This is a genomic window from Desulfocucumis palustris (genome assembly GCF_002933875.1).
GTDB classification, from domain to species: Bacteria; Bacillota; Desulfotomaculia; order Desulfotomaculales; family Desulfocucumaceae; genus Desulfocucumis; species Desulfocucumis palustris.
Genome location: NZ_BFAV01000071.1, coordinates 1 through 115343 on the forward strand (window position 1 = coordinate 1; position 115343 = coordinate 115343).

Annotated in this window: 110 protein-coding genes and 1 riboswitch (1 of these 111 running past the window's edge); of the genes, 59 read left to right on the top strand and 51 right to left on the bottom strand. The window is 50.1% G+C overall.

Annotated features, from left to right (window positions below; genetic code table 11):
- Nucleotides 1–298 precede the first annotated feature (298 nt).
- Nucleotides 299–1426 (top strand): glutamate 5-kinase, encoded by a 1128-nt coding sequence (gene proB, locus DCCM_RS05075; RefSeq protein WP_104371458.1) that lies wholly within the window; start codon nt 299–301, stop codon nt 1424–1426.
- A gap of 6 nt (nt 1427–1432) precedes the next feature.
- Here proB and DCCM_RS05080 read toward each other — a convergent pair whose 3' ends face one another.
- The 3 genes from DCCM_RS05080 to DCCM_RS05090 form a co-directional block, all read right to left on the bottom strand.
- Nucleotides 1433–2152: an ABC transporter ATP-binding protein gene (locus DCCM_RS05080; RefSeq protein ID WP_104371365.1), complete on the bottom strand. Its 720-nt coding sequence runs from the start codon at nt 2150–2152 to the stop codon at nt 1433–1435.
- Nucleotides 2153–2477: 325 nt separating this feature from the next.
- Nucleotides 2478–3134: a ferredoxin-like domain-containing protein gene (locus tag DCCM_RS05085; protein ID WP_104371366.1), complete on the bottom strand. Its 657-nt coding sequence runs from the start codon at nt 3132–3134 to the stop codon at nt 2478–2480.
- Nucleotides 3135–3336: 202 nt separating this feature from the next.
- Nucleotides 3337–4173, bottom strand: coding sequence for a nitrilase family protein (locus tag DCCM_RS05090; protein WP_104371459.1), 837 nt, complete (start codon nt 4171–4173; stop codon nt 3337–3339).
- Between the two features lie 198 nt (nt 4174–4371).
- Here DCCM_RS05090 and DCCM_RS05095 point away from each other — a divergent pair, with 198 nt between their 5' ends.
- Complete coding sequence (locus tag DCCM_RS05095; RefSeq protein WP_104371367.1) at nt 4372–5406, top strand: GNAT family N-acetyltransferase; 1035 nt, start codon at nt 4372–4374, stop codon at nt 5404–5406.
- A 6-nt stretch (nt 5407–5412) separates the two neighbouring features.
- On the opposite strand, the gene DCCM_RS05100 is transcribed toward DCCM_RS05095, so the two are convergent.
- From DCCM_RS05100 to DCCM_RS05115, 4 genes are all read right to left on the bottom strand, one after another.
- Nucleotides 5413–6063: a potassium channel family protein gene (locus tag DCCM_RS05100; RefSeq protein ID WP_104371368.1), complete on the bottom strand. Its 651-nt coding sequence runs from the start codon at nt 6061–6063 to the stop codon at nt 5413–5415.
- A 106-nt stretch (nt 6064–6169) separates the two neighbouring features.
- Entirely contained in the window at nt 6170–7366 is a 1197-nt protein-coding gene (locus DCCM_RS05105; protein ID WP_104371369.1) for a RelA/SpoT-related domain-containing protein, read from the bottom strand.
- A 96-nt stretch (nt 7367–7462) separates the two neighbouring features.
- On the bottom strand, nt 7463–9361 hold the full coding sequence (locus tag DCCM_RS05110) for an ABC-F family ATP-binding cassette domain-containing protein (RefSeq protein WP_104371370.1): 1899 nt from the start codon (nt 9359–9361) through the stop codon (nt 7463–7465).
- Between the two features lie 387 nt (nt 9362–9748).
- Nucleotides 9749–10189, bottom strand: a complete 441-nt coding sequence (locus tag DCCM_RS05115) for a hypothetical protein (protein ID WP_104371371.1) — start codon at nt 10187–10189, stop codon at nt 9749–9751.
- 551 nt (nt 10190–10740) lie between these two features.
- Between DCCM_RS05115 and DCCM_RS05120 the strand changes: the two genes are divergently transcribed.
- Complete coding sequence (locus DCCM_RS05120; RefSeq protein WP_104371372.1) at nt 10741–11469, top strand: geranylgeranylglyceryl/heptaprenylglyceryl phosphate synthase; 729 nt, start codon at nt 10741–10743, stop codon at nt 11467–11469.
- A 5-nt stretch (nt 11470–11474) separates the two neighbouring features.
- Here the strand turns inward: DCCM_RS05120 and DCCM_RS05125 are convergent, their stop codons facing one another.
- The 7 genes from DCCM_RS05125 to DCCM_RS05155 form a co-directional block, all read right to left on the bottom strand.
- A complete protein-coding gene (locus DCCM_RS05125) occupies nt 11475–11765 on the bottom strand; it encodes a late competence development ComFB family protein (RefSeq protein ID WP_231702666.1) in 291 nt (96 codons plus the stop codon).
- 106 nt (nt 11766–11871) lie between these two features.
- Nucleotides 11872–12294, bottom strand: coding sequence for a MarR family winged helix-turn-helix transcriptional regulator (locus tag DCCM_RS05130; RefSeq protein ID WP_104371374.1), 423 nt, complete (start codon nt 12292–12294; stop codon nt 11872–11874).
- A gap of 90 nt (nt 12295–12384) precedes the next feature.
- Nucleotides 12385–13935: a DHA2 family efflux MFS transporter permease subunit gene (locus DCCM_RS05135; protein ID WP_104371375.1), complete on the bottom strand. Its 1551-nt coding sequence runs from the start codon at nt 13933–13935 to the stop codon at nt 12385–12387.
- A gap of 137 nt (nt 13936–14072) precedes the next feature.
- The gene (locus DCCM_RS05140; RefSeq protein ID WP_373855398.1) at nt 14073–15329 is read right to left on the bottom strand and encodes an L-lactate MFS transporter; all 1257 of its coding nucleotides are present in this window, start codon (nt 15327–15329) and stop codon (nt 14073–14075) included.
- A gap of 189 nt (nt 15330–15518) precedes the next feature.
- On the bottom strand, nt 15519–17495 hold the full coding sequence (gene acs, locus DCCM_RS05145) for an acetate--CoA ligase (RefSeq protein WP_104371377.1): 1977 nt from the start codon (nt 17493–17495) through the stop codon (nt 15519–15521).
- Nucleotides 17496–17915: 420 nt separating this feature from the next.
- Nucleotides 17916–19616, bottom strand: a complete 1701-nt coding sequence (acsA, locus tag DCCM_RS05150) for an acetate--CoA ligase (protein ID WP_104371460.1) — start codon at nt 19614–19616, stop codon at nt 17916–17918.
- Nucleotides 19617–19663: 47 nt separating this feature from the next.
- A complete protein-coding gene (locus tag DCCM_RS05155) occupies nt 19664–20461 on the bottom strand; it encodes an IclR family transcriptional regulator (RefSeq protein ID WP_104371378.1) in 798 nt (265 codons plus the stop codon).
- Between the two features lie 265 nt (nt 20462–20726).
- Between DCCM_RS05155 and DCCM_RS05160 the strand changes: the two genes are divergently transcribed.
- From DCCM_RS05160 to DCCM_RS05180, 5 genes are all read left to right on the top strand, one after another.
- The gene (locus tag DCCM_RS05160) at nt 20727–21059 is read left to right on the top strand and encodes a hypothetical protein (protein WP_104371379.1); all 333 of its coding nucleotides are present in this window, start codon (nt 20727–20729) and stop codon (nt 21057–21059) included.
- A gap of 358 nt (nt 21060–21417) precedes the next feature.
- The gene (locus tag DCCM_RS05165) at nt 21418–22827 is read left to right on the top strand and encodes a Wadjet anti-phage system protein JetA family protein (RefSeq protein ID WP_104371380.1); all 1410 of its coding nucleotides are present in this window, start codon (nt 21418–21420) and stop codon (nt 22825–22827) included.
- A complete protein-coding gene (locus DCCM_RS05170) occupies nt 22827–23504 on the top strand; it encodes a DUF4194 domain-containing protein (protein WP_104371381.1) in 678 nt (225 codons plus the stop codon). The genes DCCM_RS05165 and DCCM_RS05170 overlap by 1 nt, the downstream gene beginning before the upstream one ends.
- Nucleotides 23473–26820 (top strand): ATP-binding protein, encoded by a 3348-nt coding sequence (locus DCCM_RS05175; protein WP_165792022.1) that lies wholly within the window; start codon nt 23473–23475, stop codon nt 26818–26820. Before DCCM_RS05170 ends, DCCM_RS05175 begins: the two co-directional genes overlap by 32 nt.
- Nucleotides 26821–27109: 289 nt before the next feature.
- Complete coding sequence (locus DCCM_RS05180) at nt 27110–28783, top strand: Na/Pi cotransporter family protein (RefSeq protein WP_104371383.1); 1674 nt, start codon at nt 27110–27112, stop codon at nt 28781–28783.
- A 121-nt stretch (nt 28784–28904) separates the two neighbouring features.
- Here the strand turns inward: DCCM_RS05180 and DCCM_RS05185 are convergent, their stop codons facing one another.
- Complete coding sequence (locus DCCM_RS05185) at nt 28905–30473, bottom strand: adenylate/guanylate cyclase domain-containing protein (RefSeq protein WP_104371384.1); 1569 nt, start codon at nt 30471–30473, stop codon at nt 28905–28907.
- Nucleotides 30474–30902: 429 nt separating this feature from the next.
- On the opposite strand from DCCM_RS05185, the gene DCCM_RS05195 reads away from it, so the two are divergent.
- The 7 genes from DCCM_RS05195 (at nt 30903) to DCCM_RS19150 (ending at nt 37103) form a co-directional block, all read left to right on the top strand.
- Nucleotides 30903–32045, top strand: a complete 1143-nt coding sequence (locus DCCM_RS05195) for a trypsin-like peptidase domain-containing protein (RefSeq protein WP_104371386.1) — start codon at nt 30903–30905, stop codon at nt 32043–32045.
- A 72-nt stretch (nt 32046–32117) separates the two neighbouring features.
- Nucleotides 32118–32783 (top strand): response regulator transcription factor, encoded by a 666-nt coding sequence (locus DCCM_RS05200; protein WP_104371387.1) that lies wholly within the window; start codon nt 32118–32120, stop codon nt 32781–32783.
- Between the two features lie 61 nt (nt 32784–32844).
- Nucleotides 32845–34266: a sensor histidine kinase gene (locus tag DCCM_RS05205; RefSeq protein ID WP_104371388.1), complete on the top strand. Its 1422-nt coding sequence runs from the start codon at nt 32845–32847 to the stop codon at nt 34264–34266.
- Between the two features lie 117 nt (nt 34267–34383).
- Complete coding sequence (locus DCCM_RS05210) at nt 34384–34812, top strand: Fur family transcriptional regulator (RefSeq protein WP_104371389.1); 429 nt, start codon at nt 34384–34386, stop codon at nt 34810–34812.
- Between the two features lie 51 nt (nt 34813–34863).
- Nucleotides 34864–35016, top strand: coding sequence for a rubredoxin (locus DCCM_RS05215; protein ID WP_104371390.1), 153 nt, complete (start codon nt 34864–34866; stop codon nt 35014–35016).
- Between the two features lie 87 nt (nt 35017–35103).
- Complete coding sequence (locus DCCM_RS05220; RefSeq protein ID WP_104371391.1) at nt 35104–35697, top strand: superoxide dismutase; 594 nt, start codon at nt 35104–35106, stop codon at nt 35695–35697.
- A 56-nt stretch (nt 35698–35753) separates the two neighbouring features.
- Nucleotides 35754–37103: a DUF7130 family rubredoxin-like protein gene (locus tag DCCM_RS19150; protein WP_231702667.1), complete on the top strand. Its 1350-nt coding sequence runs from the start codon at nt 35754–35756 to the stop codon at nt 37101–37103.
- A 107-nt stretch (nt 37104–37210) separates the two neighbouring features.
- Here the strand turns inward: DCCM_RS19150 and DCCM_RS18440 are convergent, their stop codons facing one another.
- From DCCM_RS18440 to DCCM_RS05250, 5 genes are all read right to left on the bottom strand, one after another.
- Nucleotides 37211–37351, bottom strand: a complete 141-nt coding sequence (locus DCCM_RS18440; protein WP_165792023.1) for a hypothetical protein — start codon at nt 37349–37351, stop codon at nt 37211–37213.
- Between the two features lie 302 nt (nt 37352–37653).
- On the bottom strand, nt 37654–39021 hold the full coding sequence (locus DCCM_RS05235) for an acetyl-CoA hydrolase/transferase family protein (RefSeq protein ID WP_373855399.1): 1368 nt from the start codon (nt 39019–39021) through the stop codon (nt 37654–37656).
- Between the two features lie 277 nt (nt 39022–39298).
- Entirely contained in the window at nt 39299–40663 is a 1365-nt protein-coding gene (locus DCCM_RS05240; protein WP_104371393.1) for a sigma-54 interaction domain-containing protein, read from the bottom strand.
- A gap of 29 nt (nt 40664–40692) precedes the next feature.
- The gene (locus DCCM_RS05245) at nt 40693–41034 is read right to left on the bottom strand and encodes a phage holin family protein (protein ID WP_104371394.1); all 342 of its coding nucleotides are present in this window, start codon (nt 41032–41034) and stop codon (nt 40693–40695) included.
- A gap of 184 nt (nt 41035–41218) precedes the next feature.
- The gene (locus tag DCCM_RS05250; protein ID WP_104371395.1) at nt 41219–41890 is read right to left on the bottom strand and encodes a TerC family protein; all 672 of its coding nucleotides are present in this window, start codon (nt 41888–41890) and stop codon (nt 41219–41221) included.
- A 249-nt stretch (nt 41891–42139) separates the two neighbouring features.
- Here DCCM_RS05250 and DCCM_RS05255 point away from each other — a divergent pair, with 249 nt between their 5' ends.
- Together DCCM_RS05255 and DCCM_RS05260 are read left to right on the top strand one after the other, a co-directional pair.
- Nucleotides 42140–42901 (top strand): tRNA lysidine(34) synthetase, encoded by a 762-nt coding sequence (locus DCCM_RS05255; protein WP_307718799.1) that lies wholly within the window; start codon nt 42140–42142, stop codon nt 42899–42901.
- A 43-nt stretch (nt 42902–42944) separates the two neighbouring features.
- Nucleotides 42945–43376: a threonyl-tRNA synthetase editing domain-containing protein gene (locus DCCM_RS05260; RefSeq protein ID WP_104371396.1), complete on the top strand. Its 432-nt coding sequence runs from the start codon at nt 42945–42947 to the stop codon at nt 43374–43376.
- Here the strand turns inward: DCCM_RS05260 and DCCM_RS05265 are convergent.
- Entirely contained in the window at nt 43357–43608 is a 252-nt protein-coding gene (locus DCCM_RS05265; protein ID WP_104371397.1) for a hypothetical protein, read from the bottom strand. The genes DCCM_RS05260 and DCCM_RS05265 overlap by 20 nt on opposite strands.
- 456 nt (nt 43609–44064) lie before the next feature.
- Between DCCM_RS05265 and acs (DCCM_RS05270) the strand changes: the two genes are divergently transcribed.
- Nucleotides 44065–46173 carry an acetate--CoA ligase alpha subunit gene (gene acs, locus DCCM_RS05270; RefSeq protein ID WP_104371398.1) on the top strand — a complete coding sequence of 703 codons (2109 nt, stop codon included), beginning with the start codon at nt 44065–44067 and terminating at the stop codon, nt 46171–46173.
- Between the two features lie 11 nt (nt 46174–46184).
- A complete protein-coding gene (locus DCCM_RS05275; protein WP_104371399.1) occupies nt 46185–47237 on the top strand; it encodes a phosphotransacetylase family protein in 1053 nt (350 codons plus the stop codon).
- 136 nt (nt 47238–47373) lie between these two features.
- Here DCCM_RS05275 and DCCM_RS05280 read toward each other — a convergent pair whose 3' ends face one another.
- Nucleotides 47374–48054 (bottom strand): TerC family protein, encoded by a 681-nt coding sequence (locus DCCM_RS05280; protein ID WP_104371400.1) that lies wholly within the window; start codon nt 48052–48054, stop codon nt 47374–47376.
- Between the two features lie 645 nt (nt 48055–48699).
- On the opposite strand from DCCM_RS05280, the gene DCCM_RS05285 reads away from it, so the two are divergent.
- Nucleotides 48700–49434 carry a GreA/GreB family elongation factor gene (locus DCCM_RS05285; protein ID WP_104371401.1) on the top strand — a complete coding sequence of 245 codons (735 nt, stop codon included), beginning with the start codon at nt 48700–48702 and terminating at the stop codon, nt 49432–49434.
- Here DCCM_RS05285 and DCCM_RS05290 read toward each other — a convergent pair.
- The 3 genes from DCCM_RS05290 to DCCM_RS05300 all read right to left on the bottom strand — a co-directional run bounded on the left by DCCM_RS05290 (nt 49423) and on the right by DCCM_RS05300 (nt 52372).
- Complete coding sequence (locus DCCM_RS05290) at nt 49423–50241, bottom strand: DUF3786 domain-containing protein (protein WP_104371402.1); 819 nt, start codon at nt 50239–50241, stop codon at nt 49423–49425. The genes DCCM_RS05285 and DCCM_RS05290 overlap by 12 nt on opposite strands.
- Nucleotides 50242–50676: 435 nt before the next feature.
- Nucleotides 50677–51150: a MarR family winged helix-turn-helix transcriptional regulator gene (locus DCCM_RS05295; protein WP_231702668.1), complete on the bottom strand. Its 474-nt coding sequence runs from the start codon at nt 51148–51150 to the stop codon at nt 50677–50679.
- A 157-nt stretch (nt 51151–51307) separates the two neighbouring features.
- Nucleotides 51308–52372, bottom strand: coding sequence for a branched-chain amino acid aminotransferase (locus DCCM_RS05300; RefSeq protein WP_174705136.1), 1065 nt, complete (start codon nt 52370–52372; stop codon nt 51308–51310).
- A 215-nt stretch (nt 52373–52587) separates the two neighbouring features.
- Between DCCM_RS05300 and DCCM_RS05305 the strand changes: the two genes are divergently transcribed.
- Nucleotides 52588–52971 (top strand): ATP-binding protein, encoded by a 384-nt coding sequence (locus tag DCCM_RS05305; protein WP_307718800.1) that lies wholly within the window; start codon nt 52588–52590, stop codon nt 52969–52971.
- Between the two features lie 46 nt (nt 52972–53017).
- Here the strand turns inward: DCCM_RS05305 and DCCM_RS05310 are convergent, their stop codons facing one another.
- Entirely contained in the window at nt 53018–53209 is a 192-nt protein-coding gene (locus DCCM_RS05310) for a hypothetical protein (RefSeq protein WP_104371403.1), read from the bottom strand.
- A gap of 138 nt (nt 53210–53347) precedes the next feature.
- On the opposite strand from DCCM_RS05310, the gene DCCM_RS05315 reads away from it, so the two are divergent.
- Nucleotides 53348–54070, top strand: coding sequence for a metallophosphoesterase (locus DCCM_RS05315; protein ID WP_104371404.1), 723 nt, complete (start codon nt 53348–53350; stop codon nt 54068–54070).
- Here the strand turns inward: DCCM_RS05315 and DCCM_RS05320 are convergent.
- A complete protein-coding gene (locus DCCM_RS05320; protein ID WP_174705137.1) occupies nt 54053–54907 on the bottom strand; it encodes a hypothetical protein in 855 nt (284 codons plus the stop codon). The genes DCCM_RS05315 and DCCM_RS05320 overlap by 18 nt on opposite strands.
- A 273-nt stretch (nt 54908–55180) precedes the next feature.
- Here DCCM_RS05320 and DCCM_RS05325 point away from each other — a divergent pair, with 273 nt between their 5' ends.
- Nucleotides 55181–55501 (top strand): SCP2 sterol-binding domain-containing protein, encoded by a 321-nt coding sequence (locus tag DCCM_RS05325; protein WP_104371405.1) that lies wholly within the window; start codon nt 55181–55183, stop codon nt 55499–55501.
- A 314-nt stretch (nt 55502–55815) separates the two neighbouring features.
- Nucleotides 55816–56139: a hypothetical protein gene (locus tag DCCM_RS05330; RefSeq protein ID WP_104371406.1), complete on the top strand. Its 324-nt coding sequence runs from the start codon at nt 55816–55818 to the stop codon at nt 56137–56139.
- Between the two features lie 60 nt (nt 56140–56199).
- Here the strand turns inward: DCCM_RS05330 and DCCM_RS05335 are convergent, their stop codons facing one another.
- The 9 genes from DCCM_RS05335 to DCCM_RS05375 form a co-directional block, all read right to left on the bottom strand.
- On the bottom strand, nt 56200–57393 hold the full coding sequence (locus DCCM_RS05335; protein ID WP_104371407.1) for a pyridoxal phosphate-dependent aminotransferase: 1194 nt from the start codon (nt 57391–57393) through the stop codon (nt 56200–56202).
- Nucleotides 57394–57511: 118 nt separating this feature from the next.
- Nucleotides 57512–57778, bottom strand: a complete 267-nt coding sequence (locus DCCM_RS05340; protein WP_231702669.1) for a hypothetical protein — start codon at nt 57776–57778, stop codon at nt 57512–57514.
- Between the two features lie 52 nt (nt 57779–57830).
- On the bottom strand, nt 57831–58733 hold the full coding sequence (locus DCCM_RS05345; RefSeq protein ID WP_104371408.1) for a radical SAM protein: 903 nt from the start codon (nt 58731–58733) through the stop codon (nt 57831–57833).
- A gap of 10 nt (nt 58734–58743) precedes the next feature.
- On the bottom strand, nt 58744–60018 hold the full coding sequence (locus DCCM_RS05350) for a coproporphyrinogen-III oxidase family protein (RefSeq protein ID WP_104371409.1): 1275 nt from the start codon (nt 60016–60018) through the stop codon (nt 58744–58746).
- Nucleotides 60019–60065: 47 nt separating this feature from the next.
- Complete coding sequence (locus DCCM_RS05355) at nt 60066–60542, bottom strand: helix-turn-helix transcriptional regulator (protein WP_104371410.1); 477 nt, start codon at nt 60540–60542, stop codon at nt 60066–60068.
- A gap of 164 nt (nt 60543–60706) precedes the next feature.
- A complete protein-coding gene (locus DCCM_RS05360) occupies nt 60707–61153 on the bottom strand; it encodes a DUF3795 domain-containing protein (RefSeq protein WP_104371411.1) in 447 nt (148 codons plus the stop codon).
- A 45-nt stretch (nt 61154–61198) separates the two neighbouring features.
- A complete protein-coding gene (locus tag DCCM_RS05365; RefSeq protein WP_104371412.1) occupies nt 61199–61654 on the bottom strand; it encodes a CGGC domain-containing protein in 456 nt (151 codons plus the stop codon).
- 2 nt (nt 61655–61656) lie between these two features.
- Complete coding sequence (locus DCCM_RS05370) at nt 61657–61890, bottom strand: anti-sigma factor family protein (protein ID WP_104371413.1); 234 nt, start codon at nt 61888–61890, stop codon at nt 61657–61659.
- A complete protein-coding gene (locus DCCM_RS05375) occupies nt 61887–62498 on the bottom strand; it encodes an RNA polymerase sigma factor (RefSeq protein ID WP_104371414.1) in 612 nt (203 codons plus the stop codon). Before DCCM_RS05375 ends, DCCM_RS05370 begins: the two co-directional genes overlap by 4 nt.
- Nucleotides 62499–62757: 259 nt before the next feature.
- On the opposite strand from DCCM_RS05375, the gene adhE reads away from it, so the two are divergent.
- The 6 genes from adhE to DCCM_RS05405 all read left to right on the top strand — a co-directional run bounded on the left by adhE (nt 62758) and on the right by DCCM_RS05405 (nt 72440).
- A complete protein-coding gene (gene adhE / locus DCCM_RS05380; RefSeq protein ID WP_104371415.1) occupies nt 62758–65538 on the top strand; it encodes a bifunctional acetaldehyde-CoA/alcohol dehydrogenase in 2781 nt (926 codons plus the stop codon).
- A gap of 72 nt (nt 65539–65610) precedes the next feature.
- Nucleotides 65611–66804 (top strand): Coenzyme F420 hydrogenase/dehydrogenase, beta subunit C-terminal domain, encoded by a 1194-nt coding sequence (locus tag DCCM_RS05385; protein WP_104371416.1) that lies wholly within the window; start codon nt 65611–65613, stop codon nt 66802–66804.
- Nucleotides 66801–68720, top strand: a complete 1920-nt coding sequence (locus DCCM_RS05390; protein ID WP_104371417.1) for a thiamine pyrophosphate-dependent enzyme — start codon at nt 66801–66803, stop codon at nt 68718–68720. The genes DCCM_RS05385 and DCCM_RS05390 overlap by 4 nt, the downstream gene beginning before the upstream one ends.
- Complete coding sequence (locus tag DCCM_RS05395) at nt 68720–69322, top strand: indolepyruvate oxidoreductase subunit beta (RefSeq protein ID WP_104371418.1); 603 nt, start codon at nt 68720–68722, stop codon at nt 69320–69322. The genes DCCM_RS05390 and DCCM_RS05395 overlap by 1 nt, the downstream gene beginning before the upstream one ends.
- Before the next feature lie 145 nt (nt 69323–69467).
- Nucleotides 69468–69662: a hypothetical protein gene (locus DCCM_RS05400; protein WP_104371419.1), complete on the top strand. Its 195-nt coding sequence runs from the start codon at nt 69468–69470 to the stop codon at nt 69660–69662.
- Nucleotides 69663–70025: 363 nt separating this feature from the next.
- On the top strand, nt 70026–72440 hold the full coding sequence (locus tag DCCM_RS05405) for a DUF4855 domain-containing protein (RefSeq protein WP_104371420.1): 2415 nt from the start codon (nt 70026–70028) through the stop codon (nt 72438–72440).
- 212 nt (nt 72441–72652) lie between these two features.
- Here DCCM_RS05405 and DCCM_RS05410 read toward each other — a convergent pair whose 3' ends face one another.
- The 4 genes from DCCM_RS05410 to DCCM_RS05425 all read right to left on the bottom strand — a co-directional run bounded on the left by DCCM_RS05410 (nt 72653) and on the right by DCCM_RS05425 (nt 74519).
- The gene (locus DCCM_RS05410) at nt 72653–73042 is read right to left on the bottom strand and encodes a hypothetical protein (RefSeq protein ID WP_104371421.1); all 390 of its coding nucleotides are present in this window, start codon (nt 73040–73042) and stop codon (nt 72653–72655) included.
- A gap of 197 nt (nt 73043–73239) precedes the next feature.
- The gene (locus DCCM_RS05415; RefSeq protein WP_104371422.1) at nt 73240–73500 is read right to left on the bottom strand and encodes a hypothetical protein; all 261 of its coding nucleotides are present in this window, start codon (nt 73498–73500) and stop codon (nt 73240–73242) included.
- Nucleotides 73501–73604: 104 nt separating this feature from the next.
- Nucleotides 73605–74126 (bottom strand): signal peptidase I, encoded by a 522-nt coding sequence (gene lepB, locus DCCM_RS05420; protein ID WP_104371423.1) that lies wholly within the window; start codon nt 74124–74126, stop codon nt 73605–73607.
- A 15-nt stretch (nt 74127–74141) separates the two neighbouring features.
- Nucleotides 74142–74519, bottom strand: a complete 378-nt coding sequence (locus DCCM_RS05425) for a hypothetical protein (RefSeq protein WP_104371424.1) — start codon at nt 74517–74519, stop codon at nt 74142–74144.
- A gap of 440 nt (nt 74520–74959) precedes the next feature.
- Here DCCM_RS05425 and glgP point away from each other — a divergent pair, with 440 nt between their 5' ends.
- Nucleotides 74960–77497, top strand: a complete 2538-nt coding sequence (glgP, locus tag DCCM_RS05430) for an alpha-glucan family phosphorylase (protein WP_104371425.1) — start codon at nt 74960–74962, stop codon at nt 77495–77497.
- On the opposite strand, the gene DCCM_RS05435 is transcribed toward glgP, so the two are convergent.
- The 3 genes from DCCM_RS05435 to DCCM_RS05445 all read right to left on the bottom strand — a co-directional run bounded on the left by DCCM_RS05435 (nt 77494) and on the right by DCCM_RS05445 (nt 79191).
- A complete protein-coding gene (locus DCCM_RS05435; RefSeq protein ID WP_104371426.1) occupies nt 77494–77793 on the bottom strand; it encodes a hypothetical protein in 300 nt (99 codons plus the stop codon). The two genes, glgP and DCCM_RS05435, sit on opposite strands and share 4 nt — an antisense overlap.
- Before the next feature lie 134 nt (nt 77794–77927).
- Nucleotides 77928–78275 carry an AMP-binding enzyme gene (locus DCCM_RS05440; protein ID WP_104371427.1) on the bottom strand — a complete coding sequence of 116 codons (348 nt, stop codon included), beginning with the start codon at nt 78273–78275 and terminating at the stop codon, nt 77928–77930.
- A gap of 64 nt (nt 78276–78339) precedes the next feature.
- Nucleotides 78340–79191, bottom strand: a complete 852-nt coding sequence (locus DCCM_RS05445) for a 3-hydroxybutyryl-CoA dehydrogenase (RefSeq protein WP_174705138.1) — start codon at nt 79189–79191, stop codon at nt 78340–78342.
- Nucleotides 79192–79600: 409 nt separating this feature from the next.
- Here DCCM_RS05445 and lspA point away from each other — a divergent pair, with 409 nt between their 5' ends.
- Both lspA and DCCM_RS05455 read left to right on the top strand, forming a co-directional pair.
- Entirely contained in the window at nt 79601–80074 is a 474-nt protein-coding gene (gene lspA, locus DCCM_RS05450; RefSeq protein WP_104371468.1) for a signal peptidase II, read from the top strand.
- Nucleotides 80061–81002, top strand: coding sequence for an RluA family pseudouridine synthase (locus DCCM_RS05455; RefSeq protein WP_104371428.1), 942 nt, complete (start codon nt 80061–80063; stop codon nt 81000–81002). The genes lspA and DCCM_RS05455 overlap by 14 nt, the downstream gene beginning before the upstream one ends.
- Here DCCM_RS05455 and DCCM_RS05460 read toward each other — a convergent pair.
- The 4 genes from DCCM_RS05460 to DCCM_RS05470 all read right to left on the bottom strand — a co-directional run bounded on the left by DCCM_RS05460 (nt 80996) and on the right by DCCM_RS05470 (nt 84901).
- Nucleotides 80996–81457, bottom strand: coding sequence for a DUF441 domain-containing protein (locus tag DCCM_RS05460; protein ID WP_231702670.1), 462 nt, complete (start codon nt 81455–81457; stop codon nt 80996–80998). The two genes, DCCM_RS05455 and DCCM_RS05460, sit on opposite strands and share 7 nt — an antisense overlap.
- 151 nt (nt 81458–81608) lie before the next feature.
- Entirely contained in the window at nt 81609–82418 is an 810-nt protein-coding gene (gene comA, locus DCCM_RS05465; RefSeq protein WP_104371429.1) for a phosphosulfolactate synthase, read from the bottom strand.
- Nucleotides 82419–82851: 433 nt separating this feature from the next.
- Nucleotides 82852–83208, bottom strand: coding sequence for a response regulator (locus tag DCCM_RS18230; RefSeq protein WP_165792024.1), 357 nt, complete (start codon nt 83206–83208; stop codon nt 82852–82854).
- Between the two features lie 51 nt (nt 83209–83259).
- A riboswitch (cyclic di-GMP riboswitch) is annotated at nt 83260–83345 on the bottom strand.
- A gap of 224 nt (nt 83346–83569) precedes the next feature.
- Nucleotides 83570–84901, bottom strand: coding sequence for an MFS transporter (locus tag DCCM_RS05470; RefSeq protein WP_104371430.1), 1332 nt, complete (start codon nt 84899–84901; stop codon nt 83570–83572).
- A 200-nt stretch (nt 84902–85101) separates the two neighbouring features.
- Here DCCM_RS05470 and DCCM_RS05475 point away from each other — a divergent pair, with 200 nt between their 5' ends.
- From DCCM_RS05475 to carB, 6 genes are all read left to right on the top strand, one after another.
- On the top strand, nt 85102–85377 hold the full coding sequence (locus DCCM_RS05475; RefSeq protein WP_104371431.1) for a YqhV family protein: 276 nt from the start codon (nt 85102–85104) through the stop codon (nt 85375–85377).
- A gap of 196 nt (nt 85378–85573) precedes the next feature.
- Entirely contained in the window at nt 85574–86128 is a 555-nt protein-coding gene (gene pyrR / locus DCCM_RS05480; protein WP_104371432.1) for a bifunctional pyr operon transcriptional regulator/uracil phosphoribosyltransferase PyrR, read from the top strand.
- Between the two features lie 151 nt (nt 86129–86279).
- Nucleotides 86280–87206, top strand: coding sequence for an aspartate carbamoyltransferase catalytic subunit (locus tag DCCM_RS05485; RefSeq protein ID WP_104371470.1), 927 nt, complete (start codon nt 86280–86282; stop codon nt 87204–87206).
- On the top strand, nt 87203–88495 hold the full coding sequence (locus tag DCCM_RS05490; protein ID WP_104371433.1) for a dihydroorotase: 1293 nt from the start codon (nt 87203–87205) through the stop codon (nt 88493–88495). Before DCCM_RS05485 ends, DCCM_RS05490 begins: the two co-directional genes overlap by 4 nt.
- Nucleotides 88496–88530: 35 nt before the next feature.
- Nucleotides 88531–89610 (top strand): glutamine-hydrolyzing carbamoyl-phosphate synthase small subunit, encoded by a 1080-nt coding sequence (carA, locus tag DCCM_RS05495; protein ID WP_104371434.1) that lies wholly within the window; start codon nt 88531–88533, stop codon nt 89608–89610.
- A 2-nt stretch (nt 89611–89612) separates the two neighbouring features.
- Nucleotides 89613–92837 (top strand): carbamoyl-phosphate synthase large subunit, encoded by a 3225-nt coding sequence (gene carB / locus DCCM_RS05500; RefSeq protein WP_104371435.1) that lies wholly within the window; start codon nt 89613–89615, stop codon nt 92835–92837.
- 79 nt (nt 92838–92916) lie between these two features.
- On the opposite strand, the gene DCCM_RS05505 is transcribed toward carB, so the two are convergent.
- Nucleotides 92917–93246, bottom strand: a complete 330-nt coding sequence (locus tag DCCM_RS05505) for a LapA family protein (RefSeq protein WP_104371436.1) — start codon at nt 93244–93246, stop codon at nt 92917–92919.
- A gap of 56 nt (nt 93247–93302) precedes the next feature.
- Between DCCM_RS05505 and DCCM_RS05510 the strand changes: the two genes are divergently transcribed.
- From DCCM_RS05510 to pyrF, 3 genes are all read left to right on the top strand, one after another.
- Nucleotides 93303–94115, top strand: a complete 813-nt coding sequence (locus DCCM_RS05510) for a dihydroorotate dehydrogenase electron transfer subunit (RefSeq protein WP_165792025.1) — start codon at nt 93303–93305, stop codon at nt 94113–94115.
- Nucleotides 94105–95016, top strand: coding sequence for a dihydroorotate dehydrogenase (locus DCCM_RS05515; RefSeq protein WP_104371438.1), 912 nt, complete (start codon nt 94105–94107; stop codon nt 95014–95016). The genes DCCM_RS05510 and DCCM_RS05515 overlap by 11 nt, the downstream gene beginning before the upstream one ends.
- 85 nt (nt 95017–95101) lie before the next feature.
- On the top strand, nt 95102–95845 hold the full coding sequence (gene pyrF / locus DCCM_RS05520) for an orotidine-5'-phosphate decarboxylase (RefSeq protein ID WP_165792026.1): 744 nt from the start codon (nt 95102–95104) through the stop codon (nt 95843–95845).
- Nucleotides 95846–95864: 19 nt separating this feature from the next.
- On the opposite strand, the gene DCCM_RS05525 is transcribed toward pyrF, so the two are convergent.
- A complete protein-coding gene (locus DCCM_RS05525; RefSeq protein WP_104371440.1) occupies nt 95865–96041 on the bottom strand; it encodes a small, acid-soluble spore protein, alpha/beta type in 177 nt (58 codons plus the stop codon).
- Nucleotides 96042–96378: 337 nt separating this feature from the next.
- Between DCCM_RS05525 and pyrE the strand changes: the two genes are divergently transcribed.
- Nucleotides 96379–96948, top strand: a complete 570-nt coding sequence (pyrE, locus tag DCCM_RS05530; protein WP_104371441.1) for an orotate phosphoribosyltransferase — start codon at nt 96379–96381, stop codon at nt 96946–96948.
- A gap of 88 nt (nt 96949–97036) precedes the next feature.
- Nucleotides 97037–98515: an alkaline phosphatase family protein gene (locus DCCM_RS05535; protein WP_128739096.1), complete on the top strand. Its 1479-nt coding sequence runs from the start codon at nt 97037–97039 to the stop codon at nt 98513–98515.
- Nucleotides 98516–98533: 18 nt separating this feature from the next.
- Here DCCM_RS05535 and DCCM_RS05540 read toward each other — a convergent pair whose 3' ends face one another.
- Together DCCM_RS05540 and DCCM_RS05545 are read right to left on the bottom strand one after the other, a co-directional pair.
- Nucleotides 98534–100321 carry an Rqc2 family fibronectin-binding protein gene (locus DCCM_RS05540; protein ID WP_104371443.1) on the bottom strand — a complete coding sequence of 596 codons (1788 nt, stop codon included), beginning with the start codon at nt 100319–100321 and terminating at the stop codon, nt 98534–98536.
- A gap of 284 nt (nt 100322–100605) precedes the next feature.
- Complete coding sequence (locus DCCM_RS05545; RefSeq protein ID WP_104371444.1) at nt 100606–100761, bottom strand: DUF1540 domain-containing protein; 156 nt, start codon at nt 100759–100761, stop codon at nt 100606–100608.
- A 150-nt stretch (nt 100762–100911) separates the two neighbouring features.
- On the opposite strand from DCCM_RS05545, the gene DCCM_RS05550 reads away from it, so the two are divergent.
- The 15 genes from DCCM_RS05550 to DCCM_RS18895 form a co-directional block, all read left to right on the top strand.
- Nucleotides 100912–101445: a hypothetical protein gene (locus tag DCCM_RS05550; protein WP_104371445.1), complete on the top strand. Its 534-nt coding sequence runs from the start codon at nt 100912–100914 to the stop codon at nt 101443–101445.
- A gap of 108 nt (nt 101446–101553) precedes the next feature.
- Nucleotides 101554–101943 (top strand): GntR family transcriptional regulator, encoded by a 390-nt coding sequence (locus tag DCCM_RS05555; protein ID WP_104371446.1) that lies wholly within the window; start codon nt 101554–101556, stop codon nt 101941–101943.
- On the top strand, nt 101940–102827 hold the full coding sequence (locus DCCM_RS05560) for an ABC transporter ATP-binding protein (protein WP_104371447.1): 888 nt from the start codon (nt 101940–101942) through the stop codon (nt 102825–102827). The genes DCCM_RS05555 and DCCM_RS05560 overlap by 4 nt, the downstream gene beginning before the upstream one ends.
- A 3-nt stretch (nt 102828–102830) precedes the next feature.
- Complete coding sequence (locus DCCM_RS05565) at nt 102831–103490, top strand: ABC-2 transporter permease (protein WP_104371448.1); 660 nt, start codon at nt 102831–102833, stop codon at nt 103488–103490.
- A gap of 122 nt (nt 103491–103612) precedes the next feature.
- Complete coding sequence (locus DCCM_RS05570; protein ID WP_165792027.1) at nt 103613–104350, top strand: Yip1 family protein; 738 nt, start codon at nt 103613–103615, stop codon at nt 104348–104350.
- Nucleotides 104351–104571: 221 nt separating this feature from the next.
- Nucleotides 104572–105867: an efflux RND transporter periplasmic adaptor subunit gene (locus DCCM_RS05575; protein ID WP_104371450.1), complete on the top strand. Its 1296-nt coding sequence runs from the start codon at nt 104572–104574 to the stop codon at nt 105865–105867.
- A complete protein-coding gene (locus tag DCCM_RS05580) occupies nt 105867–106700 on the top strand; it encodes an ABC transporter ATP-binding protein (RefSeq protein WP_174705139.1) in 834 nt (277 codons plus the stop codon). Before DCCM_RS05575 ends, DCCM_RS05580 begins: the two co-directional genes overlap by 1 nt.
- The gene (locus DCCM_RS05585) at nt 106697–107875 is read left to right on the top strand and encodes an ABC transporter permease (protein ID WP_104371452.1); all 1179 of its coding nucleotides are present in this window, start codon (nt 106697–106699) and stop codon (nt 107873–107875) included. The genes DCCM_RS05580 and DCCM_RS05585 overlap by 4 nt, the downstream gene beginning before the upstream one ends.
- A 954-nt stretch (nt 107876–108829) precedes the next feature.
- Nucleotides 108830–109786 carry an acyltransferase domain-containing protein gene (locus DCCM_RS05590; protein ID WP_104371471.1) on the top strand — a complete coding sequence of 319 codons (957 nt, stop codon included), beginning with the start codon at nt 108830–108832 and terminating at the stop codon, nt 109784–109786.
- Between the two features lie 30 nt (nt 109787–109816).
- Nucleotides 109817–110722: an ACP S-malonyltransferase gene (gene fabD / locus DCCM_RS05595; protein WP_104371453.1), complete on the top strand. Its 906-nt coding sequence runs from the start codon at nt 109817–109819 to the stop codon at nt 110720–110722.
- Between the two features lie 131 nt (nt 110723–110853).
- Nucleotides 110854–112140 (top strand): PfaD family polyunsaturated fatty acid/polyketide biosynthesis protein, encoded by a 1287-nt coding sequence (locus DCCM_RS05600; RefSeq protein ID WP_231702672.1) that lies wholly within the window; start codon nt 110854–110856, stop codon nt 112138–112140.
- 88 nt (nt 112141–112228) lie between these two features.
- Entirely contained in the window at nt 112229–112789 is a 561-nt protein-coding gene (gene loaP, locus DCCM_RS05605) for an antiterminator LoaP (protein ID WP_104371455.1), read from the top strand.
- Nucleotides 112790–112863: 74 nt separating this feature from the next.
- Complete coding sequence (locus DCCM_RS05610) at nt 112864–113673, top strand: alpha/beta hydrolase (protein WP_104371456.1); 810 nt, start codon at nt 112864–112866, stop codon at nt 113671–113673.
- 41 nt (nt 113674–113714) lie between these two features.
- Entirely contained in the window at nt 113715–114536 is an 822-nt protein-coding gene (locus DCCM_RS05615) for a class I SAM-dependent methyltransferase (protein ID WP_104371457.1), read from the top strand.
- Between the two features lie 16 nt (nt 114537–114552).
- Nucleotides 114553–115343 carry the 5' end (the start) of an SDR family NAD(P)-dependent oxidoreductase gene (locus tag DCCM_RS18895; RefSeq protein ID WP_112787734.1) on the top strand. It continues 19606 nt past the right edge of the window, so the window shows 791 of its 20397 coding nt (coding positions 1–791); the start codon lies at nt 114553–114555; its stop codon lies off the right edge, out of view.

Here is a 115343-nt window from a genome sequence, read left to right on the forward strand (position 1 = left end):
GCCTTGCCGCGCCTTGCATCTGGAGCTTTTTGAACGGCCTCGGGCGGTAGTTTAGCAACATGTTTATTGTTTTTTCAATGTGTTTTTCAACACTCTTCTAGTGTTCACCTTTGCGACATGTTTGTTTTTGCTCGGCTCCAGGGATAACCTTGGAGCCGTTTAATAAATTAGACCCCAAAAATCTCCGGTCCGCGGAGATTTAAATTTGTATACCGTTGGGATTTTGTGGATTAATATAAAAACATTATGTTATAATGTTATTTGTTTCTATAATAATCATTATTTACAGGTGAAAGATATGCAAAAACCCGCCAGGGATTTCAGTGAAGTTAAACGGATTGTGGTGAAGGTCGGCTCCAGTTCGCTAATATACGACACCGGCAAACCCAACCTGGCCCGCATGGAGATGCTGGTACGCCAACTGGCGGATCTGCATAACCGGGGGCTGGATATTCTGCTGGTAACCTCCGGGGCCATAGGGGTGGGGTTTAACAGGCTGGGGTATAGCCAGAAGCCAAAAAGCATACCGGAAAAACAGGCCGCCGCCGCCGTGGGGCAGGGTATCCTGATGCACATGTATGAAAAATTTTTTGCCGAATATGGTGTAATGGTGGGCCAAATACTCCTGACCAGGGAGGATTTTTCGGACCGCCGGAGGTTTTTAAACGCCCGCAACACCATGTATGCGCTGCTGGGGTTAAGGGTGATTCCGGTAATTAATGAAAACGATACCGTGACAGTGGAAGAAATCAAGCTGGGCGACAACGACACCCTGGCCGCCCAGGTGGCCGGGCTGGTCGACGCGGACCTGTTGCTGCTTCTTTCAGATATAGACGGCCTGTATACCTCCAATCCCAAAACCGATCCCGGGGCAATCATAATTCCCATGGTTACGGAGATAAACAGGGAAATTGAAGCCATGGCCGGCGGGGCCGGCAGTTCCGTGGGCACCGGCGGCATGTCCACCAAGCTGCACGCCGCGCGCATGGCCATGCATTCCGGTTTGCCCACTGTGCTGGCCGGGGCGGGCTCGGAGGATATAATTCGCCGGGTGGTTGCCGGTGAGCAGGTGGGAACAGTATTTTGGCCCTCGGTCAGACTGGATAATAAAAAGCGTTGGATTGCTTACTGCGCCGCCGTTCAGGGTAAATTGCACGTTGACGAGGGGGCTGTCCAGGCCCTGCTCCACAGGGGCAAGAGCCTGCTGCCGTCGGGTATCACCAGGGTGGAGGGTGTTTTTGATATGGGCAACACGGTTAGTGTCATAGCCCCTGACGGAAGGGAAATTGCCCGGGGTATCGTCAATTATTCCGCTGGTGAGGTCAACCTTATAAAGGGGCTTAAAACCCGGGACATCCAGGGGGTGCTTGGGCACAAGGATTATGACGAGGTGGTGCACCGCAATAATCTGGTGCTTGATATATGATGGGGATTAACCGCTAAAAAATATATTGTTTTCGGTGACTGCCAGGTCGGATTTTAATTTATCCCAGGCCCCCCTGTGTTGGACGCAACCCTGTTTAATCAGGGCCGCCTGGCCGGTAAGGTAATCAACCTCGGAAAAGTCATGGGTGACAAAAACCGTGGTTATTCCCGAATCATTCAGCAGCTTGCCGATTCCGCGCAAAAGGGCCGTGCGGGTTGGAGAGTCCAGGGCGGAAAAGGGTTCATCCAGGAATAGAACTTCAGGTTCCAATACCAGCGCCCTGGCCAGGCTGACCCTCTGGGCCTCTCCCCCGGAAAGGAAACGGGGCATGCGCCGGGACAGGTGGGCTACTCCAAGCTTTTCCAGCCAGTGGTTGACCCTTTCCGGAATTTCACTCCGGGGAACATTTCTTAACTGCAGGCCCTGGGCAACATTGTTAAATACCGTGGTGTTCAGCAGCAGGGCCTCCTGGAACACCACCGCCATCCGCCTCCTGAAAGCCAGGGCGTTTCCGCGGTGCACAATTTCTCCCCGGAAGCGTACGTCGCCGGTGGTGGGCTCCTGTAGCAGCGACAGTATTTGTAAAAGGCTGCTTTTACCAGCCCCGTTGGGACCAATCAGGGCCAATATTTCACCTTCCCGGAGAATAAATGAAGGAATATCCAGTATTTTTCGCTTATTTTTAACCAGTGTCAGCTTCTCAGCACTCAAAACGTTTTCCGGCAATTTTCAACCTCCAGGTCAGCAACTCGGCACGTTAAAAATGTAAAGTTAATTCATTGCTCGAAAAGTAATTTAGCATTAAAAACCGGGCGACCAGCAAAAAGGTGCGCCCGGTTTTTTTCCGGTATGCCCTCCTTTTGGCATAGGGAGGCGTCCGGGTTTCTCGCCTTTGTACCCTGCGGGGCCGGTTGCCCCGCCTTAAAAGTTTTAAGGCAGTGGGGGCAGGAGGGTCGCACGATAAAGTATTATACCATAAAGCGGCTGCCGGCAAAACTTCGCCCGATTTCCAGGAGACTGGAAGTGAGGGTTTTGACCGGCCTCCGGGCAGTTATTCCAGAACGATCTTTTTAAACTCCTCAACTCCTATGCGGTCTATAAAGCGGGCTGTTCTTTCCTTGGTCTTGGCGTTGGCGCCGTAATAATCAAAACATTTTTTAGCCAGTTCAACCACCTGTTCGTCCGTTAACCCTTCGGCCAGCACGTTGCCTATTCTGGGGCGGCCCCCGGAATTGCCGCCGAACATCACGGTCCAGCCGCTTTTTTTGCCGTAAACTCCGAAGTCCCTTACGAAACCCTCGCCGCAATTGTTGGGACAGCCTGAAATGCCTATTTTGGCCTTGGCGGGCAAATCCAGTCCCACAAACATTTTTTCCAACTTAGCTGCCAGCCCCAGGGAGTCCTGCATACCGAACCTGCACACGGCGGTGCCGGGACAGGATTGCACATAATGAACACAAAGTTCCACCGCCGGGCCTATGTTCATTCCCAGATCATTCCATACCTCGTCCACTATTTCAGGCTTCATGCCCACCAGGGCGAAGCGCTGGCCGGAGGTTATTTTTATTATGGGGATTTCATGTTTTTTGGCAACCCGGGCGATGTTCTCCAGTATTTCCGGGGTTACCAGTCCCATGGGGGAGCGGGGCACTATGGCGTAGGTCACTTTATCCCGCTGGATAAAAGCTCCTTTCGGCGTGTCAGACATGATATAACCTCCTTTTAATGTCAGGGGACACACCTTCTCCGAAGGAATGTCCCCAATTTATACCCGATCCTTTCGCCGCTTTTATATAAAAATCCTTTAAAAAATCAAAGTGATGGGGCTTTTGCAAAAAGGTGAATGCGTTCCAGTAGGAAATTGAAGACCCCTTTACGGAATGATCCGGAAGGGGTTTTAATTTTAATAGTTAATCTTTATTTATTAATAAATCCCCGTACAGCTCCGGCCTGCGGCCTTCAAGATAGAAGCTGTGCCGCATGGAACCTGACTCCCGGCGCCTTATTTTGTTCAGCAGGGCGGAGTCCAGGTCGGCAATGAGCATGCTCTCCCCGCCGTTGAAATCCTCAGCCAGCACGTTCCCCTTGGGATCGATTACCATCGTCCCCCCGCAGAAAGACTGTCCGGTTCCATCCCCGCCCACCAGATTGCAGGCGGCCAGGAAAACCGTATTGTCATAGGCCCGGGCGGACAGGTATTTAAGCCAGATGTCCCTGCGGTCGCCCACGATGGTGGGAGAGGCGTGGGGAGCGAATATTATTTCCGCGCCTTTTAAGGACAATATGGCGGATACCTCCGGAAAGTGCAGATCCCAGCAAATCTGCACCCCAAGCCTTGCCTTTTCCCAGCTGAATACCGGCAGAACCTCTCCCCGGGAAAAATAGGGCATCTCGCTCCTTCCCAGGTGCGTTTTGCGGTAAATCTCCACCCGGCCGTCGGGAAAGGCCAGCAATTGCGTTATATATGGCTTGTTCAGAGGGGATTTTTCCGCAATTCCGGCCAGTATAATCACTCCCTCTTCCCGGGACAGGCGGCTGATGGCCAGGGAGCTTTTCCCGGGAACGGGTTCCGCCAGGGGAGGTGTCTGCTCACGGTGATACCCCTGCACGCAGAGTTCCGGAAAGCATATTATGTCCACTTTCTGCCTTGCGGCGCTGCTGGTGAAATTACGAATTTTATTAATGTTGCTTTCTATCTTTCCTGTTTCTGCTTGCATTTGCACCAGGGCGATGCGGGTAGTTTCCATATTATAAAACTCCTTGCAGGCATTAATGTGATTTTCCGGCTTTAATATTATAACCCGATAATGTTGCCCGGTATTGTTTCCACCCGGCCGCCGCAAAAGAAATGGCCCGGGGGGGAAGGTTATTTAACCTGTGATGACGAATTTTTTAAATATTAAGTGACCTTTTTAGAGAAAGGTTTATTATAAGGGGGCCCTGGCGTGGATAAAAATTTAGAAACATTTGATTCCAAACTGGGTGATATGTTTCCAGGGTGCAAGGATATTATAGCAGAGATAAAGGATTTTGAAGTAATAAAAAGCTTTCTTTATAAATTAATTGACGGGGACACCGGGCTGAACCTAACCTTTTCCACCGGTGAGATAAGCAGAAAGCCTCATCAGCTGTTGCAGGACAACGGCCACCTGATGGTTTTGGACAGGGAGGCGAAGGTTGTGCATCGTTTCAGGCCGCCTTTAAAAATGCTTGTAACCCGTTTTCCGGAACATCCCAGGCACTCCTTTGTCAGAATCGGCTATACCGGGGCGGAACCCTGCGACGCCAGGAAGGTTAAGCTCCCGGCAGGCGGCCAGGGCGGCGAATTAATCATCAGCGTTAAAAATAAGACAGCTGACGGCGGCTTCGTGCTGTATCCCCTGGGTTCTCTTTTATATGATCCAAGGATACAGAAACAGGTCTGGGACCTGGCCGGCAGCGGCCGGGAATCTCAGCTTTTTGCCGAGATCGTGGTGGTGGAGGATGAGGGCTCCGACAACTCCAAGAAAGGTGTCAAACTGGTTCCCTACACCTCGGAGGACGCCTCCCTGTGGGAAAAATGGCAGAAAAACATTGACACTTCCATATTTGAGACCACCATCGGGCCCAGAAATTTTACCGCGGGGAAAAGGCAGGGAGAGGAATATCACCTTTATATGATAGAATACGCCGGCAAAAAGGTGGGCGCGGCGTGGGTGGAGCAGATACTGCCCAGGATCAGCTCGGCGGAGCTTGGAATATTAATAGGGGAACCCCAGTTCTGGGGACTGGGAATAGGCACCCAGGCCATGCAGGCCATGATGGAAATAGCTAAAAGCAAACTGGGGTTGAAATTTTTGTGGATTTCGGTGCGCGAGGCCAACACCAGGGCCTTGACCTGCTATAAAAAATGCGGCTTTGTAATTAAGAAAAAAATGCCGGTAATAAATAAATCGGACGGCTCATACCAGATTTGGGTCACCATGGAAAGGATGCTATAAGCGGTTTTAGCCCTCGGTTTCGAATAGTTTTAGTTTTTCATTGCTGCCCAGGACAATAAGCACGTCACCCTCTTCAATTATTTGCCTGGCTTCGGGGGAAATTATAAATTCCTTGCCACGGCGGATGGCCAGCACAGTAATGCCGTATTTTTTTCTCAACCCTGAATCCTGAAGGCTCGTTCCGTGAAACTCGGCGGGAGCTGCCAGCTCCACCAGGCTGTAATCCGGTGAGAGGTTGATTACATCAATAATGTTTCTGGATACAAGCCAGCGGGCCACCCGTTCCCCCATATCCCTTTCCGGGAATACCACAATATCCGCTCCTATTTTTTGCAGCACTTTGCCCTGGAGTTCAGTGGAGGCCTTGGCCACCACTTTTTTTACGCCCATCTCCTTTAACATCAGGGTCACAAGAATGTTGGACTGGATATCCTGGCCTATGGCCACCACCACCACATCGAAATTTCTTACTCCCAGGGACTTAAGTACCGTTTCCTCCAGGGCGCTGGCGGTAACGGCATGGGTTACCACGTCCGCCAGTTCTTCCACTTTGTTTTCATCCGAGTCAATGGCCAGCACGTCGTAACCCATCTGGGTCAATGTTCTGGCAACGCTGGAGCCGAAACGCCCCAGGCCGATTACCGCAAACTGCTTCATAGTCCGATACCCCTTTTATTTAAGAAATAAGGTCGGGGGGCATACCTACCAGGCCGGCTGAATTCCCTGTTTAAACAGGCTTGGGAAGGTATGTCCCCAACTCGCGTCAATTTATCTTGAAAGGCAGCTTGGAAAAACAACTTTTGCAGAATTTGCCTGGCACCAGCACCGACCCACAGGCCTGGCAGTAGTTGAGTTTTTTCTCAGCGCACTCCCGGCAGTAGAATTTTCCCCTCATCTCAACCTTGGCCGCAAAGAAATCCGCATCGTTATAGTCTACCCATTTGCCGCACTCCGTACAGCAGGCCTCTTCCATGTCCGAAAGCAAATAATCCACCGCCACGTAGGGTTCATTGGAGGAAATGCCCATTTTTAAAATAATTTTATCGCTTAAGGTCATGTTTTTTTTCAGATAGTTGTATAACCTGTCATGCATTTCGTCAGGGGTGTAATTTTCCAGTATCAGGTCCACCTGCTCATCCTTGACCCTGAAGGCTCCGGCGAATAAATGCTCAAAATCCTCAACGGTCATTGTGTCGAAGGGTAAATCCCAGCATTCGTAAAGGTATCCCGATACGCTTTCGGCGTCGCGTATTTTTATGCCGTCAAAATAGCCTTCCAGGGCTTCATACATTTTTTCCTTCAAATCCAGCAGGTCGTTCTTCATTCTTTCTCTTCGCAGAATGCTGAGCACGTCGTCCGCCTGCAGAAGAAGGTTGAAGGAGTGTTCTTTAAGGCGTTTTAATATTCTGTCATTCCTGCTTTTTGCTTTGTTTTTGTAAAAGGACATGTGCTCTATGTTGGACCAGAGGTTTTCCACCTCGCTGCGCAGCTGAATTTCAAAATTATAGTTTGCCGTGGCAGCCCCGGCTTTAAGAGAATACACCCCATCGTAATGGTGGGAGAGATTCCCGTTTTCGTGTTTGGTGGGACTGTGCTCCAGGGAGGATATGTGGGAGGTTTGGAGCAATTTGTCGTGCTTTTTATCCAATAGTCTAACAATTTTTTCCAAATCCTCCGCCAGTTCCACAATGATAAATACTCCTATGGTGTCGGGCAGGTCGTTTAATGATTTGGCGTTCCTGTACTGTTCTTTTCTTTGTATTTTATCCGCAATGCTTTCCCAGCTTTTTACCCTGGCCTCAAAGCGGTAAAGGGGATATTGTTTAACCTGCAGTCTGTAGGCCCGCTGATATCTTTCGAGGAAAGCCTTTAAATCCTCCACAATAGAATCAGCGGCGGTGCCGTAATCTTCGTAATTATCATAGTATTCCTTTTTTAACTGCTCCAGGTTCGCGCTCAAAGTATGTGCCTCCCAGCTCTAAAAAGGGGTTATATAAAATTTTTCCCGGCTGGTGAAATATCCTTCTTTTTTTTGCGACATTGGTCCCTAAGATCATCAGACATTATTTTCATTAAGTTCCATCCACTCATTATAATATTTTTCCAGGGAGCTTTTAAGTTCCTCCAGCCGGCTGTTTTTGTTCATCAGAAGTTCAACATCCTGGTAAACCTCGGGTTGCTGCATTTCTTTTTCCAGTGTTTCCGCCTGTTTTTCCGCTTCTGCGATATCCGCCTCAATTTTTTCTATTCTGCGCTGTATTTTCTCCTGCCTTCTTTTTTCCTCTTTTTGTAATTCATAATTGTTCCTGTTTTCTCCGGCCTGTCTGCCTGGTTTATTGTCATTCCCGCTCCCGGCGTCCAATTCCTGTTCCATTTGCTGTTTCTTTTCCAGGTAATACTGGTAACTGCCGGGGAAATCCAGTAATCCGCCGGTATTTAACTCCAGTATTCTGCCGGCGGTTTTATTTAAAAAATAACGGTCATGGGATACCAGTAAAATTGTTCCCGGAAAATCCACCAGGGTTTCTTCCAGCACCTCTTTGCTGTATATATCAAGGTGGTTGGTGGGCTCATCCAGCAGCAACAAATTAGGCTTTTGCAACATCAGCCTGGCCAGGGATACCCTGGCCCTTTCCCCGCCGCTCAGTTCGTCCATGGTTTTATAAACCGCGTCACCGCGTATAAGGAAGCTCCCCAGAACCGAGCGCACATCCTTTTCGTCCATTTCCGGAAAACAATCCCATATTTCGTAAAGAGCCTGTTTGGTGCTCCATGCGGCTGCCTGCTCCTGTCGGTAATAGCCTATGCTGACATTGGTTCCCAGCAGAAAGTGCCCTGCCAGGGGGGCTATTATTCCTGCGATTGTTTTTAACAGGGTGGTTTTTCCAATGCCGTTGGGTCCCACCAGGGCGACTGTTTCTCCCCGGGATATGCTGAAAGTTAGTTTTTGGGCCAGGGCCGCTCCCGGGTAACCGATGCTCAGGTCTTTTGCCTTTAATACCTCCGTGCCGCTTTGCCGTTCGATGCCGAAGGAAAAGGACGCGGTCTTGCCAATGGCCGGTTTTTCCAGGGGAATTATCTTTTCCAGCGCCTTTAGCCTGCTTCTGGCCCGGGAAGCGGTGGTGGCCCTGGCTATATTTCTTCTTACAAATTCCTCCTGGCGGGCAATTTCCTCCCGCTGCCTTTTGTAAGCCCTTTCCATTTGGTGAATGTTTTCACTTTTCAAGTCCATGAACCTGGAATAATTTCCTGGATAGCGGGTTACCCGGCCATTCTCCAATTCGTAAATAATCCCCGCAACCTGGTCCAGGAAGTAACGGTCGTGGGATACCACCAGCACTGAGCCGGGGTAGGATTTGAGATATTGTTCCAGCCAGAAGAGAGTTTCCAGATCCAGGTAGTTGGTGGGCTCGTCCAATATTAGCAGGCCCGGTTTTAAAAGTAAAAGCCTGGCCAGGGCCAGCCTGGTTTTCTGTCCGCCGCTGAGCGTATTTATTGGAAGATCAAATTGACCATCCTGAAAATTTAAACCCTTGAGCACCCGGGCCGTATCGGCCCTGTAACTGTACCCGCCCTGCCGCCGGAATTCCTCGGACAGCAAATCATAGCGGGACATTGCCTCCGGTGTGCTCAGGTTATGTTCCAGCTGGCGGAGTTCTTTTGCCATGTCCAGTATGGGGCGGAACGCTTCAATCATTTCCTCCCATACGGTCCTGTCCGAATCCAGCCCGCTGTCCTGGGCCAGATAGCCAAGGGTAAAGCCGGAGGGCTTGATAATTTCACCGGCATCCGGGGAGGTCAGCCCGGCCAGTATCTTTAAAAGGGTCGATTTGCCGGCCCCGTTGGTTCCCACCAACCCTACCCGCTCTTTTTCACGGACGGCCATGGTTATGTCCGCCAGCACCACATTGTCTCCAAAGGACTTTTGCACATGGCTGGCCTGTAGAACAATCATGCTTTAAACCACCTCGCTACGGTAAAAGTTTAACTTATACCGGCGTATCGTACAAGTGGAAAAAGCTCTGGGCAGATACTTATCCGGGGCCGCTCAAAAACGGTATTGGCGCGGAGCGTGCTGGCGGCACTCCTTTAAGGGTCGAGGGAGCCTCTTTAACGGTCAGGGGACACACCTCTAGTGGTCAGGGGACACACCTCTTTCAGAGGAATGTCCCCAACGTATAATGTCCCCAACGCATAATGTCCACAACCAATACCGCGAAGCTGGCAAGACCGGGCGAAAGTTAGAGGAACGGCCTCCCGGTAAAGCGGGAAAAATATTAAGCACGGGTATAAGTCCCGTGCTTAAAGTATATTAAAATTTAATTTATATTATAAATTGCTATCAGGCGTACCTGTAAACAGGTGAGAAGTGCCATAGGTACATCGGTCCGGATAATTCCCAGCACCAGTCAGGCGGGGCGGTATCCGCCTGGACTGCTGATATTGACAGGGTTTTTGTGCTGACTATGATTGATCCGCAAAACTCCGGTCTGAAAACCTCGCCGGGCTTCACGATTCTGTACTGACCCTGGTAGCCTTGCTGCTCGAATACATATACGTAGCAGTCACCGGCCTTCAACATGGTCACATTCTTAATGTTCTGAAAACTTCTGATGGAAGTGTCCGGAACCAGATCATAGCAGAACTCACCGTGATAAATGCTGGTACTCCGGGTTATTTCCCTGGTTATAAAGAAACCACGCAGGTATTTTACCGCGGCTGAAAAAACATTGTTTAACGCAATACCCCCGCTGTCTGTTCCGGCATGTGAGATAGCCGACATTGTTATCCCTCCCAATCTCCTACAGTACCGTCATCGGCTGATTAAATTATAGAACCCCTTGTGGAACGAAACCATAGAACCGCTTGCAGTGGTATATTTTTTATCCCGAACCGGCATAGGAAAAAGTCTAAAGTTTCACTATGTGTACACTACATGATTGCCGTGGTCGCTTGAAGTTAAAGGGGTTTTGGCTTGTGCTTGTCAGAATTAGCACAAGCGTTATATTGAAGTGTGTAAAATTGTGAATTGATGGACTAATGAAAATTATTTACGTCTTTATGATACACGATAGGCGGATGATTGTCACTACACTTTGCAAAAAATTATAAAGTGAAATATGTAACATGTAGGCATTTGATTTTTGTTGCTTGTGATATTTTAATCAATCCATTTGTCACCATTAAAATAAAAATACCGCAAGTAGCCCCGGCGGTCATTTTTTTTCGTTAAATTGTTTCAATCTAAAGCCGGTGGCCTGTATTATATATAGTATCAATAATTGTAATTCTAATTTTTTTAATTATCCAACTCATAATAGTGGAGGAAATGGCATGTGGCCCGATGAAAATTGGCGGAACTGGCGGCTGGTGGCCAAACTGGACCCGGATAAACCGGTAACCGGGGAGATACTTACAGTAATAAAACATCCCGGTTTTAATGCGGTGGTTGTGGGAGGCACCCAGGGGATAACCTTTGACAACAGTTTCCGCCTGGTTGAAGCTATAAAGTCCTCGGGTTACACAGGCCCGCTGGTCCAGGAGATTTCAAGCGCCTCTGCCGTGGTTGCCGGAGTTGACGCTCATTTTATACCCTTTGTAATAAATGCCGGTGATAAGAAATGGTTTTCAGATTATTACCTGGAGGCAATTAAAGTATTCGGGAGGTTAATTGATTGGGGGAGGGTGCTTACCGAGGGCTATATAATTTGCAACCGCAATTCTGCCGCGGGCAGGCTGACGGGGGTGGGGGAGGTGGGATTGGATGACGCCCTGGCCTATGCGGCCATGGCGGAGGGGATTTACAATTTTCCGTTGTTGTATATAGAATATAGCGGCAGATTCGGCGATCCGGACCTGGTTAAAGCTGTTGCCGGCAGCCGCGACAAAATTCACCTGGTTTACGGCGGGGGAATATCGGACGTTGCAAAGGCCCAAGCCATGGCCGGTTTTGTAGATACACTGATAATAGGGAACGTGCTCTATGATGACTGGCGGAGCGCCCTGGAAATAGCCGGTTTTGTTCATGACAGAGGCCCGGGGAAAAAACAGGGCACAGGGTAAGTAAATTATTCTATATGGTGCCTGGGGTTTTCGTAGACAACTTTGATGGCCTGGCAAATACGGGCGAAAACTTCGGTTCTCCCACCCAGCCGCTGGTAATCAACACTTGTGATAATCGAACCCCTTTCAGAGCCCACGTAGTGGGGGGGCAGATAGTTAAGGGCCAGGGCCACTATGTCGTCCAGACAGCGCTGACAGGTGCAGATGTTATTTACTCTTTGCTGATAAGATTTCAGAGCTTCGGGGAAGAGTTCCCTAACGGCAATTTCCGTGCAGTTGACCACCATTGGATTCATTCCTCCCGGATTATTTTTATTATTTTACCATTTCGTAATTAATATAAAATATAATACTGTCTAAATGGTTAAAATCCTTCTTGACAACCGGATGGGGCGGTCTGAATCAATCAATCGACTCCGACAATTTGTTAAGCAGTTTTTTCAGGGTGTTTATTTCCTCCGGGGTTAATTTTTTTCCCGCGATACCGGTAAAATACTTTTCAAAGTCCGGCAGGCTCTTGTTTGTGGCTATTCCTTTATCAGTTAAAAAAATTCTGATCACCCTCCGGTCCGAAGCCTTTCTCTCCCGCTTGACGTAACCGTCCCTTTCCAAACGGTCCACCAGTGTGGTCATGGAACTGTTCTTGGTAAACAGCTTCTCACTCAGCTGGGAGATGGTAAGCCCGTCATGGTTGTACAGTGTTTTTAGCGCCGACCACTGACAAGTGGCTATTTTATGCTCCTGGGCCAGGATATAAAAGGATTTTTGCATTTTTTTAAATGCTATGTTGAGAGCGGACGAAAGCTTGTCCTGTGTCAGGCACATAAGGATACCCCCATTAACATTAATACTACTTATGCAAGGATATCAGGGCCATTGGCTGAATCCGCCCGGCACTATATAGGCCTGCCGGGGTTATTTAGCTTTATTAACGGCGTCTGCCGGGACATAGGGCTTTTTTCTGACTCTTCCCAGGAAGAGCGCAGTGGGTATGGCAATGGCACAAATGGCGGCGGCAACAATAAAAGTATCGTCGATAGCCAGGATTGCCGCTTCCTTGGCGGCAAGGGAAGAGGCCAGGGCGAGACCGGTTCCCTGTCCGGTGTATGCCGGTCCCGGCAAAGCATCCAGCTGTTTGATAATATTAGGCGCCACCGGCGAGGTGATGGAAATGGATTCGGCCAGGTGGGCGTAATGAAAAGCCTGCCTGTCCTGCATAATCGTGGTCAGTCCGGCCACTCCGAAAGACGCGGCCACCTGCCGGCAAACATTGTTCAGGGCCGATGCCCTTCCCACCTCCTGCACGGGTACGGTGTTCATTCCCGCGGTGGTCATGGGCATCATGGACAAACCCATTCCCAGGGAGCGAAGGGAGGCGATGAGCATAACATACGTGGTGGTGGAATTAATACTTAAATTTTTAAATTCAAAGGTTCCCAGCGCCAGTATCGTCAATCCCACAAGTGTAACCGTCCTGGCGCCCATACGATCAAACAGCGCGCCGCTTACGGGCATCATAACAGCAGTCACCAGGGCGGCCGGCATAAGCATAATACCCGTATCCATGGCTGATTTGCCCATTAAATTTTGAGTAAAAAGCGGAATTAGCAATACTCCTCCGAAAAGACCTATGTATACCACGCAGCCCCCAATTACACTAATGGAGAAAATTTTATTCTTAAATAATCTGAGGTCAAGCATGGGCTGGGGGGTGGTTAGTTCAATAATAACAAACATAAGCAGTAAATAAAATGCCAGTATGAAAAGGGAAACAATATAATATGAGTGCCAGCCTTCCTTCTGGCCCTGGCTTAAGGCCAGCAAAAGGGCGAAACAGCCGGTGGATGAAGTTAGAAATCCCCAGAAATCCAGCTTTAATCCTTTTTTTATGGGGCTTTCCGGAAGAAGCATGCCGCCCAGGGCAATGCCCAGAAGTCCCACGGGAACATTCATCAGGAACAGGAATCGCCAGTTGAGGTGTTCCACTATATATCCTCCCAGGGTGGGGCCGATGGCGGGTCCGGTTACCGCCGCCATGCCCCATACTCCCAGCGCCATGCCTATTTTTTCTCTGGGCACAATTCTGTATATTATTGCCATACTGATGGGCATTATTGCTCCTCCACCTATGCCCTGGATCACCCTGGCGGCTATCATGGAATTATTGTTCCAGGAAAGACCGCATAAAACCGAGCCGGCGGTAAACACCATTAAACAGTACAGGTAAATCCTTTTGGCGCCGTAAGCGTCCCCAAGATAGCCCATGATGGGGATTACCACACCGGATGTAAGCATATAGGCTGTAAGCACCCACTGTATATCCCCTGCGGATACGCCGAAAATGGCCATCATTTTGGGTATGGCCACGTTTACCGAGCTGTTGTTCAAAATTGCGGCAAAGGCGCCCAGCACTACCACAAACAGGGGTAACCAATAGCCGGCTCGCTGTTTTTGATTATCCTCCATATGATCATCCCAGTCTTTTTTAGTATACCAATATTACACATACTAAATAATAACTGATTATTAAGTTCGTGTCCAAGGTTATCGCAAATAAAAGAGCCGGGGGAGTTTTCCCCCGGCCGGGTTTTTGAAAGCAAGCTCTATTGGTTGATTCCCGTAGGCGATATTGCCACACCGGGCTTGGCGATGGGCGGTTTGGTCACGAAGGTCAGCGCGGCCGCAACCAGGAGCAGAACTCCTGAAATCATGTAACCGGCGCCGTAGCCCCCGGTGAGGTCCATGGCGCGGCCGGCGATAATGGGACCTATTGTCGCCGCGATGCCCCAGGCGGAGAATACCATGCTGTAGTTGAATCCGCCGTTTTTAATCCCGTAATAGTCGAAAATGGCCGACGGGAATAGTGACAGCAGCGAACCGTAGGCTGCCCCGGTAAGGATCGATCCGATAAGCAGGGTAACGGTACTGGTGTAGTTGACGAACAGGAACATATTAGCCGCCTGAATGATGAAGACCAGTAGCATGGTGTTGGTTCGCCCGATTTTGTCGGACAGCCACCCGAAGAAAATCCGCCCGCCGGCGTTGGCCACTGCCAGCACCGCCACCAGGATATAACCCCAGGCGATACCGCCCTGTACCTTGGAAATGGTGGCCAGGTGGCCTATAATCATCAGGCCGGCCGAGGCGCCAAACAGGAACATCAGCCACAGCAGGTAGAACTGGGGGGTTCTAAGCATTTCACCAGGGGTGAAATCCAGCTTCGAAGAGGAGGCCGTGGCCGCTTTGGTTTGCGGCGCCGGTCCGCCGTAAGGGACATAGCCTGCGGGAGGTAATGAAAGGTACTGGGCCAGAATAATCATAACTCCAAAAAAGATGGCTCCCAGAATGTAGAAGGTGCCTTGCACACCGTAGGTGCTCATCAGGTAGTTGGTCAGAGGCGCGGTGTAGATGGAGGCGCCGCCGAAACCGCCGACCACCAGACCGACTATTAAGCCTTTTTTGTGGGGCTGGAACCATTTGACCGAAGCCGGGGTGGGGGCGGCATAACCAAAGCCCAGGGCCACACCGACCAGGAGGCCGAAACCAATGATAATGCCCGTTAAAGTCGTTGTCGCGCCGCTGAGGAGCATGCCGGCGCCTACAAAAACAGCCGCTGCGGTGACCACCCAGCGAGGGCCGATCCTGTCGACCATACGGCCGCCGGGTATCATGCAGGCCGCGAATATCAAGCATGCCACCGTGTAGGGGTACTGGCTCTGGGTAGCGGACCAGCCTAGCTGAGCTTTCAAGGCAGCCGCAAAAACACTCCAGGTATATAGAACCCCCAGGCACAGGTTGACGCCGGTGCCGGCGAAAACCTTCAACCAGGCAGTGGTTATACTGGGTTGATTGGTGGACAAATTAATGCACCTCCATTTTTTATGGATAACCCATTAAGAGAAAAATAATGGCAAGATTTGATTTTTTCTTCTTTATACCTGACTGCCGCACGGAATTGGTTATGTCATCCGTGCAGGCTTGGGGAATCAAGCCTGCACTATGGCATACAGTTGTTAATCCACTTGTTTTTGCCGGCTTTATAAAGCCGCTTACTGTCTTCCGGAAACCAGTGAGTCTACCACCGAGGGATCCGCCAGGGTGGTGGTGTCTCCCAGTTGATCCACATCGCCGGCGGCGATTTTTCTCAGAATCCTTCTCATTATCTTACCGCTTCTGGTCTTGGGCAGGGCGTTGGAGAAGTGGATTTTATCCGGCGAGGCGATGGGGCCTATCTCCTTGCGCACGTGGGCCACCAGCTCTTTCTTCAATTCATCCGAGAAATCGATGCCCTCTTTCAGGGTTACATAGGCATATATGCCTTCTCCCTTGATATCGTGCGGGAAGCCCACAACCGCCGCCTCGGCCACCTTGGCGTGAGCCACCAGGGCGCTTTCCACCTCGGCGGTTCCCAGCCTGTGACCGGAAACGTTAAGCACGTCATCCACCCGGCCCATCAGCCAGAAATAGCCGTCCTCGTCCTTGCGGGCGCCGTCCCCGGTGAAGTAATATCCCGGGTATTGCACAAAATAGGTGGTTTTGAACCTTTCCGGGTCGCCGTAAACGCCCCGCATTAGTCCGGGCCAGGGCTTTTCGATTACCAGGTAGCCGCCCTCGTTTACCCCGGCCTCACTTCCGTCCTGGCGGATTACCTTCGGTTTCAGGCCGAAGAAGGGAACCGTTGCGGAACCGGGTTTGGTGGGGATGCATCCGGGCAGCGGGGTAATCAGTATTCCACCGGTTTCGGTTTGCCACCAGGTGTCCACGATGGGGCACTTTTCCTTGCCTATGTTTATGTGGTACCACATCCACGCCTCGGGGTTTATGGGCTCACCCACCGTTCCCAGGAGTCTCAGGCTGCTTAGATCCCTGCCCAGAGGCCATTTTTCGCCGTCCCTCATCATGGCCCTAATGCCGGTGGGGGCTGTATATAAAATATTTACCCGGTATTTTTCTACAATTTCCCAGAACCTGTCCGGTTGAGGGTAGTTCGGCACCCCTTCAAACATCAGGGAGGTAGCCCCTGCGGAGAGAGGGCCGTAAACAACGTAACTATGCCCCGTTACCCAGCCGATGTCCGCAGTGCACCAGAATATATCCTCGTCACGGTAATCGAAAATGTATTTAAAAGAACTGGTGGTGTATACCATGTAGCCGCCGGTGGTGTGCATGACCCCTTTGGGTTTCCCTGTGCTGCCGCTGGTGTAAAGGATGAACAGCGGATCTTCGGCATCCATTTGCTCCGGTTCGCAGTCAAGGGGGGCTTTTGCCATGGCCTCGTGCCACCAGTGGTCCCGGCCTTCCACCATGTTGCAGTCCTTATCCAACCTTTTCACCACTACGCAATTTTTGACGGCGGGGCACTCAGCCAGCGCGTTGTCTGCAATTTCCTTGCTGTTGAGAATTTTGCCCGCCCGCAGGCCATAGTTGGTGGTGATCAGAGTTTCAGCATTGGAGTCCAGTATCCTATCCCGCAGGGATTCGGCGCTGAAGCCCCCGAATACCACGCTGTGAATGGCGCCTATCCTGGCGCAGGCCAGTATTGTGATAGCCAGCTCAGGAATCATGGGCAGATAGACCGTTACCCGGTCGCCTTTCTTAACGCCTATGTTTTTCAGAACGTTGGCGAATTTACTGACTTCCCTGTGCAACTGGAGATAGGTATAAGTCCTGCTGTCTTCGTATGGCTCTCCCTGCCAGATTAGTGCGGCCTTGTTTCTGCGCCAGGTTTTCAAATGGCGGTCAAGGCAGTTGTAGGAGGCGTTGAGTTTGGCTCCCCGGTAGTAATTTATGAAAATATTGTCTGTAAAGTCGTATTCCTCAACGGCTTCCCACTTTTTAAACCAGTCGATGTTCTGCTCGGCCATATCCGCCCAGAACTCCTCGGGCTGTTCCACAGATTTGCGGTACAATTCATCCCTCTGCTGGCGGGAACTGACCTTGGCCTTATCCGTAAACTCCTGGGAGGGGTAAAAGACCCTGTTTTCAGTCATTAGATTCTGTACGCTGCCGCTTTTTTCTTCTGCCATTTGTTAACCTCCTCTTTAATAGTCAATTAAAAATAATAATATTAGACCGTAATGCCAGTGGTATTGGGTCATAGTAAAAGCAACCATCAGCACGTTTTAGACATTTTTTATCATTTGCCGGTTCTTTTTCCTGTTACCACCCCCAGATGCAGGCTTGCCCCGAATCAGCTGTTTATGTTAATCGGATTGTGTTGACTGTAAATTTTAAATATTTAGAAAATTTAGTTTGTTTCACCTGCATAAACGCTGTTTCATTTATTTATTTATAACCCAATACAGTCAGAAAGTTAAGAAAATTCAGACCAAAGGTTGTATTTGGTGGCTATCTGATTCTATGGGGGGGTGATTGGTTAGTTTGTAAAATGACAATTCCTGCCTTTCCGTTAGGGTCTGTATAACGGCATTTGGACTCTTGAAGGATTATTCAGTGGTGACAAAATCATGCGGCGGCAGGCCAACTTCCCATGATTTAAGCACCCTTCTCATCAGTTTGCCGCTTCTGGTCCTGGGCAGGCCGGGGCAAACCTCTATTTCGCAGGGCACCAGCCGGTCGGCCAGCTTTGTTCTGACGGAGTCGCATATTTCCCTGCACAATCTGTCAGACCAGGTGTAATTAGAATTCAGCACTATAAAAGCCTTTATTATTTCACCGTGCATGGGGTGGGGCTTGCCGATGACGCCGGCTTCGTCCACCGCCGGGTGTTCCACCAGTTTGCTTTCTATTTCGAAAGGTCCGACTCTTTCGCTGTTTATTTTAATTACATCATCAATTCTTCCCTGGAACCAGAAATAGCCCTGCCGGTCCCTGTAGGCCAGGTCGCCGGTAAGGTACCAGGGAGTGATCCTGAAGTATTCCCGGTATTTTGACTCCACTTTCCAGATGCCGCTCATCATGGCGGGCCAGCCGGACCTTATGGCCAGTTGCCCCATTTCGTAAGGAGGCAATTCCGCTCCATCCTCATTGATTATCGCCGCGTATACTCCCGGCACAGGCTTGCCCATGGAACCGGGCTTTACCGGAAAACAGGAGCAATTGGCGATGATCATGGCCCCGGTTTCAGTCATCCACCAGCTGTCGTGGACCACCAGGTTAAAGGTTTTCAGGCTCCAGCGGTTTACTATGGGGTTAAGGGGCTCTCCCACGCTCAATATTTTTCTTAAGGACTTCAGCCTGTATTTCTTCAGGATGTTGCAGTCATTGTTCATCAGGAATCTTAAAAGGCTGGGGGTGGTATACCATACCGTTACAGCGTTCTTGGCCAAAACCTTATAGCAGTCCTGGGGGCCGGATATTTCCTTGCAGACCACGTTGGTGGCCCCGTTTAAAAAGGGCGCCCAGACACCGTAGGATATTCCCGTGATCCATCCCGGGTCGGCGGTGCACCAGTACACGTCCCCTTCTTTAATGTCCAATACCCAGCGGCCGGTCTGGTAGTACTGGGGAGTTCCGGCGTGGGTATGAACCACACCCTTGGGGCTGCCCGTGGAGCCGGAGGTGTAAAGCAGCAGCATCGGCTCCCGCCGGTCCATCCATTCCGTGACCGGCTTCTCCTCTGCGGAACTTACCAGATGACGCCAGTCGGAATCAGCATCCCGGGATTCAGTGGTGATAACTTTCCTTAGGGAAGGTATTTTCCCGGTTTCGATGCGGGCACGCAGAGCGCCGGTGGTAACCGCCAGGGAGGGTTCGCTGTCGGTGAGGAAGCCTGTGACGGCGTCTTTCATGTATTTGCTGTGCACAGGGACGGCAATTGCCCCTGCTTTTACAGTTCCCAGCAGGCTTATATAAAACTCCGGGCAGGGAGGCATGAAGAGCGCGATTCTTTCTCCCTTTTGTATGCCGCAGTCTTTAAGCACATTGGCAAACCTGTTGGTGGCGTTTTCCATATCCCTGTAGGTATAAAATTCCCTTCTGTCTCCGCTGTCATATATCAGGGCTATTTTATTGCCCCGGCCGTTTTTTACGTGACGATCAATGCAGGAGTAGGCGATATTAACCCTCTCCCCGGGCTTCCAGCCTATTTCCTCTTCCGCGTCTTCCCACCTGAAAGTGGTGTAGGCATGATCGTAATCATCCAGATTAAATTTGTCCATAAGCCGCAAACCCTGCGGGAAATCCATTTTCACCGCTTTTCCTCCTTCATGGATTGAAACTTGAAAGAAAGGGCCTATTTATTCAGTATTTTGCCTGATATATCGCCGGGATACCCCAATTGCGCGGATATGGATGCGCAAGCTTCTTTAAGAACATTTACCATTCTGTAAATCCTTTCCAGGGTAAGCCTGGTGCTGGGACCGGTAATGCTTAAGGAGGCAATGATGTTTCCACTGTGGTTGTATACCGGTGAGGCAATGGACAGCACACCCTCCACCATTTCTTCCGCGCTGACGGCAAAACCCTGGGAGCGAACCTTTTCCAATTGGGTAAGCATCTGGTCCGGGTCGGTTATGGTCTTTGCCGTATACCGTTGCATTCCCTGGCTTTTGAGCAGGGTCATGACCTCATCCTGGGGCAGGCTGGACAGCAGTACCTTTCCTTCGGCGGTGCAGTGAATTCCTCCCCGGAGGCCTAGGTTAACCGTGACGGCTTCCGGGGAGTGGTCCCTTTCCACGAAAAGAACCTCCCCCCGGTCAAGAACCGCCAATTGTACGGTTTCCCTGGATATTTCCACCAACTCCTGCATGTAGGGTATGGCTACCTTGCGGAAATCCAGGTTTTTCAAGGTTTTTAGCCCCAGATATATCAATTGGGCGCCGGGCTTGTAGCGTTCGGTTTGCGGGTCCTTTTCAGCGAAACCATATGCCTGCAAGGTTGACACAATTCTGTACACGGTGCTTTTGTGCAGCCGCAGCATCTGTCCCAGTTCGGTGCAACCGTAGCCCTGGGGATGGCCTGCCAGGGCTTCTAATATTATTAATGCCCGCTCCACCGAATGAACCGGATTTTCTGAAATATTATCAGCCATCTGCGAGCCCCCTTTACGGACGGTTGAAAAGTGGGAATATTAAAAAAATTTTACCTTAACTATACCCAAAACCTTCAGGCAATGGCAAAGAATACACCCTGAACAGCAACTTTTGCAGTGTGAGTTGCAGCTTTCCGGTAAGAGGACTGTTTTATGGAGCCGAACCGGCCGGTTTGCTGCCGGTGCCCCGGGTGATTTCCGTTAAGGCCGTTTTTTTGTTTGCTAGGCCGGATATTGTGTTCCGTGGTGTCCGGGGTGAGTAATATTGAATAAAAAAGGGGTGTCACTGGTGTTTCATGATTATATAACCCTTACCGGCCCCGATGAATTTCTGGGCCTGGTGGAGCGGGAAGTCATGGGGCGGGACGGCAGGGTGGCGGGTATAAAATGTGATTATACCGGCCGGGGACCAGTTTTTCGCCTGGAGATAATACTAAAGCCCCAGGGCGAAAAAGAAGCCCGCCTCCCGGTAACTCTTTCCTTCAAACAGTTTGCGGAAGGGGATATAAAATCAGCGGCTTCCAGAATATTATGGGCGGTGGAACACGGCGCCAGGGTGGAGTATCCCGGGGAAAAGACCTTTAAAATAACCTCTTAGTAATCCAGGTAAGCCACGGGGGTAAGCCATGGGGACGTTTCCCCTGCCATGGCAGGGGAAAACATGAGCCATGGGGACATTTCCCGTGGCTCATCGGAGAAATAAACAATTTTACGCTGTGATAGTGTTGGGAGGCTGGCAGGCGGCTGTTTTATAGCGGCCTTCTATATAGTATGTGCCGGGGAAAAGTTTCCCGGCCATTTTTATGTTCCACCGGCAGGATGTCCAAGTATAATAGTTTTATGCCGCCGGTGGAAAAAACAGCGGGAGGTTGAAAATGATCCCTTTTGCTGGCTAAACACGGTTTACTTATATATAATTATATAACAATCAAAGAAACGGGGAAAGAGAGTATAAAATGCACTTGTTTGACCTGGTGCCGGAAAGATTTTTTTCTGTGCTGACTTCAAAAAACAAATATATTTACCTGGAAGCCCTAATGGTAATCCATAAATATTACCGCCAGGAACTGCTGATGCGCAAGGCCGACCTGATATCCATGTTTGTTCATCACCTGGAGGACCGGATGATGAATCTCACCGAGGATGAGGGGGACGAGCCCATAGGGGATAAAAACCTCTCCGGCCGGGCGCATTTTTTATTGCGCAAATTTATTGCCACGGGCTGGCTGGAGAAGGAATATTACATAAATTCCTTTGAGGAGTATCTGGTGGTGCCGGATTATGCCGCTGATTTATTGGGCCTTCTGGATAGCGCCACCGACGAAAGCCCCTGTGAATACAACTCCCTGGTATATTCCACCTATTCGTGTCTGAATACCGCCGACGCCGAGCGGGATGATTTCATGCTGGAGGCGCTGCTGCAGTCCCATGGGGCTACTGAAAAGCTCAAGGAGAGCCTTAAACGGCTGTACAACAACATGCGCCGTTACTACCAGAGGCTGCAGGATAAAGAGGAAATAAGAGAAATTATGAAGGAGCATTTTGATAATTACCAGGTGCTCATTCTGGACAGGGTTTATCATCCTTTAAAAACCTTTGACAGCATCCCCCGCTATAAAACCAGGATATTACGCATTTTGCGCAGCTGGCTGACTGATTTGCGGGTTATTGAGCAACTGGCCGGACTCATGTTCAGGAAGGGCTACCGTGTAAGGCTGGATGACGCCAGGACCGATGTGATCAGGATGCTGGGAGAGATTATTGATACCTACGAAAACATGGAAACACTGCTCAGGGAGATTGACAAGAAAAATGCCAGCTACACCAGGGCTTCGGTGGAAAGGACACGCTATTTGCTGAACGCGGACCGGGGTGCCCGGGGAAAACTGGTGGAGGTGCTGAAAAGGCTTCCCGGTCTGTCCGGGAGGCTGCCCGGGGAGACCATGGAATTTTTGCAAAATGGTATTAACCTGTACAGGCAAAGCTTTCTGGACGGCTATTCTCTTTTCCGGGAGAGGCAGAAAAAAAGCGCCGGGGAGGGCCAGCCGCTGTCCGCTACCCCTTCTGCCCAGAGGCAGCAGATGGAAAGAGAATTTTTTAGTTTTGAACAGCGGCTGCGGGGCAGCCTGACCCACCAGAGGATCATTGATTTTATCGGTGACTATCTGCGGGAGCGGCAGACTGTGGGCAGCCGGGAGTTTAAACTGGAGGAAACCGGTGATTTCGTCAAGCTGATCCTGGCGGTATTGAAGAACAGCGAGGAGGACGTGCCGTACAGGGTGGAGTTCCTGGATGGTTACGTTTATGTCAACGGGTACCGCATCCCGGACATGATTTTCACAACGGTCAAAGGGGAGGTTTCCTGATGTGGCATAAGGAATGGGCTCTGTTGTCCTCCGATGACAGGGAGCAGTTTTCCAGGCTGGTAAATTTGATGCTGGCCAAAACCTTCATTCTCAGGGACCGGATTGATCCAAAGGATAAGTCCCTGGCCACGGACAGGGATTTCCGCTTTATTGAAAGGCACTACCCCCTGTTTACGGATTATCTGTCCGTGGCGGGCTGGGAACTGGTGCTGGAGCCGGACTACGGGGTTGCCTTTGTAACCAACCGCTACGGTTATAACCGCCGTCATCTGGATAAGGCAACCACTTATTTTCTGTACGCCCTGCGCCTGATTTACGAAGAGGAAAGGGAAAAGCTGGCCATCCGGCGGGAAGTAATCACCACGGTGCTGGATGTGGTGCAGAAGCTCGGCTACTTTGGGCTGGTGGACCGGAGGATCACGGACGCCCTGTTGCTGGAAAGCCTGGGCATATTAAAGGATTTCAATATAATTGACAAACTGGACGGCAGCTGGACCGACCCGGAGGCCAGGATATTGATTTATCCGGCGATTATTTTCGTTATCAGCAATGAGAAAATTAATTTCCTGTATCAAAACATTTGCGGGGACGGCTGCCCGGGCAAACTTTTAGACTCCGCCCGGCAACCGGAGGAGGGTGAGGAGTTTGAAGCTTCTAAAAAAATTATTATTGATTAACTGGCATTATTTCAGGTACCAGTTGGTGGAACTGGATAAAATAAATTTTCTTACCGGGGTAAACGCCTCGGGAAAATCAACCCTTATCGACGCCCTGCAACTGCTTTTGCTGGGAGACACCGCCGGCAGTTTTTTTAACAAGGCGGCCAATGAGAAGTCCCGGCGCAGTCTGAGAGGCTATTTGCGCGGAGAAGTGGCGGAAAACGACGAAGAAGGGCCGGTATACCTCCGTACCGGTAATTTTACCAGCTATATAGCGGCAGAATTCGAGGATACCTCAAAGTCCAGACTGTTTTGCCTGGGGGTGGTTTTTGACTGTCACGCCTCCGGAGATTATAATCACCGTTTTTTCGCCCTGGACCACGGCCTTCCTGAAAACCACTTTATTCAGCGCAGGATTCCCCTGTCCTTCGATAAGCTGAAAGATTTGCTGTATGAGAAATACGGCAGGCAGAATGTGGAGTTTTTTGATTCCAATCTGAGGTACCGGGAAGTGCTGCGGGGACGCATGGGAAATATCAGCGAGAAATTTTTTCGGCTGTTCCGCAAGGCTGTTCCCTTTTCCCCGATAATGGATATCAAGGGCTTTATCAGCGAGTTTGTGTGCGATATCGGCGGCAGGCTGGATGTAGAGGATATGATGGAAAATATTCGCTACTACAAGCAGCTGGAGAGTGAAATGGAGACGGTCAAAAAAAGAATAAACGCCTTGGGTGCTGTCTCCGGGTGCTACCGGGTTTACCAGGAGGAAAGGCAAAAACTGGAGACCCAGAGGTATATTATTCACAGGGGCCAAATGGAGCAGGATTTGGCCGAGATAAGAGCCTGCAGGAAAGAATCAGCCAGGTTGGAAGCTAAAATATGTAAATTCAATGATGAGCAATTGAAAGCGGAACAGTCCATTAAAGAACTGGAAGAAATAAAGGAAGCTTTGCTGGGGGAGAAGAACTCCTCGGACGCAGCCGGCCTGGAGCGTCAGCTAAAGGGTGAAAAGGACAGGCTGCAAGTGCAGGTGGAAATTCGCAAAAAAAACCGGGACCGGATTAAAAAAACACTTTTCAATACCTGGGCCGTATGGGACAGCCTGGTCAGGGAACTGGGAGAGGCGGGGGTTGACCGCCCCGATGTTTCACCCCTTTTGCCGGGCCTAAAGCTTGTGAAGGAAGTGGCCGGCGGAACCGCCGGGCTGCCGGGCAGGGAAGACCTTGAAGCAATATGCAAAAGCATGGATTTTTTTCGGGGCGAGCTGTCCGATGCCTATTCAGCCCTTAAAGAAGAGGTTGCCAGGATATCCCACAGGGCGGCACAGCTGGAGGCGGAGATAAATGAACTGGAAAAAGGCGCGAAGCCTTATTCCAGGCAACTGGGCGGCCTTATTGAAGCCATTGCCGGTGAAATAAAAAAAAGCGCCGGATTGAATGCTCCTCCCCGGGTGTTTGCGGATCTTATGGAAATAAAAGATGAAAAATGGCGCAACGCCATTGAGGGATACCTGCACACACAGAAATTCCATCTCCTGGTAGACCCTGAATTTTTTGATTGTGCCCTGGGGGTTTACGACCGCCTTAAATTCCAGCGGGAATTCTATGATCTGGGTATAGTGGACGTGGCCAGGATTATGTCCAGAAAACCGGCGGTCCTCCCGGGAAGCCTGGCGGAAGAAATTGCCGCCACGGACAGCTTTGCCAGGGCATATGCGGATTTGCTTTTGGGCCGGGTGATAAAATGTGAAAACGCCGGTGAACTGCGCCGTTTTGAAACCGCCGTCACCCCTTCCGGGATGCTTTACCAAAGGTTTGTGGCCCGTCAGATCAATCCCGCCCGCTATCGCCAGCCGTATATTGGAAGGGAGGCGCTGGCGGAGCAGGCGAGATTGAAAAGGGAGGAATGGACCGCCCTTAAAAAAAGGCTCTCCCAGCTTCAACCCCGCCTCCATCTGTTCGGGCGGCTGAGGGAATTGCAGGGTTTGAGCGCCAACGACATCAACAACCTGCTGGAGTGGTGGGGAACCCTGGCGGATCTTCCGCAACTGGAGAGAAAGCTTCAACAGTGCATTGACAGATACGGCAGCCTGGATTTGGAAGACCCTGGCAGGGTAGACGGAAAGATTGAGGAAACGGCAGCCCGGATAAGGGAAACCAACAAGTTGAGGGATGGCTTGATAAGAGAAAGGGGCAGGGCTGAAAGCAGGCTGGAGAATATCAACGGTGAGGCAATTCCCCGCCTGGAAGAGCTGTGCCGCCAAAAGCAAATGGAGATTGACAGGTTTTACTCCAGGCAGTGGCAGGAGGAAGAAGGAGAAGGCCTGTTCCTACGGGAAACAGGCGGCAAACCCAAGTTAAATGAAATAATTGAGCGTTATTCAGCCCTGGCGGAGGAAACGGCCGGGCTGGAGGGGCTGCGCAGGGACGAACTTTTGCGCCTGAGGGGGGATTACAACCGGGATTATAAATCTTCCCTGGACATTAGCCAGGAGCATAACAGGGACTGGGAAAACGAGGCGGTGCGGCTGGAGGAGACCAGGCTTACCGCCTATGAAGCCAAAATAAAGAAAGCCAGGGAAAAGGCCCAGTTACAGTTCCAGGAGGACTTTGTCAGCAAGCTCAGGGAGAATATTGAAACCGTGGAAAGACAGCTTTTCGAACTGAACCTGGCCTTGAAGGGCGTTCCCTTCGGCCGTGACCGGTACCGGTTTAGCGTGACTCCCAACAGGCATTACCGGCGGTATTACGATATGATCATGAGCGACCTCCTGATCCAGGGCCATAATGTTTTTTCAGAGGAATTCCAGTCCCTGTACAGGGATGTGGTGGAAGAACTTTTCAGCCAGATTGTAGATACCGGAAAAGGTGAGCTGACTCCGGAAAAGCGTGTGGAAATGGAGCGGAACCTGGAGCACTTTACGGATTTTCGCGCCTATCTGGACTTCGATCTGATCGTCAGCGACGATCAGGGCAACGAGTCCCGGCTTTCCAGGATAATCAGCAAGAAGTCCGGGGGCGAAACCCAGACGCCGTTTTATATATCCGTACTGGCTTCATTTATTCAGATATACAGGATAAAGCAGCAGGGCTTCAACAACACCTTGAGGCTGATAGTTTTTGACGAGGCCTACAGCAAAATGGACCACCAGAGGATCAGGGAAAGCATAAGGTTAATCAGGGATCTTGAACTGCAGGTGATAATATCCGCGCCGACGGAAAAAATTGCCGATATAGCCCCGCTGGTGGATCGCAACCTGTGCATCACCAGGGTGGGCAAAGAGTCCTTCGTAAGGGCCTTTGATCCCAGAAAGGCCGATGAGGAAGGGGCCTGACGGTTTGGATTTCAGGGGTCTTTCCTTATTATTGCCGGTTGGCCCAGGGCCAGGATCTAATTTACATTTCTTCCGCTGTTTTTCTGCATTTACAATAAATTAACCCCTTTAAGGGGTTCTTTTCCTGTTCCCCGGAAGCCCAAAAAGCCATAGAATATTTGTTAAGAATTTGTTAAGTCATTTATATGAAAATCCTTTTCAAATCGACACAATGTTTGTACAATAGGTTATAAATTGAGAAAAAGTTAACTATCTGGTTGCTATAAGACAACAGGAAGAAGTGGTGGTTATGTGGCATGTGATATTGTTGGGTCTTGTGGGCGGCATGGGGCTGCTTCTTTACGGCATGACCATTATGAGCGAGGGCCTGCAGAAAATAGCGGGCTCAAAGCTGCGCCAGGTATTGAGCTCTTTGACCCACAACAGGTTTAGCGGCCTTCTGGTGGGATCGCTGGTGACGATTCTCTTCCAGAGCAGCACCGCCACCACGGTTATACTGGTGGGTCTTACCAGCGCCGCGGTTATTTCCCTGCGGCAGACCCTGGCTGTGATACTGGGGTCGGATATAGGAACCACCGTAACCGCCCAGCTCATTGCCCTGAAGGTTACGGAAATTGCCCTGCCAATTGTTGGTATAGGGGCGACCATAATATTTTTCAGCAAAAGGGATAAATACCGCAGATACGGCCAGGTGCTGATGGGCTTCGGGCTGATGTTCCTGGGACTGAAAATTATGTCCGAGGTTATGATGCCCCTGAGGGATAATCCATTTTTCCCGCAAATGATGGCCAATATGAGCAAATTCCCGTTGCTGGCCATGTTTGTGGCGGCCATTTTCACTTTTCTGATCCACAGCAGCGCTGCCGCGGTGGGTATCATCATGCTCATGGGCATGCAGCACCTGATTGACCTGCATGCAGCCATATACCTGCTGTTCGGGGCCAATATAGGGACCTCCTTTACCGCCATTCTTTCCAGCCTGGGCTCCACCCGGGAAGCCCAGCGGGTGGCCGTCGCCCACCTGGTGTTCAAACTGTCCGGGGTGCTGTTGATGCTGCCTTTTGTGGGGCCCTTTGAAAAACTGATTGAAAAACTTTCCACTTCCCCCGCTTACCAGGTGGCCAATGTTCATACCATATTTAATATAGCCATAGCCGTTGTTTTCCTGCCCTTTATCCCCCAGTTCGCCAGGCTGCTGGAGAGAATAGTGCCGGAAAAACAGGGTGAAAAGAAATTCAAACCGCGCTATCTTGACCAGTCTCTCATTAAAACACCGTCAATAGCCCTGGGACTGGCAACCAAGGAAATAATAGTGCTGTGGGATTATGTTATGGATATGACAAAAAGCATTGCCGCGATATTTGAGAAAAACGACCTGTCCCTGCTGCAGCAGGTTAACAAAACCGAGGACAAGGTGGATATTCTATACAGGGAGACCAGCGAGTATTTAACCAGCCTGCTCAGGCAGCCGCTGTCCAGGCCCGAATTTTTGAAATGCATGGGTTTAATCAATATTGTTAACGACCTTGAGCATATAGGGGATATTATCGAAAAAAACGTTACCTATCTGGCCCAGTGCAAAATTGACGGGCAGTGCAATTTTTCGGAAGAGGGCTGGGATGAGATATCCATAATGCACAAAAGGGTTTGCGATCTTATGCAGATGGCCAATACATCCCTGGTGACCAGCAATCGTGAAATGGCCGCGAAGGTAATCAAATTGCAGGTGGAAATAGAAAAAATGGAGCGGCACTTAAGGGTGCTGCATATCCACCGGCTGCGTATAGGCACCCAGGAGTCGGAAACCTCCAGTTCCACCCACCTGGACCTGATCAACGCCCTGCTGCAGATAAGCGTTCACACAAGGAATATTGCCATGGAGATCGCCAACGAAAATCTTGAGATGAGCGCCAGCGGGGAGAGGCTGGATATGACGGCAATCGCTTCGGGGTCAGGCTATTAACTTATTAACTTAATCGTCCGTCGCTTGGAAATGTTGTGTGGGAGCAGGCTTTAAAGAGCTTAAAATCAAAAAGGAAAAAGGAGTGTAGAAGGTTGCACTCCTTTTTCCTTTAAAAAGCTCTTTATATTTCGTCGATGTGGTTACCGAACAGGGCTTTCCATTTGGTCATGGCGATATTTTTTTGACCCGCGTTGTGATGGGCAATGCCCTGCCTGGCCAGGTCATAGGAATTGGTCAGGGCGCGGCCGAATATGTTGAACAGCGACGAGTTGGCATAAAGATATTCGTCTATATGGCTTTTGGGCTGAGTTGGGTCCTTGATAAAGGGTTTGTCGTTCTGACTGAAGTAAGTGTAGGCATACCTGAACCAGCGGTGTACCGACTCAAAGGAAAGATCAAAGCTGGCCTGCCCAAAAATCAGGTTGGTAAACATCTCCAGGTGGAGGGAGTTTACAATATTAGCGTGTGTCCTCTGCCATACCTTGATAATCCGCAGGAAAGGCAAAAATTCCGGGCCGTTTCTTTCCACCGCCTGTTCCATCCACTTTTCCGGCGCGGCGGGGTTGCGGCTTATCCAAAGGTTGCCGATAGGTACCAGCAGATGCCCCCTGTTACCGTCAAGTACGGCCAGAACCGGCATTATGGAAAACCTAACTCCCTGCAGGGCTACAATAACCCTATTCCTGACAATTTCAATTTTGGAACCCGGGTTCCACTGGGCAAGGAAGCGTTCCATTTGTTGCAGTATATCGCCAATGGCGGGGAGGGGACTTGCGGCCACGGCTTTCACCGCGATAACGTCAATCTCTTTGAAGGGTTTTATCATTGTGCCCCTGGCCATGGAACCGCTGATGGAAATCTGGCGTATGTTTAAATCATGGGCATTTTCGAAAATATGGTGAAGATTTTGAAAAGCCACTGCGATTGAATTAATGTCCGCCTCCACCAGGGTGCAGTTTCCCAGCATTCCGGCCAGTGCCTCATCCTTTACCAGGTGCCGGTAAGGTAAGGGTAGGGCAAGGGGGGGAAGATTTATTTTTTCCACGGGCTGTATTTCCAATTTTTGTTTGGCCTGAACGGGATCTGAGGAGTCCAGGTGAATTTCGGACACGGTTTCAACATCTTCCGCAAAGCCAATATTAATCAAAGCCAGTTCATAAATGGGCACGTTTCCTATACCCTTGAGGTTGCGCACCCCCAGAAAACGGAAAATGATTTCCTTAAAGTCACCCAGAAAGGGTTTGAGCATATCCAGGGTGGTTTCATCGGTAAGCACCTGGTTGGGCCGGGCCTGGCTGTTCAGCCTGGCGGTCCTGTCCACGGCCTGCCCATAATAATCAACACCGTTATTTTCGAACCTGGTGGCCATGCCGTGGTTAAATCCCACTTTAGTACGGAAAGCAAGTTCCTGGTCTTGAATGGTTTTTATAAATTCCAGCGATGCCAGCATAGCTTCCAGAGGCGTGTGGAATACAGCCATTACCGCATCTCCAATATATTTGACGATCCTGCCTTTATACCTTTCACAAATGTCCCCTGCCAGTTTATTATGGTTGACGGCAATGGTTATTCCTTCGGATTGCCCCAACTGCCTTTTCAGGGCGGTGGAGTCCACCAGATCAAAAAAAGCGATGCAGACGGCTTCCAAATCCCCCATTTTTTTATATTGTGAATAAATATTTGAGCTCAAGGGTTTTCCCTCCGGGTTCGTGTATGATTAAATATATATAATAAATGTTGCATCGAGGCCGGTAAAAAAATCATTACTCCTGTGGATAAAAATATTATACGATAAAAATTATGTCTATTACTACAGGAATTGGGGATATTCCTCCCCGAATATGCAAAATGGAAGGAATAAATCATATAAGAGGGAGTATTTAAGATGGAATTGGGAAAAACATAGAAAATCAGCCTTTTTGTGGGGGGATAAAAATTACTTTTGTTTTGAAGACTGCGGCAATATTTTATTGTATATTTACTCCGTTTTAATTTTATTTTCAGCTTGGGATGTAAAATTTATTTTAGAGTGAGTGTTCGAAAAAGGCGCCATGGGAATTGGAGTTTCGAGACGGCGAATGCTCATATTTCTTTAAAAGAAGCAGGGAGGTATTGCATCATGTCCGATTCAAAAAACAGGAGATCGTATTCAGTTATTGTCCTGGCGGCTTTTGTGCTGGGCATCGTTCTGGCGGGGACGGCCTGTTACCTTGCCCCCATACAGCCATCACAGGCTGTGGATGAGGGAGGAAACCAGGCTGTTTCCCCGGTGGGCTCGAATATTATAGCCGGTATTGTCGACAAGACAAGCCCGGCGGTGGTTAAGATAGAAACCACGGCGCAGAGAGCCAGGTCGTACGATCCCTATTTTAACGATCCATTCTTTAAAAACTTTTTCGGGGGGCAGTTTCCCCAGGGCCAAGCCGAAATAACCCAGGGCATGGGCTCCGGATTTATAATCAGCAAGGACGGTTATATACTTACCAACGAGCACGTTGTGTCCGGGGCAACTAAAATTGAAGTGGTTCTTACCCAGGGCAACAAGCGGGTGCCTGCAAAGTTGATGGGTTCCGACACGGAGCTGGACCTGGCGGTTTTGAAGATCGATGCCGGCAGCAATCTGCCCTTCCTGGAAATGGGGGATTCCGACAAGGTTAAGGTGGGCGACTGGGTAATCGCCATCGGCAACCCTTACGGCCTGGACCACACTGTAACCGTGGGTGTTATCAGCGCCAAGGGCCGCCCGGTAACCATTCAGAACAGGGATTATAAAAACTTGCTGCAGACCGACGCCTCCATCAACCCCGGAAACAGCGGCGGCCCCCTGTTGAACATGAAAGGCCAGGTTGTGGGTATCAATACCGCGGTTAACGCCTCCGCCCAGGGTATAGGATTTGCCATACCCACCAGCACGGTTAATCCGGTTTTAAATATTTTAAAAACCCAGGGTAAAGTATCGCATCCCTGGATAGGGGTGTATATTCAGCCTGTGACCAATGAGATAGCTCAATACCTGAATATGGGCAATGCCGAGGGAATACTGGTGAGCGACGTGGTTCAGGGGGGACCGGCGGACAAGGCCGGGCTGACCAGGGGTGACGTAATCCTGGAAATGGATAAACAAAAAATAAATACCACCAAGGATCTCACCGACAAAATAGATAATGCCAAGGTTGGTCAGAAACTGCAGCTTATGATATTTAGAAACGGTGAGACCAGAATTGTTCCGGTGACTGTTGGAGAAAAGGGAGAAGTTGATTAGGTTATAATACCCGCCGGTGGCCGGATTATTGCTTCGGCTTGCCGGGGGGTTTTTAATAAGGGGCAATAATGTATGATAATAGTGGTAATTGATGACGATCCAAAGATAACGGCGCTTCTGAAAAGGGCGCTTTCCCTGGAGGGCTACACGGTTGAAACAGCCAACAGCGGTACCGACGGGCTGGCCCTGGTGGGGGAATTGCAGCCCCAGTTGGTGGTACTGGACGTAATGATGCCGGTTACAGACGGCTGGGAGGTTTGCCGCCGGATCAGGGCCACGGCCGACGTGCCTGTGCTTATGCTGACAGCCAGGGATGAGGTGTCCGACAGGGTAAAGGGGTTGGATTTAGGTGCCGATGATTATCTGGTAAAGCCCTTTGCCCTGGAGGAACTTTTGGCCAGGGTAAGGGCCCTGTTAAGGCGCAAGACTCCGGAGAAAACGGACAAAATTTTAAGCTTTAAAAACCTTATTCTGGACACCGGCGCCAGGGAAGCCAGGCGGGCGGACAGAGCCATTGTGCTTACGGCCAAGGAATACGATCTATTGAGATTGTTCATGGAAAATCCCAGGCGGGTTTTGACCAGGGATCTGCTTATGGAAAGAGTGTGGGGCTTTGATTTCAGCGGTGAGTCCAATGTTTTGGAGGTATACATAGGCATGCTGCGCCAGAAGCTTGAAGAAAGCGGTGAAGACAGGCTCATCCAGACCGTACGGGGAGTGGGCTATGTTTTGAGGTGAAACCCGTTACGCGTGCTTAATTAAAGATAGCTTAACAACAGCTTTTATATTGGAGGAATTTATGTCTGTCCGCCTGAAACTGACGTTTTTGTATACCGGTGTATTGGCCCTTACACTGACCATATTTGCCGGCCTGGTTTATGTCAATATGTCCAGGACCCTGCACAATGAAATAGACCAGAGTATATACACCAAGGCGCTGTCGGTGGTAAAGTCGATACAAATACCCTATCCACTGAGGGAAATACTACTCCTTCCCGATGTGGATGTTTTTTCATCTCCGGACACCTATTTGCAGGTAGTGGACGAACAGGGCAGGCTTGCCGCCCACTCCCGGAATCTGGGCGCCCGGCTGCTGCCCCTCAGTGAAAGCACTTTAAAAAAGGCGCTGACGGGAAAGGGCTTTTATGAAACTGTCCGTTCCGACAACCTGACCCTGCGCATTTACAACCTTCCTCTGATAGTTAATGGTAAAATGGCCGGGATACTCCAGGTGGGACGGACCCTGTATCAGACGGACGAGGTCCTGAAACGTCTGAAATTGTTCATGTTCACCATGGGACTGAGCACGGTGGTTATAGCCGGCCTCCTGGGGCTGAGCCTGGCCAGGGTGGCTTTCCGGCCGGTGGAGAAGATTAGTGAGACGGCTTCCTCCATTCAAAAGGGCAGCGACCTGGAAAGGCGCATTGATTACAGCGGTCCCCGGGACGAACTGGGGATGCTGGTTTTCACCATTAACGGAATGCTGGAACGCCTGGAAACAGCTTACCGCCGGCTGGAACGCTCCAATGAGGTGCAGCGGCGCTTTGTTGCCGACGCCTCCCACGAATTGAGGACCCCACTGACCACCATTCGGGGTAATGCCGAGTTCCTTATTAAAATGAGGGAAAAGGGACAGCCGGAGGAAATGGATGCCCTGAGGGATATTGTTTCCGAGGCCGAGCGGCTGACCAGGATGGTTGCCGGCCTGCTGACTCTGGCCCGGGCCGACGCGGGCCGGGAATTAGAGACTGTGGGCACGGACCTGGGCGGCCTGCTGGATGAAGTAGCCCGGGGCGGCCGCCTTCTGGGAGACCATGTCCATTTTGAATACAAGGGTTTTCAGATACCCGGGGAACTGACGGCAAAGGTCAATGCCGATTTAATTAAACAGGTGCTTTTTATTATGCTGGACAACGCCTTTAAATACACTCCCCCGGGAGGAACGGTAACCCTCCGGGCGGAGCGCCGTAAAGGCAAGCCCGGGGAAAAGGATTTAGCTGCCGTCACGGTAAGCGACACAGGCCCGGGAATTCCGGAGGAGGAAAAAGAGAAAATATTCCAGCGCTTTTATCGTGGGGATTGTATAAGATGCTCCAGCGGTTCCGGCCTGGGGCTGTCCATTGCCCGCAGAATCGTGGAACTGCATCAGGGCGGCATTGAGTTGCGCACCGGGGTGGGGGAGGGCTCCCACTTTACCGTGCTGCTGCCCCTGGATAATTAATTCTGAATGCATTTTTATTCCATTGCTGGTAAGAATATTTTTTTAAAAAGGAGTTGACAGCTAATATAAGGAAAATTATAATGATTATAAAATAACAGGAGTTATAAATTTAGAGCTATGATTAATAAATTAAAAAAAATGGGGTTGAAAATTACCCCGCAAAGACTGGCAATTTTAAAAATTCTGGATGGAAACACCTCCCATCCCTCGGCGGAGGATATCTACAAGGAATTAAAGCCCCAGTTTCCTTCGCTGTCCCTGGCCACCGTGTATAACACCCTGGAAGTGCTGGCCGGGGGAGGTGAGGTTCAGGAGGTAAGGATCAAAAGCGACAAAAAGCATTTTGATCCCAATCCGGCTCCCCACTGCCATTTCCTCTGCCGCGTTTGCGACAACATTTATGATTTGGACATGTGGCCCGAGGATTTGCAATTGCCCTGTGATATAAAGGGTAATTTAATACAGGGCTGCAACCTGTACCTTTACGGTATATGTTTCAGGTGCAGGGATAAGTATAAAAATGGAAATAATAACAATAATAATTAAGTGGTTTGACTTTGCCCGGCTAAAAAAACAATAAAAAGGAGGACGCAAGAAATGGAGAAATGGATATGCACTGTATGCGGCTATGTTTACGACCCGGAGGAGGGGGCGGAGGGGGCAGCCCCGGGAACCCCTTTCGAAAAGCTTCCCGATGACTGGGTCTGTCCAATCTGCGGAGCCGGCAAGGATCAATTTGAAAAACAGTAGGCGCGGTTAAATCGTAGATATTGTATTGGGGAGCAGGTAATGATAATATCCTTTATATTGTAAAAAATTTTTCCAGGAGGTTTTGTCATGAAACATGAACTTCCTCCCCTCCCCTACGGCTATAACGCCCTGGAACCCCATTACGACGAAGCCACCGTAAGGCTGCATCATGACGCGCATCACAAGGCTTACGTGGACGGGCTGAACAACGCCGGGGCCAGGCTGGCGGAGGCCCGGGATAAGGGAGATTTCGCCCTGGTGAAGCACTGGGAAAGAGAAATTGCATTTCACGGGTCCGGTCACCTGCTGCACACCCTTTTTTGGCAGAACATGGTTCCGGGCGGCGGAGGACAGGCCACCGGGGCTGTGGCGGAGCAATTGAATAAGGACTTCGGCAGCTTTGATAATTTTAAAAAACAGTTCTCCGCAGCCGCGGTGGCCGTGGAAGGCTCCGGCTGGGCGGTGCTCTGCTGGAATCCCTCTTTCCACAGCCTGGTAATACTGACGGCGGAAAAGCACCAGAACCTCACCCAGTGGGGAGTTGTGCCGCTTTTAACGGTGGATGTGTGGGAGCATGCCTATTATCTTAAATATCAGAATAAGAGGGCGGCCTGGGTTGAGGCCTGGTGGAATCTTGTTAACTGGGATGATGTTAATAAAAGGTTTGAAGCCGCCGGATAATTTAATAGGCTGCGGGTGTAAAAGACAGAAAATAAATGATTCGAAGGTGAATTGATATGAAAATATGGAGATGCACAGTCTGCGGATGGCTGCACGAGGGTGAAAACCCGCCGGAGCACTGTCCCAGATGCGGAGCTCCCGCGGAGAAATTTGAGCTGGTGGACCTGTCCCTGCTGGAGTTGGAGGAAGAAGACACTGCTGTTCCGGCTATTAAAGAACTTACCCCGGAAGATAAAAAACGGATTGAGCCGGCCCTGTTCAGAATATCTTACGGGCTGTTCGTGGTGGGCTCGCTGAGCGGCGGCAGGATAAACGCACAGGTTTGCAATACGGTTTTCCAGATTACCAGCGCGCCGATGAGGGTTGTGATTGGCGTGAATAAAAGCAACCTTACCCATGAATACATAAAGGACAGCGGATTTTTTTCAGTCTGCGTGCTGGGGCGGGAGCACATGGACATGGTGCGGAACTTTGGTTTCCGGTCCGGCCGGGAGGCCGACAAATTCCAGGGAATTGACTATACCGCCGGTGTCAGCGGAGCCCCGATAATTGACAAATGCATCTCTTACATGGAATGCAGGGTGGACCCCCAGCTTTCAGTGGATGTGGGGACGCATACCATGTTCATGGGTGAAGTGGTGGAAGGCGGGGTTAAGAGCAGTGAGGAGCCCATGACATACGCCTTCTATCGCCAGGCCAAGAACTCCGCGGTTAAGACCGGGCCGGCCCCCGCACCGGTGGAGGCGGGCAAAACAGCTGCCAGGCAGTGGCGCTGCAAGGTCTGCGGTTATATCCACCAGGGGGAGGAGCCTCCGGAGGTGTGCCCGGTGTGCGGGGCTCCCAAAGAGGAGTTTGAATTGGTGGAAGATGGTAATACTGCTGAACAGCCGAAAGGAAGTGTAAATACAATGAAAACCAATGATAATCTAATGTCCGCCTTCGCGGGGGAATCCCAGGCAAACCGCAAATACCTGGCTTTTGCCAATAAAGCCGAAAAAGAAGGATACGCCAATGTGGCAAAATTGTTCAGGGCCATCGCCGAGGCGGAAACCATTCACGCCTTGAAGCACCTGGAGGTGGCCGGAAAAATAGGGGGCACGGCTGAAAACCTTACCTCCGCCGTGGAAGGGGAGCACTATGAGTTTGAAAAAATGTATCCCGAGTTTTTAAATGCCGCCGAGGAAGAGGGAAACAGCAACGCCGTAAGGACATTCAAGTACGCCATGGAGGCCGAGAAGGTTCACGGCGGTCTGTATAACAAGGCCAAGCTCCTGGTGGAAGGCGGCAAGGATTTTGACATGGCCGATATGTACCTCTGCCCGGTTTGCGGCTGGATAGGCGGGGACCCGCTGCCGGATCACTGTCCCATCTGCAACGCGCTGGCCAAAAACTTTAAAAAATTTTAAATCGCGTTTAAGGGCGGCCCCCGGTGCAATGGAAGGTCCCTGTCCCCGGTGAAGGACAGGGACCTTTGTATGCTCAGCCCTCCGGGCCAAAGCCGGTTACTGTTTTATCAGCCGCCGCGTCTGGGAATGTAGTCCGTTTCAAGCCCCCGGTAGGGAGGCTCTTTGACTGTCTCCCGCTCCTGTTTTCTGGCTATGCCGGGGGGCCTGTGGGCTGCCGGCTCCTTTACAATAATCTTTTTATCTCTCAATTGATCAACTCCTTTATTGTTATTAATTATATTTTGTTGTTGTATGGGCTTTTAGTAATCCTATTTATGTATTAAACAGAAAAATTAATCTGTAATACTATTTATGTTGCCATTAATGCCGCCTGTCCGGTTAAATAAAAAAAGGCCTGAAAGTTATTGCTTTCAGGCTTTTTGTGTATGAGGAGGCATACAACTATGGCAACATCACACTATAATAGTATCATACACAATTAGTGATAACAATTAATAAAATGTGGCAACAGTGGGTATTTTCTTTATTTATGCAGCAGTCATTGCATATGTTACACCGCGCCCGCGGCTTGTTGACATGTGCAGCGCCTGTTGGTGGCGGTCCAGATGTTCATGCGCTGGGCTTCTTTAATCAAATCTTCCCTGAAGCTGGGATGAGCCAGTTCAATCAGTGCCTCGGCCCGTTCCCAGGTGCTTTTGGCTTTCATGCAGGAAACCCCGTATTCCGTAGCCACGTACATCACCGTGGATCTGGTGGTGGTGACGATGGTGCCGGGCTGCAGGGTGGGGTTGATGCGGCTGCGCAAATTTCCCTCTTTATCCTTGTAAGTGGATTGCAGGGCTATAAAGGATTTTCCTCCCCTGGACAGGTACGCGCCTTCCACGAAGTCCACCTGCCCGCCGGTGCCGCTTATTTGACGCGATCCGGAGGACTCCGCCGCCACCTGGCCGTAAAGATCCAGTTCCAGGGCGTTATTGATGGATAACACCTTGTCGTTCTGGGCTATTATATGGGGATAGTTGGTATAATCCACCGGATATGAGGCCACAGCGGGGTTTTCATCCACAAAATCATACAGTTCCGCGCTGCCCAGGGCGAAGGTGAATACCATTTTTCCCCGGTCGATGCTTTTCTTATTGTTGGTAATCCTTCCGGCTTTCCACATTTCCAGGTAGGCGTCGCACAGCATTTCACTGTGGACCCCCAAATCCCTTAAATCCGACTGGGCTATCATTCTTCCCATGGCGTTGGGAAGGGCTCCGATACCAAGCTGGATGCAGCAGCCGTCCTCCAGGAAGGGCATAATGTTTTCGGCGATTTTTCTGTCGGTGTCCGACACCGGTATTTCAGGAATGGGCATCAGCGGCCAGTTGGCCTCCACAATGTAGTCAACTTCGGAAATGTGTAGGCATTCGGAGTTTCCTCCCGGAACCCGGGGCATATTGGAGTTGACTTCCAATATCACCTTTTGGGCCATTTCACAGGTTTTCTTTGAATACACGTTATTTAGGCCGAAATTGAAATAACCGTGCTTGTCCATGGGGGAAACCGCTATCATGGCCACGTCCAGGCAGCCGGCGTGCTCGTAGTAACTGGGCACCTCGCGGAAAAGCAGGGGGAAATAATAACACATGCCAAAGTCATGCATTTTCCGGTCAATGATAGTGAAGTGCCCGCTGTTGAAAATAAAATGTTCCTTGGTGGGATCCACCAGGGCCACTTGCGGGGGGCCGGAAACCCTGGCCGCAGATCTTATTTTCACGTCATACAGTTCATCCTTGCGGCGGGCCAAGGCCTTGTCCAGTTCCACCACCTGTCCCATAAAGGTGCCGTAATCCAGCCAGTCTCCCGATTTAACAATTTTGACGGCCTCGTCGGCGGTTACCAGTTTTCTTTTGTATTCCTCCGTATAGCTCATTATGTGCAGGTCCTCCCTCTCCAGAATTCAACAACAATACAAAATTGTTTTTATTTTAGCACAGCAAGAAGAATACCACTTTTTAAAAATTTCAAAAAAATAGAACAGGCTTGAAACAAGCCTGTTCCGTGGCTGTAATTAATTGGTTCTGGTTGGAAATAGCTGCCTGTGTCCTGTTATGGGGACACGAAAAAACCAGAAACATGAAAATATTTGTCGTTTAGCCCGTGTCTCACTTGTCGCAATTACAGGACACGGTGGGAATAAAAAAAAGTTTTCATATAATATCAAGTTTGGATAATTTTCTATATAAAACCGAACGGTGAATTTTTAATAGCCTGGCCGCTTCCTTTTTGTTATTTCCCGTCTGGGCCAGGGCCTGCAGCAGTATATTCCTTTCCGCTTCCTCCATGGCCTCGTTGTATCCCGTTATGGTCTGCACAGTCCTTTTTGGGGTGGAAACCCTTTTCAGCAAAACAGGGAAATCCTCCGGTTTGAGCTGAGCGGCGTCGGTGAGGTTGATGGCCTGCTCCAGTATGTTCTCAAGTTCCCTTACATTACCCGGCCAGTCATAACGGTTGAATAGTTCCAGCACCTCGCCGGAGACGCTTTTTACCCCCGTTCCCAGGCGAAAGGCGAGTTTATTGATGAGATTTTCCGTCAGGGCCGGTATGTCCTCCCTGCGCTCCCTTAAGGGGGGAATATTAAGCAGCACGACGTTTAAACGGTAATATAGATCCTCCCTGAAAAGGTTTGAGCGGGTCATTTCCTCAAGGTTGCGGTTGGTGGCCGCGATAACTCTTACGTCGACGTTTACCGACTCAATGCCCCCGATTCTTTCTATTTCCTTTTCCTGCAGCACCCGCAGCAGCTTGGCCTGCATGGACCTGTTCATATCGCCTATTTCGTCCAGGAATATGGTTCCGCCCTGGGCTATTTCAAATTTGCCCGGTTTGCCTCCCTTTTTGGCCCCGGTGAAAGCGCCTTCCTCATACCCGAAAAGCTCGGATTCCAGCAATTCCTCCGGAATGGATGTGCAGTTTACCCTGACAAAGGGCATGTTTTTCCTGGGAGAGGCATTGTGTATGGCATGAGCGAATAGCTCCTTGCCGGTGCCGCTTTCCCCCGTTATCAGCACCGTAGAGGTGGTTTTGGCAATCTTGGCCACCTTGTCCTTCAGCTTATTGATTTTCTCGCTGCTGCCGGTGATTTCTTCAATGGAGTATTTCGCCCTGCGCTCCCTGTGCAGTTCCTCCTTGTAGTAAGAAAGCTCGTTTTCAAGTTTTTTTATTTTTTTAATAAAATCCCTGGTCAGGGGCAGCTCGTCCTTGAAAAGGCTTTTACCCAGGCAGCCTATTACTTTGCCGTCTTTATAAATAGGCCAGCGGTGTACGAGTACATGCTGGCCCTTTATTTCCCATAATTCGCCGAACTGGGGTTTGCCGCTTTTCATTACATCCAATAGTTTCGAATGAGGTATGAGCCGGTCTATACGCTTGCCGATGACATTTTCCTTGTCCAGCTCCAGAAAACCCGCGTAACCCTGGTTTATCCAGCGCACTATGCCGCCGGCGTCGATATAGATAATGCCCTCATACTCATTTTCCGCTATGATGGCGAATATTTCTTCGATTTTCTGCATTAAAATCACCCGGGATTAAATATTTAAATTTATTCTTCCTTAAACAGCAGGTTTAAAATCCAGCTCACTATACTGGTTATTATAGCCCCCAGAAAAGCCGCCCCGAAAGTATCGATTCTGAACCCGGGCACCAGCAGCGAGGCCAGGGAAAAGGTCACGGCGTTGATAACCAGTATAAACAGACCCAGGGTAAGCACCGACAGGGGCAGGGTAAATAGTATCAGAACCGGCCTGATAAGCGTGTTTACCAGACCCAGGGCCACGGCGGCCAATATGGCCGAGCCGATTCCTGAAAGGTGCATTCCGTCCAAAAAGTAGTCTGCGGCTAACAGGGCCAGGGCGTTAAGTACAAAAGGCAGCAACCATTTCATGGCATCCTCCGTATGTTTTATTTGAAAATTCCTGGTATGGGGAGTTATTCAATGAAGTAATTTTTTCGACGTTTTATATGATAAATCCTGCTAAGGAAAAGGGACAGACAGATGTCAGGGGGACGTTTATTGGCATTTTAGTTCCAATAGCCACGTCCCCCTGACATCCATTAATACATGGGTTTCATCTTTTGGCGTAGTTGGCGGTAAGGCCGCGCATTATCACGGCCAGGGTGATCAGCGCCGGGGCCGCAATGGTAATAATACCATCCAATCCGGAGCCGGTCAGGTGGGTCTGAAGGAGATGGCCCAGCTTTTTATCCTCCACCAGCATCTCGCCGCCGGTCCACCCCAGTATCCCGGCGCCTATGTACAGTATGACCGGGAATTTTTTCATAAAGTATAGTATAATACTGCTGCAGAAAATAATGATGGGGATGCTGGTGGCCAGGCCTATAATCAGCAATGTCCAGTTGCCCTTGGAAACCGCGGCTATTGCCAGGGTATTATCCAGACTCATAATCAGGTCGGCAACGATAATAATCTTTATTGCTTCCGCCAGGCTGCCTGCGGATTTAGTGCAATCTTCACTGTCCTCGGGCTTAAGCAGCTTCATTGCCAGATAAACCAGGAGTATGCCGCCGGCAGCCTGTAAAAAGGGGATTTTCAATACCAAAACTATAACCGCGGTTAACACCAAGCGAAGGATAATGGCGCCGGCGCTTCCAATAAAAATTGCCGCCCTTTGCCGGGCCGGCGGCAGCCGGCGGCTGGCCATGGCTATAACTACGGCGTTGTCTCCGCTCAATACAAAATTAATTAAAATGATGCTGAATAGAATTGCTAATTGTTCCATGAAGTTATCCTCTCGATTTCTGTTAAATTTATGCGGGTACGGCGGTTAAATGCGGATTGAACGGGATTACCCTGGGTTTTGGGAGCATCCGGTGATATATAAAGTTATCTATGCATGTACAAATGGATTAAGAACCCGGCATATATGGCAATAAATGGCTTGGCCGGGAAGCAGCCGCAGCCTGCCCGGCAGGAAGGGACCGGGCAGCTTACGGGAAATACGACGATAAAATGGTACGGGGTGTGAGGATTGACGAATAAAAAGAAGGATTTCAGGAAGTGGGCGCTGGCATATGTTAAAAAGGCCATGGTTGATTACAACATGATTTCCCGGGGGGATGGCGTGGCGGTGGGATTGTCCGGGGGAAAGGACAGCGGTGTGCTGCTGTACGCCCTCTGGGCCGTTAGGCGTATTGCCCCGATTGATTTTGATATACAGGCAATTTTTCTGGATCTGGGCTTCGGCATGGATGTGGAGCCTTTAAGGCATTACTGCCGGCGCCTGGAAATACCCTTTCACCTGCTGCGCACAGATATAGGGGAGATTGTTTTTGACGTGAGGAACGAGAAAAATCCCTGCGCCCTATGCGCCAATTTGCGCCGGGGGGCGCTTAACGGATTGGCGCTGGAACTCGGGTGCCGCAAGGTGGCCCTGGGACACCACCTGGATGACGTGGTGGAGACATTTTTCATGAGTCTTTTTTACAACGGGCAGTTCAGGACCTTTGAACCCAATACATACCTGGACCGCAGGGATATGCACATGATCCGCCCGCTGGTATATCTTGAGCAGGAGACTGTCAGGGAACTTTCGGTTCTGGAAAAGGTGCCGGTTATTGAGAATCCCTGCCCGGTGAGCGGCCATACCAAGCGGGAGGAAATCAAGCTGCTGGTGAGGGAACTGATGATTAAATATCCCGACCTGCGGCAGAGGATGCTTACCGCCCTGCATACCGCCGATCTAAAAAACCTGTGGCCGCCTCCGGCGGACCGGCCGGGTACCCGGGATTAAAGCGTCGATACTTTGATCAATATCATGATGGGGAGGTTTGCAATTGAGATTTCTAATGATACATGTCAACAGCTTTCGCAGCAGGATCACGGAGAAGGGGCGTTCAAAGCTGGTGGAGCCGCCGGAACCGGAGGAAACGGCCGTGGGTGAAGCGTTACTGGTTTTATCCAGCGTAGAGACGGGAGACGAGGCGGATACCGCTCTGGTTGCCCGCAGGGCTGCCGGGGAGATCGGCAAAAATGCTAAAAATCTAAAAGCCGGGGTTATAGTGCTGCACCCCTTCGCCCACCTTTTTGCCAGGCTGGCGGCTCCGGAAACCGCGGTGGAAATTATGGATATGGTAAGGGATATTCTGCGCGGGGAGGGCTATGAGGTCATAAGAACCCCCTTCGGCTGGTTTAATACCCTGGAAATGGATGCCAAGGGGCATCCCTATTCCAGGGTGGCCAGGGTTGTTACGGCAGAGCCTCAATAACTGTTTTTTTAATTTTTTCTTTTATCTGTTCCTTTAAATCCGGGGGCAGCGGGTTGCCGCCCCTGGTTTTTATGCTGTCCGGTATGCTGATGTCGTTGTGGCTGGCCAGCCGGTGATATTGCACAACCCCGTCACCAAGAAAAGTGTCGTTATCAAAAACCTGGTACCTGACAACGTAACTGGGATCCACGGAGAGCTCCTTTTCCACCCGGGTGAGTATGTTGTAAGGCATTTTATAACCTCCTGGGGGAGACACCTTTTCAACCGTTGGATAAATTACGTTCTCCCCGGCAATTGGCAAAGGCTGTCTCCAAAGTATGTTAAGAGTTATTTTTCCTTGTATCCGGCAATGACATACGGCTGCTGCGAAGGGTTTTAATACGATGCAGGTATTTTAATTTTATTAAGCGCAAAATTTCACAAGTTAATGGTTTTAAATTCAAACTAGACCCATTATTTTGAGCTTACTTTAAGAATTTAAGATAAGACTGAATTTTTGTAATTATTTTAAATGGCAATTAATTAAACCTTTATTGATTTTGAAATGGCTTAAATAGTCTGCATATTTGCAATATTACTTTTTTCATTAAGCACACATTTTTATATTTACTCAAGGTAAATCTACATATATAATCAGCATAAGGAATGTGAAATTATTATCTATATAAATACAAGCGGGGTGAAACCGATGGGCGTGCTTTCAAACTTTTTCAGTCCTAAATCGGTGGCCATCGTGGGTGCCTCCAACTCTCCGGGGAAAATCGGCCACGCCATAGTTAAGAATGTAATGGAATCGGGGTATACCGGCAAAATACTGCCGGTTAATCCTAAAGAGCAGGAAATCATGGGCCTCCAGGCCTTTCCCGGTATAAAAGATATTTCGGAAGAAGTGGAGATGGCAGTCATATCAGTTCCGGCTGCCAGGGTGCTCAACGTTGCCAAAGAGTGCGGCAAGGCCGGCGTTAAAAACCTGGTGGTGATAACGGCCGGTTTTAAAGAGGTGGGCAAGGAAGGGCTGGATATGGAAAAACAGCTGCTGGCCACCTGCCGGGAGTACGGCATGCATATGCTGGGTCCCAACTGCCTGGGGATGATGGACACCCACATGCAGCTGAATACCTCCTTTGCCAAGGTATTCCCTATAAAAGGGAACATAGCCTTCTTCTCCCAGAGCGGCGCCATGATGGTGGCCATTCTGGACTGGAGCCGGTCTGTGGGGCTGGGCTTCAGCAAGGTGGTGAGCCTGGGGAACAAGGCGGATCTATCAGAAATTGACTTTATTGAAGAGGCCGCGGAGGATCCCTATACCAGGGTCATACTCTGCTACATCGAGGATGTGTCGGACGGCAAAAGATTTCTTGAAGTAGTGGGCAACGCCACCAGGAAAAAGCCCGTAATAATCCTAAAATCCGGAACCAGCCAGGCCGGCGCCCAGGCGGCCTCCTCGCACACCGGGGCGCTGGCGGGCAGTGATCTTGCCTACGAGACGGCGTTCAGACAGTGCGGCGTGATAAGGGCAAAGAACATGACCGAACTTTTCGACCTGGCCGCGGCATTTTCCAAATGCTCTCTGCCGGCGGGCGACAAGGTGGCTATTATTACTAATTCCGGCGGGCCGGGAATTATCGCCACCGACAATGTGGAGTCCAACGGGCTGAGAATGGCCCGTTTTCAGAAGGAGACCCTGGAAGTATTGAGGAGCGGGCTGCCTCCGGAATCGGGAATCTACAACCCGGTTGACGTGCTGGGAGACGCCAAGACGGACCGTTACAGCTTTGCCCTGGAAAAGGTCTGCGCCGATCCCAATACCGACGTGGTAATGCTGCTGCTGTGCCATGCCGCCACCACGGAGCCCATAGAAACAGGCAGGGCTTTAATTGAAATGAAGGAGACATACCCCGATAAAACCTTCTTTGCCTCCTACATGGGGGGAGAAGGGCTGAAGGAAGGGGCAACCCTGCTGGCGGAAAACGGGGTTCCCTGTTATACTTTTCCTGAGCCCGCCATATCTTCCGTAAACCATATGGTCAAATACCGCAGGTATATAGATTCTCCTCCGGATGAATCGGGCCTTGATTATCAGGATGTGGATAAAAAGGCGGTAAAGGCCATTTTCTATGATGTGCTGAAAGACAACCGGCTGGTTCTGCTGGGCAGCGAGGCGGCGGAAGTGGCAAGGGCGTACGGGATACCGGCGGCCCCGGTGGCCCTGGCCACCACCCCGGACGAGGCTGTGGAAGAAGCGGAAAAAATAGGCTATCCCGTGGTGCTCAAGGTTGCCTCGCCGAAGATTCTGCACAAAACTGACGTGGGCGGGGTAAAAGTCGGCCTGGACTCTCCGGAGGCGGTACGGAAGGGATTTTTGGAAATAATGGAGAGTGTGCACAGGTTTATGCCCCAGGCGGTGGTGTACGGGGTGGAAGTTAATAAAATGATGCCCCGGGGCACGGAACTTATCATTGGCATGACCAAGGACATACAGTTTGGACCCATGATAGCCTGCGGACTGGGAGGAATATATGTCAACCTGCTGAAGGATGTGGCTTTCAGGCTGGCCAGGGGGCTTACCCGCAAGGAAATCGAGAGCATGCTTGCGGAAACCAAGTCCTATAGCCTGCTCAGGGGCTACAGGGGCTCGGAGCCCCAGGATATTAATGCCGTGGTTGACGCGGTGGGCCGGGTGGCCAGGCTGGCGCTGGACTTTCCGGAGATCACGGAACTGGATGTGAACCCGGTGTTCGTTTACCCCAGCGGATTAAGCGCCCTGGACGTAAAAATAACCATTTCAATTTCGTGAGGTGAATCAAAATGAGGAATCTCTATATCATGGGTGCCCCCGGCAGCGGCAAAACCGTCATGGCCCTGGGGCTGGCCCTGAAATTCAAGGAGCAGGGGATGAAAGTGGCTTATTTCAAGCCGGTGGGCTTCGCATCCAGGCACGACGACCAGTCTGACAGAGACGCCCTGCTGATGAAAGAAGTCCTGAAAATGGAAGCCCCGGTGGAGGACATCGTTCCCACCAAGGCAGGTCTTACCTATTTATCCGCAAATCGTAAACAGGAAAGGCTGGGGGATATCCTTTCCTCTTACCGTCGGGTATCCGAAGGCGCGGATACGGTGATCATCGACGGAGCGGTATTTCCATACGTCATGGCCTCCTGGGGGCTGGACGACGTTAACCTGTCCATGGAAATGAACGCTTCCGCCCTGGTGGTTATAAAAATTGAAAATGATTTATGTTTGGACCGGGCCATATTCTACAATGAGTTCCTGGAAAGAAGGGGAGTTCATCTGTCGGGCAATGTTTTTAACAATGTGCCCAGGCCGGTGCTGGCCAAAACCGAGGGAGTGTATGTACCGCTGCTGGAGGAGAAGGGGTACCGCTCCATGGGTGTGATACCCCGCCTGGAAGCCATTGCAGCCCCCACCGTGGAGGAATTCTACCAGGAACTGGGCGGGGAGATACTGGCGGGGCACGACAGGATGAACCTCCAGATCCAGGACATAGTAATAGGGGCAATGACCATGGAAAGCGCGCTCAGGTTTTTGCGCCGGGCCACGGACAAAGCTGTGATACTGGGGGGGGACCGGTCGGATCTGGCCCTGGCGGCCCTGGAAACCGGCACCTCGGTGCTTATACTCACCGGCGGATTGTATCCGGATGTAAGGGTTCTGGCCCGGGCCGAGGAAAAGAATGTCCCGGTGATTCTGGTGCATTACGATACCTATACCGTGGTGGAGAAACTTCACATGGTAACCCATAAATTAAAACCGGAGGATAAAGAAGGAAAAAGGCTGACACTGGAAAATATTGAGCAATATTGCAACTGGCAGGCAATATTGGATGGCCTGCAGGTATAGTCGTAGTGCCGATAAATATTGATTCAAATAAAAAAGGGCGGTGACCGGGCAATCGTCCCCGGGCACCGTCCCTTTTTAATCTCTCTAACAGCCGGCCCCGTCCAGGCAGGCCTGGAATAAGCTCCAGCCAGGTTCGCTACATTTCAGCTTTTTCCACTGGTCTACTGTTGATTTTGACGCCTATCAGGATAACTATTACAGTAATAACGGCGGGAATAATAATTTCATACAGATTGTTGTAAGGTCTTAAAAGATTATGAATTATCTTGTCTTCCGCGATCATTTTGCCGGCGGTCCAGGTCAGCACCCCGGCGCCGATATAAATTATCGCCGGGAATTTAACCATTAGTCTCAGAATCATTGAACTGCCCCAGACGATAATGGGTACGCTGATGGCCAGGCCCCCCACCACCAGCAGGAAGTGGCCGTGGGCGGCGCCAGCCACGCCTATAACATTGTCGACGCCCATAATAAGGTCCGCCACAACTATTATTTTTATCGCCTCAAAAAGGGATTTGCCGGTTTTCACCTCGGGGTCCATCTCGGTGCGGTCGGTCAGCAGCTTGACCGCTATCCAGATCAGAAAAAGTCCTCCCACCAAATGCAGCAAAGGAACCTTCAGCAGGAAAAGTGCGACTCCGGTGAGGGCGGCCCTGGCCGCCACAGCCCCCACCGTGCCCCAGATAATGGCCTTTTTCCTTTGCTCTTCGGGCAGGCAGCGGCTGGCCATGGCGATAACCACCGCGTTGTCGCCGCCAAGGATGATGTCAATTATTATTATTGAAAAAAGCGCCGACAGCAGTTCAAAAGGTGTCATGTTACAAATCCTCCTTTATAAGCCGGGGAACACACCTTCCAGGGCTATCCAAATTCGTTATACTAAACGAAAACTCACCAAGGAATGTCCTCAGCCAAAAAAATAAAGACCTTTACCCGCACGTTAATGCATGGTAAAGGTCTTGCTAACAACGTGGTTGCCAACAAAGCCGAGGACCTCCGGTCCTGTGGTGACGGCATTTGTTGTAAAAGCTACTCCCCTTTACAGTGTATGAAAATATATGAAAAATATTTCTATTAAAGTATAACCTTTTTGTACAAGCTCCGCAACATTTATTTTTTTAAAATGGGGTCAGGCCCTTAACTTATTAACTTATTATTTCATTTCTGGTTTATATATTCTGTAATGTCTTAAATTAAAAAGGCTGGTATTTTCCCAATTAATCAGATTAAATAATCTAAGAACACTGATTCAAAAATCATTGTCATTTATCGAAGCAATGGAAGACCCTCGACGTGGAGAATGCAGTTTTATCCTCTCATGGCAAGGGGCACCAGAGAAAACGAGATTACCCCTACGACTTTTGAAACACGGGTGTAGGCACCTGCTATATTTAAACAGAAAACGTGTGCATCATCAGTATATAAGTTAATAAGTTAAGAGCCTGACCCCAAGTCCGGATTTATGGAGGAAAAAGTCAAACTAACTAAAGATGCATTCAAAAAACTAATAAAAGGGCTTGTCTATATTGAAGAAGAAAAGAGCAAATTAATTACTGATTATTTTCCTAAACCTACTCCACAGAGGGAACTGCTTAGGGAATTACTGGAAAAATATATCCGTCAGGTTGACAATCTTATAAAAAATATTGACATATCATCGAACGTCAATAATACAATCCCCTTTGTAATAGTGGGAAGTGAAGTGCACTTGCAAGACCTGAAAAAAGGCCAGGTAACAAAATTAAGAATAGTGCTGCCGCTTCAGAATAAAGAGAATTATGATGTATCCTGTTTGTCTGACATTGGTATGGCTTTATTGCTAAAAAAGGCCGGTGATGAAGTGTCTCTAAATACACCTAATGGATTTAAAATTATTGGGGTCAGGCTCTTAACTTATTCTTTTGTACTGTTTAAATATTTTTTAAGCCTTAAATTTAAAGAGGCTGATATTTCTCCAATTGATAAGATTAATAAGCTAAGAAATCTGACTCAATCTCTATTACGAAACGTAAATCATGATCATTTATTGAAGTGCTTGAAAACCCTTGGCGTGAAGAATGCCGGTGTTATCTTCTCACGGCAAGGGGTGCCAGGAAAAGCGTGGTTTACTCCTATGCTTCTTGAAACACAGGTGCGGGGCACCTGTTATATTTTAACAAAGGCACGTACAATATTAATGAATAAGTTAATAAGTTAAGGGCCTGACCCCGTGCCTGGAGGTTATTTTTTGAAGCATTAGGACAAGACCGCCGAAAAGCATGTAGATTGATTCAACGTTTAGGTTGTCTTCCGCCGTGGCGTCGAAAAATATATTGAGCCTGGATTCTAAATCGTCCTCAGGCTTGCTGTAGCAAAGGAGAATTGGAACTCCCGGCAAGGGATATAGAACAATTGAAATATTAAAGGGGAAACCGGTTGTCACTTGCTTTCCGCCAAAAATATAAATCATGTCCTCAAAAAGTTCCGTGTGGGCGTCGGCAATTTGTTTTAAAGGTTTTTCACATCTCTGCTCAAAAAGCGGATTAAATTTCATTCCGTTTTTTAGTTCCCTGAATGGAACCCATTTTCCGGAAACATTAGTACCCGCGCTGGAAATAATATAGTTGAGCAGGGGTATGGTTACCCATACATTAACATGGCAGTCGGATGTAATATTTCCCCCGGTATCAACGGTGAAGTTCTTGCCGAGACATTTGATTGTCAATTTATCGTTGGATAATTTAGCTCCCAATCTTTCCGCCGATGAAGGGAAATCAACTGTTTTAATTTTATTTTTCAAATCCGTCAGGGTTTTCTCCAGGTGCTGTTCGAAATTTGTTTGTCTAACAATTTTTCCGTTAAGCTGCTCGATTATGTTTTTATCCAGATGCGGGCAGTTTCCCAATTGTTTTTGACCCTTGATTACCTCGGCGGCAAAGGCCAGGCATGTGGGCGCCAGGCATTGCCTGCAGTTTGATTTTGGGAGCAGCTTGTAGATTTCCAAAGGATTATTAATTTGAGACATGAAATTACCCCTTTCTCGGTAAGAAAAAATTTAATTATTCCGGATATATCCCTGCACAAATCAATCAAGGTGCCTATTCCGGCGGGTTAAAGGCAGTGCGGGCCGTTTTATCCGTTTTTTATTTCCCCGTATTCACAAGAGTAATTGTTAATATGTTAACAATATTGTAAGCCTGTTAACAGTTTCAGTCAATATTTAATAACGGTTAAAGTAAATAAAATGACGGCCACCCGGAAGGAAGCGGCAGCCGTTAAGACATTTAAATATGCCGATACGTAAAAACCCTTTAAGCCGGTTAGCCTGCTTAAAGGGTTTTAAATTGCTGATGACCAGGGGAGGTACAAAATTTTAGCATGTTTTTTTATTTTGTCGTTTCTTTGCCGCGATGCCCGGAAGGTTGCATGGCGCACGCCGTTGCTGCAGCCATGCAACAAATCAAACTGATTCCAATCCTTTTTTAAGTTTCTCCAGCAGTGAAATAAAGACTTCCTTTTCATTTCTGTCAAGAGCGGACATTATTTTATGAATGAAATTATTATGTACGGGAATGAAGGAGTTCATGAGAATAATGGCCCTGTCCGTCAGGCAGACCCGGAACACCCTTTTATCCGAGGGATCGGCGTTGCGAATCACCAGGGAGTCTTTTTCCAGCCGCTCTATCAGTCCGGTTATGTTGGCCCTGGAAACCAGCATCTTTTTTCCCAGTTCAGACTGGGTCAACCCCCGGTCGCCGGCCATGTACAGATGAATTAAAGCGTTGAATTTGGGCCAGGAAAGGCCGTACCGGGCAAAATGCATGGAAAAAACATCTTCCAGGGTATCCCATACCGATCCCAGCACAAACAGCGCGTTTTTTGAAAGGTAGTGGTCCGGCCCAGCTCCTTTTTCTTGAATCTTCCTAACCCCCATATTGTTAATATATTAAATTATTGTAAGCATATTAACAGACCCAGTCAAGAATGTCTCCGGCTGCAAGTTCAATATCAATAGAATATTTTAAATTTACTCGGTAAAAATAGGGGCTGTCCCCAATAGCCCGGGGGACAGCCCTTAAAAATTACCTTTCTTACAGTTCCTCCACCCAGCCCAACTCATCCGTAAGCAGGCCGTACTGTATGCCGGTGATATGGTCGTAAAACTTTTGGGACAGCTCGCCCACTCCACCGTTGCCGGGCACAATTGTTTCATCCCGCCATTTAAGCTCATTTACAGGAGATACCACGGCGGCGGTGCCGGAGCCGAAAATTTCCTGCAATTTGCCGCTGTGGGAGGCCGCAACCACTTCGTCTATGGACAGCCGGCGCTCAACAGTGTCGAGACCCCATTTCCGGGATACCTGGAGTACCGAATCCCTGGTGATTCCGCCAAGAATGCTGCCCTCCAGGGGCGGGGTAATAACCTGGCCGTCTATTACAAAGAATATGTTCATGGTGCCCACTTCTTCGATGTATTTCAGTTCCACACCGTCAAGCCACAGCACCTGGGTATAGCCCTGCTTTTTGGCGTCTTCTGCCGCCAGGATGCTGGCGGCGTAGTTGCCCGGTGTTTTTACGTGGCCTATGCCGCCCCGTACAGCCCGGACGTATTTATCGGTAACCATTATTTTTACCGGTTTGAAGCCTTCGGGGTAATAGGCTCCCACCGGTGAGAGGATAATCATAAATTTGTAGGTGTTGGACGGTCTGACCCCCAGGTAGGGATCCGTGGAGATGATAAAAGGCCTGATATAAAGGGATGTTTCCTTGGAGCCGGGAACCCAGTCCTGTTCCAGCTTCAAAAGCTCAATTAACCCCTGGTGCACCATTGTTTCGTCTATTTCCGGTATGCAAAGGCGTTGGGCTGAGCGGTTCAGCCGGGCCAAATATGAAAGGGGCCTGAAAATACCGATTTTACCGTTTTGTCTCCGGTAAGCTTTCATGCCCTCAAAAATGGCCTGACCGTAATGCAGTACCATGGTGGACGGTTCCAGGCTCAAGGGGCCGTAGGGCTCGATACGGGGGTTATGCCAGCCGTTGGAGACGTTATAATCAACCACAAACATATGGTCTGTAAACCTGGTGCCGAAGGTTAACTGGCTGTCAGCCGGCTTTTCCTTGAGATTCTGAGCTTTATAAACGGGAATGTTATACACCTAAAGACCTCCCAACCATTTAATCGGAATTTTATAAAAAATTTCTTGTTAGACTTCTATATACATTTTAATTTTTCCTTCAAAAATATTTATAAAGGGGCGCGATAATTATACCGCTGTGTTGCAGATCACAGGGGAAGAAGTGTTTTAGTCACAGATAGCTGATAACCAGAGGGTTATAATTAACAGCGAATAAAAAACCGGAGGTAAATAAAATGTCAATAAAAAGAAGGTCAATCGTTAAAATTGATGAGGATAAATGCACCGGCTGCGGTCTCTGTGTTTCTCCCTGCGCCGAGGGAGCCATTGAAATAAGGGATGGCAAGGCCAGGGTAATAAAAGACGAGCTTTGCGACGGCGCGGGATTCTGCCTGGGGGTCTGCCCGGAGGGTGCCCTGACCATAGAAGAGAGGGAGGCCGAGGAGTTTTCAGAGGAGGCGGTTCACAGGCACGTGGAAGGGCGGATAAAGAATTACATCCCCCAGAAGTGCTTTCGCTGCGGCCGCGGTGAGGATGAGCAGCCGGTAATACCATGCCGGAGCGCAGGGGAAAGCCTCTGGGTATGCACCCGCTGCCTGCCCGCATTGATACACGGTTAAAATAATAATAAAAAGGGGGGATGTGTTCCTCCCTTTTTTTATTCATTCAGGGGTGCAAGCAGCGGCATTTTATGCAGCGTCCCCTGGAGCCTTTGAAAAGATCCTTGAAAAGCTGATCCAGATCTTCGTGTTTTAATTTAATCAGACCTTCGGTGTTAATCAGCGAATTGTTTACGAACATCCTGATATAGGCGTGCTCCTTGGTTTCAACCACCGTAATCAATTTGTATTCATTCAACTGCTTCACCCCGCTTTGTGTGGGACTGGTAAAAGGGAATAAATCTATTTATAAACTTCCGTAAAATGCCGACTATGATATTACATTATGATATGATTAACTTAAGCGAAGTTTAATGAGGGTTAGCCGGAGGATACAATGAATATTTACTCCATGAGTGACCTGCATCTGTCCTTTGCCACCAGGCCGGACCCGGACCAGTGGAATGCGATTTTATATAAACCCATGTCTGACCTGGATCAAAAGTGGTTGAATCACCCCCGGAAGATTTATGACAACTGGTGTTCCACCGTGACGGAAAAGGACCTGGTTTTGGTGCCGGGGGACATATCCTGGGCCATGCGGCTGGATCAGGTGCATTGTGATATGAATTTTCTCGGCATATTGCCGGGGAATATAATTGCGGTTCAGGGAAACCATGACTACTGGTGGCAGTCAATATCAAAAACCAGGGCGGTGGCGCCGGGGAATGTGCTGCTGGTCCAAAACGACAGCGTTCAGGTGGGGGACTTGGCCTTATGCGGTTCCCGGGGATGGTTATGTCCCAACGGCGCGTATTTTAGCGATGACGATCTCAAAATATACAACAGGGAATTGATCCGGATGGAAAATTCCCTGAAAAGCGCGGCGGGGGCCGGGGAGATAATTGCTATGATGCATTATATGCCCACCAATGAGAAACACGAGTACAGCGGATTTATTGAGCTGTTTCAAAAATATGGCGTAAAAACGGTGGTTTACGGCCATCTTCACGCCAGGGCGTGCCGCTACAGGCTTCCGGATGTCCAGTGGGGAATCCGTTTTTATCTGGTCAGCGCCGACTATTTGGATTTTATGCCCCGCTTAATCCTCGCCAGGTGAATGTAGCTCTGATTTTTTAACAACGCAACGGGTGTGGCACACTGTCAGTTTGCCTGACGGATAAGAGTAAAATGCATCGCTGCCCGGGGTTATTGCTTCTCCGCAAACCGCGCATACAGTTTCATTGCGGCAGGTGGAAAGCACTCCTTCAATCTTTTTTTCACCTATGACGCCCGGGGCGGTTTTAAGTTTATTCTTTAGAGGAGTTATCGGTGAGCACTCCGGATGGAAAAATTTCCTGACCCTTTTGCCCTCCTGTCGGGCTTTAAACTCCACCAGTGGGGTATAGGGCAATATGCTTTTTCTGCAGGCGCAGCAACGTTGCTTCCGGGCGCCGTTTGCTTTCAGAACGTATCTTGTTTCCACGGGCTTCTGGCGCACCGACCTGTCCTTGAAAAAGGAGTGCCTTGATTCGTCTTCCATAATCCATTTTTCTACTACCCTGTAAAAATCCCTGTAATTGCGGTCGGTTAATTTTATATGGGGCGGAAAACCCGCTTTTAGAATCTGGTTGTAAAACTCATTTTCGGCGACATCGTGGGCCAGCCCGTCCATCCGGGCGAATTCCCAGTTATAATTATTTTCCGTCAGCCAGGCGTGCAGGCCGTGAAAGATATTGCCGGAGCACACCAGTACATGATCCTCTTCCGTCACGCCGGCACTTTCCATCAAGCCGACCACGGCTCTGCACACCACTTCCTCAAGACTTTCTCCGCCGGACCAGGTGAGGGGTATTGTAGAGATGTGGGATTCCTCGGGATTTTCGGAAACCAGAACCACGACCTCGGAAAAGGCTCTGCAGCCGCCTCCGGCATCCTCTATATACCAGGTTCTCAAAACATTGCAGCCTTCTTTCCGTAATTAAATAAGTTCATATTTTCATATTCTCACGAGGTTACTTATTTTCCTTCCGCCGGGCAGGAAATCAACCGGTACAATTGTGTATGTTAATATTAGTTTATATTCTGCTTCCAAAAAATTTTAATTAACCGGCAGGAAAATGTGATATTCCGGAGAAGATTAAACCTAAGTATTGGGTGAACAGTCATTCATAATGCGACATTATTTCTGTCGCCGGTGGAGCGACAAATTTAAAAAGGGGGTAAATGTATGCCGACGGTAAAAGAAATTTTGGCTGCTTTGCAGGAAAAACTGGCTGATCCTGCTAAAATGAAGGGAACTACGGCCATCTACCAGTTTGTGCTGACCGGCGGTGAAGCCGGGAGCTATTTCGTAAAATTCGACGACGGGGCGGCCACCATCCAGGAGGGAGCTGCGGATTCCCCCGATATCACCATCACAATGGATGCCGAGGATTTCAAAAGCATGATCGGCGGCCAACTGAATCCCACCATGGCCTTCATGAGCGGAAAATTACAGGTAAAAGGCGACATGTCCCTGGCCATGAAACTGCAAACCCTGCTCGGTTAAAGGCATCTGGTTTCCCGGAGGCAGCTCCGGGTTTTTTTTATTTATAAACATCGGAGTAAGGGGATTAAACCCGGTGATGGCGAGCTTTCCCGCCCAGTATTTGCTTGTAGCGGTTAATTTTTTGTTTATATATCTGTTGCCTGTGATAATGTATAAATATATAATGTAACTTGGAGTTGGTATAATATATTGATATTTATTGTTTTAAAAGCAGCACCTGCTTACCTGGTAAACCTATAACAAAAAAATAATATCGGCCTTAATAAATTAACCGCATTATTAATACCGATATAGACTGGGGGAGGGATACTTAAATGTCAAGGTTTATCTGTGATACCTGCGGAAGGGAAGTGCTTCCCGTGGACGGAATTGTTTCCTGGACCAGGGAGGACAAAAGGCTGGGAAATTTCAAGCTGACTCACAAAGATACCCCGGGAAACAAATGTCAGCCGGAGAACAACAGGTACCGGGAGCTTTACACACTAACATTGGCCCACGGATACCTTGAGTTTATATCTTATCTATTGGAGCGCTGGGAAGACAATCTTGTGCTGGATGATCCGCAGACCCTCCGCAAAGTAATGGGCCAGTTGAATCTTCACATACATGAAAAGCTCATAATGCTGATGGAGGATTGATCGTTATTAATAAATTTAAAAGATTTTAACCCCGGGGTGACCCCCCGGGGCTAATTTTTTTTACCGTTTTTTCATGTCCAGCTCTTCCGCCAGCCTGGTGAAGGAAGGCAGGGAGTTGATAATAATCTGTTTGTCTATGCAGTAGGCTATTCTGAAATATCCCGGCAGGCCGAATCCGGCCCCGGGAACCAGAAGTATGTTGTGCTCCTGGGCCTTTCTGACAAATTCCCCGTCGTCCGGCAGCGGGGATTTGGGGAAAAGGTAGAAGGCTCCGTCCGGCTTATTCATTTCAAAGCCCAGGGAGGTCAGGTGGTTGTACAGTATATCCCTTTTTTCCCGGTATTCCTCCAGGTCAACGCTTTCTCTCTGCAATCCGGCCACCAGCCTTTGCATCAGGGCCGGGGCGTTGACAAAGCCCAGGGTGCGGTTGGCGAAAACCAGTCCCTCCATCAGCAATTCAATATCCTTTGCCCCGGGGCTGGCGGCTATGTAGCCGATGCGCTCCCCGGGAAGGGCCAGATCCTTGCTGTGGGAGGTAACCACCAGGCTGTTGTCCAGGTACAAAAACACACTGGGTACCTTAATGCCGTCATAAACAATTTTTGCATAGGGTTCGTCGGAAATGACATAAATATCGCTGTTGTATTCAGATTCCTTTTGTTTAATAAGTTTTCCCAGCGCCTCCAGCTCTCCGGCGCTGTACACCACCCCGGTGGGGTTGTTGGGGGAATTGATGATTATGGCCTTTGTCCGGGGAGTTATGGCCCTGGACAGCGCCTCCAGGTCAGGCCTGAATTCCGGGGTGGTGGAAACCTCAACTGTTTTTCCGCCGTGGTTGTCCACGTAAAATCTATATTCCACGAAATATGGCTTTAATACAATAACCTCGTCCTCAGGGTCCAGGAGGGTTTTTAGCACCACGTTAATGGCCCCGCCCGCCCCGGTGGTCATTACCACAAATTCCGGCCCGAAGGGAAGACCTGTTTCTTCCTTTAATACCTCCGCCACCGCCGACCTGGTTTCAGTGTAGCCGGCGTTGCTCATGTAACGGTGCATGCCCGGGACGGGGTTTAAGGCCAGTTTTTTCAGTTCCTCCCTGAATTTTTCCGGTGGCTCCACATTTGGATTGCCTATGGTGAAATCGAACACCTTGTCGGCCCCATATATGGCTCTCAGCCTTTCACCCTCCTCGAACATTTTTCGTATAAAGGATGCACCGGCAAGAAATTTTTCAACCTTTTTACTTATGGCCATATTAATTAATCATCTCCTTGAGTCTTTTGCGGCATTATCCATTAATAGCAAATTCTATGTAGCGGTGGAAAAACCTTTTAAATGCGACAGGGGACGGTTCTTCCCTGTCGCATTTTACCTAAACTTCCACCAGCCTGACCGCCAGCCTCTTGTCCCGGCCGCAATTGGGGCAGACAAAAAGGTGCAGGCACCAGGAAGCCTCAAAGGACATGTTAAAGTACGGGCTGTACGGCCCCAGGTAGTCCGTCACCAGACCCGCGTCCTTCATCTCCGCCCCGCAATCGCATAAGGGTCCCTGTTCCATGATTCCGCTGCATACAGGGCACATGGTGCTCATGGTGCGCATCCCCTCCACGCCGGTACTCCATTTATTGTTGCCCTGCAAGTCCCCCTTAGTCATCACGGTGTATTAAATTTTCCTGCTTTATATGATTTATTTAACAATATTTCAGGTAAGTAGCCAGCATTTGGCGGATAGCCCGAAGGTTTCCTTTAAGTAGAAGGGAGAATTCCACTGCAAAAAGATAACCGCACTTCCGGCATAACCCGGGTATCTCGCTGCAGCGTCCACAGGTGAAGGCTTTACCATTTTCATACACCACGCACTGGTGGCACGGGCGGCTCCAATTGCCGTTTAAATAATAATCAAGCCCAACCGGCAGGTTAAATACGGGGGCACCTTTTCTGAACAGGCTTTTGATGGAGGCTGCGGCCTGTACTTTTTGTTTATGGTCCAGGGCCAGTCCTTCGGTTCCTTTATAGGGAGTATGAAAATTAAAGGAGATGGCTTTGACCCTGTGGTTTTCGGCTGCCAGACCGGTGACCTCTGGAATGTCCCTGTAATTAATGTTGTTTACCGCCATGTAGAATATTATATTTGGTTTGCTTACCTTTTCCAGGTTTGAGAGGATGAGCTGAAAAGTGTTTCCTCTGATTGCGTTGTGGGTCTTCTCCATTCCGTCAATACTCAGAAAAACCAGATCAGCTTCTGGAACTTCGATTGATATGGTTCCGTTGGTTACCACGCAGACAAGGGCAAAGCCCATTTCTTTTGCCTTCCTCACCAAATGGTGTATGGTGTATCCTTCGTCACGCCAGAGAAACACCTCGCCTCCGCAGAAGAATAATATTTTAACACCTTTATTAACAAGTTTGTGCATCAACGTTAGGGTTTCGGTATAAGTTGAAAGCTTCCCTCCCTGATTGGCCACGGCGCAATGCCGGCAACTCAGATTGCATCTGTCTGTAATAATAATTGTCGCCAGCAGCGGCGTTCGCTGGAAACCGGCTGCCGCCTTAAGTCCTGAAAAAGCAAGAGCTGCGAAAGTTGAGCAATTCATATGGGACCTCCTACAATTCCAGGCGCTTCGGCCAGGGGTTGCGCATGCTGGCATTCCACAAAGTATTTAGATATTTAATGGAGTACTGTTTTTCAACAAAGTGATAACAGAAAGCGCCCAGGCCGGTCAGCTTAAGCATTTCTCCATGGTCCCTGGCAAGCCCCAGCATTTTCAATCCGGTAATCAGCAGCGGAAATTTGTGATCCAGTGATGCTCCGAAAAGGCTGTGGAAGCGCTGGCGGGGAATAACGGTATCGTAACAGCGCCAGAAAAGCCAAAATACCTGTTTTTCCCTGGGACTCATGGTATTGATCAGGCTGATGGGAATGCGCCCGGATTCCAGGGCTTTGATGTATTCCTCCAGGTCAAAAGTATTCAGGTAAAAATATTTGTCGTAGAGTGATGTGGCCGAAGCACCCAAACCAAGAAAGGTTTCCCGGGTAACTGAAGTGTATCGTTTAGCTTCTTTTCTTCCGTAGGTCCAGATGGAAGTCCGTTCGTAACCATGGTTTGCTGCAATTTTATCCAATCGTTTTTGAATTTTATACTCTTTTAGCTCGCTAAACCTGTGAGCTCCCGTGGATTTGATTTTTTCCTGAAGAGGCGTGCAGGGAAAAACAATGAGGGGATATATTGAAACCTGATCCACCCCATAAGTCAAACATATTTTGAGGTCTTTTTCTATATCCGTTTCCGACTGGCCGGGAATGTTATACATGATGTCCACGTCCACGGTGTCAAACCCTGCTTGCAGAGCGCTTTGCACAGCCCGGTGACTGTCTTCCGGAGCGTACCCCCGTTCCAAATATTCAAGTGACCCCTGGTGAAAGCTCTGTACGCCCACGGAGATCAAATTAATCCCGGCTTTCTTGATTTCGGCCAGTTGAGTGGGCGTTGCCTCCCGGGGATGTATTTCCATCCCGGTATCGCCCCCAACATTTAAACGGCTTCTTATTTTCCCCAGGAGTACGGCAATTTCCCCCAGCATCAGGTTTGGAGTTCCACCACCGATATAGATTGAGGAAATTTGTTTTCCTTTTAGGAAAGGCCGGTATATATCAAGCTCTTTCAGCAGTGCTGTGTAATACCTGACTGCCGACGCCTTTTTATAAATTGTTTTGTTGTACGGGCAAAAAGGGCAGAGGCTGCGGCAAAAGGGTACGTGTATATATAAACCCAGTTCTTCCGGCAGCGCGGAAAAATCTATCCCGGAGGCACTGAATTGCTCAAAGGCATATTTATCCCTTTTACGGGCGATTATTAGCCTTAACGCTTCGGTAATCATATAACTCCTCCTGTAAATATGCCAATTCCCGCTATTTTTTGTCTTTCTCAATTGTTATCCTGATTCGTATTACCTGCTCCGGCCAGTTCCATAAGCCGTAATCTGGCATCCTGCTCATCAAAGGAACTGAACCACCTTCTGTTTTCGCCGTCAATGATTCGAAAATGATGGCTGATGACATTGTTCTGCAAAACATAATCGCCCCTGGAATCCACTTTCCGCCACCAAATCTTTCCGCCCAATGTTTTTACACCAGGGGTGGCAATATTCCGGGTAGAGAACAAATCCACCAACTCCAGGGGGTCGCCGCCCAAAACCATTTGAAGGGTTTCATCATTTCTAAAGATGGCGCAGCAGGCAATGGCCACAGTCCAACCGGCATATATGCGGTCCTTTTCAATCTGGATTAACGTTTTTTTGGAAATTCCCAGAATTTCCGCCATACGATCCTGGGTTAAATTTCTGTTCACCCGGATATGCTTAATGGTCTCAGAAACAATCTGAATAAATTCATCCCGATCCATTTGGCACCTCGCAGTGTAAAATTACACTATTGTTGAAATTATACACCACCTTTTTGCGCTGTCAATATGTGTGTAATAACTAAAGACAAAGAAAAAAAGCCTCTCATCCGCGTAACAGCAACGCCGGTGAGAGGCTTTTTATTTAAACGGGCAATGATTCCCTTTTAGTATCTGGGCAACTGAACCTGCTCAAAATAATATTCCACAGCGCCAATTTCTTTCATGCGGTTATTAATATTAATCCACCGTTCCCTGAGCCTTCCGCTAAACTGCTTTTGACAGGGGTATTCACTGCATTGAAAACAAAAATCCACACCCTTTTCCTTGTGGCAGGTTTTGGCGGCGCATTCGATGGGGCACAGATTTTTTTCACCTCTGCAACCGCTGCAGGAGGCCAGGGAGAAGGAAGTCAATATCTCTTCAAAATGCCGGTAATTATTAAAAACAATATTTTCCCCGGATTTCATTTTGGCCACCCTGCCATAATTGTTTCCCATGGCCTGTAAAAGTTTTGCGCTTAATTGCTTTATTTCCCCATTTTCATAGTCGGCGCATCTGCCGCAGTCAAGCCCGCAGGGCGCCAGGTGTTTTAATACCTCGTTATATTCCATTTTTTTAGTTGCTCCCTATAGATATTTAAAGCCGTTCAGCTCTTTTCATTCTTTTGCCAGGCTCTGGTTTTTAGGCCGTCCCAGGATTAAATCGGACATAGTAAATCGTTCGGCGCATAACAAATCCTTTACTTCCTGCCGGAATACCGCCGGATCCGGAGGGGTATGGGTACCCATAACGATTTTAATTTCCGGGTAGGCCTCCTTGATTACGGCTTCATACTTCTGCTTAAAGGGACACAGGGCCGTCATGCAAAAAGAGAAATGCAGGGCGTCGACCCGGAGGTCGGCAATGGAACGAACCCGCCGCAGTATTTTTTGCGGGGCGCCCGCGGTGGGACAGCCGGAACAATTAATTATTCCCACCAGGTCCAGCCTTTCATCGGGAGCATAGTCCTTAAAAAGCCCTTTTCTTTTTCGCATATCCGCTAAACAGACAACCGAGGCGCAATCCAGCTCCTGGGTACAGTTGGAACAGGTTATAATACCGATTCTCGCCATTATTAACACTTCCTTTCAGGGGAATTTGAGGCTCCGGGTATTATTTTCGAATAATCCCTGGGCATTGGCGGAGCCTTGACAGCTTTAATTATCCGCAATGTCCGGGCAAGGGTTTTAAACTCATTTTGACAGACAGGGCAGTTGTCCAGATGTTTCTCCACTTGTTTATTTGTAAAGATATCCAGCTCTTTTTCCAGGTATGGATTTAATTTCAAAAGAACCTCACGGCAATTCATAGTTCATATCCCCCCTGGCAATAGCAAGTGTAATCCTTTACCAGACCCACGCAGCCTGATTTAACAAGGTGGTCCCTATATGCCCGCCTGGCCCTGAAAAGACGGGATTTTACCGTGGTAACCGGTAGGCTCAGGATGCTTGCTATTTCTTCGTAGCTTAAACCGTGCAGGTCCCTCAGCACGAGAACCACCTGATAATCCCGGCTGGGAAGATGGTGTTTAAGAATGTGCATTATGCACCATTGCATTTCCCTTCTGATAACTATTCTCTCCGGATTGCCCGAGCAGTCCGGAACCGTCATTTCCCCCAGGGATATGGATTGATGTTTACATTGTTTTCTCTTTTTACCCAGATATATATTGGTTGCTATACGGCTGAGCCATGTCCGCAAACTGGACTCCCCCCTGAATCCCTGCAGGTTCTCAAAGGCTTTAAGAAAGGTTTCCTGGGTAATGTCATCAGCTTCATTAGGGCTCCCGGATAAATAGTAGGCAAGGTTATAAATATTTTGCTGGTTGTTCCTGACTATTTCTTCCCAGTCTGAAATTGTGTCCGGGGTTTCATTTGTTATCTGTTTATATTGTTCCAGGCATATCACCACCCGCATTTTTAACTTTCCCGCCGGGAAGTCCCCACAACTTTAGCCTTCCTTACCCGCGAAGGGGGGGCGAAAGGAGGGGTAGTTTACCAGTTTAGATGCAATAATATAAAAAAAGTTTCTCACTTTTTGATCATATTGAAAATATTTATTTTAAACATTATTTTTAAGGCCCGGCGCGCTGCCGCCATGCCATGGAATGAAGGCATATTAACGCACCCCGGTGGAATAATGGAAGTATACTATCAGCTACTGTGAGGTGTTGGGATTGGCGGAAACCGTCGACAAAGAAGGGAGATTTTATCCTGAAATAGACGCGCTGGTGGAAACAGCGGCCCGGGCCGGCCGGGAATTTATGAGCCTGGACCAGGAGCAGGTGGATAAAATAGTCCAGGCCATGGCCATGGCCGGGCTGGACAAACACATGGAGTTGGCCAAAATGGCGGTGGAAGAAACCCGCCGGGGGGTGTACGAGGACAAGATAACGAAGAATATTTTCGCCACCGAGGCGGTTTATCACAGCATAAAGTACAAAAAAACGGTGGGTATAATCCGGGAGGATGAGGAAGAGGAATATTTGGAAGTGGCGGAGCCTTTGGGGGTTGTGGCTGCGGTGGTGCCGGTGACCAATCCCACCTCCACCACAATGTTCAAAGCTCTTATCTGCATGAAAACCCGGAATCCCATAATTTTCAGCTTTCATCCCGGGGCCCGGGGGTGCAGCGCCGCCGCGGCGAAAGTAATGCTGGAGGCGGCGGTTAAGGCCGGGGCGCCGGAAAACTGCATTTCCTGGCTGGAAAAGTCCGGCATTGAAGCCACCGGGTATTTAATGAAGCACCCGGGGGTTTCCACCATTATCGCCACCGGGGGGGCCGGCCTGGTAAGGGCCGCCTACACCACCGGCAAGCCCGCCCTGGGGGTAGGCCCCGGGAACGTGCCCTGTTACATTGACAGCAGCGCCAGGCTGAAAAGGGCGGTGACGGATCTGATCATGAGCAAGACCTTTGACAACGGGCTGATCTGCGCCTCGGAGCAGTCGGTGGTGATTCACCGGGAGGTGGCTGAACGGGTGAAGTCTTTAATGAAGGAATACGGCTGCTATTTTCTCCGCCCGGAGGAGATAAAGAAGCTGGAGGGGCTGGTTTCCCCCGGGGACGGCCCCAGCTGCGCCCTGAACGCCGACATTGTGGGCCAGCCCGCCGGGAAAATAGCTGAAATGGCCGGAATCAGCGCTCCCCCGGGCACCCGGGTGCTGGTGGCGGAGCTATCCGGGGTGGGGCCGGAACATCCCCTGTCCATGGAAAAATTGAGCCCCATACTGTCCTGCTACGTGGCCGGGGACCACCGGGAGGGCATTGAGCTGTGCGAAAAGGTTGTGGAGTTCGGCGGGCTGGGGCACTCCGCCGTGGTCCACGCGGAGGATGAGAGTGTTATCAAGGAATTCTACCACCGGATCAGGACCGGCCGCATTATAGTGAACTCGCCTTCCACCCACGGCGCCATAGGGGATTTATACAATGTCAACGTGCCGTCCTTTACCCTGGGCTGCGGTTCCATGGGCAGCAACAGCACCACCTCCAACGTAAGCGTGGATAATCTTATCAATGTCAAGAGGGTGGCCAAAAGACGCGATAAAATACAGTGGTTCAGGGTTCCGGAAAGGATATATTTTGAGAGCGGGGCGGTACAATATCTGAGCAAGTTTCCGGGTATCGGCAGGGTGTTCATAGTAACCGACCAGGTGGTGCAGCAATTAGGAATGGTGGATAAGGTAAAGTACCACCTGAATAAAAGGAACAACCAGGTGGCGGTGGAGGTGTTCAGTGACGTGGAGCCTGATCCCTCGGTGGATACCGTGCGCAGGGGCTGCGCCGTTATGAAGGATTTTAAACCGGACACCATCATAGCCCTGGGAGGCGGCTCTCCCATTGACGCCGCCAAGGCCATGTGGCTTTTCTACGAGCATCCCGGGGTGGAGTTTGAATTTTTAAGGCTTAAATTCATGGACATCCGCAAGCGCACTTATAAATATCCCAAACTGGGCCGCAGGGCCAGTCTCATCGCCATACCCACCACCAGCGGCACCGGTTCCGAAGTCACCGCCTTTGCGGTAATCAGCGATCACGGCAAACACATAAAATACCCTCTGGCGGATTACGAGCTGACCCCGGACGTGGCCATTATCGACCCCAATTTTGCCATGAGCATGCCCCCCCGGGTGGCTGCGGACACCGGCATGGACGTGCTGGTGCACGCCCTGGAGTCTTATGTCTCCGTGATGGCCTCGGAGTATACGGATGCCCTGGCCTTAAAGGCCGTGGAACTGGTATACAAATATTTGCTGCGCTCCTATAAAAACCCCTCCGACCGGGAGGCCAGGGAGAAGATGCACTATGCCTCCTGCATAGCCGGGATGGCCTTTACCAACGCCTTTCTCGGCATAAACCACAGCCTGGCCCACAAACTGGGAGCGGAATTTGGAATATCCCACGGCAGGGCCAACGCGGTGCTGCTGCCCTACGTTATCGCCTACAACGCCAGCAGGCCGGCCAAATTCACCTCTTATCCGCAATACGAGTATTTCCAGGCGCCGGAAAAATACCGTCAGATTGCGGCCTACCTGGGCTTTCCCGCGGAAACCGCCGAACAGGGAGTGCGCTCCCTGGTTGAGGCGGTGCGCGGCCTGTTAAGGGGGCTGGAGATGCCCGCCGGCATAGCCGGCCTGGGAGTGGACCGGGAAAGGTTTTCCTCCCTAATTCCGGCCATGGCCGAGCAGGCCTTTGACGACCAGGTAACCGGCACCAATCCCAGGTTTCCCCTGATTGCCGAGTTGGCCGATTTGTACAGGCTGGCCTACGGTTCGCCCCTGGCCGCCGGGGTTGACCGGAACCTGCTGGATTTCTCATTGCTGAATGACGGGCGGAAGGTGGAAATCAGTCTGGAGGAGGAAGAAAAAACAATTCCTCCCCCGGGGAACGGGATTCCTTATGCCCCGGCAAGGGAGCCCGGGGGCGGTATTGCCGAAAGCGGCGCAAAACCCCTTCACTGATCGGGCTGTAATTTTTGAAAAGTCAATGTATGTGCTGTTTATACACCCGCCCTTCATCCGGCGGGTGTATTTTTGATTAACAATATTGACCGTTTAATAAAGGAAATCATTTGTGGCGGGGCGAAATCATCCGGAAAGACTGAAAAGACTGATAGAGGAAGTGTTTGCATGCCGGGTCAGGAACTGCTGGTCAAAGAAATAATGGACAGGGGCCTGTGCTCCTCCTGTGGTATGTGTGTGGGGCTGTGCCCGTACATTAAAACCGCCGGGGACAGGGTCAGGGCCATATATCCCTGCGGTATTGAGGAAGGAGCCTGTTACGGGGTCTGTCCCAAAACCTCCCTGGACATAAGCGAGATGGATATGTTCGTGCATGGAAGGGAGAGGGAGGACCATGCCCTGGGTATATACAGCGGCATCTATTATGCCAGGGCAACCGCCAGGGCGGACGGGGCCCAGTACGGGGGAATAACCACCGCCCTGATTGGACTGGCTTTAAGGGAAGGACTCATTTCCTCCGCCATACTCACCGGCGGCGATATTATGAACCCCCGGCCGGTGCTGGCCGCCACCCCCGGGGAGGTGAACAGCTGCGCCGGTTCCAAGTACACCGGTGTTCCCACCCTGCTGGAGCTGAACAGGGCCGCGGGGAGAGGCCTGACCGGGATTGGCCTGGTGGGAAGGCCCTGCCAGGTGGCGGCGGTGAGAAAATTGCAGAGGGGAAAGCTTCCCCCGGAACGCACCTATTCGGACCGGCTGGTGGGCCTGATGCTGGGATTGTTCTGCTTCTGGTCGCTTTCTTCGGAACTTTACGGTTTTTTAGCCCGGGAAACCAAAGGAGAAGAGATAATTAAAATGGACATCCCCCTGGAAGGCCCCGGTGTGCTGACAAAGACGGGCAGCCGCCGGTGGCGGGTGGATGAAATAAGACCCTTTATCAACAAGTCCTGTAATTATTGTTTCGACAGCACTTCGGAATGGGCCGACCTGTCGGTGGGGTCCACCGAGCAGGACCCCGGGTGGAATACGCTGCTGGTGCGCTCCGGCCAGGGCCGGGATTTGGTGGAACTGGCGGCCGACAGGGGCGTTTTGGAAATTAAGGACTACCCGGCCGGAAGGCTGCCTGTTTTGCGTAAAGCCGCCCTCAACAAAAAAATGAGGGTGCTGGCCCTGGCGGAGAAAGAGCCGGGAAATGGCGGATGTCCGGCAATTCCGGATAAATACCTCAGGGAAATGAATGTTCAGTGGGGAGGGATTAACCGGTGAGCATTGCGGGAGTATGCCTGGAAAAGCCGGGTACGAAGGTAGCCCTGACCGGTAACGAGGCCATTGCCAGGGGCGCTTTGGAGGCGGGGGTGGCCTATGCGGCTTCCTATCCCGGCTCCCCCACCGCCGAGGTGCTGGGAACCCTGTCCAGGCTGGCCGGTAATTTTAAACTATACGCCGAGTGGTCCGTTAACGAGAAAGTGGCCATGGAAGGGGCCGCGGCAGCTTCCTTTGCGGGGTTGAGGTCACTGGTGGTGATGAAGGCCGACGGGCTGAACGTGGCTCTGGATTTTGCCGGCGCCCTGGCCATTTCCGGCTGCCGGGGGGGAATGGTGATAGTGCTGGGGGATGATCCCAACGCCCACTCCAGCGTCAGGGAGGAGGATTCCCGCAACCTCTGCAAGGCGATTCACCTCCCGGTGCTGGAGCCGTCCTCCGTGCAGGAGGCCCTGGAGATGACCCGGGAGGCCTTCAGCCTTTCCGAGGATTTGAAGCTGCCCGTGGTGGTGCGCTGCGTCACCCGGGTCTGCCATGCCAGCGGGGACGTTGAGCTGGGTGAATTGAACCGCCCCCTGCCCGTCCCGGATTTCACCAGGGATAACAGGGTGATTACCTTCGGCATCCAGCTCCACGCCCTGCAGGAGCAAAAGCTGGCCAGGGCGGCGGAATGGGCCTGCCACAGCGGGTTTAACAGCTATACCGGCCCGGAAAACCCGGAGCGGCTGGTGATTGCCTGCGGGCCCTGTTACATGCACGCCCTGGAAGCCCTGGACATGCTGGCAGCTACAGGGGTGGGGGTTTTAAAGCTGGGCGTAACCTGGCCCCTGCCCCACCAGTTGCTGCTGAAATATTTGCGGAATGCCTCGGAAGTGGTATTTGCCGAGGAGGTGGAGCCCTTTGTGGAGGACAACGTGACTTCCCTGGCCGCCATGCAAATACCCCGGGGCATAAAATTTTACGGAAAACGCAGCGGCCATGTGGCGGGGCCCGCCGGCCCGGGCATAGGCGAACTGGATCCGGATATACTGGCCTCCTCCCTGGCCGGAATATTCGGCGTTAAATATGAAACTCCCGGGGTATCGGGCAGGGCGGAGGCCCTGGAACTGCTGGGAGAAAAAATGCCCGACAGGGAGCTGGCCTTTTGTGCCGGCTGCCCGCACCGGGCCTCCTTCTGGGCTGTCAGGGCCGCCCTGGAGCTTGACGGAAGGGGAGGCATAGTGCTGGGGGATATAGGCTGTTATACCCTGGGCATGGCCAGGACAGGCTATAACCTGTTGCAGACGGTGCACTGCATGGGAGCGGGCATCGGTTTGGCCGGGGGAATGGCCAATCTCAGCCGCTTTGGCTTTGACCGGCCAATTGTAACCCTGGTGGGCGACTCCACCTTTTACCACGCGGCCATACCCGCCCTGATAAACGCCAGATACCACAATTCAAGCTTTTTATGCGTGGTGCTGGATAACGAAACCACGGCCATGACCGGCCATCAGCCCCACCCGGGGCGCAGCGTCACCGCCATGGGGGAACCCGCCCGGACGGTGCGGATGGAGGAATTGCTCCAGGGCGTGGGATTGCCCTACGTGGTCCAGGACCCCTACGATGTGGAAGCAACCATAGATGTTGTCTGCAACATGCTCGGCCAGGAAGGGCCCCGGGTGCTGATACTGCGCAGAACCTGTGTGCTGGCGGCGGTCAGGGGAAAGCAGAAAGCCAGGGTTTACGTGGACCAGGAAAAGTGCATAGGGGATTCCTGCGGCTGCGGCCGGTTCTGCAGCAGAGTGTTCGCCTGTCCGGCCAATGTCTGGGATGCGGCCGGGGGCAAGGCGCGTATAGACGAGGCGGTTTGCAACGGGTGCGGCGTTTGCGCCTCCCTCTGTCCCCAGGGGGCCATAGTTGTGGAAAGGGCGGTGCTGTGATGAAAGAGCCGTTGAATATCATCATTACCGGCGTGGGCGGCCAGGGAAACGTGCTGGCCTCCCAGGTGCTTTCCTCCGCGGCGGCCCAGGCGGGCTACCGGGTGGCGGTGGGGGAAACCTTCGGTGTTTCCCAGCGGGGCGGCTCCGTCATGAGCCATGTGAGGATATCCCTGACAAGACCGTACGGACCCCTTATCCCCAAGGGCCGGGCCCACATAGTGGCCGGCTTCGAGCCCCTGGAAACCCTGCGGGTGCTTTTGGAATACGCAAATCCTGAAACAGTGGTGATAATGAATAACCGGCCCAACTATCCCCTGGGCTGTCTTTCCGGGGAACAGAAATATCCCGACCCCCGGGATATTGAAAAAGCTGCCGGGAAGCTCACCCCCAGGCTGCACCTGCTGTCCGCCACGGAGCTGGCCAAGGAGGCGGGCAGCCCCCTGGCGGCCAACATGGTAATGACCGGGGCACTGGCGGGCAGCCGCCTGCTTCCCTTCGGCCGGGAGCACTTCACCGGGGTTATTGAAACGCTGTTCCAGGACCCGGTGAGGGAGCTTAATTTGAGGGCCTTTGAACTGGGATTATATCAAATGAACAAATAACCCGCGTTTCACAAATCACGACAAAAAGACAGGTAAAAATTACCTGTCTTTTTTATTGATTTCTATTGACTTTTTGTTAACAATAAGTTAACATTCGAATAATATAATATTAACAATAAATTAACATTCAGGAGGGGGGATGATTATGATGCTGCAAAGGGCATCCGCAGTCAACATTATTTTTAACAGGCCGAGGCTTTTGGAAAGGAAGGAAACATTAAAAAGTAACAACACTCCCTCCCACCATAAAAATTTCGATTACCTTACCGAATGGTACAGCCCGCTGGAGGCGGACACCAGGAACGCGCTCCCGCAGAAGTGGTTTTTTAAACTCATGTAACGGGGTCAGGCTCTTAACTTATTAACTTATATATTGATGATATACACGCCTTCTGTTAAAGTATAACAGGAGGTGTTTTGCTTTGGCCGGGCATAAGAGAATAGAAATCCGGGAGCCATGCGCCATGCAATACAGCGGGGAAACAACTGGCGGAATGTGTTTGACCAGCATGTATTACAACGGATAAAAGAAAAGACGGGACATGTTTTTCAGGACCGGTACAAAGCCATACAGTTACATAAATGAAGATAGGGGTTTCCCCTGTGGCGGTATTTAAATATATGAACGGGAAATAAAAAAATAAGTTAATAAGTTAAGAGCCTGGCCCTAGGGCTCTAGGGCTGGAAACGGGGAAAAGACATAATGAAAAAAGTGATATATATCTTTTTTTGCATCGCGGCCTTATTGTTTTATTGCGTTCCGGCCCGGGGCGAAGCAAACGACTATTATACGGACATGAAGGATTCTTTTGCCGGGGACGCTGTAAAGGAGCTTGCCGGCCAGGGTATTGTCAAAGGGGTGGCCCCGGGTAAATTCGGCCCGGAACAGTACATAACCCGGGAACATTTTTGCGTGCTGGCGGCCAAAACCCTGGGGGTTACTCCGGTTTACCCGGATAGTCCTTCCTTCAAGGATCTCTCTCCCCGGGACCCGGCTTACGGTTACGTTGAGGCCCTGGCAAGGCTGGGCTTGATTTCCGGCAACGGCACAGGCTGCTTTAAGCCGGGCGAACCGGTGAAAAGACAGGACGCCGCGGTTATAGCGTACCGGGCGGCGGGTGACAGCGCGGCCGGTGAAGCAAAAATCAGCGACAGCGGGATGGTTTCCCCCTATGCCGCCGGGGCGGTTGATTTCGTAACCCTGAAGGGCTGGATGAGCGCCGGAAACGGCTATTTTTATCCCCTGCAGGGCCTTACCCGGGGGCAGGCGGCAGTTCTGGCCAAATACCTGTATGATGAAAGAAAATGGCAGGCCATGACCAGCCTGAGGGACGTTGCCCCCCGGAAGAAGTCTGCCGGGAAAAATCAGCAGTTGTCCCTGGCGCCCCTTCCGCCGGAGGAAATTCTGTCATATACCCCGGTTTACGGACTGGATGCCCCGGATTTGGCCTCCATGGAGGCCTATGGGAAATTCACGGCCCGGGGGCGCGCCGGAAATACCCTGATTACGGTTAATGCCGGGGATAGCTGGTATAATGTGGAGATGGCCATTGCCGATGCTTCGGTTCAGACCGGCGGGGATGCATTGTCTGCCACGGGAGGAACAAAGGGAGAAACCGAGCTGGAATATACATACAGGGTGGAACAGGCCTCCCCGGATTCGACCTTTCAGAATATGGAGCAAAAACAATACTCCGGCCCGGTGGATGGACTTCAGTCCTCCGGCGAGATTTGGACCGGCTTTTTGCGCCAGCAGGGACGGGACATAACTGCGGACCTGGGCCGGGTGACCTCCGTCAGCCAAATATCGCTGGAATTTAAACAGGATGTTAACGCCGGAATAAAAATGCCCGAATATCTCAAATGCGCCGTATCGGTGGATGGAGAAAAATGGTACTATCTGGGCAGGGTCAATCACGGGGTGTCGCCCGCGGACAGTTCGGTCCAGACCAGAGCGCTCCAGTTGACCTTTCCTCCTGTTAACGCAAAATATGTAAAGATAAGCTTTCCCGTGGATGTATACGTTTTTGCCAGGCATTTGTCGATTAGGGGAGGATTGCCGGCGGATAAACCGGCGGTGCTGTCCTCCGGGAACTGGGCCGGAATCGCGGAGCTGAATTACCTGCTTATTCCGGATATGAAAGATATTCTGCTGATATATTCCGGGACCGTGGCCAACGGCAGCCCGGTTACCTGGAACACCGGAGACTTCCTGCCGCTGGCCGGCTACCTGGACACCGGCGGGGCCGTCCGGGGAAGGATGTTTGATACCATGCTTTTTTTGCCCTTTCCAGGAACCACCGGGAACAGGGATAATTGGAGCGCCTATCTGGACAGCCTTTTTGCTCCCGGACAACAGCTGCAGGCCCTGGACCAGGCCGTGGCGTCCGTAAATAATGCTCTGGGCGACTCTGCCAGGGAAAAGGTTATACTTACCCTGCCATACCCCGACCCGCAGCAGCACCAGTTCGGCACCCTGGATAAGGGGGAGGGGCCTCTTTCTTTCTCGGTGGAGGATGTGGACGGGGAAAAGGCTCTGGCCAACAGGCTGCAGGCTTTGCAGTGGTATTACGCCGCCCTTAAGGAAAAATGGCGGGGGGCGGATTTTAAAAACCTTGAGTTGGCCGGGATTTACTGGTACAAGGAAAACATAGACAATAGGATTCCGGGTGAGCGGGAGCTTGTGGTCAATACCGCCAAAATGGTGCGGGACGACGGGCAGAGGTTTTTCTGGATACCTTACTTTGGGGCGTACGGCTATCAGAATTGGCGTTCTTACGGTTTCAGCCATGTTATCCTGCAGCCCAATTTTTATACCGCCGATGATATTGTTGAGGACCGGATGAGCCACGCCGCGGAGCACGCGGGCCGCTACAACCTGGGGGTTGAACTGGAAATTGACGACAGGATAACTTACAGCCGCAACAATTTCGACCTGTTTTACAGGGAACTGGACTGGGCCGACCGGCTGGGACTGGATGGGTCCGTCACCAACGCTTACTACGCCGGGTCGAAAACATTACTGAATGTACGTAACAGCGATGTGCCCCAGATAAGGGCCATTTACGACGATTTGTACAGGTGGATTAACGGAACGTACCAGCCAAAAGGCAATTGATAGTCAAAAGACCTCCCGGGGTTTGCCCCGGGAGGTCTGTCATTTTGCCGCGAACCGTTAAATTTCAGATTAAATTTGAGTTTAACAGCAATAATTTTCCATTCCTTGTGGCTGTATGGCTGAGCATATTTCGAATTTGTGGACCCCCTAAATTGTGCCACGCCATAAATTCAGCAATGACATGGTTTTCCAGGAGGGCTGTCAAACTCAAGTTAAAAGCTGCCGCCGTGTTTTTTTATAATCTCTTCCGCCTTTTTAATTTTGTCTTCCGCCGCTACCACCGTAAGCAGGAATGCCCGGCCTCCCGCGATGCCGTAATTGGTGTCGCCGTAACCGCTGGCCGACGGGTCGGCTCCCATCAGTATCCTGATATCCTGGCTGGTCACACCCTGGCTGTTGGAGTACAGTGTGGGGCCGGTCACGGTCCTGGCCCGGTTTATAGGGTTGTTGTAACTTTCATTGGTGGTTACGCCGTACCTGGAAATTCTGTCCAGCTGGACGTGATCAAAACCTGATTTTTTCAATTCTTCCTCCGCCTTCTGGCCGGCGTTGCTGGAAGGAAAAGAAGCCAGAACGGATCTTTCTCCGGGCGACAATTTCAAGGGTAATACACCTCTTTTTTTCTTAGTATTACCCCGGGTGGAGTGATTTATAGGGCAGCGTGGCCGATAAATATTGTCCGGCCGGTTAAAGGGTTTGCCGGTTTTAAAACTGGTAAGTCCGGCCCGGGATTTCAGGGGAAAAGGACACGGATACCGAACCCCGAAACGGGGGTTGGCGGATTGTGGAAGCGAAGGGATCAGGCGTTGTTATAATCCAGCAGGAAATTGTTAACCAGGCTGTTATCGTTCACAAACCACCATCTATCGTCATCACCCAGTATAAATAACCCGTGAATACCCCTGCGGTACGGATAAACTTTACCCTTGCTGAAAATTGCCTCTTCCCTGGCCTTTTTAATATGCAGCATCTCATAAAAGGTATCCAGCCTGGACTTTTTGACGGCGTAAATGGTGTTGACACATTTAATCCTGGGATAATTGCTTACCGCTTTGTCCATTGCAAACACTTCCTTGTAAGACATTGTATTAGACAAGGCTTTAGTTGGTCCAGGCCAATTTTGCGGGTGATAAAGAATAACCCCGTATAACCGGGGTAAAGTGTCTATTTTATTATTTCGACATTTTTAAGAGGGTAGTAGCGGACAACCGCCTTTCCAACCACCAGATTTACCGGCACCGTCCCCCAGAATCTGCTGTCGTAACTCTTGTTGCGGTTGTCGCCCATTACGAAAATATTTCCCGGGGGAACTTTGTGGGGGGAAAAGTCGTCGGCCGGTTTTTCCATTTCGTAGGGCTCATCTAAAGGTTTGCCGTTTATAAATACGGTTCCTTCATTAATTTCCACCGTGTCGCCGGGCAGGCCGATCACCCTTTTAATCATGTCATCCTTGAATTCGCTGGTCGCCGGCGGGTGGAAAACCACTATGTCCCCCCGTTCAATATCGGTTAGCTTGTACGATAATTTTTCAATCAGAAGCCGGTCGCCTACCTGCAGGGTTGGCAGCATCGACCCTGAGGGTATCCATCTGGATTCCGCCACGTAAGTCCTCATGGTCAGGGATAAAACCAGCGCGATACCCAGGGTGATTCCCCAGTCAATAATAGTCTTCAAAATATTTTTCATGTGCTCAGCTCCTGTCTAATACATATTTTCCACTTCCGGTTTCAGCAGATAGATGACAATTAATACCGAAACAGTGGCGTAGGCTAGTTGAATAACTATATTAGCGGGGGACGAATCAACCAGAATCATAACTATTCCCAGGGGTATGTACAGGAAATACAGGTATTTTGCCAGGTGATAGCCCCATTTTTTAAAATTCCAAAGTCCGTGATACACCAGTAATTCAAGTACTCCTGTGACGACGCTGAACAGACTCATGGCGATTAACCAGGAGTGCTCCGGCGATTTTTCCGCCTGCAGGCTCATAAAGGTAAGGGTGCCCACAAAAATGGAAAAAAGGCCGCTGAGTAGCGAATATATTGAAATGACTGTAATACCCGCGGGTCTTTGCACTGTGCAACAACTCTCCAATCCTTTGGCGGTTAGTGGCCTGCGCCGGACGGCAACAGCCAAAAACCGCCTCATCCGGCGGTTTGGCTGTACTCTGTGATGAGTTTGTTTAACAAAATACATTCTTGCCGGGTCATGCGGATTCCTGCCATATTGCATTAAATTTTTGTGTAAAATAAATTCATTTGCGTTAATATATAACTTCAAAAGTCATCGGCATAATTTTCTAAAAATTAGTCACAGGCAAATGTGAATAATGTGGATTAATGTGAAACCGTTCACTATAATGACGGCCGCCGACCGGCAGCTGTTCCGGGGTTTCTGCGGCGAAAGTATTTATTTAACCGTTTAACTGGAAAAGGAAGGAGTTAACAGCAATTCCTAGAATATATCCTTGTTCGTCAAAAGTAAGGCCGTTTACATGGAATAAAGGGGGAGTCCTTTTGTACGCCTTCAGGACAATATCCGTAAAACCCAAACTGCCTGAGAACATAATCAGGCTGAAAGAGCTGGCTTATAACTTCTGGTTCAGCTGGAACACCCACGCCAGGGCGCTGTTTAGAAAAATAAACGAGCAGCTTTGGGACGAGGTGAGCCACAACCCGGTTAAATTCCTGCTGCACGTAAACGAGGAGGAACTGGAGGATATAGCCCAGAGCGATGAATACCTGAAAAATTATAACAAGGTATTTAATGATTTCGACCATTACATGACCAGGGACACCTGGTTCAGCAAGAAATATCCACAATATTCCGGCTCTCCCATTGCCTATTTTTCCGCGGAGTTCGGCCTTCATGAATCACACCCCATATATTCCGGCGGTCTTGGAATGCTGGCGGGAGATCATTTAAAGTCCGCCAGCGACCTGGGAATACCTCTGGTTGGGGTCGGCCTGCTCTACCGGCACGGATACTTCAACCAGGCCATCAACAGGGACGGCACCCAGGAGGCCCATTACCTGTATCACAATTTCTCGGAACGTCCTATTATACCGTTGACCAATGGCGGGGACAAAATGATATCCGTGGATATCAACGGGAGGAAAGTATACGCCAAGTTATGGAAATGCCTGGTGGGCCGCGTGATCTTGTACATGCTGGACACCAACATTCCGGAGAACAACCGCGAAGACAGGAAAATCACCGACCAGCTTTACGGGGGCGACCGGGAGACCCGGATATCCCAGGAGATTTTGCTGGGCATCGGCGGGGTCAAAGCCTTGAGGGCGGTGGGTATAAACCCGGCCGCCTGGCATATTAACGAGGGGCACGCGGCTTTTCTGGTTCTGGAAAGGATCAGGGAACTGGTGGCCTCCGGCCTGTCCTTTGACACGGCCAAGGAAATAGTGAAGTCAAACACCCTGTTTACCACCCATACACCGGTTCCCGCCGGGCACGACATGTTCGGGGCCGATTTGGTGGAACGCTTCCTGGGAAATCTGTACGGGGAGTTGAAAATTGAGCGTGAGGACTTGCTGGAGCTGGGCTGGGACGAGAACAGGAAGCAGTTTAACATGACCCTGCTGGCGCTGAATCTATCCAATTACTGTAACGGGGTCAGCAAGCTGCACGGTGAAGTGTCCAAGGAAATGTTCAGCTACCTGTATCCCGGGCTGCCGGTGGAGGAAGTGCCGGTGCATTACATTACCAACGGCGTGCATACAGGGTCCTGGCTGGCCCAGGAGCTGAAAGACCTTTACCATATATATCTGGGTGAGGACTGGGACGAAAATATAACAGACCGGAACATGTGGAAAAAGGTTAATGATATACCCGACAACCTGCTTTGGGCGGTTCACCAGTCCCTGAAGGAAAAGATGATTGCCTTTGTGCGCAATAGTTTGAAAAAGCAGAGAATACGCAATCAGGAACCGGCCCGCCGGATCAAGGAAGTGGACCAGTACCTCAGGCCCAATGTGCTGACCATAGGCTTCGCCCGCAGGTTTGCCACCTATAAAAGGGCCGGCCTGCTGTTTTTGGACCGGGACAGGTTGAATAAATTGATTAACAACCCGCAAATGCCGGTGCAGATAATTTTCGCGGGCAAGGCCCACCCCGCGGACGCCGCCGGTCAGGAGCTGATCAGGCAGGTATACAGTATCTCCAAGGAAGAGGAATTCAGGGGAAAAATAGTTTTTTTGGAAAATTACGATATACACATGGCCCGTATTCTGGTGCAAGGGGTCGATGTGTGGCTGAATACTCCCCGGCGGCCCATGGAGGCCAGCGGCACCAGCGGTCAGAAGGCCGCGGCAAACGGCGTGCTGAATTTAAGTATTCTGGACGGCTGGTGGCCCGAGGCTTATAACAAGGAAAACGGCTTTGTAATCGGGGAAAAGAAAGCTTATGAAAGCGAGGAATTGCAGGACAGGGACGATAGCTTTTCATTATACGCCACCCTGGAGGAAAGGGTGCTGCCCGCCTATTATAACCACGAAGGGGGATTCCCCAGGGAGTGGCTTAAGAAAATGAAGAACTCCATGGTTTCCATAGCGCCGGTGTTCAGCACCGAGAGGATGGTTCAGGAGTATACGGAACGCTATTACGTCAAGTCCATCAAACGATGGGAATACTTTATCCGGGATAACTACTCGGCGCCCCGGAAATTGAAGGATTTTAAGCAGTTTATAACCGAAAACTGGCACCAGGTCTGTATAAAAAGGGTGGACACCAACGTCAACAGGGAGATGAGCGTGGGCAGCCTGCTGAAAATTAACGCTTATGCTGAGATCGGCCCGCTGAAGCCGGAGGATGTGGACCTGGAAGTGGTGTATGGCAATATAACGGACCGGGGGCTGTCAAATCTCAGTGTTTCTCCAATGGTTTACGAAGGCAAAGAGGAGGACGGCACCCAGCGCTACCTGGGACAGCTTATACTGCCCCAGGGGACTTTCGGCTATACGGTCAGGATTATACCGGGGCACCAGGATTTCGTCCGTAAATTTGAACTGCCCCTGGTAACCTGGGCCGAGAACCTTTAACAGCCGGTGGCCAGTCCCAGCCCGAAGGTCAGAAATCCAAGTTCCGTGCCGAAACAGTCAAATATCCTGATTTCGGTATTATAATACCCTATTTTCAGTGACAGGCTTATCCCGCGGGTTCTCAGGCCGTGCTTGTCGAACAACTGGATCAGCTCGCCGTAGATCCTGGCTTCGATCAAAAGCCTGGTGCCGGCTTTGAGCTCCGCCAGTATCTCCCGGCAGCGGTCTTTAAGTTCGGACAGCGCCTTTTCCAGCAGTTCCGGCGGGTATTCAGCGGATGTGTTTAAACAGTCCATGGCAGCACTCCTCTCTCCGGCGTTAACATGTATTGTATCACGGTAGATGTAAAATCCATGTCGGAGTTGGTCTGCCGCCGTAAAAGAATATCCCGCAAATTTAAAACCCCGCGCAGGTGAGCGCGGGGTTTCCTTTAATCAACTCCGGTTAAGTTTTGAATAAGTTTGTGCTTCTGGCATTTGCCGCTGGGTGTTTTGGGTATTTCGGAAACCAGATGGTAGCGGCGGGGCCGCTCATCCGGCGCCAACAGACCGGAATCTTCCACGAAATGCTTTATATCCTGCACCGACAGATTTACATCCGAGGGAACGATAAAAGCTGCCAGATCGCTGTCACCGGACATATCAGGAATAAACACCGCCACTATATCATCCACCCCTGGATGGCGGTAAATGGCATCCTCAACCTTTTTAACCAGAAATTGCCCGCGGGCGGTTGTCTCCTCAAGGCTGGTGGTCATAATATGAGCTTGCTCACTCATCAACCCTCACCTCCGTTAATCCGGTAGTCCGTTTATAGAACTAATTATTTAAATCAGCGCCCAACTAACTGTAGTTGTAAAAACCGCGGCCGGTCTTCCTGCCCAGGTGTCCGGCCCTTACCAATTTGCGCAGCAACGGGCAGGGGCGGTATTTGGAATCGCCTGTTTCATTGTAAAGGGTTTCCGTTACCATCAGCATTGTGTCCAGTCCTATCAGGTCGGACAGGGCCAGCGGGCCGATGGGATGGTTGGCGCCCAGCATCATGCCTTTGTCAATGTCCTGGGCTGAGGCCACACCCTCCATTAATACAAACATGGCCTCGTTAAGCATGGGTACCAGTATCCGGTTTACCGCAAACAGGGGAGATTCGTTTACCAGTATGTACTCCTTACCGAATTTCTCCACCAGTTCAATGGTGGCCTGAAGCGTTCCGCCATCGGTTTCCGCGCCCTTAATAATTTCCACCAGCTTCATTACCGGCACAGGATTGAAAAAATGCATGCCTATAAACTTACCCGGTCTGGAGGTCGAGGCAGCCATTTCAGTGATGCTCAATCCCGATGTGTTGGAGGCGAAAATTGCAGCGGGGCCGCAAAGACCGTCCAACTCCCGGTAAAGTTCTTTTTTTAGCTCCATTTTTTCAATTACGGCTTCAATAACAAAATCGCAGCTGGACAAATCTTTTAAAGCGGTTGTTCCTTTAATCCTGGACAATAATTGTTCCGCATCTTCCTTTGTAATACGGTTTTTCTTCAAATCCCTGTCCAGATTTTTTTGGATGGCGGCCATGCCCCGGCTTACAAAATCTTCCGTCATATCCCGCATAACCACCTGGAATCCCGATTGCGCGGCCACCTGGGCAATACCGCAACCCATGGTGCCGGCTCCCACCACTCCCACCATTTTTATACTCATTGCTGTTTCCTCCGTTAATAACCATTTTACAGTTTTTATGGTGTATTTTAAACTGTGAAAAAAGCCGTGTCTGAATATTCTGTTCAATAGTTCTCTATATATTGTGAAAATCCTTCATATTACGCTGTTAAATTCTTAAAAAAAGAAATCCAGTAAATATAATTTTTGAAAAGATTTTTTCCATCCGGTTATAAAATATTAAGGCTTATTAATAAAAAGAGGCGGTGAAGCATTGTTTGCTGAAAATGATTCGTGGTATTATGAGGGTTGGTTGGAGTAACAAAATTTGCTTTATGGTTATAATAAACAAATAAGGAAAGAAGTTATATCTTCTCCAGGCCGGTATAACTTCTTACTTTTAGAAAATATGGAAAAAGAAATTTTTTTGAAAATATATGGGGGTCAGGAATTGGCATTGTTAATAACCGTTCTTTTAACGATACTGACAGACCAGTTAAGTAAATTTTTAATACAGCGGGCCATGGAACTGGGGCAGTCCATTCCCGTCATAGACAATATATTTCACATAACATACATACTTAATCCCGGAGCCGCCTTCGGCATACTGGCCAACCGGACGGTTTTTTTCATCATAGCTACGGTTTTGGTTGTCCTGGGTGTGATTATCTTTTATTTCCGCAGCGGGCAAAAGAAAGGAATGCTCCCCGTGGCCCTGGGGCTGTTATTGGGAGGAGCCGCGGGAAACCTCATCGACCGCCTGCGCTACGCCAAGGTGGTGGATTTTATCGACTTCAGGGTGTGGCCGGTTTTTAACCTGGCGGATACAGCCATAGTATGCGGAGCAGGGCTGCTGGTGCTGATATTATGGTTTAGCGAAAAGGAGAAATCCCGGGACAGGGTTGATTCCGATGCCAACGGTTAATAGTTACCACGTGGAACCCGGGGGCGCGGGGGTGCGGCTGGACGTGTTTCTGGCCGGGGAGAATCCGGACTTAAGCCGCTCCCATGTACAGAAACTCCTGGAGGACGGCCAGGTTACCGTCAACGGCGGTCCGGCCAGGGCCAGTTACCGGGTAAAAACCGGTGACGTTATAATGCTGACAGTGCCGCCGCCGGTGGAAATGAAAGTTGAGCCGGAGCCCATACCCCTGGATATTTATTATGAGGACGAAGATGTGCTGGTGGTGAATAAGCCCCGGGGAATGGTGGTGCACCCGGCAGAGGGAAACTATTCGGGAACCCTGGTTAACGCGGTGCTTTATCACTGCCGGGATCTTTCCGGGATAAACGGCGTTCTCCGTCCCGGTATAGTTCACAGGCTGGACAAGGACACCTCAGGTTTATTGATGGTGGCCAAAAATGACGTCTCGCACGTGGAACTGGCCAGCCAGTTAAAAGACAGGCAGGTGGTGAGGCGCTACCTGGCCCTGGCGCACGGTGTGGTTAAGGCTGAGCGCGGGGTGGTTGACGCTCCCATCGGCAGGGACCCCGGGGACCGTCAGAGGATGGCGGTGGTGTTCAGAAACGGCAAGCCCGCGGTGACCCACTACAGAGTGAAAAAAAAGTATCAAAACCACACATATATGGAACTGCGCCTGGAGACCGGCAGGACTCACCAGATCAGGGTGCATTTGAGTTACATCGGCCATCCTGTGGTGGGGGACCCCAAATATGGCCCGGCAAGGCCTCATTTCGGGCTGGACGGACAGTTTTTGCACGCTGCCGTACTGGGGTTTAAACATCCCCGCAGCGGGCAATTTATTCAGTTCGAGTCACCTCTGCCCGGGGTGCTGGCTGCTGTGCTGGCAGAACTTGAAGAGTCCGCCCCCGGGTTAGCCATGGATCAGTGATTATACTTTTTCCGGTACAAAATTTCCAGGAAAAGGGCGCTGATGCCGGCAGCGGTCAGCGGGCCCACCGGGACACCGTTAAACAGTATGATTCCGAAAATGGAGCCGATAATAAGCCCGAATATTATTTCCGGCTCCAAATGCATGAGCCTAATGCCTTCCCCGTTCATATGGGTGGCCAGCGCCCCGCCGATGATGGAAAGTATGCCGGGCAGGGAGGTCAGGTTATAAACCAGGTCCTTCTCAGTTACCACCCCATTGGCCACGGGCACCAGTATGGAGAGCAGAAGGAAGAGCAGTCCCGCCTCCAGACCCCGCCGCTCCGCCAGGGGGAAAAAAAAGTTCAGGTTGGACAGCCTGAGTATAAGAAGAATGCAGGCTGCTATGGAAATAAGGTTGGAGCGGGCAACAATTCCTACCATTAATAGTATTACCAGCTGTGGCACGCCGGGCAAGGCACATCCCCCCTGTTTTTAGGTGATGGGTGATATGTATTAATGGTATTTGCCCGGGCATGCAAATATGTATAAAAAACTGGATGTTAATACCAGTAAGACCTCCCTGGCTGATGGATATGGATAGCCGGCGGGAGGTCCTGTTTTTTTACTATTTGTTTTTGTCTATGGCGGTTTTCAGGGTATCGGCCCTCAACCCCACCCGCAATGCTTCCAGGGCCATAATTTCGTCAGGGGCGATGTTGCCGAGGTTTACATTGGGGCCGAAGCGGTTGATAAGCTCCAGTTGTTGGTCCTTCTGGGGCGCTTCCCAGATGATAATCCTGGGATCCTCTATTTCAGCCAGCAGCATGTCAAGATCATCCTTGATGAAATTCCCGTGCTGGTCATAGAGGCCGACGTTGATGCCCGACTCCCTGCCCTCCAGGATAACCCGGAAAGCGCCGTTTTTCAGATCTGTTTTAATCATTTCCGCCATTACCGGCACCGGAGGATTACATTCCCCCACTTTTTTGCCCACCTCGGTCAATACTTTAAACCCCATGTCTCCGGCCCTGACGATGGCTCTTTCTCTCACCTCCGGTGATAGGCTGATGGTTCCGTCGGAAACCTCAATGCAGGTAAATCCCAGGCTTTTGGCCAGATAAAGGAACTCTTCCAGTTTATTCTGGAGCAAAGCCACTTCCAGAAAAGTGCCTCCGGGGTAAATATCTATTCCGTAAGATTTGACCAGTTCTATTTTTTCCTCCAGTATATTGTCCTTGTACAAAGCCGTGGTTCCGAATCCAAGCTTGATTAAGTCCACGTACTCCCCCGAGGTGTTGAGCAAATCCCTGGTTTCTCCCAGACCCACTCCCTTGTCGAGAATCATGGTCAGCCCCTGGACCCTGGGCCGGGCCAACCTGTCCCCCAGTGGAAATGTTATCAAATCCCTCCAGATATTCGATTTTAAATAAATCATTAAAACACCCCTTCCCGGTCTGCCGCATTCATACCCGGGGCGTGGCGTAAAACCAGGCAGCCGTAAACGGTTCCGGGGTATGTGCCGCTTCTCAATAAATTATTCATGGCGGCAGGCATTGGTTACATGAGGGGCCGGCGGCCTGAAACGGGGTGTGGCGGGCATGAATGTCCCGATGGTCCGCTGGAGGCTGTTGGACTGGAATAGAATTTTGATAATGACATTTAGAAGGAATTATATGACAAATATCGAAATCGAAAATAGATGCCAAATATCTTCACAACTGGCTAAAACTGTGATTATTCTAAAGATAAGTTGACTTCCGGCTGGCTGGATGGATGGATTAACAAAAGAAACCATAGATGCTGATTTTGAATCTTTTAAGGATTATGTAATGAGGCGCCGCAGGTGCATCTGCTAAAATAAGCCACCCCTAAGATGACACAAGTTTACGCAACCGTTCTAGTTGCGCTTCCGGGTTAAGCAATACTTCATTAACCGATGCATTAATACAATGCTCTAATTCTTCCCGGGAAATTCCATTTGAATATACAATCAGCAAACAATCATGCAGTTCTCTTATTTTATGCAATAAAGCAAAATCATCCGTTTTAGCAGTGTCTAAAGAAATAAATATTATCTCCGGCTTCTTGGTAACAATATACGTGATTGACTCGTCTTCTTTACCGGACTCATAAATCATGCAGCCAAGATTCCATAGCACTAATTTTAGGTTGTAAATAATTTCTGAACCATTATCGATTATGAGAACGGTTTTTTCGTTGTCCACAAAAAGCCTCCTTAAAATAAGGAGGGTCATATGGGTGCTCTTTCCGGCACTGGGAGCAGCTGGCTGTCATAGGCTAAACACCCTTAGACCCTCTAGTTTTGCGCCACAACCTTTCGGTTGCTTTGCCCGAGCTATTTTTACAATACGAATTATATAGGAATAATGTATCAGGTAGAATAGGCCGTATTTCTTATAAAATTAAGACATTAGTCACATTGCTACTGGGATAAATTTCCCGATGCCGTGGGACAGGCTTGTTTGTAAAATGCCAGGCGTTTGAAAGGGCAACCGTTAACCTGTAATTGCCGCGCTAAGAACTTAAAAAAATACCCTCACTCCGGAGAGCGAGAGTATTCGGGGGTTAGCTTTTATTATCGCCGTCGGGGAGGGGTTTTTTAAGGGGAAACAGTCCAAGCGCCGGTTCCGGCGGCCCGTTCCGCTGTTTTTTCTCAGCCCGGCCCTGGTCGGCTTCGGCTTTGTTATCAGAGGTTTTTTCCATGTCTTTAACCCTTATCAGTAGTAGGGAGGATATGGCGGCAACGGCCGCCAGCCCCGCGGCCGACCAGAACATGAAAGGCCGGCCCTGGCCCAGCAGGATGCCGAAGGCGGGAGGGCCGAAGGCCACCCCGAAAAATCTCACGGAGCCGTACAGTGAGGTTACGATGCCCCTTCTTTCAGCCGCGCATGAACTGGTGATAATTGTGTTAAGGCAGGGAAGGGTCAGCCCGGTGCCGACTCCCGCCAGGGATATGCCCACGAAAAATAAAATGGTGTTGTTTTGAAAAATCCCCAGCAGCGCCATGGAGCCGGCGATTACCGAAAGGCCTGCCACCACCAGCCATTTCATCAGTTTTACTTTTTTCTTTATTAATAATCCCGTGGCAAAGGAAGTGGCGCTCATAAAAAGCACCGGCACCGCCAGGGCGAATCCTTTTATTACACCCTTCAAATTATATGTTTTTTCCAGGAATTCCGAAAGGAAGAAGAGCACTCCGAAGAGCACCAGTAGGGCAACCATGCCGGCTAAAAAGGAAGTAAGCAGCATGGCGGATTTTTTTTCGAATATTTTTTTGACCGAATTAAGATACTCATTCACTTTCTGGGTGGTCCTGTTGGACTTGGGCTCCTTTACCAGAAACCACAGGCCAAGGGTAATGGGAATGACCACCAGGGGAAAAAAAAGAAAAACGGCATACCACACAATAAGGCCGATGGCCGCCCCCAGGATCGGGCTTATAACCTTTCCGAAGCCATTGGCCGCCTCTATTATTCCCAGGGTTTTGCTGCGCTCCTTGCCCTGGAAGAGATCGCCGCAAAGGGCCATGGCAATGGGTGCCGTGCCCGCCGCGCCGATTCCCTGCAGCACCCTGCCCCCCAGTATCACCGGGAAGGCCGCCTCTTTAAAAAAAATGGCGGCCAGGCCGGCCATCACTCCTCCCAGTCCGTACAGGACAAGTGAAGGCAATATAACTATTTTACGGCCGTAGCGGTCAGATAAAAAACCAGCCAGAGGGATTATCAGGCCAGCGGGAATGGAAAACAGGCTTATTATCAGGCTAAGTTTGAAATCAGTCAGGCCAAAAGCCGACTTTATTGCAGGTAGCACGGGAATAATCATTGAATTGCCCAGCACCATGATAAACGGAACTCCACTGAGAGCAGCCACGGTGGCCGTATTTGCTTTTCCCGGCATGAATTCACATCCTTGTTGTTAGGGTGAGCTGACTGGGGACATTTCTTCATGAATTTTACCTCTATATTGTCTCTCCCCTTTTTCGGCGGTATGCATTTACATTCGTTTTCGAACATACAAATATTAGGAAAATAAACCGCCGCTACATCTAATGGTAATTGCTTCCCTGATGTGGCAGCCGAAAACGGAGGAGAATATTAATGTTGTTCATGTTTGATAAAATTGTTTTTTTAATGGCTTTCTGCAGGTTTTTATCCTCCACCATAGAGTTTTCCGCGGCACTTCTCATGCTTCGCTTCAACAGCGTGGAGACCGCTTTTAAAATAAACGCCGCCCTGGCCCTGGTGGGACCCACGGTGATGCTTACGGTTACTTCCCTGGGCCTGGTGGGTCTGGCCGGTAAAATTTCCTTCTCCGGCATGGTTTTTGTTCTGTTGGGGATTGGATTTATATTTTATGGCGTGAACAGAATTTAATGCATTCCCGGCTTAATTTGCAAATTTTTATTGACAGATGGTGCTGTCCTTTGATAATCTTTTTCTAATGTACAAGGAACCTTTAATACGGCCCCGAGAGGCCGGTAAGGACACATAGCGCGGTTTGCAAGGGCCTGACTATGCCTGTTTTACCGGTATAATCAGGTTTTTTGATTTCGTTCCGGAGGTGCCGCACTTGAGCAGTGAGCTGGCGCAAAAGGCCAAAATTATGGATCAGGAGGGCATAAGGCGGGCCGTGACCCGGATTGCCCACGAGATTATTGAACGGAACAAGGGAACGGATAACCTTGCGCTGATTGGCATCCGCAGGCGGGGAGTGCCCCTGGCGCTGCGGCTGGCGGGGAAAATAAAGGACATTGAGGGGAAGGAAGTGCCGGTTGGCATACTGGACATCACCCTGTACCGGGATGATCTGGCAACCAGGGCACAGCATCCGCTGGTGCGTAAAACGGAAGTCCCCTTTTCAGTGGACGGAAAAAAAATAGTGCTGGTTGACGACGTGATGTTCACCGGGAGAACAATAAGGGCGGCGCTGGATGCGGTCATTGATCTGGGCCGGCCTAAAATTATACAGCTGGCCGTACTGGTTGACCGCGGTCACCGGGAGTTGCCCATCAGGGCGGATTACGTGGGAAAAAACGTCCCCACCTCCAGGCGGGAGGCGGTCTCGGTAAGACTTTTGGAAACTGACAACGGGGAAGAAGTAGTGATAGAAGAAAAGGAAACATAGCCTAAAAGAGTCATCCTTTAAACAGCGGTCCCGTGAGGCCGGCAAGGAAGGACTTTATTTATACCCTGCCGGCCTCCGCCCGGTGTGATTTTACACACCGGGGAGGCCTTTTTTATGCCCGCCCCGGGCAAACATAATGGAGGGAGTGCAGATGGGCCTAAAAAACAAGGATTTATTGGGAATTGAACATTTCAGCCCGGAAGAAATTCTTTTGGTGCTGGATACCGCGGCTTCCATGAAGGAAATAATCGGCAGGCAGATTAAAAAGGTGCCGACATTAAGGGGTAAAACGGTGGTAAACGTATTTTACGAGCCCAGTACCCGCACCCGCACGTCCTTCGAGCTTGCCGCCAAATATTTGAGCGCCGACAGTATCAATATTTCAGCTTCCGGCAGCAGCGTGGTAAAGGGTGAAAGCCTCAGGGACACCTCCGCCACCATAGCCGCCCTGGGCGCGGATGTGGTGGTTCTGCGGCATCCCATGGCGGGCGCCCCGGTTCTGGTGGCCGGCCAGGTGAAGGCCGCGGTGATCAATGCCGGGGACGGCGCCCACGAGCATCCCACCCAGGCCCTGCTGGATATGTATACCGTAAGGGATAAAAAAGGCGCTCTGGAAGGCTTGAAAATAGCCATTGTGGGGGACATACTGCACAGCCGGGTGGCCCGCTCCGATATCTGGGGCTTTACCAGGATGGGCGCCCGGGTCAGGGTGTGCGGCCCGTCCACCATGCTTCCCCCGGGGCTGGAGAATATGGGGGTTGAGGTTTTCCACCGCATGGAGGAAGCCCTGTCCGGAGCGGACGTGATAATAATGCTCAGGATACAGCTGGAAAGGCAGCAGCAGGGACTCTTTCCCTCGGTGAGGGAATATGCCCGGCTGTTCGGGCTTAACAGCGAAAAACTGGCCCTGGCCAAGCCCGGAGCTTTGGTAATGCACCCCGGGCCCATAAACCGGGGGGTTGAAATTGCTACTGAAGTGGCTTATGGTGTTCAGGCAGTTATCAACGAGCAGGTGACCAACGGCCTGGCTGTGCGCATGGCGCTGTTGTACCTGCTGGCGGGAGGTGTGGCCCAGTGAGAATTCTAATCAAGGGAGGCCGGATCATAGATCCGGTGGAAAATAAGGATAAAACGCTGGATGTACTCATAGAAAACGGAAAAATATCGGCCCTGGAAAAAAAACTGGCAGCGGACGGGGCGGTAACGGTGGACGCCTCGGGCCTGCTGGTGGCGCCGGGACTTATAGACATGCATGTGCACCTGCGGGAACCTGGTTACGAGGCCAAGGAAACCATTGAGACCGGACTAAAGGCCGCGGTCAGGGGCGGCTTCACCGGGGTGGCCTGCATGCCCAATACCAATCCGGTGGCCGACAACCAGACTGTAATCAAATATATAATTGACAGGGCCTCCGCCCTGGGCTTGGCCCGGGTCTGGCCCATCGGGGCGCTGACCCGGGGCAGCAGGGGGGAGCAGCTGACCGAAATGGCGGATTTGAAAAACGCCGGCGCGGCGGCTCTTTCCGACGACGGCCGGCCGGTGGCGGGGTCCGGGATAATGCGCAGGGCCATGCAGTATGCCCGCATGGTGGGATTGACCGTTATTTCCCACTGCGAGGACCCGGAACTGGCCGCCGGAGGGAGCATGAACGAGGGATTCATATCCACCAGGCTGGGGCTTAAAGGCATACCCGGGGCAGCGGAGGAAGTAATGGTGGCCAGGGATATTATACTGTCGGAGTTAACAGGCTGCCCCCTGCACATAGCCCATGTGAGCACCAGGGGCTCCGTACGGCTGGTCAGGGAGGCCAAGGCCAGGGGCTTAAAGGTTACCGCCGAGGCCACACCCCACCACTTCACCCTTACTGATGCCGCCGTGGAAGGTTACAACACCTCCACCAAGGTCAACCCGCCCTTAAGAGGCGAAGCCGATGTGGCAGCCATAAAGGAAGGCCTGGCCGACGGCACCATAGATGTGATTGCCACCGACCACGCTCCCCATACAATGGAGGAGAAGGACGTGGAATACGACAGCGCCCCCTTTGGGCTGGTGGGACTGGAAACAGCAGTGGGCCTGGTGTGGAGAGAGCTGGTGCGGCCGGGAATACTTACACCGGCTGAGGCGGTGGCCAAAATGACCGTCAACCCCGCCCGTCTGCTGGGAATTGAAAAGGATACCTTAAGGCCCGGGGCGGTGGCTGACATTACAATAATCGACCCCTCCCTGGAGGAAACGGTGGACCCGTTGAGTTTTGCCAGCAAGGGCAGGAACACTCCCTTTGCCGGCTGGAAGCTTAAAGGTTTGCCGGTGCTGACCATGGTGGGGGGCAAAATAGTGTATTCCCATGCCGGAATAAAAATTTTATAAATTTAATTATTTACCCTAAGGAGTTGAGTGCATAAGTGGACGCTATACTGGCTTTGGAGGACGGTTCGGTATTCAGGGGCAGGGCTTTCGGCGCCGGCGGGCAGCAGTGGGGAGAGGTTGTGTTCAACACCGGCATGACCGGCTACCAGGAAGTGCTCACGGACCCGTCTTACTGCGGGCAGATTGTGGTGATGACCTATCCGCTGATTGGCAATTACGGAGTGAACAGGGAGGATTTTGAGGCCAAGCGCTCCTACGTGCGGGGATTTGTGGTGCGGGAGGATTGCCACAGGCCGAGTAATTGGCGGGTAAGCCACACCATCGGTGAATTTCTGTCCCGGGAGGGTATAATAGGCATTTCCGGAGTTGATACCAGGGCGCTTACCAGGATACTGAGAAGTCACGGAACCATGCGGGGAGTTCTGGATACCACCGGCGCCGACCCCGCGGAACTGGTGGAAAAAGCCAGGCGTTCACCCCAGCTGACAGGCCAGGAACTGGTGCCCGCCGTGGCCACCAGGGAAATTTTCACCGTCCCCGGGGAGGGCCCCCGGGTAGTGCTCATGGACTTCGGCGCTAAAATGAACATTGTCCGCTGCCTGAACCAGAGGGGCTGCGAGGTGGTGGTGGTCCCCCCGGATACAACCGCCGGAGACATACTGGCCCTTAATCCCGCGGGGGTGATGCTTTCCAACGGTCCCGGGGACCCCATCGACGTGCCTTACTCGGTGGAGGCGGCCCGGGAAATAATCGGCAAAAAGCCCATATTCGGCATCTGCCTGGGCCACCAGATAATGGGACTGGCCCTGGGAGGGAAGACCTATAAACTGAAATTCGGACACCGGGGCGCCAATCATCCGGTTAAAGATCTTCTTACCGGAAGGGTATACATTACCTCCCAGAACCACGGTTTTGCCGTGGACGCCGAATCGTTGAAGGGTTCCGACGTAACCGTGTCCCACATCAACTTAAACGACGGCACGGTGGAGGGCTTAAAGCACAACTATCTGCCGGTAAGCACCGTGCAGTACCATCCGGAGGCATCCCCGGGGCCCAGGGACTCCGAATATCTTTTTGACGAATTTATGGAAAAAATGTCCCGGGAGGTTAATTAATCATGCCGCTGCGGACTGATATTAAAAAGGTAATGGTTATTGGCTCCGGCCCCATCGTCATCGGTCAGGCCGCGGAATTCGACTATGCCGGCACCCAGGCCTGCCGGGCCTTGAAGGAAGAGGGTATGGAGGTGGTGCTGGTCAATTCCAACCCGGCCACCATTATGACCGACGTCAACATGGCCGACCGGGTGTATATCGAACCCCTTACCCTGGAGTTTGTGAGCCAGGTAATTCGCAATGAAAAGCCCGACGGGCTGCTTCCCACCCTGGGAGGGCAGGTGGGGCTGAATATCGCGTTAAAGCTGGCGGAGTCCGGGGTGCTGGAAGAACAGGGAGTAAAACTGCTGGGTACTTCCCTGGAGGCCATAAAGCGGGCCGAGGACAGGGAACTGTTCAAGGACATGATGCAGTCCATCGGGGAACCCATTCCGGAAAGCGTTATAGTGTCCACGGTGGATGAGGCCGTGAATTTCGCCGGGCGGATAGGCTACCCGGTGATAGTTCGCCCGGCCTACACCCTGGGCGGCACAGGGGGCGGCATCGCTGACTGTGAGGAAGAGCTTAAGTCCATAACCGCCAGGGGGCTGAAGCACAGCATAATCAGCCAGGCCCTGATAGAGCGCAGCGTGGCCGGCTGGAAGGAAATAGAGTACGAGGTGATGCGGGACGCCGCGGACAACTGCATTACGGTCTGTAATATGGAGAACCTGGACCCCATTGGAGTGCATACCGGGGACAGCATTGTGGTGGCTCCCTCCCAGACCTTAAGCGACAAGGAATACCAGCTGCTGCGCACCGCTTCGTTAAAAATAATCCGCTCCCTGAACATAGCCGGGGGCTGCAACGTTCAATTCGCCCTGGACCCCGAGAGCTTCGAATATTACGTGATCGAGGTCAATCCCCGGGTATCCCGCTCCTCGGCCCTGGCCTCCAAGGCCACGGGCTATCCCATAGCCAAGGTGGCCGCCAAGATTGCCATAGGGTTCACCCTGGATGAAATTAAAAACGCCGTTACGGGAAAAACCTATGCCTGCTTTGAGCCGGCCCTGGATTACGTGGTTGTTAAATACCCCCGCTGGCCCTTTGACAAGTTTACCCAGGCCGACCGCACCCTGGGCACCCAGATGAAAGCCACCGGTGAGGTTATGGCCATTGACCGCAGCTTTGAAGCCGCTCTTATGAAAGCAATCCGCTCCCTGGAGGCGGGCTTAAAGGGATTATACCTGCCGGAAGCCGGGAGCGTAACCGACGAAAAACTAAAGGAACTGATGTCCAGGCCGGATGACAGGCGGCTCCTGGCGGTGGCCGAGGGCATCCGCCGGGGCGTATCCCCGGATAGCATATATGACATTACTAAAATGGACCTGTTTTTCCTGGATAAGTTGAAGAATGTGGTGGACTTTGAAGTGGAGTTTACCCGGGCGGCCGCCGACGGGATTCAGAATATTGACAGGGATTTAATGATTACAGCCAAGAAAATGGGGCTGTCGGACGCCATTCTGGCCTCCCTGGCCGGGGCCGGCGAGGGGGAAGTCCGCCGTTTGCGGGAGGCCATGGGGGTGCTGCCTTCCTACAAAATCGTGGATACCTGCGCGGCGGAATTCGAGGCTGCCACGCCTTATTATTACTCCTGCTACGATACCGAGGACGAGGCCCCCTATACCCCGGCCAGAAAGGTGGCGGTGCTGGGTTCCGGCCCCATCCGCATCGGCCAGGGAATTGAATTCGACTACTGTTCCGTGCACTCCGTATGGGCGCTGCGGCAGCAGGGCCTGGAGGCCATTATTATAAACAATAACCCCGAAACCGTCAGCACCGACTTCGACACCGCCGACCGGCTGTATTTCGAGCCCCTGGTGCCCGAGGACGTGCTGAATATATTGGAAAAGGAAAAACCCGAGGGGGTCATCGTTCAATTTGGCGGGCAGACCGCCATAAACCTGGCCCGGCCCCTGCAGGAGGCCGGCATCGGCATTCTCGGAACCTCGGTGGAGGATATAGACCGGGCGGAGGACCGGGAGCGCTTCGACCGGCTGCTTATAGAGCTTGACATTCCCAAACCGCCGGGCAGGACTGCCTTCTCAGTGGAGGAGGCGCTGAAAATCGCCGGGGAAATAGGTTTTCCGGTGCTGGTGCGGCCTTCCTACGTGCTGGGCGGACGGGCCATGGAAATAGTTTACAACAACGACGAGCTTTTGAACTACATGGAAACAGCGGTAAAGATCACTCCCCAACACCCGGTGCTGGTGGATAAATACCTCTTCGGCAAGGAGCTGGAGGTGGATGCCATAGCCGACGGTGAGACAGTGCTCATTCCCGGCATAATGGAGCACATTGAGCGGGCCGGGGTGCACTCCGGGGACAGTATCGCGGTTTACCCGCCACGTTCCATAACCCCGGAAGACAGGAGAAAAATGGTTGACTATACCACCAGGCTGGCCCTGGCCCTGAACGTCAGGGGACTGATCAACATACAGTACGTTCAGCACGATAATGAAATATACGTGCTGGAGGTTAATCCCCGTTCCAGCCGCACAGTGCCTTATCTAAGCAAAATTACCGGCGTGCCCATGGTCAACCTGGCCACCAGGGTGATTATGGGTGAAAAGCTTAAGGATATGGGCTACCGGGGCGGGCTTTACCCCGAAAGCGAATTCGTGGGGGTAAAAGCCCCGGTATTCTCCTTCTCCAAACTGAGCCGGGTGGATGTGACCCTGGGACCGGAGATGAAATCCACCGGCGAGGTAATGGGAGTGGACCAGGATTACGCCGTGGCCCTCTACAAGGCCCTGGTGGCTTCGGGCTGCCTGTTCCCCAGGGAGGGGGGGATACTGGTCACCATTGCCGACAAGGATAAAAACGAGGTGCTGCCCATAGTCAGGGGATTGTCCGAGCACCTGGGCTATAAAATATACGCCACCTCCGGCACCGCAGCGTTTCTCCGGGAAAGAGGCTTAAAAGTGGAGCGGGTGAAAAAGGTGCGGGAAGGTTCTCCGAACATCGACGACCTTATCCGCTCCGGTCACATCAACATGGTGATTAACACCCTGACCAAGGGCAAGGCCCCGGAGCGGGACGGCTTCCGCATCCGCCGGGCGGCGGTGGAGCACGGTTTGCCCTGTTTAACCTCCATAGACACCGCCTGGGCCATACTTGAAGTGCTTATCTCAATAAAAGAAGGAGACACCTTCGAGCTAATCCCCCTGCAGGAGTACGTTAAGTAAGAATAAGGGGTCAGGCTATTAACTTATTAACTTATTGCACGCAATAAGTTAATAAGTTAATAGCCTGACCCCGGAAGAGCTAAAGCTGTTCAGGGGGGTTGTTGCCGCGGCCCTTGCCTGCGGGGGGATTGTTTTCCCCGGGGGCGCCCGCTGAGGGGATTTGTTTTTCCAAGTGTTTCAGCTTGTTTTGCAGCTCCCTTATCTTCATTCCCTGGGTAAGCTGTTTGGCCAGACTGAATAACAAGGTGATCAGCGCCCCCATGGCGGTGGAGAAAAATATCAATAAAACCAGCGGTATGGGGGGCATTTCCCAGGTGATAAAGCGCAAAGTCACCTCCTGGGGATTCTGGTAGGCGAATATGGCTATTAGCAGTAAAAACCCGGAACCCAGAGCGACGTACCATTGCATGGGCGCCACCTCCTCTGCCGTAATTATAACATTTTATCCGGTTCATGAGGTGTTTGATGATATACTGCCATAAATTCAGGATATTGAAAAATGAAGAAACAATACCGGGACACCGTCTTATGATAGTGGACGCCCCCGGCATTTCCGCCGCTGCGGTCCCCGGGCAGTTTTTGCACTTGCGCTGCTCCGACTCCACGGACCCCCTGCTCAGGCGGCCCGTCAGCATCCACAGGGTGGAGCGGGATAAAGGGCTGGCGCACATGCTATACCGGGTGGCGGGCAGGGGCACAGCCCTGCTGGCCGGCAAAATGCCCGGGGAGTATCTGGATGTTATGGGTCCCCTGGGTAAAGGATTTACCCTGCCCCTGCCAGGTGAGCGGGTGGCTGTGGTGGGGGGAGGCATTGGCGCGGCGCCTCTCTTTTTCCTGGTGGAAGAGCTGATTAGGGAATGCCCCCCCAATAATATGGTGTCTTTTTTCCTGGGGGCGGCATCCGCAAGTCAATTGCCGCCGGCCAGCGTATTGCATTCCCCGGGGCTGGAGGTGCACACCGCCACCGACGATGGCTCCGCGGGTTACCACGGAACGGTGACAGCCCTGCTGGAAAGCCGCATCGACAGCGGCCCGGCGGGGTTTGACCGCATTTATGCCTGCGGGCCCGCCCCGATGCTGCGCTCACTGGTCCGGATGGCGGGCTCCCTGGGGATTCCCGGGCAGGTTTCACTGGAGGAAAGAATGGGCTGCGGTGTGGGGGCATGCCTGTCCTGCGCCTGTAAAATTAAAGACCGGTCCGCCGACGGTTTTTTATACAAACACGCCTGCACGGACGGGCCGGTGTTTGATATGCGGGAGGTCTATTATGAGAGTTAACCTGGCAGTCAATGTGGGCGGAATAATAATGAAAAATCCTGTGACCACCGCCTCCGGCACATTCGGCTACGGCCCCGAATACGGGAGGATCATCGACCTTAACCGGCTGGGGGCCATAGTGGTTAAAGGCACAACTCTTTCCGCCAGGCAGGGCAACCCCACCCCCAGGATTGCGGAGACTCCTTCCGGCATGCTAAACGCCATTGGCCTGCAGAATCCCGGCGTGGATAAATTTATCAGCGAAGCCCTTCCCTTTTTGCGCAATTACCAACTGCCGGTAATAGTGAACATATCCGGGGATACGGTGGAGGACTACCATAAGCTTGCCGGAATACTGGACCGGGCGCAGGGCGTGGGGGGCATAGAGGTCAATATATCCTGCCCCAACGTTAAAAAAGGAGGCCTGCAGTTCGGCAGCGATCCTGATTCCGCCGGGGAGGTTATCAGAGCCGTAAGGCGGGCAACCTCCCTGCCGGTAATAGCCAAGCTGTCGCCCAACGTTACCAGCATCGCGGCGGTGGCGGAAAAAGTGGCGGAAGCCGGCGCCGACGCCCTTTCCATGATCAACACCCTGCTGGGCATGGCTATAGATATAAAATCCCGGCGGCCGGTGCTGGGAAACATAATGGGGGGATTATCAGGCCCGGCGGTGCGGCCGGTGGCGGTGCGGGCGGTGTGGCAGGTATACCGGGCCGTAAAGCTGCCAATTATAGGCATGGGCGGCATAACCTGCGCGGAAGACGCCCTGGAATTCATAATGGCCGGCGCAACCGCCGTTGCCGTGGGTACGGCCAATTTCGTAAACCCCCGGGCAACCATTGATATTATCGACGGCCTGGAGAAATTCATGCTGGAAAACAACATTAAAGACATAAATGAAATAATCGGCATAGCCCAATAAAGTCGGGGTCAGGCTATTAACTTATTAACTTATTGCGCGCAATAAGTTAATAAGTTAATAGCCTGACCCCGGAGAGGTGGTTTTTTTGTTAAATGGCAAGGATAGGTTGATAGTCGCCCTTGACGTGAGCGATGGGCGGAGGGCTTTGGAACTGGTGGACATGCTGGCGCCTTTTACCGGGATGTTCAAGGTGGGAATGGAGCTTTTCTACAGCGGCGGGGCTGATATGGTAAAGGAGATTAAAAAAAAGGGCGGTAAAATATTTCTGGATCTGAAAATGCATGATATTCCCAACACCGTTTCCAGGGCAGCCGGAGCTCTGGCCGGCCTGGGAGTGGATATGCTTAATGTTCACGCCGCCGGCGGAAGGGAAATGATGAGGCAGGCGGCTCTGGCCGCCAGGGAAGGTGCCGCAGCCGCGGGAAATAAGCCTCCACTGGTAATAGCGGTTACGGTGCTTACCAGCATCAGCCAGGAAATGTTTAATAATGAAATGGGTCTGCAGGGTAAGATTATTGACCGGGTAACGGCCTGGGCGGAAATTACCCGGGAGGCGGGATTGGACGGCGTTGTGTCCTCGCCTTTGGAGATTGCGGCAATCCGCAGGGCTTGCGGAGATGATTTTATAATAGTAACACCCGGCATCAGGCCCTCCGGCTCGGTACGGGCTGACCAGAAGAGGGTTATGACTCCGGGTGAAGCTGTAAAGGACGGAGCCAGTTACATAGTGGCGGGACGGCCCATTACCGGGGCGGAGGACCCGGCGGCCGCCGCCAGGGCTATCACGGAGGAAATGGATGCTGTATTGGAAAAGGGATGTGTCCGATGACACATCCCTTCCGTCGCTGTTAACCCTGAACAAGGCCGTTCTCAGCACGCTGTATCGCAAGTCTCACAAGGTTTCCGCAGTCTCTTGATGAAACAGAGCCAAAGTCCCCTTCTCTGGCCACTATGTCGGCCACTCCCAGTTCCTTGGCCAGTTCAAACTTAAGCCTGTCGGACATTATGCCGCGACGCCTGCTCATTAGCCATCCCCTTTCAGTTGGGGTACACGGCTTTTTTTAAAAGCAATGCACCTTTTCCCGGGTTGGGTGTGCGCCCGTAGGCGCTTCCTTGTATCATAAGGCTAAAACCAGCGACTGACTAATATTTAATTTTAAAAGGAACAATAATATTATTTGCTTAAAAGCAATAATAATGTGTGGGATTGTTTTCTTTTCTTTAATCAAACTCCGCTTTCTGGTATAATTTTTTTTTGATAAATTAAATAGGGAAATTTCTTCATGAAATTATTTAAGCAGTGAGGAATTATGGGCAACCAAAGAAGGTGTGTCCCCATACCTTAGAAAGGAGTGTCATATTTTGCATGAAGATAATGTGAGGAACATTTTTGAAAAAACAGGCGCCATGCTGTCCGGGCATTTCCGTTTAACCTCGGGCAGGCACAGCGACAGGTACTTCCAGTGCGCCTTGGTGCTGCAGCACCCGGAATACTGCGGGCGTCTGTGCCGGGAACTGGCCCGGCGGTTTTCCGGGGAAGGGGTGGAGACCGTCATAGGCCCGGCCATGGGCGGTATACTGGTGGCTTATGAAGTGGCCAGGGAACTGGGTGTGAGGAGCATTTTTACGGAGCGGGAGAACGGCGTCATGACTTTGCGCCGGGGATTCTCCATCAGACCGGGGGAAAAGGTTCTGGTGGTGGAGGATGTGATAACCACCGGCGGGTCCGTATTGGAGGTTATCGACGTGGTCCGCAAAGCAGGGGGTATTGTCGCGGGCGTGGGGGTGCTGGTAAACCGCAGCGGCGGGGCCGACCTGGGGGTTCGCACCGAATCATTGATGAATGTTCCCGCGGTTTCCTACGATCCCGAACAGTGCCCCCTCTGCCGTGAGGGAGTACCCGTAGTGAAACCCGGCAGCAGGCAGGTATAAGGATAAGGGGTCAGGCTTGCGTTATTGCACTTTGCCCAGGCAAAGTGCAATAACGCAAGCCTGACCCCAGAGAGTGGGGAATGTGGCCGTGGGCAAAAAAATGATATTTCTGGTGGTGGATTCTTTTCATCCCAAGGCACTGAAAAGGGCACTGGAGAGAAGGATGGTTCCGGCCCTGGAATTTATTGTTAATAGGGGTTTTTGCAGCGACCGTTGCGTGTCGGTGTTTCCTACCATGACCCCCACCTGCGCCAGTTCCATTGCCACCGGAACGTTGCCCTTTCAGCACCTGATACCGGGGTTTGTGTGGTATCACCGCCGGGAGAAGCGGATAATAAATTACGGCATGAGCCCCCTGGCGGTAATCAAGCTGGGGGTGCGCAGGGTCGTTCAGGACCTGCTTTTTAATCTGAATCACAATCAGCTGAGCAATAAGGTTAAAACTATATATGAAACACTGGAGCAGGGCGGCTTTACCACCGGGGCGGTCAACCCTTTTATATTCAGGGCTTGCCGTGAACATAACACCAAAATGCCGCTATCCCTTAAAATAGCCTCGGCTTTCGGGCTGGGAGGCCCGGTCCTGGGGCCGGGAAAGCTGTTTTTGGGCCGGATAGTGCCTCCTCCGGGATTGAAGGGAATATTGCTGACACAACAGCATTTTTTTCATAAATACGGGGTTAATGACCGCTATTCGGGGGCGGTGGCGGAATGGATTATCAGAAGCGGATTTCAGCCGGACCTGCTTAGCTTGTACCTGCCGGATAACGACGGTTACGCCCATCGCCGGGACCCTGCCCTTACCGAGGACTCGCTGGCCAGGGTTGACCGCCAGCTGCAAAAAATAATGAATTGTTTCAGGGACTGGGAGGACGCGCTGGAGAAAAACATATTTGTTATTGCCGGGGACCACTCCCAGAGCCTGGTGGAAACATCCGGGGAGCATATTATCAACCTGCCCGCCATACTGAACAGGTTTTCACTGTTAAAGCTTGGCAAGTCCCCTGGCGGCGGGGAGGATATGGCGGTGTGCGTCAACGAGCGCATGTGCCATATTTATTTTCTAAATAATAACGCCGACCTGAGAGGGCGTGTTCTGGAGACTTTAGGCAGGGAGAGCCGGATCGACCAGATATCCTGGAAAGAAAACGGATGGTACAGGGTGGCCCGGGGAGGAAACGGTGAAGAGATATTTTTCAGGCCCGGGGATGTTTACCGGGATGAATACGGGCAGGGCTGGGAAATTTCAGGGAAACCCGCTGTCCTGGATGTGGAACTGGGGGAAGGCAGGGTCGTTTACGGTGATTACCCGGACACCTTCAACCGCCTGATGGGCCTGCTGGAATGCGAAAACGCCGGGGATGTGGTGCTGACGGCAAGGCCGGGGTACGAGTTTATGGATGAATATTCTACCAGTCACCGGGGAGGCGGCAGTCACGGGGCGCTGCACCGGGAGGATTCACTGGTGCCGCTGGCTATCAGTGACAGGGGTTATTCCCTGTCAAACCCCAGGCTGCAGGATATTGCGGCTTTAATACGCGCATATTTCGGGGTGGCCAGCGAATAAAAAGCCCCGCGGTTTTAGTTATCCCTGCTGCTGCCCCCCGGGTTCCCCGGCCAGTCTTTCCACCAGTTCCTCACCGGGGTCCACGAACAGCGTTTTCTGGTTTGTATAAATTACATAGCCCGGTTTTGCACCGCTGGGCTTGCTGACGTATTTGCGCAGGGTATAGTCCACCGGCACCCTTCCGGACTTTCTGGCTTTACTGAAATATGCCGCCAGGGAGGCGGCTTCGGTCAGGGTGTTCTGATCCGGTTCTTTTCCGGATGACTTTATAATCACATGGGAACCCGGAATATCCTTGGTGTGCAGCCAGGTGTCGTCGTCCCGGGCCAGTTTTATGGTCAGGTAGTCGTTTTGGCGGTTGTTCTTGCCCACCAGAATAGTTGCGCCGGAGGTTGAAACAAATGCCAGGGGGCGGGGAATTTCCCGTTCCTTGCTTTTTTTGGCCCCGGGCTGGGCATAAATCTTTATATATCCCTGCCCTGCCAGCTCCTGCCTGATTTGCCCGGTTTCCTCCGGTGTTTCGGCCATGTTGATGGTGTTTTCCACCCCGGAAAGGTAGCTCAATTCATTTTCCGACATCCCGGCCTGGCGCCTGGCAGCCTCCAGGGTGTTTTTGGCCTTGTTGTATTTTTTGTAATTTTGCTGGGCGTTTTCAGAGGGCGTGAGCCGGGGGTCCAGGGTGATGTTTACCGCCGGGCAGTCCGGCTCGTAATAGTTCTCCAGCTGTACATCCCGGTCTCCCTTTTTCAGCCGGTATATGTTGGCGGTGATTAAATCCCCGGCGATTCTGTGGCGCTCTCTCCCCTGGGCGTCGCTGATGCTTTCCAGCTGCAGGGAGAGTTTTTTCTCCAGCCGGGACATTTCCTTCCGGACCACGCTTAAAAGGGATTGTTTTTCCCTCTCCACAGTTTCTTCCACCTGTCTGCGATGAAAATATTCATCCACCAGCTGGTTCATTTCACCGTGAATCATTTTATAGCCGGTAAATCTGGTCAGTTCGAAGGCGGCAAATTCAACCGGATTGTTTTTGCCGTCCAGCACCAGGGAGGGCCGGAAACGTTTTGCCTGGACGTTTTCCATGATATCTTTCAGGTTCAGCCAGATACCGCGCAATTCGTATTCCCCGCAGAGCTCAAGAGGGGTGTCCGGGGACATTCCGGAGCGGTAAATGATTTCACCGGCCATAAGCGGCGACAGCCCCTCAAAATCCTTTTGGACTATATCGGCCACTTTTTTGTTCAGCGGCCGGGAGAGCATAACCTGGTAAAACTCCTCCTCGTTCAGCTTCAGCGGGTTTTTCTTTTCCTGGGGCGGAGGGGCTATATAAGGGCGGCCCGGAAGAACCTCCCGGTGGCGGCTGACCGCATGGGTGTAGCGCCTGATTCCGTCTATTATGATATCCTGGCTGTCCAGCAGCAGAATGTTGCTGTGACGTCCCATAATTTCGCAGATAAGCCTTTTGGGTGCCATTCTTCCCAATTCGTCCCGGGCGTCCACGGTTATTTCCAGCACCCTTTCCAGAGCATGCTGGCTAACTGAGGTAATCCGGCCTCCCTCCAGGTGTTTGCGCAAAACCATGCAAAAAATAGGGGGATTGGCAGGATTTGTCTTGCTCCAGCCGGTGATGTGAATCCTGGCCAGCCCGGAACTGGCCGAGAGAAGAAGGCGGTAACGGCCTTGCCTCTGGTGGATTATGATATTTATTTCCTCCCGGGCCGGCTGGTATATTTTTTCAATTCTGCCCCCGGTGATTATCTGTTCCAATTCGTCCTTTATTGCTGCCAGCACCAGTCCGTCAAAGGGCATATCAGTATCCTCCGGTAATATATTCGGTAAAACACTGCTAACAGTATAGCACCGGTGCCTGGAGGGGTCAATTTTCCTTGCGGTAGCGGATTGAGAAATTAAACCGGCCGCCCAAGGGATAAATAATGCCCTTGACACCCACCATTGTGAGGCGCAAGGGCTAAAATGCCTGCTTGTTCAATTACCGGAGCTTCGTCTTGGCTCCGGCAGCCGTGGCGAGGATCCCGCGTTCCGGCTTTTCTGGGAGGCCGGGGGCCGGCAGCCCCCTCCCGCTCCATTTTAATTTACATATGTTTGGGCTTGAAGGTTTCGCATTTGGTCTGATCGGAGTTACTGGCGCTGCCGGAGTTGTTGCGTTCCACCTGAATCATCGGGGCCCCGCACTCAACCGCTGAATTATACTGGCATTCGGTTACGGTACACTTAATTTTATTGGGCATTGGTTTCACCTCCTCAGCGGTATATTTTTCCCAAAACATAAAAAAATATGATTTTCAGCCGGAGTCATTTATAATATTCAAAGGACAGTTCAGTTCCGGGCAAACTGCCGTGAGCCGGAGCAGTATTTTAGGCCGGGGGGAAATGTTTTCGTGGATATGATTGATTTTAAAAAACTATATGGCCTGTTGGAGGATGTCACCCCGTTAAAGGAGGACTGCGGCGGGCTTTGCGGCGCCAGGTGCTGCACCGAGTGGGATAAAGGGGTGGGGGTGCTGCTGCTGCCCGGTGAAGAAAAAATGTTCGGAGAAAAGGACTGGTGCCGGCTGGCTGAACTTCCCCCTGAGGAGCAGCCTTTCCCCGGGGAGAATTCCTATTTATTGTATTGCCGGGGCACCTGTCCCAGGGAGGAGCGGCCGCTTTTATGCAGGACTTTTCCCCTGGCGCCCTTCATGGACGAAAATGACGGGGTAAAACTTATATTGGATGAGGACGGCCTGCTGGTTTGCCCGCTGGTAAAGCTGGGTAAAATGGAGCGGCTTGACCCGCATTTTATTGGCAACGTGCTGCAGGTATGGAGAGAACTGGCCGGAAAAAAATTTGCCAGGGCTTACATTGAGAATTACACCGCCAGGGTAAAGAGCCAGATGGAACAGCCCTGGAGGAAGTTGCTGGGTTTGCTTTAGGATAACCAGCACTTTAAAGCCGGCCCGGCCATATCTTGACAGCATTTATTTTTAGATGTACTGTATATATAGGGCATATACAGTATAAGCTGTGCAGGGGGGTGACTTATGCTGATATTTCTGGCTCCGCAGAATCCCACACCATTTTACCAGCAAATAGTGGAACAGATTAAAAATAAAATATTCAGCGGGGAACTGACGCCCCACGAGTCTTTGCCCTCCATCAGGCAGCTGGCCAAGGAACTGACCACCAGCGTCATTACCACCAAAAGGGCCTATGAAGAGCTGGAAAGAGAAGGCCTCATTTACACCCGGGCGGGCAAGGGGAGCTTCGTTTCGCAGGTGGATACCTCCGCCCGGCGGAAGGCGGCATTGGCGTCCCTGGAGAAAAAATTGCGGGAAATTGTGGAAGAGGCGCTTGCCGCCGGTATCCGGCCCGACCAGGTGAAATCTTTATTATCGGATGTATTGGATAGTGTAAGGGGGCGGGAGCAATGAATGACCTTATGGCCATTGAATTAAAGGGTATAATCAAAAAATATCCTGATTTTACCCTGGATGTGGAATATCTGGCCTTTTCCCGGGGGACCATCCTGGGCTTGCTTGGTCCAAACGGGGCGGGCAAAAGCACCATGATCAAGGCAATGATGAATCTTGTAGGGGTTGATCGGGGCAATATCAGCCTGCTGGGAATGGATCATCGCAGGGAAGAAATAAAAATTAAAAAGCAGGTAGGGTACGTTCCCGAGGAATGCAATCTTTACGAGGAAGCCAGCGCCGGCTGGCTGGGGCAATTTGTTTCAAAATACTATGAAGGCTGGGACCACCGCTTTTATCAGCATTTGTTGGAGAAGTTCGGCGTGCAGTCAGGCAAAAAGGTAAAAAAACTATCCAAGGGCGGTAAAATGAAGCTGTCCCTGTGCCTGGCCCTGGCCCACCGGCCAAGCCTGCTGCTGCTGGATGAGCCCACCTCCGGGCTGGACCCGGTGGTACGCCAGCAGTTCCTGAAAGAACTGCTGGAGGTAATTCAGGATGAATCCAGGTCGGTGCTGTTTTCCTCCCATATAGTTTCAGACATTGAAAAGGTGGCCGATTATGTGGCCTTCATGAGGGGAGGACAGATTGTTCTTTGCGACCAGAAGGACGACCTGCTTGATAAATGGCGCCGGGTTTCCTTCAGGGCGGCGGACAGCGGAGCGGCCGAAAGGCTGAAGGGATATCTGGCCTATTACAAGGAGATGAATCAAAACTACCAGGGAGTCAGCGGGAGCTGCGGCGACGACCTGAGGCAAAAACTGGCGGAGTTGGGAGCGGAAAATGTCAATCTGCATCCCATGTCCCTGGAGGAAATAATGATTGTGATATCCCGGGGGGAGGTTTGAAAAATGTGGAATATGATAGTCAAGGACCTGTATTTGCAAAAGGTGAGGATGATGTTGCTGCTGGTGCTGGCAGCCGCCGCGCTGGCTGTAATGCATGCCGGCACGGGCGCGGCCGGTGAGGGGCAGTACGTGTTGGTGCTGGTGTTTCTTATCGCCACAACCTATACCTTTACCCTTTACAGCTGTTATCACGAGGATAAAAATAAAAGCATATCTTTCCTGCGGTCGCTGCCTGTTTCCGCCCGGATGGTGGTAAATTCCAAATTCGCGGGCATGATTGCGCTGGAGATGATAGCGCTGGCTCTTATTTTTTTCTTTATATGCCTGGGAAAATTGGCCGATCTGCCCATCGCGGGCAGTTTACTCGCGGATTTGAGATTTTTAGTCCCGGTGGCGCTGGTTGCTCTCCTGTTTAACAGCATTGTGCTGGCAATTTATTTCCGCTGGGGATACATTAAGATACAGTGGATTTACAGCATATCTTTTTTCCTGATTTTTTTCGGCAGCATGCAACTGGGGCAAATTGTCCCGAAGGTTTCCGTTTACTTGCCGGATATCAGTCCCGGGCAGGGTGCTGTGGCGGGCGCGGCCTTTGCGTTGCTGGTGGTGTTCCTTTGCTGGAAAGGATCTGTCTCGGCTTTAAGCAAAAAAGATTTGCCTTGATGAAGGATTCTGTAATTTAGGGTGGAATAATGTCATGTAAAACACGTCCAGTAATGGGGCTGTCTAACAGCAATCCTAGTATATGTTAAATTTTTCTAACAATTAATTAAGGGGTGATTCCTTTGGATACACAAGATTTTACGGAAGGCGAAAGCAAGGAACCCGGAAATAAGGGAAATTTAAATCTCTGGCAAAGGATAAGCGGGGTTTTATGGGGAGGCCCGGTTAAAACCTTTGAAGATATTGTCGGCCGCCCCGGTGTGGCTGCAATAACGGTACTGCTGCTGGCCGTAAATTTCATACTGTTTCTGCCAACAATACCCAAGGTGAAGGAATTTACCCTCTGGAGCCTTCAGAATAACCCGCAAACCGCAAGCTTACCGGCCCAGGCTGTCAGCGCGGCCACCACCTGGGCCGTGGTAGTGGTGCTGGTGGCCTCGGTGCTGATGCCGCTGGTCATGTGGCTGATTATGGCCTTGCTTCTGAAGTTGTTCAACGCCTTCAGCGGGGAAAATGCGCCTTTTAAAACCCTGTTTGCCGTGACGGCGTACGCCTATTTGCCGGTGCTGCTGGCTTCCGTTATCCATACGGTTTTGGTTGTGCTAAGTCCCGCCCAGAACATGCACAGGGTAAATACCAGCCTGGCCCTGCTGCTCCCCGGGGACAAAATCGACAGGCTCTATATGACACTGGCCCAGATTGATCCCTTTTTTATCTGGGGATTGGTTTTGCTGACCGCAGGCGGTTCCGTGGCCATGAAGGTGCCTGCCGTTAAAGTCGGTATGTATGTGGCGGTTCTTTGGGTTTTATATGTATTGGGCATGGGGCTGCTCAGCCCTTTGCCACCTGCCGGAATGTAAATTTTTAAAAAAATAACTGATTGGCTGAAATAAATTAACCTTTTGCTGCGTCTATAGTAGTAGAAGTAATTTTAAGAGGGGCAGTTGTTTAAATCACATTATATAATAAATTGTGGTGTGCCCCATACGCTGGGGACATTCCTTCTTGATCTTTGTTAAAATAAGGGATTTAGATAGACTAAGAAGGCGTGTCCCCTGATCTATGAAGGGAGAGATGAATATTGCACTTTTTAAAAAAGAAATTAGGGAAAATGTCATGGAAGAAATTGCTGGCCGGGGCACTCATCCTCGGCCTTATTGTGTCGGTGGTGGCCATAAACCTGGTCAGGAACAAGAACACGGCGGGCATTCCGGTTAAGACAGCCAAAGCGGAAATAAAACACATTCAGGACAATGTATTTGCCACCGGCAGGGTGAGGCTGGTGGAGAAACAGGAATTTTACAGCTACGAGGAAACCACGGTAAAAGAAATAACGGTCAATCCGGGAGATCCGGTGCGCAAGGGTCAGGTGCTGGGGCTATTGGACGCCGGAGAACTGGACGACCAGTTCAGCGAGGCCAAGGCCAACTACGCGGTAAGGCAGTCCGAGCTGGAAGACGCTCTAAATCCCAGGCAGGAGGAAGTGGACAAGCTTAAGGCCGACTATAAAAGGGCCGGGGCTGACTACAAAAACTCCCAAAAAAATTATGAGAGGACCAAACAGCTTTTTGACCAGGGGGCTGTCAGCGCCCAGGAGATGGAAGCGGCGGAGATAGATTTGACGGCGAAGGAAACAGCGTACGTTAATGCCGGCGCCAGTCTGAAGATCAAGGAGTCGGGTCCCACGGGCCCGGAACTGGCCTCCCTGAAAGCCCAGTTGGAGCAGGCCCGCAACCGGATGGAACTGGCCCAGCGGGAGTTTGACAGAACCACCCTGACGGCGGAAATGGACGGCGTTGTAATCGCCGTGGAAGTGGCCGAGGGTGACCATGTGGATCCGGGTACCAGGCTTATTACCATCGGTAACACGGACAAGGTGGAGGTGACCGCCGGGGTCAGCGAGGCGGACAGCGGCAGATTAAAGACAGGGCAGAAAGTAAAAGTAACAGCTGCCGCCCTGCCGGACCGCGAGTATACCGGGGTGCTGCAAAGCGTATCGCCGGGTGCCCTGGTTGAAGCGGGAAATCAGGGCAGCCAGATCGAGGTTCCGGTGATTGTCAGGATAACCGGCGATTCAGAAGGCCTTCGCACGGGCTATACCGTGGATTTGACCATTACCACGGTGGACAGGGATAAGGCGCTGGTGGTGCCTTACGAGGCCGTGGTTGAAAAGGACGGGCAGCATAAGGTTTTCGTGGTGGAGAAGGGCGTTGCCAGGGAGAGAAAGGTGGAAACCGGCCTGGATACCGAGCTTTACACGGAAATAAAATCAGGGCTCAAGGATGGGGATACGGTTATTGTAAGCCCGGGTAACATTGAGGACGGCGCCAGGGTTTCCGCATCCAATAACGTGCCTCCGGCCGGGGGGGATAAATGATGATCCAGGTATCCGGCTTGAATAAAATATACAACAGCGGGGAGCATCCGGTGCATGCCCTGATAGAAGTGAACCTCGAGGTCAAGGCCGGAGAGTTTGTGTCCGTAATGGGGCCGTCGGGCTCCGGTAAATCAACCTTCATGAACATACTGGGCGGTTTGGACACCCCCACTTCCGGCTCGTACAGGCTGGACGGAATTGAAATAAGCAGCCTGGACGACACCGGCATGGCAAAGGTGCGCAACCGGAAAATAGGCTTTGTATTTCAAAATTTCAACCTGCTGCCCCGGATGACCGCCCTGCGCAACGTGGAAATGCCCATGTTGTATGCCGGTTTAAATGCCCGGGAAAGGGTGAAGAAGGCCACCACGGCACTGGAAAGGGTGGGGCTGGCCGGAAGAATTGATCACCGTCCGAACCAGCTGTCCGGCGGCCAGATACAGAGGGTGGCCATAGCCCGGGCACTGGTTAACGAACCCGCGGTACTGCTGGCCGACGAGCCCACGGGCAACCTGGACACCCGCTCCGGAGAGGAGATAATGGCTATTTTTCAGGATCTGAACCGCAGCGGGGCCACCATAGTGCTGGTAACCCACGAACTGGATATTGCCCTGCACACCTCCAGGATTATTCATTTTCGGGACGGCAGGCTGGAGGCCGACGAAAAGGTGGAAAACCCCCTGGACGCCGTGGAGCAGTTGAAAAAACTGGGTCCGGCACACCAAAACAGCCCCCGCAGCGGCGAAATATCAGCTCCCGGGGCGCTCACTGAAGCCGTCCCCCATTCACAAACCCTGTCTGCGGAACAGGGCCGGAAGGGGGATGCCCGGTGAGCCTGCTGGAGAGTATTCGGGTGGCCCTGGAGGGTATCAGGGCCAATAAATTGCGCTCTTTTTTAACCACCCTGGGCATAATTATCGGTATTGCCGCGGTGATAGCGGTGGTGGCCATAGGCCAGGGGGGGCGGGCAGTGCTGATGTCCGAAATGGAAAAGGTGGGCACCAACATATTTGCCATCTACCCGGACTGGCAAAGCGGGGAGCAGCCCAGCGGCAGGAGCTTCGACCTGAGTGACGTGCAGGTGCTGAAAGACAAGGTGCCGGGGATAAGCGATCTATCCGCCAACAGCGTGACCATGGACGATGTCAGGGGCTCCAAGGATAAAAAGTATTCCCAGGTCTGGGGCGTATCGGCGGAATATGAGCACATAAGAAAGCTGAATATAAAAAACGGTCACTTTTTCAGCAAGGAGGACGATTCCCTGGGCCGGAGGGTTGCCGTGCTGGACCAGGCCCTGGCGGAGGAAATTTTCGGCCGCTCGGAGCCGGTGGGAAATAAAGTGAGCATCGGCAGCACCCCCTACCTGGTGGTGGGAGTGGTGGCCAAGGGGGATTCCATGCTGGGCTTTTCGGAAGAGGCCAGGGCCTTTATTCCCAGCCGGTCCTGGACCAACATGTTCGGTCCATACATAAACAACCTGGAGGGCAGCGCCGTTTCCCGGGAAAAGGTTCAGGAAGCCATGGACCAGGCGGTAAAGGTACTGGAAAGGCGGCACCGGGACAACAAATACATCAGCTACAGCATGGAGCAGCAGATGCAGTCGGCCAATAAAATAACCGGCATCATGACCCTGATAATAGGCGCCATCGCAGGAATATCGCTTTTTGTGGGCGGCATAGGGGTAATGAACATAATGCTGGTGTCCGTCACCGAGCGCACCAGGGAAATAGGAATCCGCAAGGCCCTGGGAGCCAGGCGCAAGGACATATTAACCCAGTTTCTCATAGAATCGGTGGTTCTCTGCGTGCTGGGAGGTGTAATAGGCATGATCCTGGGGGCCGGGGGGGCCTACCTGATAGCCAAGGTGGCCAAGTGGCCGCCCCTGGTGTCCTGGTGGACGGCGCTGCTGGCATTCACCTTTTCCGCCGCCATAGGTATAGTTTTCGGCATACTGCCCGCCAACAAGGCGGCCAAGATGGATCCCATCGAAGCGCTGAGAAGGGATTGAATATAAAATTAAGCCGACACGAGATGTCGGCTTAATTTTATGTAAGAATCGGTGTTGCAAAACTGTTGTTTTTTTGAATCACGTCAGGATATATGGATATTTGTCCAAGCAGGGTATAAGCAAAAAATACACAATTGCTGTAAAAACCATGCGCCAGGAGGAAGAAAATGTTCTGCAAATTGGAAAAATAACTTCCTCCGTAAGCAACTTGGTGTAGACAACCGTTGGTTGAAATCGTCTATAAACATCTTCAGTGATGCGTAATTACGGCTCTTACCAATCCTGTTTAATATAAAAAAGTTAAGGGTTGAATTATCAATTTTTGACAAAAAACTGGAATTTTTTCTATTGACATAAAATGACTTGTGAGTTTAAATATAACAAAATGAGTTTTAAAACTATGCTGAAATATGTAACATGAACCATCTTCTTCTTTTCCAACCAGCTGAGTTGTGTATCAATTTGACAATCCATTCCGCATCTTTCACATTTGTTTTACACCCAGAACATTTTTAGTTGTACAAGCATTTCCCCAGAAAAAATTGAACAAGCCCTCTGAAATATTCCAAACTGGTTTCCAATAAGCCTACTTGCTTGCCACATGGGTACATATACTTTGAAACAAAAAATCTAACAGCTCCAATTAACCAGCTGACAAATTCCCTAAAAAGTATTTAATATTTTTTCCGGAGTGGTTTCTGGTAAAATAGACTGCGTAAAACATCCCTGTCTTCTGGTGGTGGTTTTTAGCGATTCTATTTTACCAAAAGCTAAGGGTTTTTTTATTTATTTCCTGCAAAGAAACCAGGAAAATGACTGGTTTATGTTAAGAAAAATATAATTATCAATAAGTGCCCGGGAGAGTATTAATTTGAATTTTTGTCAATCAATTTGTTTTATCAAAAACATGGGTTTTATAAGATTAAAACTTTATATGCGGGAGCTAAATTTGTTATGGATAAGTTAATAGGCTTTATGTTTTCAGGACAAGGATCGCAGTATTATAATATGGGTCATGAACTTTATAAGGGTAATAATATTTTCCGTAAGTGGATGCTTAGGCTTGATAAAATTGTAATTGATATTATTGGAGAGTCCATAGTAGCTCGATTATATGACGGAGAAAAAGTATTTGAAGATAAATTTGACCGGACTTTTTATACCCATCCGGCAATTTTTATGTTGGAGTATTCCTTGGCGCGGGTTCTTGTGGAAAACGGAATAGAACCTGATTTTGTCCTGGGAACAAGTTTGGGAGAGTTCACATCAGCAGCTCTTTCAGAAGTTATCGGAATTGAGGAGTCAATGGAGCTGCTTGTTAAGCAGGCTGAGATAATTGAAACCCACTGTCCCAAAGGAGGAATGCTATCAATACTTCATAAACCTGAATTATATTATAAGACTGCCATACTTTATGAAAACAGTGAATTAGCTTCAGTTAATTATTCTTCTCATTTTGTTGTCTCGGGGCACACTGAAGGATTAATAAAAATAAAAGAGTTTCTTTATAGCCGCAATATCATTTTTCAGGATTTACCTGTAGCTTACGGTTTCCACTCTTCTTTAATAGACCCTGCCGAATTACCTTTTATAGACTTTTTAACGAAAAAAACCTTTGAACCGCCCAAGATTCCATTTGTATCGGGTTTATATGCTAAGGTTATTACGTCATTGTCCGGGGATTACTTTTGGAAAGTGGCTAGACAGCCCGTTAATTTTCCACGGACCATTTATGAGCTTGAAAAGAATTCAAAAAATATTTACCTGGATTTAGGACCATCAGGAACTCTTTCGAATTTTGTAAAACGTAATATTCATAGAGAGTCTTTATCGCAAAGTTATCACATCGTTACTCCTTTTGGCAAGGAGAATGAAAAATTAAATGCTATATTTCAGTTATTTTTTAAATGAGACTTTTTTAAAAAGAAAGGAAGGAATAAAGTGACAACATATATTTTTCCTGGCCAGGGTTCTCAACGTATAGGTATGGGGGGCACACTTTTTGATGAGTTTACAGAATTAGCAGATAAAGCAGATGAAATACTGGGTTATTCAATAAAAAAACTATGTTTGGAAGATCCGGATTCGCAGTTGAATAAAACACAGTATACTCAGCCAGCCCTATATACGGTTAATGCTCTCCACTATCTCAAAAGGATTAGAGCTGTAGATAAAACACCAGATTATGTTGCAGGGCATAGTTTAGGGGAATATAATGCATTGTTTGCAGCAGGTGCTTTTGATTTTGAGACTGGTTTAAAAATGGTAATAAAAAGAGGAGAATTAATGAGCCGCGCCTCCGGGGGGGGTATGGCTGCAGTGATTGGGTTAAATGAAGAACAAATAACGGATGTTCTAAAAGAAAATAATCTGCAAAATATAGATATTGCGAATTATAATAACCCATCTCAATTTGTAATTTCCGGTTTAAAAACTGACATTGATTATGCCCAATCTATTTTTGAGGGGATTAAAGATGTAAAGATGTTTATACCTTTAAAAACTAGTGGTGCTTTTCATTCCCGTTATATGACAGAGGCCAAAAAAGAGTATGAAAAATTTACTAAAAATTTAGAATTTTATGAACTTAATATTCCTGTAATTTCTAATGTTTATGCGAGACCATATAAACAATCTGATATTAAACAAAATCTAGTTCAACAGATTATATGTCCGGTTAGATGGACAGAGAGTATTAGATATCTGATGGGTCTTGGAGAAATGGAGTTCGAAGAAATTGGACCGGGCAGGGTCTTAACCGGATTAATTCAACAAATTAAAAAGGAAGCGGAGCCATTAATTATTAAGAGTGACGAAATAGAGACTGACTTTAAAAAAAAATTATAAAAACTAATCCCACAATACATGAGAAAGATAAATCCTGCCAAAAAGAAATTCAAAGAAAATTTTGCGAAATTTTATCCACATCATTAGGAAGTGATGAGTTTAAAAAAGATTATAAACTTAAATACGCATATATAACCGGAGGAATGTATCATGGAATCGCTTCAAAAGAAATGGTAGTGAAAATGGGGAAGGCTGGTATGATGGGCTTTCTGGGCAGTGGCGGATTGAAAATATCTCAAATCGAAAACGCCATTAAGTACATAAAAAATGAACTTCCGGGAGGACAAGCCTACGGTGTTAATTTAGTACATAATCCAACCATACCTGAAATGGAAGATAAAATGGTCGATCTTTTTTTAGAATACGGGGTAAGAACTATTGAAGCATCCGCCTTTTTTTATATTACCCCCGCTTTAATTAGATATAGAGCCAAAGGTTTAACAAGAAATCACGACGGAAAAGTCATAGCTTTAAATAAAATAATTGCCAAATTGTCCCGGCCTGAAGTGGCGGAAGTCTTTTTAAGCCCGGCCCGGGAACGAATTCTAACCAAATTATTAGCTGAAAACAAGATCACACAGGAAGAAGCTGATTTATCAAAAGAAATTCCTATAGCGGATGATATATGCGTGGAAGCGGATTCCGGCGGTCACACGGATGCTGGAGTGGCTTACGTTTTGATGCCGGCTATGATTAAATTGCGGGATGAAATGATGGAAAAATATCAATATCATAAGAAGATTCGGGTTGGCGCAGCCGGTGGAATTGGTACTCCAGTTGCTGCTGCCGCCGCTTTTATTCTAGGGGCCGATTTTATACTAACCGGTTCTATCAATCAATGTACAGTAGAAGCAGGTACCAGTAATGCCGTAAAAGATTTATTACAGCAAATTAATGTTCAAGATACCGAGTATGCACCGGCGGGAGATATGTTTGAGTTGGGTGCCAGAGTCCAGGTTCTAAAAAAAGGGTTATTTTTTCCAGCCCGGGCTAATAAATTGTATGATTTATATCGTCGATATAATTCCTTAAATGAAATTGATGAAAAGACCAGGATTCAGATCCAAGAGAAATATTTTAAAAAGAGTTTTGAAGAAGTCTATGAGAATGTTAAATCTTTTTATCCTGCTAAAGAGATTGAAAGGGCTGAATTCAATCCAAAACATAAAATGGCTTTAATTTTTAAATGGTATTTTGGATATTCTACGCGTCTTGCTTTAAGCGGCAGTGAAGAATCTAAAGTAGATTATCAAGTTCATTGCGGCCCGGCTTTAGGAGCTTTTAATCAATGGGTTAAAGGCACCAGCCTGGAAAATTGGAAAAACCGTCATGTTGATGAAATCGGTGAAAAACTGATGGCGGAGACGGCAGAATTACTTAATCATAGAATTAAATCTTTTGAAAAATCGTTTTGTTAATTGGGTTTTACAAATACTTCTTTGTTTAATAATTTTTGTTGCGGAGGCGCGCAAAAATTCGGGGAAGTTGTTATAGCTTTAAATTGGAATGCGATGTATTCCAGGTGGTATTTTATGTCCTTTTTTAAGGTCGGTGATTTCTATATTACAATGGTATGTATTAAGAACAATTAGTGGAAAAGAGGAAAAAGCTTTATTTTTGATTCAGAAATTATTTCATGATGTTAAAATTATTTTCCCAAAACGCAGGCTTAGCTGGCGTAAAAAGGGAAAAATAATTTATGTGATCAAACCGCTCTTCAGCGGTTATTTATTTGCAGCTGCCAATTATGAGCAGATCGAAGAGCTGCATCAATGGTTGCGAATTCAAAAAGCAAATATTTGGTTTGTAAAGGTCGGCAATTTGCTAACTCCTATAGATAACCATGAAATGGAACTAATTCAAAAACTAATGTGTAATGGTGATATTGTAGATAGCAGTGAAATACAAAAAAACGGTGAAAGTGTAATGATAGTTAAAGGTCCCCTGGTTGGCCTGGAAGGAATCATTGAGCAATACTCAAAAAGAAATCGCCGGGTTGTCATAAAGGTTAATATAGGTGGGGAAGAAAGGAGGGTGGAGCTAGAGGGGACCTCGGTTAGTGTTTAATAGAAATATAAAACTTAATTCAATTATATTCCTGTTAGAATAAATGAATAATTTAATAAGAGGAAGTGTGAGTGATGAAATTAGAAATTATAGAATATTTGTCTAAGGACTCGAAAGCTCCCCCTCTTCTGTTTATACATGGAGCAAGTCATGGAGCGTGGTGTTGGAGAGAAAACTTTCTACCTTATTTTTCTTCAAAAGGTTTTTCTTCTTATGCCCTTAGCCTCCGGGGACATGGTGAAAGCGAAGGTCGTGAAAGGATTCATTCTTTTTCTTTGAATGATTACGTAAATGATGTGCATGAAGCCATGTTGCTTTTAAAAGACAAACCGGTGCTTATTGGACATTCAATGGGAGGGGCAGTAGCTCAAAGGATATTATATCTTTATCCAGATAAAATAAAAGCGGCAGTTCTAATGGCCTCTATTCCTCCAAATGGTATGATGAAAGATGTATTGCGATTAATGTTTACTAATTTCATGCAATATATTCAGTTATTTTTCTTTAGCAAGAAAAATTATCAGAACATTTTGTCAAAAGTATTTTTTTCCGATGATCTACCGGTTAAAAAAAGGAATGAGTTTATAAATTTTTTACAACCGGAATCCAACAAAGCACTTAAAGAATTTACTAAACAAATTGTTCCAAAATCAATTAACACTAAAGTTCCAATGCTAATACTTGGTTCAAAAAAAGATTATATTTTTCCAGAAAAAACAATAATTAATTTTGGGAAAAAGTATAAAATAGAACCAATTATTTTTTCCAATATTAGTCATGATATGATGTTAGATCCTAATTGGAAAACAGTTGCCGAGCAAATCGTTATTTTCTTGAATGAAATATCTAAGCCTCCATGCACAAAAGTACATAATCCATTATAAAAAGTATTTTAAAAGAGTATCAAAGAAAAGAAAGGGGAAAAATGAATCTGCAAGGCTCTTACCAAATTAATACAATAGCTAGTAATGTAGAATTAGAAATAAATCGTTTGAAAGCTCAAGTTGAATTGTTCTGGGATAAGGAATTGAAGCACTATATAGAATTTGGCTTGAATGATGGAATGCTAATCTTGGAAGTTGGCTCAGGTCCCGGATTCATAACTGAAAAAATACTTGAAAAGTTCCCTAATGCAAATATTACCGCAATAGAGATTGATTCGTTTTTAGCCGATTTTTCACGAAAATATTTATCTTGCAAAAATATCAATCAATTCACAGTAATTCAAAAATCAATTTTAGAAACAGGTTTGCCTGACAGTTCCTTTGATTTCGCTATTACACGATTAGTGTTGGAACATTTACCCGATCCCATTAGTGCTGTTCGCGAAGTATATAGAATATTAAAACCAGGGGGAAAGGCTGTTTTTGTTGACAATGATTTTGAAATGCATATAATGACTTATCCTCATGTTTCAGAATTAAAAGAGCTCTATGATGCTTATTGTCAATCTCGATATTCTGAGGGGGGAAATCCTAAAATTGGCCGGGAGTTGCCCACTATATTAAAGAATGGTGGATTCTCCGGGGTTGATTTTGAAATTATCAGTGCCCATAGTGAAATTGTAGGAGATGAAATGTTTTTAAAATCTGAGGGAATAGGCATTCCGATTAAACTTTTGAATGATGGTTTTTTATCTAGTAAAATTTTGGGAAGAATCTCTACTGAATGGCGAAGAATGATGAAAAGTGAAAACCACTCCATTATACGGCAGTTGTACATGGCTGTTGGGGAGAAAACGCTATAGGAAGGAGGAATATAGCATGAAAGTCATTCAAAATAACCTAGAGTATATTGAAAATATAATTAAAGAAGTTGTTGTTAACTTGCTAAAGGAGAGAAGTGATTCACTGGATTTATATAAAAGTTTTTTTGATTTGGGTGTTAATTCAGTGTTAGCTGTGGAGTTGATAGAAGCAATTAATCAACAATTAGGGATTGAATTAGAGATCCAAGTGATATTTGATTATAGAGGAATTAAGGAGCTGGCAAAATATATTTTTAATCAATATGGAAAAAATACCAGGGAGAAAAAGGGGATTAATAATAATCACCAAGCACCAAGAGAACTGGCTTCAGAGGTGGCGATAATAGGTATTTCGGGCAAATTTGCCGGTTCAGAAACAATTGAGGAATTTTGGGATCATCTTCAAGCCGGAGATAGTTGTATAGAGGAAATTAACCGAAAAGGATGGGAACAAAATATATACTACCATCCTGATCCTCTCCAAATGAATAAATCAATTAGCAAATGGGGTGGATTTTTAAAGAATATTGATGATTTTGATGCCTTATTTTTTAATATCCCGGAATCTGAAGTGGAAAAAATGGATCCACAACAATATTTATTCTTGGAAGAAGCATATAAAGCTTTTGAGGATGGGGGATATTCCACCGAATATTTATCAGGAAAAAAAGTCGGGGTTTTTATAGGTGGTCGTAACTCGGGTAATAAAGGGAAAAAATTACTGGACCAGGAGATAAATGCCCAAACATTCTTGGCCAATGATATGTCGGTTTTAGCTGCAAGAATATCGTATTTTTTAAATTTAAA

Coding starts and splice junctions, on each gene's coding strand:
- DCCM_RS05165 (WP_104371380.1), top strand. CDS start 21,418: ATGCACTTGTTTGACCTGGTGCCGGAAAGATTTTTTTCTGTGCTGACT.
- carB (WP_104371435.1), top strand. CDS start 89,613: ATGCCGCTGCGGACTGATATTAAAAAGGTAATGGTTATTGGCTCCGGC.
- DCCM_RS05555 (WP_104371446.1), top strand. CDS start 101,554: ATGCTGATATTTCTGGCTCCGCAGAATCCCACACCATTTTACCAGCAA.
- DCCM_RS05220 (WP_104371391.1), top strand. CDS start 35,104: ATGAAACATGAACTTCCTCCCCTCCCCTACGGCTATAACGCCCTGGAA.
- DCCM_RS05280 (WP_104371400.1), bottom strand. CDS start 48,054: ATGACACCTTTTGAACTGCTGTCGGCGCTTTTTTCAATAATAATAATT.
- DCCM_RS05180 (WP_104371383.1), top strand. CDS start 27,110: ATGTGGCATGTGATATTGTTGGGTCTTGTGGGCGGCATGGGGCTGCTT.
- DCCM_RS05415 (WP_104371422.1), bottom strand. CDS start 73,500: ATGGACAAAGCGGTAAGCAATTATCCCAGGATTAAATGTGTCAACACC.
- DCCM_RS05155 (WP_104371378.1), bottom strand. CDS start 20,461: ATGGCTGATAATATTTCAGAAAATCCGGTTCATTCGGTGGAGCGGGCA.
- DCCM_RS05525 (WP_104371440.1), bottom strand. CDS start 96,041: ATGAGCAGGCGTCGCGGCATAATGTCCGACAGGCTTAAGTTTGAACTG.
- DCCM_RS05610 (WP_104371456.1), top strand. CDS start 112,864: ATGAAATTAGAAATTATAGAATATTTGTCTAAGGACTCGAAAGCTCCC.
- DCCM_RS05505 (WP_104371436.1), bottom strand. CDS start 93,246: ATGCAATGGTACGTCGCTCTGGGTTCCGGGTTTTTACTGCTAATAGCC.
- DCCM_RS05115 (WP_104371371.1), bottom strand. CDS start 10,189: ATGTCGGCTATCTCACATGCCGGAACAGACAGCGGGGGTATTGCGTTA.
- DCCM_RS05235 (WP_373855399.1), bottom strand. CDS start 39,021: ATGAGCTATACGGAGGAATACAAAAGAAAACTGGTAACCGCCGACGAG.
- DCCM_RS05440 (WP_104371427.1), bottom strand. CDS start 78,275: ATGAGTGAGCAAGCTCATATTATGACCACCAGCCTTGAGGAGACAACC.
- DCCM_RS05265 (WP_104371397.1), bottom strand. CDS start 43,608: ATGCCTTACAACATACTCACCCGGGTGGAAAAGGAGCTCTCCGTGGAT.
- loaP (WP_104371455.1), top strand. CDS start 112,229: ATGCGATGTATTCCAGGTGGTATTTTATGTCCTTTTTTAAGGTCGGTG.
- DCCM_RS05515 (WP_104371438.1), top strand. CDS start 94,105: ATGAGAGTTAACCTGGCAGTCAATGTGGGCGGAATAATAATGAAAAAT.
- DCCM_RS05085 (WP_104371366.1), bottom strand. CDS start 3,134: ATGTCTGACACGCCGAAAGGAGCTTTTATCCAGCGGGATAAAGTGACC.
- DCCM_RS05470 (WP_104371430.1), bottom strand. CDS start 84,901: ATGCCGGGAAAAGCAAATACGGCCACCGTGGCTGCTCTCAGTGGAGTT.
- DCCM_RS05240 (WP_104371393.1), bottom strand. CDS start 40,663: ATGCAGAAAATCGAAGAAATATTCGCCATCATAGCGGAAAATGAGTAT.
- DCCM_RS05120 (WP_104371372.1), top strand. CDS start 10,741: ATGTGGCCCGATGAAAATTGGCGGAACTGGCGGCTGGTGGCCAAACTG.
- DCCM_RS05210 (WP_104371389.1), top strand. CDS start 34,384: ATGATTAATAAATTAAAAAAAATGGGGTTGAAAATTACCCCGCAAAGA.
- DCCM_RS05540 (WP_104371443.1), bottom strand. CDS start 100,321: ATGCCCTTTGACGGACTGGTGCTGGCAGCAATAAAGGACGAATTGGAA.
- DCCM_RS05445 (WP_174705138.1), bottom strand. CDS start 79,191: ATGAGTATAAAAATGGTGGGAGTGGTGGGAGCCGGCACCATGGGTTGC.
- DCCM_RS05375 (WP_104371414.1), bottom strand. CDS start 62,498: ATGCGGGTGGTGATATGCCTGGAACAATATAAACAGATAACAAATGAA.
- DCCM_RS05295 (WP_231702668.1), bottom strand. CDS start 51,150: ATGGGGGTTAGGAAGATTCAAGAAAAAGGAGCTGGGCCGGACCACTAC.
- DCCM_RS05135 (WP_104371375.1), bottom strand. CDS start 13,935: ATGGAGGATAATCAAAAACAGCGAGCCGGCTATTGGTTACCCCTGTTT.
- DCCM_RS05565 (WP_104371448.1), top strand. CDS start 102,831: ATGTGGAATATGATAGTCAAGGACCTGTATTTGCAAAAGGTGAGGATG.
- DCCM_RS05275 (WP_104371399.1), top strand. CDS start 46,185: ATGAGGAATCTCTATATCATGGGTGCCCCCGGCAGCGGCAAAACCGTC.
- DCCM_RS05325 (WP_104371405.1), top strand. CDS start 55,181: ATGCCGACGGTAAAAGAAATTTTGGCTGCTTTGCAGGAAAAACTGGCT.
- DCCM_RS05405 (WP_104371420.1), top strand. CDS start 70,026: ATGAAAAAAGTGATATATATCTTTTTTTGCATCGCGGCCTTATTGTTT.
- DCCM_RS05170 (WP_104371381.1), top strand. CDS start 22,827: ATGTGGCATAAGGAATGGGCTCTGTTGTCCTCCGATGACAGGGAGCAG.
- DCCM_RS05365 (WP_104371412.1), bottom strand. CDS start 61,654: ATGGCGAGAATCGGTATTATAACCTGTTCCAACTGTACCCAGGAGCTG.
- DCCM_RS05350 (WP_104371409.1), bottom strand. CDS start 60,018: ATGATTACCGAAGCGTTAAGGCTAATAATCGCCCGTAAAAGGGATAAA.
- DCCM_RS05360 (WP_104371411.1), bottom strand. CDS start 61,153: ATGGAATATAACGAGGTATTAAAACACCTGGCGCCCTGCGGGCTTGAC.
- proB (WP_104371458.1), top strand. CDS start 299: ATGCAAAAACCCGCCAGGGATTTCAGTGAAGTTAAACGGATTGTGGTG.
- acsA (WP_104371460.1), bottom strand. CDS start 19,616: ATGGATTTCCCGCAGGGTTTGCGGCTTATGGACAAATTTAATCTGGAT.
- lepB (WP_104371423.1), bottom strand. CDS start 74,126: ATGAAAAATATTTTGAAGACTATTATTGACTGGGGAATCACCCTGGGT.
- DCCM_RS05330 (WP_104371406.1), top strand. CDS start 55,816: ATGTCAAGGTTTATCTGTGATACCTGCGGAAGGGAAGTGCTTCCCGTG.
- DCCM_RS05545 (WP_104371444.1), bottom strand. CDS start 100,761: ATGCCCAATAAAATTAAGTGTACCGTAACCGAATGCCAGTATAATTCA.
- DCCM_RS05245 (WP_104371394.1), bottom strand. CDS start 41,034: ATGAAATGGTTGCTGCCTTTTGTACTTAACGCCCTGGCCCTGTTAGCC.
- DCCM_RS05205 (WP_104371388.1), top strand. CDS start 32,845: ATGTCTGTCCGCCTGAAACTGACGTTTTTGTATACCGGTGTATTGGCC.
- DCCM_RS05355 (WP_104371410.1), bottom strand. CDS start 60,542: ATGGATCGGGATGAATTTATTCAGATTGTTTCTGAGACCATTAAGCAT.
- DCCM_RS05615 (WP_104371457.1), top strand. CDS start 113,715: ATGAATCTGCAAGGCTCTTACCAAATTAATACAATAGCTAGTAATGTA.
- DCCM_RS05345 (WP_104371408.1), bottom strand. CDS start 58,733: ATGAATTGCTCAACTTTCGCAGCTCTTGCTTTTTCAGGACTTAAGGCG.
- DCCM_RS05285 (WP_104371401.1), top strand. CDS start 48,700: ATGGAGGAAAAAGTCAAACTAACTAAAGATGCATTCAAAAAACTAATA.
- DCCM_RS05580 (WP_174705139.1), top strand. CDS start 105,867: ATGATCCAGGTATCCGGCTTGAATAAAATATACAACAGCGGGGAGCAT.
- DCCM_RS05510 (WP_165792025.1), top strand. CDS start 93,303: ATGATATACTGCCATAAATTCAGGATATTGAAAAATGAAGAAACAATA.
- DCCM_RS05100 (WP_104371368.1), bottom strand. CDS start 6,063: ATGAAGCAGTTTGCGGTAATCGGCCTGGGGCGTTTCGGCTCCAGCGTT.
- DCCM_RS05200 (WP_104371387.1), top strand. CDS start 32,118: ATGATAATAGTGGTAATTGATGACGATCCAAAGATAACGGCGCTTCTG.
- acs (WP_104371398.1), top strand. CDS start 44,065: ATGGGCGTGCTTTCAAACTTTTTCAGTCCTAAATCGGTGGCCATCGTG.
- comA (WP_104371429.1), bottom strand. CDS start 82,418: ATGATTTATTTAAAATCGAATATCTGGAGGGATTTGATAACATTTCCA.
- acs (WP_104371377.1), bottom strand. CDS start 17,495: ATGGCAGAAGAAAAAAGCGGCAGCGTACAGAATCTAATGACTGAAAAC.
- DCCM_RS05130 (WP_104371374.1), bottom strand. CDS start 12,294: ATGTGCCTGACACAGGACAAGCTTTCGTCCGCTCTCAACATAGCATTT.
- DCCM_RS05215 (WP_104371390.1), top strand. CDS start 34,864: ATGGAGAAATGGATATGCACTGTATGCGGCTATGTTTACGACCCGGAG.
- DCCM_RS05485 (WP_104371470.1), top strand. CDS start 86,280: ATGGGCCTAAAAAACAAGGATTTATTGGGAATTGAACATTTCAGCCCG.
- DCCM_RS05395 (WP_104371418.1), top strand. CDS start 68,720: ATGAAAGAGCCGTTGAATATCATCATTACCGGCGTGGGCGGCCAGGGA.
- DCCM_RS05370 (WP_104371413.1), bottom strand. CDS start 61,890: ATGAATTGCCGTGAGGTTCTTTTGAAATTAAATCCATACCTGGAAAAA.
- DCCM_RS05435 (WP_104371426.1), bottom strand. CDS start 77,793: ATGGACTGTTTAAACACATCCGCTGAATACCCGCCGGAACTGCTGGAA.
- DCCM_RS05250 (WP_104371395.1), bottom strand. CDS start 41,890: ATGGAACAATTAGCAATTCTATTCAGCATCATTTTAATTAATTTTGTA.
- DCCM_RS05315 (WP_104371404.1), top strand. CDS start 53,348: ATGAATATTTACTCCATGAGTGACCTGCATCTGTCCTTTGCCACCAGG.
- DCCM_RS05335 (WP_104371407.1), bottom strand. CDS start 57,393: ATGGCCATAAGTAAAAAGGTTGAAAAATTTCTTGCCGGTGCATCCTTT.
- DCCM_RS05455 (WP_104371428.1), top strand. CDS start 80,061: ATGCCAACGGTTAATAGTTACCACGTGGAACCCGGGGGCGCGGGGGTG.
- DCCM_RS05475 (WP_104371431.1), top strand. CDS start 85,102: ATGTTGTTCATGTTTGATAAAATTGTTTTTTTAATGGCTTTCTGCAGG.
- DCCM_RS05560 (WP_104371447.1), top strand. CDS start 101,940: ATGAATGACCTTATGGCCATTGAATTAAAGGGTATAATCAAAAAATAT.
- DCCM_RS05195 (WP_104371386.1), top strand. CDS start 30,903: ATGTCCGATTCAAAAAACAGGAGATCGTATTCAGTTATTGTCCTGGCG.
- DCCM_RS05110 (WP_104371370.1), bottom strand. CDS start 9,361: ATGATTGTTCTACAGGCCAGCCATGTGCAAAAGTCCTTTGGAGACAAT.
- DCCM_RS05125 (WP_231702666.1), bottom strand. CDS start 11,765: ATGAATCCAATGGTGGTCAACTGCACGGAAATTGCCGTTAGGGAACTC.
- DCCM_RS05290 (WP_104371402.1), bottom strand. CDS start 50,241: ATGTCTCAAATTAATAATCCTTTGGAAATCTACAAGCTGCTCCCAAAA.
- DCCM_RS05305 (WP_307718800.1), top strand. CDS start 52,588: ATGTCAATAAAAAGAAGGTCAATCGTTAAAATTGATGAGGATAAATGC.
- DCCM_RS05590 (WP_104371471.1), top strand. CDS start 108,830: ATGGATAAGTTAATAGGCTTTATGTTTTCAGGACAAGGATCGCAGTAT.
- DCCM_RS05090 (WP_104371459.1), bottom strand. CDS start 4,173: ATGGAAACTACCCGCATCGCCCTGGTGCAAATGCAAGCAGAAACAGGA.
- DCCM_RS19150 (WP_231702667.1), top strand. CDS start 35,754: ATGAAAATATGGAGATGCACAGTCTGCGGATGGCTGCACGAGGGTGAA.
- DCCM_RS05400 (WP_104371419.1), top strand. CDS start 69,468: ATGATGCTGCAAAGGGCATCCGCAGTCAACATTATTTTTAACAGGCCG.